The organism is Fictibacillus marinisediminis (assembly GCF_023149135.1).
Classification (GTDB): domain Bacteria; phylum Bacillota; class Bacilli; order Bacillales; family Fictibacillaceae; genus Fictibacillus_C; species Fictibacillus_C marinisediminis.
Window position 1 is genome coordinate 226,750 of the sequence record NZ_JAIWJX010000002.1, and the last position, 115,343, is coordinate 342,092.

The following is a 115,343-nucleotide window of genomic DNA, read 5'->3' on the forward strand; positions in this document are numbered from 1 at the left end:
CCGATGGCGTGACCGAGTGCCGGACTAGCAAAGGGTTCATCGAAAGAGATGAGATTGTTTCTCTGATCCGTGAGAATATGCATAAACCGGCTCAGGAAATTGTCGATTGTGTGTTTACAGAGCTTGAGAGACTTCAGGAATTTGAACTAAGAGATGACTTTACACTTATTATTCTAAAAAGAATGGTTTAACCGTTTTTGAAAAAGGGTAAATCATTTTATGGGTTTATGATAATATCCTGGGGGGAAAAAAATGAATCTGCAAATTAAACATGAAGAAACTAATGGAGTTCACTATTTAATATTAGCTGGAGAAGTAGACGCATACACTGCACCAAAACTTAAGGAAGTGCTGGTTCCTCTTACAGAGGAGAAAAATGTACAAATCATGATTGATCTTCAGCACATTGATTATATGGACAGTACAGGCCTTGGAATTTTTGTCGGAGCTTTGAAGTCAACCAAGAAGAATGACAGTTCGCTGAAGCTTCGCGGAATGACCGAAAGAGTTAAACGATTGTTTGAAATTACCGGCCTGACTGAGGTAATGGATATAGACAATGAGGTAAAGGGGGAGGCCAGATGAATAAAGCCTCTGATTTTATCGAAATGACAGTACCTGCCAAACCCGACTATGTCGGTGTGGTGCGTCTGACGATATCTGGTATCGCCAACCGGATGGGTTTTGTTTTTGACGAAATTGAAGATATCAAAATTGCCGTTTCGGAAGCCTGTACGAATGCAGTTAATCATGCATACACAGAAACGGAAAAAGGACAAATCCGGATTGGCTGTGGCGTATATGAAGACCGGCTCGAAATTATGGTTGTAGACCATGGCAAGAGCTTTGATTATGATGATATGAACGAATCACTCGGACCTGTAGAAGGGAAATCCGTGGAACAATTGAATGAAGGAGGTCTGGGCCTCTTCCTAATTGAATCATTGATGGATAAAGTGGAAATTAGCGGTGAAGCGGGTGTGATCGTAATGATGACGAAGTATCTTCACAGAGATGAGGTGGAGGAAAATGTCGACAGGACCTCACCAGCACCTACGCAATAAGGAAGAAGTATATAAGTGGATCGATGAGCTTCAGAATGATCCGCAAAATGAAATTCTTCAAACCAAGCTTGTACATCAATACCAAGATCTTGTCCATTCACTCGCCCGAAAGTTTTCGAAGGGCAAAAGCATTCATGATGATTTAGTGCAGGTAGGGATGATTGGACTGCTGGCTGCACTCCGCAGGTATGATCCTGAATTCGGCCGTTCATTCGAATCGTTTGCGGTTCCTACCATCATTGGTGAAATTAAACGCTTTATCCGGGATAAGACCTGGAGTGTCCATGTGCCGAGACGGATTAAGGAACTTGGGCCGCGTATAAAAAAAGCCGTAGAAGAACTGACGAACCAGCTTCAGCGTTCTCCGAAAATCCAGGAAATTGCCGATTTCTTGGAGGTCACGGAGGAAGAAGTACTGGAGACGATGGAGATGGGCAAAAGTTATCAAGCTCTTTCTGTCGACAGTTCAATTGAAGCAGATCAAGAAGGAAGCACAGTAACATTGCTGGACCTTGTCGGATCTCAGGATGCCGGCTTTGACCAGATCGATAAAAGAATGCTGCTGCAGAAGGCGTTCTCTGTTCTTTCTGAAAGAGAACAAGAAATTTTGAAATGTACGTATTTTGAGAATCTAAGCCAGAAAGAAACAGGAGAACGGCTCGAAATTTCTCAAATGCATGTTTCTCGCTTGCAAAGGAGAGCACTTGAAAAACTTCGGGAAGCAATTCGCGTTGAACCATCGGAGGCTTTAAAATGATCCAGGACTATTCCTATGACAAAATAGCTGTCTCTTCCTTTCAAAAGCCTAAGAATGGTAATGACCTATGCGGAGATAGTTTTTATGTCACGGAAACCCGTGATTATTTTATTTGTGCAGTAGCAGATGGGCTAGGAAGCGGGAGTATGGCAAGAACTGCTTCTCAGGCAGCTGTTAATGCAGTTGAGCAGAATCATCAATTAGATGTTGAGGAACTCATGAGGGTGTGTAATGAGGAGCTGAAAGGGACTCGCGGAGCGGTTCTTTCCATCTTTAAGATTTATTTCCGGCAGGAGGCAGTGATTTATGCTGGTGTTGGAAACATCCGCTTTATGATGGCCGGAAAAGACCGTAAGTTAATTTATCCCCTTCCGACTGTGGGATTTCTCTCTGGAAAACCCCAAAAATTTCGGATTCAGCAATTTCCTTTTGATAATCAGACTGCTTTTATTATTTATTCTGACGGAATGGAAATTCATACGCAAAGCCGCAGTATCTTGACAAATATGGTTTCGCCAAAGGAGTCTGCGGCTTACCTTGGAAACCTTTCTCAAAAATTAATTGATGATGCTACCTGTCTCGTAGGAAAAGTGTCGCATGCATAATATAAGCCGGGCCGATTGAGCCCCGGCTTTTTTTTGTGGTAATTATGAATGATCACCATATACTAATTGAAAAGGGGTGATGCGTTTTGAATCCTGGTTTTTGGATTTGGATTACCCTGGGTTTTATTGCTTTTTACTATATTGTACGTTACGTCAGCCTTGCCAAAAGGACAGAAATTATTTTGGAAAGCCCGTCTGTTACTAAACATTATGCTTCCATTCACGGTTCCCGCATCAAGGAGGAGGAGGAGTGGCGGTATTGAGCATCCGAACGTGGATGCTTTTTTTATTGCGCCGGCTCATGTTTTCTTAAAAGGTGGGGAAAGTGTTAAACTAGAAGAGTATATGATGTCATTTTTACAGTAACGAAAGGGGTACTTCTATTGGAAGGAACAATCGAAAAAACGGATAATGGCTATTTGGACATTGCCAAAGAATTGGGTGTTAAACAAAAACAAGTAGTAAACGTTATCGATTTATTAAAAGACGGCAACACGGTCCCCTTTATCGCAAGGTACCGGAAAGAGCTGACAGGCGGACTGGATGAAGTTCAAATCAAAGAAATCATGGATAGATGGCATTATTCCGAAAACCTTAAAGAGCGTAAAGAGGAAGTTCTCAGGCTGATCGGGGAACAGGGGAAACTGACGGATGAGCTGGCTGCTGCCATTTCAAAGGCTAAAAAATTGCAAGTGATAGAAGATTTATACCGTCCCTACAAGCAAAAGCGAAGAACCAGGGCGACTGCAGCCAAGGAAAAAGGGCTTGAACCGTTCGCGGACTGGATGATGAGCCAGCCTGCACAAGGGGATGTCCTGCAAAAAGCTGCGGAATTTCTTTCTGAGGAAAAAGAAGTACATACAGTGGAAGACGCTGTTGCGGGCGCTCAAGACATCATTGCCGAACAGCTGTCAGATGATGCTTCCATCAGAACGTGGATCAGAGACCTGACGTTTAAAGAAGGAAAGCTGCAAACGTCATTGAAGAAAAATGGAGAGGACGAGAAAAAGGTATATGAAATGTACTATGAGTACACTGAGCCTGTTCAGAAAATCGTTCCTCACCGTATTCTTGCTGTAAACCGGGGTGAAAAGGAAGACGTTCTAAAAGTGGATATTGAGGCTCCTTCGGAGAAAATCATTGAAAGACTCAATCGCACTGTAATTAAAAATTCCTCTTCACCGGTGGTATCATTCCTAAAAGAGACCATTGAAGACAGCTATAGAAGGCTGATTGCTTCTTCTATTGAACGCGATATCCGGAATGAACTAACGGATAAGGGTGAAGAGCAGGCAATCCACATTTTCTCTGAGAACTTAAGGAACCTTCTTCTTCAGTCTCCATTAAAGGGAAGAATGGTACTCGGTGTGGATCCTGCTTACCGGACAGGCTGCAAACTTGGTGTGGTGGACGAGACCGGAAAGATGCTCCATATCCAGACGATTTATCCTACACCGCCGAGGTCGGAAGTGCAAAAATCCGAATCAGTGGTCAAAGAACTGATCGCAAAGTATGGCATACATGTCATTGCCATCGGAAACGGAACAGCCTCAAGAGAAACGGAACAGTTCATTGTCAATACGATTAAAAGCATTGAGGAATCTGTTTCTTATATCATCGTAAACGAGGCGGGCGCCAGTGTTTATTCAGCTTCTGCTATCGCAAGGGAAGAGTTTCCAGAACTGCAGGTCGAGGAACGCAGTGCGATATCCATCGCTCGGAGACTGCAGGATCCGCTCGCTGAACTGGTGAAAATTGATCCAAAGTCTGTCGGTGTGGGACAGTATCAGCATGATGTCTCGCAAAAACGTCTGAACGAATCTTTAACCTTTGTCGTGGAAACAGCCGTGAACCAAGTGGGTGTTAATGTGAATACCGCTTCCTCGTCCCTTCTTCAATATGTAGCAGGCTTGTCCAAGACCGTGGCACAGAACATTGTAAAGGTAAGAGAGGAAAAGGGGAAATTCGTGAAGCGGGAAGAATTGAAAAAAATTCCGAGGCTCGGTGCGAAAACCTATGAGCAATGTATCGGCTTCTTACGGATTCCTGACGGGAAAAACCCGCTTGACCAAACAGCCATTCACCCGGAGAGCTATAAAGAAACACTCCAGCTTTTGAAGGAAATAGGCAGTGAACTTCAGGAGATTGGCTCAGAAGATTTAAAATCCAAGCTGAAAACCATTGATATAAAATCAATGGCAGCCAAATTAACGATTGGGGAACCGACTCTTCAGGATATCATTGACGGCTTATTGCGGCCTAACCGGGATGTCCGGGAGGAATTATCAAAGCCGCTGCTGAAAACGGATGTGCTAAAGCTTGAAGATCTGGAAAAAGGGATGGAGCTTGAAGGAACCGTCCGGAACGTTGTTGATTTTGGGGCTTTTGTAGATATTGGTGTGAAACAGGATGGCCTTGTTCATATTTCTAAACTGGCCAAACGCTTTGTGAAGCACCCGATGGATGTCGTGAGTGTCGGCCAGGTTGTCACCGTATGGGTAGACAGTGTCGATCTGGCGAAAGGGAGAGTGGCGTTAACTATGCTGCCGCCAGATGCCCAGTAATCCTCGCTGAATTTATGGCAGAGTGTTGCTTTCAGTCGTGCAGTTCTTTTGATTATAAAAAAACCAGCATTGATTTAAAAGACGGATCTGATAACGGTCTTTTTGATAGTAGGCTTTTCTAAGTTGCTTCTTAAACCATGTAGGCATAGACAAAACCTCCACTTATTCAAGCGTGATTTAGTCTATGTCTCATGGCTTGTTGATGTGACCAACTTTTTGTTTTAGAAGGAGAAAGGAAAAGAAATGGAACAAAAGGAACTACAACATCTTGTTGAACATCTTTCACAGGATTATTTCCAAAAGCGCTTTCGGCATACCGCCCGCTTTAATGCCCGGTTGAGAACTACTGGAGGGCGATATTTGCTGAGGTCCCATGATATAGAGATCAATCCGAGGCAGCTGACTGAGTTCGGCTATGAAGCGCTCGTAGGCATCATTAAACATGAATTGTGCCATTACCATCTCCACATAGAAGGCAGGGGCTATAAACATCGGGACCCGGAATTTAAGCAGCTTCTGAAGAAGGTTGGCGGGCTGCGCTATTGCGAAGCATTGCCTGGAGCCAGGACAACACAGCCGTATAAATATCTTTATATATGTTCAAACTGCAAGCAGCAATATAAGCGTAAGCGCAGGGTCAATACGGCTAAATATGTATGCGGAAAATGCAGAGGGAAATTGATTTTAACTTAAAGCTAAAAAAGTGTTGACTAGAAAGTCTGATCTGTGTTAGATTAATAAAGTCGCTGAAAGGCATCTTGTCCTTACATAGACAAAATAAATTTCAAAAAACATATTGACTTTTGAGGCTGAACAAAGTATGATATTAAATGTCTCAAAAACACATTCCACAGTAGCTCAGTGGTAGAGCTATCGGCTGTTAACCGATCGGTCGTAGGTTCGAGTCCTACCTGTGGAGCCAATTACAGAGAAGTACCCAAGTGGCTCAAGGGGCGCCCCTGCTAAGGGTGTAGGTCGCTAACGCGGCGCGAGGGTTCGAATCCCTTCTTCTCTGCCAGTTGTGGCCCGTTGGTCAAGCGGTTAAGACACCGCCCTTTCACGGCGGTAACACGGGTTCGAATCCCGTACGGGTCACCAAACGATTTTCTTACAAACATAAATATGGACTCGTGGTGTAGTGGTTAACATGCCTGCCTGTCACGCAGGAGATCGCCGGTTCGACCCCGGTCGGGTCCGCCATTTTTTCTCAAACAACATACATCAACATGAAATTATTGGGCTATAGCCAAGTGGTAAGGCAACGGACTTTGACTCCGTCACTCGTAGGTTCGAATCCTGCTAGCCCAGCCATCTTTCATGAGCCATTAGCTCAGTCGGTAGAGCATCTGACTTTTAATCAGAGGGTCGAAGGTTCGAGTCCTTCATGGCTCACCATCTTAATAATAGCAGCACAAACACACATGCGGGTGTGGCGGAATTGGCAGACGCGCTAGACTTAGGATCTAGTGTCTTATGACGTGGGGGTTCGAGTCCCTTCACCCGCACCATTTTTTTAAAACTTTAATTGCTTTGCGGTCGTGGCGGAATGGCAGACGCGCTAGCTTGAGGGGCTAGTGGGGGCAACCCCGTGGAGGTTCGAGTCCTCTCGACCGCACCAAAGCTTCTCATATAACATTTAAATAAAGAAATAAAATATGCGCCCTTAGCTCAGCTGGATAGAGTGTTTGACTACGAATCAAAAGGTCGGGAGTTCGAATCTCTCAGGGCGCGCCATAACGGGAAGTGGCTCAGCTTGGTAGAGCACCTGGTTTGGGACCAGGGGGTCGCAGGTTCAAATCCTGTCTTCCCGACCATCTTTTTCGCGGGTGTAGTTTAGTGGTAAAACAAGAGCCTTCCAAGCTCTGGTCGTGAGTTCGATTCTCATCACCCGCTCCATTTAATTTTTGGGCCTATAGCTCAGCTGGTTAGAGCGCACGCCTGATAAGCGTGAGGTCGATGGTTCGAGTCCATTTAGGCCCACCATTTTTTAAGGGCAATGCACTTGACATCCGCTCTTCTAATGGATATAATAGTTAAGCTACACTAACAAGTAGCAAATGTTCTTTGAAAACCAAACAAAAGCCAGGTAAGTCAGGGATTTTACAATCCCATCAATTTCTTATTTTTAAACATTAAGAGCTATATCAAACACTTTATTGGAGAGTTTGATCCTGGCTCAGGATGAACGCTGGCGGCGTGCCTAATACATGCAAGTCGAGCGAACCAAAGAGAGCTTGCTCTCTGAGGTTAGCGGCGGACGGGTGAGTAACACGTGGGTAACCTGCCTGTAAGACGGGGATAACTTCGGGAAACCGAAGCTAATACCGGATGATAAAGAGAAACGCCTGTTTCTCTTTTGAAAGTCGGCCTTGTGCTGACGCTTACAGATGGGCCCGCGGCGCATTAGCTAGTTGGTGAGGTAACGGCTCACCAAGGCGACGATGCGTAGCCGACCTGAGAGGGTGATCGGCCACACTGGGACTGAGACACGGCCCAGACTCCTACGGGAGGCAGCAGTAGGGAATCTTCGGCAATGGACGAAAGTCTGACCGAGCAACGCCGCGTGAGCGATGAAGGCCTTCGGGTCGTAAAGCTCTGTTGTCAGAGAAGAACAAGTACCGGAGTAACTGCCGGTACCTTGACGGTACCTGACCAGAAAGCCACGGCTAACTACGTGCCAGCAGCCGCGGTAATACGTAGGTGGCAAGCGTTATCCGGAATTATTGGGCGTAAAGCGCGCGCAGGCGGTTCTTTAAGTCTGATGTGAAAGCCCACGGCTCAACCGTGGAGGGTCATTGGAAACTGGGGAACTTGAGTGCAGGAGAGAAAAGTGGAATTCCACGTGTAGCGGTGAAATGCGTAGAGATGTGGAGGAACACCAGTGGCGAAGGCGGCTTTTTGGCCTGTAACTGACGCTGAGGCGCGAAAGCGTGGGGAGCAAACAGGATTAGATACCCTGGTAGTCCACGCCGTAAACGATGAGTGCTAGGTGTTGGGGGGTTCCACCCTCAGTGCTGACGTTAACACATTAAGCACTCCGCCTGGGGAGTACGACCGCAAGGTTGAAACTCAAAGGAATTGACGGGGGCCCGCACAAGCAGTGGAGCATGTGGTTTAATTCGAAGCAACGCGAAGAACCTTACCAGGTCTTGACATCCTCTGACCATCCTAGAGATAGGACTTTCCCCTTCGGGGGACAGAGTGACAGGTGGTGCATGGTTGTCGTCAGCTCGTGTCGTGAGATGTTGGGTTAAGTCCCGCAACGAGCGCAACCCTTGACCTTAGTTGCCAGCATTCAGTTGGGCACTCTAAGGTGACTGCCGGTGACAAACCGGAGGAAGGTGGGGATGACGTCAAATCATCATGCCCCTTATGACCTGGGCTACACACGTGCTACAATGGGTGGTACAAAGGGTTGCAAAGCCGCGAGGCCGAGCCAATCCCAAAAAGCCACTCTCAGTTCGGATTGTAGGCTGCAACTCGCCTACATGAAGCCGGAATTGCTAGTAATCGCGGATCAGCATGCCGCGGTGAATACGTTCCCGGGCCTTGTACACACCGCCCGTCACACCACGAGAGTTTGTAACACCCGAAGTCGGTGGGGTAACCTTTTAGGAGCCAGCCGCCGAAGGTGGGACAGATGATTGGGGTGAAGTCGTAACAAGGTAGCCGTATCGGAAGGTGCGGCTGGATCACCTCCTTTCTATGGAGACATGAGTGCACTTTGATGCCTCATGAACTTACCTGAGCTTTTGTTTGGTTTTGAAAGAACATCGTTTCTTTCAAACAATAGAGGTTATGTGACGCATTTTTTTGCGCGCACGGACCATGTTCCTTGAAAACTAGATAACGAAACATCCAAACAAAGCCAACTAATTCATTAGTTGTGCGCTGATTATGCAAGACCCATGATCTAACGATCATGTGAAACGATTCAGCTGAAAAGCTGATTCGGTTAAAGGTTAAGCTAGAAAGGGCGCACGGTGGATGCCTTGGCACTAGGAGCCGAAGAAGGACGGGACGAACACCGATATGCCTCGGGGAGCTGTAAGTAAGCATTGATCCGGGGATTTCCGAATGGGGGAACCCACCATCCGTAATGGGATGGTATCCATATCTGAATACATAGGATATGAGAAGGCAGACCCGGGGAACTGAAACATCTAAGTACCCGGAGGAAGAGAAAGCAAATGCGATTTCCTGAGTAGCGGCGAGCGAAACGGAATCAGCCCAAACCAGAGGGCTTGCCCTCTGGGGTTGTAGGACACTCAACATGGAGTTACAAAGGAACGGGGTAGATGAAGCGGTCTGGAAAGGCCAGCCAAAGAAGGTAACAGCCCTGTAGTTGAAACTTCGTTCCCTCCTGAGTGGATCCTGAGTACGGCGGGACACGTGAAACCCCGTCGGAATCCGGGAGGACCATCTCCCAAGGCTAAATACTCCCTAGTGACCGATAGTGAACCAGTACCGTGAGGGAAAGGTGAAAAGCACCCCGGAAGGGGAGTGAAAGAGATCCTGAAACCGTGTGCCTACAAGTAGTTGGAGCCCATTAACGGGTGACAGCGTGCCTTTTGTAGAATGAACCGGCGAGTTACGATAACGTGCAAGGTTAAGCTGATAAGGCGGAGCCGCAGCGAAAGCGAGTCTGAATAGGGCGCCATAGTACGTTGTCGTAGACCCGAAACCGTGTGATCTACCCATGTCCAGGGTGAAGTTCAGGTAACACTGAATGGAGGCCCGAACCCACGCACGTTGAAAAGTGCGGGGATGAGGTGTGGGTAGGGGTGAAATGCCAATCGAACACGGAGATAGCTGGTTCTCCCCGAAATAGCTTTAGGGCTAGCCTCGCGGCTAGAGTCCTGGAGGTAGAGCACTGATTGGACTAGGGGCCCCCACAGGGTTACCGAATTCAGTCAAACTCCGAATGCCAGAGACTTATCCGCGGGAGTCAGACTGCGAGTGATAAGATCCGTAGTCAAGAGGGAAACAGCCCAGACCATCAGCTAAGGTCCCAAAGTATACGTTAAGTGGGAAAGGATGTGGAGTTGCCCAGACAACCAGGATGTTGGCTTAGAAGCAGCCACCATTTAAAGAGTGCGTAATAGCTCACTGGTCGAGTGACTCTGCGCCGAAAATGTACCGGGGCTAAACGTATCACCGAAGCTATGGATTGTACCGTAAGGTACAGTGGTAGGGGAGCGTTCGAAGTGCAGTGAAGTCAGACCGGAAGGACTGGTGGAGCGCTTTGAAGTGAGAATGCCGGTATGAGTAGCGAAAGACAAGTGAGAATCTTGTCCATCGAAAGCCTAAGGTTTCCTGAGGAAGGCTCGTCCGCTCAGGGTTAGTCGGGACCTAAGCCGAGGCCGAAAGGCGTAGGCGATGGCCAACAGGTTGAAATTCCTGTACCACCTCCTTTCCGTTTGAACGACGGGGGGACGCAGGAAGGTAGGGAGAGCGCGCGATTGGAAATGCGCGTCTAAGCAGTTAGGCTGATTGTGAGGCAAATCCCGCAATCGTGAAGGCTGAGCTGTGACGGCGAGGGAAATTACAGTACCGAAGTCCCTGATCCTACACTGCCAAGAAAAGCCTCTAGTGAGGAAAGAGGTGCCCGTACCGCAAACCGACACAGGTAGGCGAGGAGAGAATCCTAAGATGATCGGGAGAACTCTCGTTAAGGAACTCGGCAAAATGACCCCGTAACTTCGGGAGAAGGGGTGCTCTGATAGGGTTAACGCCCGAGAGAGCCGCAGTGAATAGATCCAAGCGACTGTTTAGCAAAAACACAGGTCTCTGCGAAGCCGCAAGGCGAAGTATAGGGGCTGACACCTGCCCGGTGCTGGAAGGTTAAGAGGAGGGGTTATCCCTTACGGGAGAAGCTCTGAATTGAAGCCCCAGTAAACGGCGGCCGTAACTATAACGGTCCTAAGGTAGCGAAATTCCTTGTCGGGTAAGTTCCGACCCGCACGAAAGGTGTAACGACTTGGATACTGTCTCAACGAGAGACCCGGTGAAATTATAGTACCTGTGAAGATGCAGGTTACCCGCGACAGGACGGAAAGACCCCATGGAGCTTTACTGCAGCTTGATATTGGATTTTGGTACAGTTTGTACAGGATAGGTAGGAGCCTGAGAAGTCGGAGCGCCAGCTTCGATGGAGGCGTCGGTGGGATACTACCCTGACTGTATTGAAATTCTAACCTGGAACCGTGATCCGGTTCGGAGACAGTGTCAGGTGGGCAGTTTGACTGGGGCGGTCGCCTCCTAAATTGTAACGGAGGCGCCCAAAGGTTCCCTCAGAATGGTTGGAAATCATTCGCAGAGTGTAAAGGCACAAGGGAGCTTGACTGCGAGACCTACAAGTCGAGCAGGGACGAAAGTCGGGCTTAGTGATCCGGTGGTTCCGCATGGAAGGGCCATCGCTCAACGGATAAAAGCTACCCTGGGGATAACAGGCTTATCTCCCCCAAGAGTCCACATCGACGGGGAGGTTTGGCACCTCGATGTCGGCTCATCGCATCCTGGGGCTGAAGTAGGTCCCAAGGGTTGGGCTGTTCGCCCATTAAAGCGGTACGCGAGCTGGGTTCAGAACGTCGTGAGACAGTTCGGTCCCTATCCGTCGCGGGCGCAGGAAATTTGAGAGGAGCTGTCCTTAGTACGAGAGGACCGGGATGGACACACCGCTGGTGTACCAGTTGTTCCGCCAGGGGCATAGCTGGGTAGCTACGTGTGGACGGGATAAGTGCTGAAAGCATCTAAGCATGAAGCCCCCTCAAGATGAGATTTCCCATCACGTTAAGTGAGTAAGACCCCTTAGAGATGATGAGGTTGATAGGTCTGGTGTGGAAGCGTGGTGACACGTGGAGCTGACAGATACTAATCGGTCGAGGGCTTATCCTTAAAATAATCAGAAGTTTGGATGAAGAAGTTATCTAGTTTTGAGGGAATATACCTCAAAATATGTCTGGTGGCGATAGCGAAGAGGTCACACCCGTTCCCATACCGAACACGGAAGTTAAGCTCTTCAGCGCCGATGGTAGTTGGGGGCTTCCCCCTGTAAGAGTAGGACGTTGCCGGGCAAGAACGAAGCACTGCTGGAAAGATTCCAGCAGTGCTTTTTTGTATGTTCTTTTTTGTGACAATGATGGGTTTGGCATGTAAAGGGTGAAAAGTCGCACGTAAAGTCTCCATTCCCGCATGTAAACATTTCAAAGTCGCACGTAAAAGGGCCGAAGCCGCATGTAAACCGTACAAACCCGCAAGTAACGATCCCGAACCAACAAAGTAGAACCTTCAAATCCTTATCCATTAGCCACAAAAAGAGGATTTTTAAAGAGAACACGAAAGGATAAAGCCTATACAAACTAATTACTTGTTCTATTTTTCATAAAACCATCGAGGGATCAACCCAATAAGTATGAAAATGACGTGATATGCAAGTAAATCTTGTCGAATCGCAAGTAACGGCTGTGAAATCGCAAGTAAACGCTGTCGAATCGCAAGTAAACAAGCCAACGCCGCAAGTAAACAAGCCGAAGCCGCAAGTAAACCCACCAAAGCCGCAAGTAACGATCCAAATCGCCCAAGGAAGACCAAGAAAGATCGCCTAAATTACCCTCATTTGATCTCGAACCCTCAAAATTACATCAAAAAGAAGCCACCCCGTAAGGGAAACCCCACAAAATCTATAAAAAGACCCCCCAATTAGTTTTTTTCTTCACTAACCCCCTTTCCACACACCAGCCAACGCAGTATCTCTGCAATTTTATTAAAAAACACACATAACTCTCTTACAGCAGATATGGTATGATAGGTGAAATTATGGCTGAAGAGGTGTTAGCATGAAGGATAAAAAGTTTGATACAAAAGCTGTTCATTTTAGTACAATCCGGGAGTCGGCAGTGGCAAGCAAGGTACAGCCTATTTACCAAACCACTGCCTATTCATTTAAAGACCTGGATGACATTGAAGAGTATTTCAGAGGAAACAAGCCGTACTTGTATTCACGGGTGGATAATCCGAACAATGATGATTTAGCTGCGGGAGTAGCACGGCTGGAGGAAGCACCATCAGGAGCAGCGACGTCTTCTGGGCTTTCAGCTATCTTATGTGCAGTGCTCGCTGTTGCGCAAAATGGTGATCATATAGTTGCCTGTGATGACTTATATGGCGGTACATATCATCTGTTTGCTTCAGAATTGAAGACGTTTGGCATCGATGTAACTTTTGTTTCGTTTGCGGATCAGCAATCCATTCAGGAAGCTATTCGGCCAAACACAAAGATCCTCTACTCTGAATCCATCACGAATCCATTACTAAGAGTAGAGGACATTACGGGAATGGTTGAGCTGGCCAAGAAAAATAATATTGTCTCCATGATCGATAATACATTTGCGACACCATACTTAATCCAGCCGTACGTGCAGGGAGTTAACGTGGTGATACATAGTGCAACCAAGTATATTGCAGGGCATAGTGATGTAACCGCAGGTATCATTGCAGGAGATCAAAATATTATAGCGAAGGCCAAAGAAAAGATGGCGAACCTGGGCTGCAACCTTGGACCGTTTGATGCATGGCTGGCTGCCAGAGGACTAAAGACACTTAGTGTGAGGATGGAACGGCAAGTGAAAAATGCGGCTTCTCTGGCTCAGGTTTTAACAGAACATCAGGCCGTTAAAAAGGTTTATTATCCTCAGTCTGCAAACGAAAAGGGCAACGGAGCCATCGTTACCGCTGAACTGAGTGAAAAAGCTGATATCGAGGCGTTTTTTCAAAACTTATCGTGGATCAAAATAGTTGCAACATTGGCGGGTGTAGAAACGAGTGTGTCCTATCCACTGAGAACATCACACCGTTCCATGCCGGCAGAGCTTATAAAAAAGCTGGGCATTACGAAACATGTAGTGAGGATTTCTGTTGGCATTGAAGATATTGAGGACATTACATATGCTTTTACAAATGCCCTGGATCACTCTTTGTAAGGTAATTCATGGTAAATTATCTGATTTGTCGAATTTGTGAAAATGTGATAGAATAACCATGAAAGCGCTTTACACAGAAAGCAAGGAGGACAACAAGATATATGAAGCAACAACAGGAATTACACCGTGGATTGGAATCAAGACATATTACATTAATGTCACTTGGTGCCGCAATTGGTGTCGGGTTATTTTTAGGTTCTGCGAATGCTATTAAGCTTGCTGGTCCTGCTATACTCGTTGCTTATACTATTGCGGGCGCCGTAATGTTTTTGATTATGAGGGCTCTTGGAGAAATGGCCATTCATAATCCGGTAGCTGGTTCGTTCAGCCGATATGCAAAAGACAACCTTGGTCCGCTTTCCGGTTATATCACAGGCTGGAACTACTGGTTTTTATGGGTGGTTACCTGTATGGCCGAAATTACAGCAGTCGGAATCTACATGAAAGAATGGTTTCCTACTGTGCCGGGCTGGATATGGGCACTGGCTGCATTGGTGATTATGGCTGCGGTTAACTTAATTACCGCAAAAGCCTATGGAGAATTTGAATTTTGGTTTGCTCTAATTAAGATTGTCGCTATTATCGTTTTAATTGTTACAGGTTTAGGCATTATTCTATTCGGTTTTGGAAATCATGGAATCGCTACAGGGATCAGCAACCTCTGGAATCATGGAGGATTTGCCCCTCATGGAATCAAAGGTATTTTAATGTCCATGCAAATGGTCATGTTCGCCTTCTTGGGCATTGAGATGATAGGTGTTACGGCGGGAGAGGTTAAAAACCCGAAAAAGGTACTTGCCCGTGCCATCGACACCGTGTTTTGGAGAATTTTGTTATTCTACGTAGGTGCTCTTTTTGTAATCATGTCCATTTATCCATGGAATGAAATTGGCCCTGATCGAAGCCCGTTTGTACTGACATTTGATAAGATTGGGATTGCTCAAGCAGCAGGTATCATCAACTTTGTTGTTTTGACGGCAGCACTTTCAAGCTGTAACAGCGGTATTTTCAGCACAGGACGTATGCTGTTTAACTTGGCTGAGCAGGAACAAGCGCCATCCGGTATGAAGAAAATCAGCCGAAACGGTGTGCCATCAAAAGCTATTCTCGTATCTGCAGGAGCGCTGTTGATTGGAGTCGTTCTTAACTATCTATTCCCTGGTTCTGAAGTATTTGTCTGGATTACAAGTATCTCTACATTTGGAGCCATCTGGACTTGGGGAACCATTCTCTTGTCCCAGATGAAATTCAGAAAATCATTATCACCTCAAGAACTGAAGGAACTAAAATACAAAACACCATTGTATCCGTATGGTTCTTATATTGCTTTAGCCTTTTTGCTGATGGTGGTAGGAATCATGGGGTACTTTAAAGAAACACGAATCGCTCTTATCGTTGGACCGATCTGGATTTTAGGACTTGTTGCTTTTTATTATGGAAAAGGTCTTAATAAAAAGGATAATAAAGACGAGAAAGTGGCATAATAATTTTAAGTTGCACGTCAGTAAAAATTTACTGGCGTGCAATTATACAAAAAGGGTTGCGTGATTTCAAAATTCATGATATATTAATTATTGTCGACTCAGACATAAATAAGTTCGGATGGCAAAGTCAGCCGAATACATCATATCATCGCGGGGTGGAGCAGTCTGGTAGCTCGTTGGGCTCATAACCCAAAGGTCGCAGGTTCAAATCCTGTCCCCGCAACCAATTTAATTTATCTACTCCATGAGTAAATGATAAATGGACCCGTGGTGTAGTGGTTAACATGCCTGCCTGTCACGCAGGAGATCGCCGGTTCGACCCCGGTCGGGTCCGCCATTACTTTTAAAACGTAAACGAAACAATTTGTTTCGTGTTTTTTTATGTAAAAATAGGTTTTTTTCATAAAATAAGATAAACTAATAAAAGACACATAACCCTTAGGATCATTCGATGCCTAGGGCTTTTTTGTAAAAAAAAGCACAGGGATTATAGAATAAAAAATCAAAGGGCTTTTTTGTAAAAACGATCGTGAAAGTGGAAGGGTACATACGATGAAGGATGAATTTGAGTGGATTAAAACGATTAGTCCGGCCAGCCATAAACAGTCTTCGCTTATACAAGGAATTGGGGATGATGCGGCTCTCATAAAAGGTTCAGCGCTTGATCAGATTGTATGCCTTGATACGATGGTGGAGGGCGTTCATTTCACGCAAAGCACATTGACTCCGTTTCAGGTCGGCCATAAAGCGCTTGCCGCCAACATTAGCGATATTGCTGCAATGGGTGGTATCCCCCTCTTTTACTTGGTTTCCATTTCTATTCCGCCTTCATGGGAGGAAGGGGAGCTGTCCCAGATCTACAAGGGGATGGCTGCACTTGCTGAAGAATATGATATGGATCTGATCGGCGGCGATACCGTTTCTACGAAAGGTCCTCTTGTTCTATCTGTGACTGTATTGGGCCAGGTAGAGCAAGGAAGGAAGCTTTTGAGAAGCAACGCTGAACCTGATGATGTTGTTTTTGTATCAGGCCCGGTCGGAGATTCAGCAGGTGGATTGTCCCTGCTTTTAGAACGGTCTCACCAAGGTGAATTCAGCACAGTGGAAGCTCTCCTTGTTAAAGAGCATCAGCTTCCTTTGCCGCATGTGGGGGCAGGGAGGATCTTGGCGAAGTCCAACAGACGAGTGGCACTGAACGATATCAGTGATGGCATGGCCAGCGAAGCAAATGAGATCGCTGAAGCGAGCAGTGTTTCGATCACACTTTTTCATGATAAACTTCCAAAAAGTGCAGCCATCCAGCACTATCCCAGCAAGATGCAGGATGAATGGATGCTGTTTGGCGGAGAAGATTACAAACTGATCGGGACAATGTCTCCGGATGCCTTTCCTGAAGTGCAGGCGGCATGCGAAAAAGCCGGGATTTGTTTAACGGTGATCGGACGGGTGACAAAAGGGACACCAGGTGTGCTGCTGGACAGAGGAACTTCGATTGAAAAACTGTCGAAAGCGGGATATAACCATTTTTCTGATTGAGGTGCAGGTATGGAACAACTTTTAATAACAACAGCCTCTCCTGAAGAAACGAGTGAGCTTGCTGAGAAGCTTGGAACCTTGCTTGGGCCGGGGGATGTGCTTACTCTTGAAGGAGATCTTGGTGCAGGTAAAACGACATTCACAAAAGGTCTTGCCAAGGGTCTGGGTGTAAAGCGGGTGGTCAATTCACCGACATTCACCATCATTAAAGAATATAAGGGGCGTCTGCCTTTTTATCATATGGATGTATATCGTTTAGAAGACAGCGATGAAGACTTGGGATTTGAGGAATATTTTGAAGGTGAGGGAGTAACGGTGGTGGAATGGGCACAGTTCATTGCTGACCGGCTTCCGGAAGACCGGCTGAATATTGTGATCCGCCGCACGGGAGACGAAAAAAGGGAATTGAAATTTCACCCTGCAGGCGAACGATTTATTACGATATGTAAGGAGTTAGGGAAATGAAGGCCTTAGCCATAGATACATCGAACCTCGTCATGGGTATTGCTGTGGTTGATGGAGAGAAAGTCATTGGGGATTATACGACGAACCTGAAAAAGAATCACTCCATCCGGGTTATGCCGGCGATTCATGATTTATTGAAAGAAATGAATATGAAGCCAGCCGATCTGGACCGGATCATTACGGCGAAAGGGCCGGGATCGTATACAGGAGTAAGAATCGGGGTAACGGTCGCGAAAACGCTGGCCTGGGCGCTGAAAAAGGAGCTCGCAGGTGTTTCCAGTCTTGAGGTCTTGGCTCAGAACGGAAAATACTTCAATGGCTATGTCTGCCCGTTGTTTGACGCCAGGAGGACCCAGCTATATACAGGCTTGTATGGCTGTGAAGAGGGAAGCTTTCAAGCGGTAAAAGAGGACCGGCTTGCATTGAGGAGCAGCTGGCTCGAAGAATTGAAGCGCCTGGAGAAACCGGTTCTGTTTTTGGGGAATGATCTAGAGCTGCATAAAGAAAGTATTCTAGAAGAGCTCGGTGATCAAGCAGTGTTCGGCACGTCAGCTGATCATAACCCGCGCCCGTCTGAACTTGCACGAATCGGAATGGGGAAAGAACCAGAATCTGTGCATCATTTTGTTCCCAGCTACCTTCAGCTTGCTGAAGCAGAAGTGAATTGGCTGGCGGCACAGAAGAAGTAGGTGCAGACCATGGAGGAGACATACACATACAGGTTGGCGACGGTCAATGACTTGCAGGATATCATTGAGATCGAACACGCTTCCTTTACCCTGCCTTGGACACAGGAAGCTTTTTATAATGAGATTGTCCATAATCAGTTTGCCTACTACCTTTTACTAGAGACGGATGGGAAAATTGTTGGGTACTGCGGTGTTTGGGTCATTATAGATGATGCTCATATCACAAATGTGGCGATCCGCCCTGAATACAGGGGCAAGAAGCTTGGGGAAGCAATCATGAAGCAGGCGATGATACTGGCGAAGCGTTATGGTTCAGCAAGGCTCAGCCTTGAAGTCAGGGTCAGCAACTATGTAGCACAAAATTTATACCGCAAGCTTGGTTTTCAGGATGGCGGTATCAGAAAAAATTATTACAGCGATAATGGTGAAGACGCTTTAGTGATGTGGGTGATGCTTTGATGAAACAGGATGAAATTATACTGGCGATTGAAACGAGCTGTGATGAAACAGCGGTCGCGCTCGTGAAAAATGGAACAGAAATTATGGCAAACGTAGTCGCTTCACAAATTGAAAGCCATAAGCGTTTTGGCGGAGTCGTGCCTGAAGTGGCATCACGCCATCATGTTGAACAGATTACGGTAGTGATGGAAGAAGCGCTTCAGAATGCGGGAATTACGATGGAAGACGTGACGGCGGTTGCCGTTACAGAGGGACCAGGACTCGTGGGAGCGCTTTTGATCGGTGTGAATGCGGCGAAAGCCTTGGCATTTGCCCACGGTCTTCCGCTCGTACCGGTTCATCATATCGCCGGGCATATCTATGCCAACCGGCTGATCACTGAGATGAAATTCCCGCTGCTTGCTCTTGTTGTTTCAGGGGGCCATACTGAGCTCGTTCTGATGAAGGAGCATGGCTCGTTTGAAGTGATCGGTGAGACGAGAGATGACGCAGCTGGAGAGGCTTATGACAAAGTAGCGCGTACCTTGAACCTTCCGTATCCGGGAGGACCGCACATTGATCAGCTTGCTCAGGACGGGGAACCCGTCCTTAACCTGCCCCGTGCCTGGCTGGAAGCAGACTCTTATGATTTTAGCTTCAGCGGCTTAAAGTCAGCTGTTATCAATACCGTCCACAATGCGGCGCAGCGTGGAGAGATCATTAAGCCTGAAGATCTGGCGGCGAGTTTTCAGGCATCGGTCATTGATGTGCTTGTAGAAAAAACCGCACGTGCTGCGCGTGAGCATCATGTGAAACAGGTGCTCTTAGCAGGCGGTGTAGCAGCGAATAAAGGATTAAGAGCGGCGCTGGAAGCTAAGTTCAGCGATCTTCCCTATGAGCTCATTATTCCTCCGCTCAACTTATGCACAGATAATGCTGCCATGATCGCAGCAGCCGGCAGTATTGCCTATCAAAAAGGGAAAAGAGCAGACTGGGCACTCAATGGTGTACCAGGTCTCGATTTAGAGGCACAATAACGTAAGAATCCCTTCTACATGTGAGAAGGGATTTTTTTGTTGAGGCATTTTAGTGCTTTAGTGAGATGTGGACAAAGTTATCCACAGGACAGGGGATAATGTGAATAAATGAAAAGAAAGCAATAAAACTGCTTTCTATGCCTGTGCATAAAATAATGTGGATAACATTTTATGAAACTGTGGATAATGTGTATAACTATGTTGATGAAAGAGTTATTATCTATAAAAGCTGTGTATAACCTTGTGGATACTGTGAATTATAGCAAAATAAAAACAACGGTGCCTGACACCGTTGTTGGGGATTATTCTTCCTCGAGCTGGAGCAGTTCCCATTCTTCCATAAGATGCTCGGTTTCTGCTTTGATCTGTTCGATCTTTTCATTATGTTCCTGCGTTTTCTCATAATCCTGGTAAACGGCGGGATCACATAACGCTTCTTCATGAACAGCCTGCTCGGTTTCAAGCTTCTCCAAGAGGGTCTCTATTTCTTCAATTCTCCTCTGCCGCTTGCGGTCTTCGCGTTTAGCCGCCTTGTCCTGTTTATACGCTCCGGCTGAGGCGGGTTCCTCCGCTTGCGGGGAGGAAGGGAGACTTTTGTTTTTTAATTCTTCACGTTCTCGCGTCTCGGTTTTTTTCGCAATATAATAATCATAGTCACCGAGATAGTTTGTAATTTTCGTCCGTGAAAGCTCAGCGACCTTGGTGGCAATCCGGTTGATGAAATAACGGTCATGTGAAACGAAAACAATCGTTCCGGGATAATTGATGAGTGCCTGTTCGAGAACCTCTTTGCTGTCGAGATCCAGATGGTTTGTCGGTTCGTCCAATAACAGCAGGTTGGCCTTTTGCATCATTAGTTTAGCCAGTGCAAGCCGGGCTTTTTGGCCGCCGCTCAGCTCGTTGACATACTTGAGTACGTCATCCCCGCTGAACAGGAAGTTGCCTAGAACGGTTCGGATTTCTTTTTCCGTTTTGTCCGGATACTCGTCCCAGAGCTCGTTCAGCAATGTTTTATTGGAGCTGAGGTTCGCCTGCTCCTGTTCATAATGGCCGATCTTCACATTGGCGCCGTAAGCGATGTGTCCTTCCAATAAAGGCAGCTGTTTTAAGATGGCCTTTAAAAGAGTGGACTTTCCTATGCCGTTCGGCCCGACAAGCGCAACGCTGTCCTGGCGGGAAACATGATAGTCAATGTTGGTGATGAGCGGCACACCGTCCTCATAACCGGTAGCGACCTGCTCAAGCTTTAATACGTCATTGCCGCTTTGGCGTTCTATATCGAACAAGAAGGATGCGGACTTTTCATCACCAAGCGGCTTGTCCATGACTTCCATTTTCTCAAGCTGCTTTCTGCGGCTCTGTGCACGTTTAGTGGTAGAGGCCCGGACGAGGTTTTTTTGAACAAAGTCCTGAAGCTTGGCGATCTCATCCTGTTGCTTCTCATAGGCTTTCATATCCAGTGCAAGGCGTTCTGCTTTTTGTTCCAGATACTGCGTGTAGTTACCTTTAAACTTGGAAGAGCGATGGCGGGAGATCTCATAGACCGTCGTCACGATTTTATCCAGGAAATAGCGGTCATGCGAGACGAGCAGGATCGCGCCGGGATAGGACTGCAAATATTGCTCAAGCCATGAGAGTGTTTCAATGTCCAGGTGGTTGGTCGGCTCGTCCAGTATTAAAAGGTCTGGCTTTGTAAGGAGCAGTTTAGCCAGCGCTAGGCGTGTTTTCTGCCCTCCGCTTAATGTCTGCACGGGAGTTGACGGATCAAACCCGCTAAACTGAAAGCCGTGAAGCACCGTGCGGATGTCCGATTCGTATTGATAGCCGCCTGCTTCCTTGAACTGGATCTGCAGTTCGTCATACTCTTTTAGCAGTTTATTGTAGGCTGTGTCATCTGCGGTCAGCGCAGGATCACCCATTCGGCTCTCCATGCTGCGCAGCTGCTTTTCCATCTTCCGAAGCGGCTCGAACACGCTGATCATCTCATCCCAGATGGACAGTTCGGATTCAAGGCCAGTGTCCTGGGCTAGATAACCGACTCGGACGCCTTTTGGCATGATCAGCTGGCCTGAGTCGTAGGACATGTCACCGGTAATGATTTTTAAAAGCGTGGATTTGCCTGCTCCATTTCTTCCGACAAGCGCGATTCTGTCGCGGGTTTGGACTTCCAGCTTAATATTCGATAAAATAGGGTCAGCCCCAAATGATTTTGTTAAGTCATTCACCTGCAAAATAATCAATGTATAGTCACCTCAAATTCCTATCGACGAATAACAAGGTTCACAGACTGAATGCGAAATGAGATGCTGCTCGATTAGCCTGTATTGCTGAATTCTGTCTACTCTTAGTGTAGCTTACATAAGCGAAGCGGAGCAACTAATCAATGTTCAACATTTCGTTAGAATTAACGTGCAAATCATCCGCCATAGATTTCAAAGATAGTGTATATTCTAGGAAGAAGGAGAAGGTTATGGAATCTTTTACGCATTTTAACGAACAAGGAAGAGCGAAAATGGTAGACATCTCCGATAAGGATGCGACGGTCCGTACAGCTGAAGCCAGAAGCTCAATCGCTGTTAACAAGGAAATCTACTCAAAAATAACAGAAGGCTCGTTTCGTAAAGGCGATGTCCTTGCCGTTGCGCAGGTCGCAGGCATTATGGCAGCGAAAAAAACATCCGACTGGATTCCAATGTGCCATCCTCTGTCCCTGACGGGTGTAGATATTACGTTTCAATGGGAAGAAGAAAATAAAGAAAAGTACAGGCTGCATATTGAAGCAGCCGTGAAAACAAAAGGCAATACCGGTGTTGAAATGGAAGCTTTGACTGCAGCGAGTGCCGCAGCGTTAACCGTTTATGACATGTGCAAGGCCGTGGATAAGGGAATGATCATTGGACCAACCTTTTTGCAGAGCAAAACCGGCGGAAAAAACGGGGATTTTCAACGTACCACTTAAAAAATATGGTAAACTGTAGATAAGCTTTCTGATAGTGGAGGGCTCTAATATGAATCAGGAACAGATAAAAATACCGCAGGCAACTGCCAAGAGGCTTCCGCTTTATTACCGTTTTCTAAAAAACCTTTCCATTTCAGGAAAGCAGCGGGTATCTTCTGCAGAGCTTAGCGAAGCAGTAAAAGTAGACTCAGCAACGATCAGAAGGGATTTTTCCTACTTCGGTGCTCTCGGGAAAAAGGGTTACGGCTACAACGTAAACTATTTATTATCTTTTTTCCGGAAAACGCTTAACCAGGATGAAGTAACAAAGGTTGCCTTGATTGGCGTTGGAAATTTAGGGACCGCTTTCCTGCACTATAACTTTATTAAAAACAATAATACGGTCATCCAGGTCGCTTTTGACGTGGATCCGGCCAAGGTAGGAAAAGAAGTAGCGGGAGTTCCGATCCATTCCATCGACAACATTGTAGCGGAGCTTCAGGAAAGTGATGTAGAAGTCGCCATCCTGACCGTTCCAGTGGGCTCTGCCCAGTTTATTGCCGACCAGCTCGTTCAGGCTGGGATCAAAGGCATCTTGAACTTTACACCTGCGCGCCTGACACTGCCGGCAGAGATCAGGGTGCATCATATTGATTTAGCAGTGGAATTGCAGTCTTTGATTTATTTTATGAAACATTACCCATCAGTTGATTTATAGATTTTCCATTTTGCAGTAAAGGAGGTGTCTGGAATGATTGGAGCAGGTAGTGCAGTTTTTATCGCCGCGGCCGCATTAGTCGTATTTGGACCGAAAAAGCTTCCGGAACTTGGACGGGCAGCAGGAAAAACGTTAAGAGAATTTAAAAATGCGACACAGGGACTCATGGATGATCATGATAACGACAAGAAAGAAAAAGAGTCTCTCCAAAACGAACAGAAGTAGCAGTTAGGATGAACAAAATGTCAGATAAAAACATGCCGGTCTACGACCATTTGGGTGAATTAAGAAACCGTATCGTTATTACGGCCGTTTTCTTTTTTCTCTTTATGGTTGTGGGTCTCTTTTTTGCCAAGCCCGTCATTGTTTATTTGCAAAGTGACAATGTAGCAAAAGACATCCAGATGAACGCGTTTAATCTTACCGATCCTCTGAAGGTATATATAGATTTTGCTTTTATTATTGCGCTTTTGCTTTCCCTGCCGGTGGCGCTCTATCAAATATGGGCTTTTATCAGTCCCGGTCTTTTTGAAAATGAAAGAAAAGTAACACTCTCTTACATTCCGATTTCCTTTCTGCTGTTTGCAGCCGGACTGAGCTTCGGCTACTTCATTCTGTTTCCGCTCGTCGTTCATTTCATGTCGAACATTGCGAATTCGCTGAATGTCGAAGGGGAATATGGGATTAACGAGTATTTTTCATTTTTGTTTAGTTTAATACTGCCGTTTGGTTTGTTGTTTCAGTTTCCGGTCCTTGTCATGTTCTTAACAAGGCTTGGGCTTGTGACTCCTCATTTTTTACGAAAGATCAGGAGATTCGCTTATTTTGGAATTATCGTTGTGGCGGGTCTGATCAGTCCTCCAGAGCTGATTTCACACTTGACCATCACCGTTCCGCTCATCATTCTGTATGAGATCAGTATTTTAATTTCGGCGAATGCCTATAAAAAGCGGCTGAAAGCAGAAGAAGAGGCTATGCTTGATCTTGAATTGGAAAAGACACATCTCGATTAATGAGGTGTGTTTTTTTACTAGAAAGCTTTGCATAGATGTAATGTCTAGCTCCAGCGTCCAAGTCCTCGAGGTCGCTTCACTCTTACTTCACAACACAAAAAGCGTGTTGCTGTGCAAGAGCTCCAGCGCTTGTCGGACTTTAGCAGGGCGCTTGCGCTTTTCTAGATGGAGGTAATAAATCATGCACTATAATGTTATTGTCATTGGAGCCGGTTCTATGGGAATGGCGGCAGGATCTTTTTTATCGAAGAGCGGGAAAAGAACCTTATTGTTAGATTCATATGATCCACCGCACAACAAAGGCAGCCACCACGGGGATACAAGAATGATGAGGTATGCGTACGCAGAGGGAGAAGAGTATGTTCCGTTCGTTCTGAAAGCACGGGAGTTGTGGAGAGTTCTGGAGAAAGAGACAGGCAAAGAGCTGTTTCTTCAAACAGGCGTCTTGAATGCCGGGGATCATCAATCCAAATTCGTTAAGAACATTATCTCCAGTTCAAAGACTTATTCTCTGCCTCTTGAAGTGTTGTCTTCGCATGAAGTGAATGAGCGGTGGCCGGGAATGACATTGCCTGAAAACTATATAGGATGCTATGAGCCAACGTCCGGAGTGCTAAAATGCGAGGAATGTATTGAAGCTTATCGAGAGCTTGCAGAAAAGTACGGAGCAGAGATTCTGACCAATCAGAAGGTTAAAGAACTGTATATCCAAGGCGAGAAAGTAACCGTTAAGACGGAGGAACAGACATTTTCTTCAGATGCCCTGGTTGTTTCGGCAGGAGCATGGTCTGGGCCACTACTTGCCAAGCTAAAGCTGAATCTTCCTCTTACACCGGTGAGAAAAACATTTGCCTGGTTCGATGCCCATGAAGAATTGTATAACTCTCAATCCTTTCCATCCTTTGCTGTAGATACACTTCAAGGTCTTTATTATGGCTTTCCAAGCATCAACGGTTCGGGGCTAAAGACGGGGCGGCATGATGGAGGAGACCGAATCAATCCGGATGAGCCATTAGCTCTTTTTGGTGAACAAGAGGAAGATGAATCCGATCTTGCTGGTTTTTTGAACCGCTATATGCCTGAAAGCGGGCCGTTGAAATTCGGTAAAACCTGTATGTACACTATGACGCCAGATGAAAAATTCATCATCGATTTACATCCGAACCATTCTAACGTGGCCATTGCCTCAGGCTTTTCAGGACATGGTTTTAAATTCAGCTCTGTAGTAGGCCAGGTTTTAAGCGAATTAATCATAGCGGGAAAGAGTGAACAAGATATTTCTTCATTCTCCATCCGCCGATTTGAAAAGAAGTAAAAAAACCGGTTCCTTTAAAAGAGGACCGGCTTTTGTGTTATTTCTTATATTTTTTAATGTGGCGGTGCAGCCTGTAGTACTTGATCGCATTGGCAAAATCAAAGGTCGCCACAAGCATGGTGATCAGGGTCCAGATCCCGGTGACGCCGTATTCGTTGGAATAATGGATGGCGAGCCAGGTGAAAAGGATGCCCATGACGGTATATAAACCGCTCATAAAAAATGGTGATGTTCTCATTAGAAAAGTCCCCCAATAATCATCTGCATTTTCTCCGCTTTATCCTGCAAGTCATTGATCTTATCAGCAAAAACCACCTGTACGAGCATGACGAGGGTATTCATGGAGACATGGGCGACAATGGGAACGAGCAAGCGTTTTGTCCGTACATACAGGAATGCAAATACAAATCCCATGGCTGTATAAACGAGCAGATGGGTGAAATCAAAGTGTACCGCTGCGAAAATCAGTGAGCTGATAAGCGCTGCGATCACAAAGTTAAACCGTTTATACAGGCTCCCGAAAATAATTTTTCGGAAAATGATCTCTTCCAGGATCGGACCGGCAATGGAGGTCACGACCATAAAGTAAGGAGTGAGTTTCGCAATCTTAACAAGCATTTGAGTATTTTCAGAGCCTGGCTTAATGCCAAGCAGGTTTATTTCAATAAGTCCGGCAACGATCTGCGCCCCATAAGCCATAAAGATTCCAATTATGGCCCAACCGACGGCGGATGAACGGGATACGCGTCCTCCTCGTAAAGACGGGTCTTTCATATCGGGAATGAGGAGAAGAAGAACAATTAAGAGAGCAGCGAGAAAGCTGATGGTTCCCCAAAGTCCGGCCCAGTGATCTCTGGGAATGCCAAGAGAGTTCAAGAGGGGGTAACCGACATAGCCTGACAGCTGCATCAGTACATAAGTGAGTACAATCCATAAGTAACGCTTCGTCAATGTATATTACTCCTTTAGTTAGGTTCGGTATGGTCATGTCTTCAGCATTCCCATGTATCTCCCTATTCTAACATAGATTGCTTGAAAACATGGCATGGGACCCCCTTCATAAATTTTTCGTAAAATCATCAGGTCTATACTTGCAAAGAGGAAAAAAATTATTTATTATAGGAAATGGAGTTAGCACTCGTTAAATCAGAGTGCTAATAAATTTAAACTTTCTATTATTTTGAGGAGGGTGTTTCACTTGTTAAAGCCACTAGGTGATCGTATTGTGATTGAGCTTGTAGAAGGTGAAGAAAAGACTGCAAGCGGAATCGTTTTACCAGACTCTGCAAAGGAAAAGCCGCAAGAAGGCAAAGTTGTTGCAGTAGGTACAGGCCGCGTAACTGAGCAAGGAGAACGCGTAGCGCTAGAAGTCTCTGAGGGAGATTCTATCATCTTTTCAAAATACGCAGGAACAGAAGTGAAGTATCAAGGTAAAGAGTACCTTATTCTTCGTGAAACAGACGTTTTAGCTGTAATCGGCTAATTCTAACCATTAACAGATAAGCTACATAGACAGCTTTATGAAAGCTGCATCGATAGCTTTTAAATTTACGAACTTTAAAATTATGGGAGGGTTTTACACATGGCTAAAGACATTAAGTTCAGTGAAGACGCTCGTCGCGCAATGCTTCGCGGTGTAGATGCACTTGCAAATGCAGTAAAAGTAACGCTTGGACCAAAAGGACGCAACGTCGTTCTAGAGAAAAAATTCGGTTCACCTCTTATTACGAATGATGGTGTAACCATCGCGAAAGAAATCGAACTCGAAGATGCTTTCGAAAACATGGGTGCGAAATTGGTTGCTGAAGTAGCAAGCAAAACAAACGATGTTGCCGGTGACGGAACTACAACAGCGACTGTTCTTGCTCAAGCCATGATCCGTGAAGGATTGAAAAACGTAACTTCCGGCGCTAACCCAATGGTTCTTCGCAAAGGAATTGAAAAAGCTACAGCAGTAGCTGTTCAAGAACTTCAAAAGATCTCCAAGCCGATCGAAGGCAAAGAGTCTATCGCTCAAGTTGCTGCCATCTCTGCAGCTGACGATGAAGTAGGCCAATTGATCGCTGAAGCAATGGAGCGCGTTGGTAACGACGGCGTTATCACAATCGAAGAATCTAAAGGATTCACAACGGAGCTTGAAGTGGTTGAAGGTATGCAGTTCGACCGTGGATATGCATCTCCATACATGGTAACCAACTCTGACAAAATGGAAGCGGTTCTTGAGAATCCTTACATCTTGATCACAGACAAAAAGATCACAAACATCCAGGAAATCCTTCCTGTATTAGAGCAAGTAGTTCAACAAGGCAAGCCATTATTGCTTGTTGCTGAAGATGTTGAAGGTGAAGCTCTTGCTACATTAGTAGTAAACAAACTTCGCGGAACATTCAACGCAGTAGCTGTTAAAGCTCCTGGCTTCGGTGACCGCCGTAAAGCTATGCTTGAAGACATCGCGATCCTTACTGGCGGTGAAGTGATTACTGAAGAGCTAGGACTTGACCTTAAGTCTGCGAACATCACCCAACTCGGAACAGCTTCTAAAGTTGTTGTAACGAAAGAAAACACAACAATCGTTGAAGGTGCTGGCGAGTCTGATAAAATCGCAGGCCGCGTAACACAAATCCGTTCTCAATTAGAAGAAACTACTTCTGAGTTCGATAAAGAAAAACTTCAAGAGCGTTTGGCTAAATTAGCAGGCGGAGTAGCCGTTATCAAAGTTGGTGCAGCTACAGAAACTGAGTTGAAAGAGCGTAAACTTCGTATTGAAGATGCCCTAAACTCTACTCGTGCAGCAGTAGAAGAAGGAATCGTATCCGGTGGTGGTACAGCACTAGTGAACGTTGTTCGTGCACTTGCAGCTGTTGAAACTTCCGGAGATGAAGCAACTGGTGTTAAAATCGTTCTTCGCGCATTGGAAGAGCCAGTTCGCCAAATCGCACACAACGCGGGTCTTGAAGGATCTGTAGTTGTTGAACGCTTGAAAAACGAAGAAATCGGAATCGGATTCAACGCTGCTACTGGCGAATGGGTAAACATGTTCGAATCCGGTATCGTTGACCCAACGAAAGTAACTCGTTCTGCACTTCAAAACGCTGCATCTGTATCAGCTATGTTCCTAACAACAGAAGCTGTTATCGCTGACAAGCCAGAAGAAAACGCTGGCGGCGGCGGAATGCCTGACATGGGTGGAATGGGCATGGGCGGAATGGGCGGCATGATGTAAGGCTTTTAAGCCAAACATTGGAGAGATAGCTTAGGTTATTTCTCCGCCCCTTTTCTACTCATATTTCACTCATTTTGTGAAGTAGTCATGCAGATCATTTACATCAAAAGCAAAAACCACTTCCTATGAAAATTAGGGAGTGGTTTTTTGTGTTGTTAAAATTTGTGTCCAATTGGTTGATGCAAAAGAAAAGGACTCCCAGTAACTCGGGAATCCTTTTTTAGATCAGTTTTATGTGATTTCAACGTCTTAATCTTGAAATGGTTTTTTCGGGCTACCTCTCCCTAAGTTAATTATAGCATATAAAAAATGGTAAAAATAGACTATTTATTGTTATTTACTGCTGATAAAATACAATAGAATTTTAATTTGTTTTGTTAAGAGGGATAAGTATATCAAAGAAACCAAATTCAATGGTTAGGGGAGATCTAGCATGAGTCCTTTGGTTCTCGGTTTTCAGGAAATGGAAAAAACAGAGCTATTGCTCGTTGGCGGGAAAGGGTTAAATTTAGGGGAATTATCAAAAATTCAAGAAATACAAGTTCCTGAAGGGTTTTGTGTGACAACAGAAGGGTACCAAAAAGCCATTGAACAAAACAAAACCTTTCAAGCTTTGCTGGATGAGCTGACAAAGCTAAAAGCCGAGGATCGAGATCAAATTGGTGAAATCAGCAAACAGATTCGACAAATCATTATGGAAGCAGAGATTCCTTCAGATGTTGTGAATGCCTTTGCTGATTATCTCTCTCGGTTTGGAGATGAACATGCTTATTCCGTTCGTTCCAGTGCGACCGCTGAAGATCTGCCATATGCCTCTTTTGCTGGCCAGCAAGACACCTATTTGAATATCATCGGAAAAGAAGCAATCCTGCAGCATATCAGCAAATGCTGGGCATCCTTATTTACAGATCGGGCGGTCATCTACCGTATTCAGAATGGATTTGACCACAGACAGGTTTATCTATCCGTTATCGTTCAAAGGATGGTTTTCCCTAAAGCTTCAGGAGTTCTATTTACCGCTGATCCGATGACCTCTAACCGAAAGCTGCTATCCATCGATGCCAGTTTTGGTCTTGGAGAAGCACTGGTCTCCGGCTTGGTCTCTCCCGATTGTTATAAGGTACAGGATGGGGAGATCGTCGATAAAAGGATAGCGGCCAAAAAGTTGGCCATCTATGGACGAAAAGAAGGCGGAACGGAGACTCAGATGATCGATCCTGATCAGCAAAAGACTCAAACACTTACTGACCAACAGATTTTACAGCTGGAACGCGTGGGAAGACAGATCGAAGCTTATTTTGGCAGCCCGCAAGATATCGAATGGTGCCTGGCTGATGATACCTTCTACATCGTTCAAAGCCGACCCATTACGACGTTATACCCTATTCCAGAAGCGGATGATCATGAAAATCACGTCTATATCTCTGTCGGCCATCAGCAAATGATGACCGATGCCATCAAACCATTGGGACTGTCGTTTTTCCTGTTAGTTACTCCAGCCCCGATGCGAAGAGCTGGCGGAAGATTATTTGTTGATGCGACACAGCGCTTGGCTTCACCTGGAAGTCGGAACGGTCTGCTACAGGCCATGGGCCAGCACGATCCGTTGATGAAGGACGCACTGATGACCGTCATCGAGCGAGAACATTTTATAAAATTAATACCAGATGACGAAAGTGCACAAGGTCAAAAGAACCCTGGTAAACCTGCCGCTGTTCCAGCACCAAACGAAGGCGATCCGACCATCGTTACGGAGTTGATCCAGAAAAGCCAAGCATCGATTGAAGAGTTAAAACACAACATCCAAGCCAAATCGGGATCGGATTTAATGGATTTTATTCAGGAAGATATCCAGGAATTAAAAAAGATCTTATTTGACCCACAAAGTACAGCTGTTTTTATGGCAGCTTTCGAGGCTTCAGCTTGGCTCAATAATCACATCGAACAGTGGCTGGGTGAAAAAAATGCAGCTGACACGCTATCTCAATCTGTACCAAACAATATTACTTCGGAAATGGGTTTGGCATTAATGGATGTCGCCGATGTGATTCGTCCTTATCCAGAAGTCATTGAGTATCTGCAACAGGTAAAAGATGAACATTTTTTGGATGAACTTGTCCAGTTTGAAGGAGGACAACAAACCCGGGACGCCCTCCATCATTATCTCAACAAATACGGAATGAGATGTGCCGGAGAGATCGATATTACGAGAAGCCGTTGGAGCGAGAAACCAACAACACTTGTCCCCTTGATCCTCAATAACATCAAAAACTTTGAACCGAATGCCAGTCATCAAAGATTTGAGCAAGGGCGACAGGAAGCCTTGAAAAAAGAACAGGAGTTAATAGATCGATTGAAGCAATTGCCGGATGGTAAACAAAAAGCCAAAGAGACAAAACGAATGATTCGCATCATCCGGAATTTCATTGGTTATCGTGAATATCCAAAATACGGCATGGTCAATCGCTATTTTGTATATAAGCAGGCGTTACTGAAAGAAGCCGAACAACTCGTCCAAGACAATGTGATTCATGAAAAAGAAGATATCTACTATCTCACGTTTGAAGAACTTGCCGATGTTGTACGCACAAATAAACTGGATGAACAGATCATCAGCAAACGAAAAGACGAGTACAAATTATATGAAAAACTAACTCCCCCTCGTGTGATCACGTCTGATGGTGAGATTATTACAGGTAAGTACAAACGAGAAAATATTCCAGCAAAAGCGATTGCAGGTCTGCCTGTTTCTTCTGGAGTGATAGAGGGGCGGGCACGTGTCATCTTAAACATGGAAGATGCTGATCTGGAAGAGGGAGATATATTGGTCACTTCCTTTACTGACCCTAGCTGGACACCATTGTTTGTATCCTTAAAAGGTCTGGTTACCGAGGTTGGTGGACTGATGACCCATGGAGCAGTTATCGCACGTGAATATGGCTTACCAGCAGTTGTCGGGGTGGAAAATGCTACCGAACTGATAAGAGACGGGCAGCAAATTCGCGTGCATGGGACAGAAGGATACATTGAAATATTATAATGGAATGACCATTAGGATGAAGAGGTAAGTCTGAAAAGCCGCCAAAATTTGATTTGGCGGCTTTTCATGATTACAGCAACATAAGGTTTTTTGCTTTTACTGTTATTTATTCAATTCAACCGTTTCATTCACATCTGCCGATTCAGCATCTTGTCCTGTTATTCGTTTAAACATAAACGCGATTCTCTTCGTAAAACTACCAGTTTCCCAATATTCGGCTGCTTCCGTTTTTATTTTTATCAAGACAATGTTGGGATCATCATAAGTTGTTTGCATAATTTTGTCATAGGCGAATCCCCACAATTCCTTTTTCTTTTCTAAATCCTCAACGATTTCCGCTCTTCCTCGTATGGAAACATAGGATTTACCTGCATAAGCCACATTAACTTCTTGATTGTGTGTAATTTCCTCGTATTTATTTGTTTCTTTTTTCGTGAAAAACCATAAGTCGCCATCAAACTCTACTTCTTGGGTTTTCATTGGACGAGAAACAAGCCCTTCTTCCGTTACCGTGGTCAGCATGGCTGTGTCTATGTCTTTGATTAACTCTCTTACTGTTTCCAGTTCTTTTTGATTCATCGTGTTAGACATTTCCCTCACCTCGTAAAAGTTTAATAGTGGTATATTACCCTTTACACCAACTTTTACTCTGGTATGGCCTAAACGAAAACTTGTATTTGAAATCAATTCATATGATCGTTACTCAGGAATTTTCCGCGCCGTAACAGCCAGCCTGTTCCAGGAGTTGATTACGACGATCTGCATAATGATTTCGGACAGTTGCTTTTCATCAAAATATTGTGCAGCGTCATTGTAGACATCATCAGGAACATGTGACTCTGCGACGAGGGTTACAGCTTCTGTCAAAGCAAGAACCGCCCGTTCTTCCGGGGTAAAATAAGGGGTTTCACGCCAAGCGTTTAATGCGTAAATTCGCTGTTCGGTTTCCCCTAATTCACGCGCTTCCTTTGTATGCATATTTAGGCAGAATGCGCAGCCGTTAATTTGTGATGCTCGGATTTTGATCAGTTCCTTTAGCTTTTTATCAATGCTCGTGCGGTCTACATATTTCTCAACTGCAAGCATCGCTTGTAATGCCCCAGGCTCCACGTCTTCCATTCGAATTCTTTCTTTCATTTTTATTCCCTCCATAAGCTTTTTTGTCTGACACCTACAAGACGAAACAGCCAAATGGTTTGTGACAAAAATAAAAAAGGGGCTGTCCTGAAAGTCGAAAATTGACCTTCAGCAGCTCCTTTTTGGCTTGAAAATCTTCAATGAAAAGTTGATTGAAGTGGAAGGTGCGAGACTCCTCGAAAATGAACTTCACATTTTCTTCGTGCGATATAACGCTGCCGAAGCTTTCCTTGTCCTGCGGGACTAGCGTGGCAGGTGAGACTCCCGCAGGCGCTAGCGCCAAGAGGCTCACCGCACGCCCCGCGGAAAGCGAGCACCCTGGAACGGAAATTAACAGCTTACAGACTTCTTGGACAGCCCCTTCTTAGTAACCAAAAAAGGGTAATCACTTATTCGTGTTTCTTCTTTGGAGTTTATAAATAATGAAGCAATCCTTTATCAGGTACTGCTCCATAGGGTTCTTTTATGCTTAAATCTATATCACTCTCTGCTTTATCCGAGCAACAATCGGTATAACAATAATACCAGCCACAACAACCTGCAAGAAGTTCCCCGGAATAGACCCAAAAGGCTGAACCCAGTTATGATAAAGGATTACTTCTGCAAAGTAGTATCCAATAATCTTGATCACAAGGGCCGCGACGACGGCCAGGGTGTTAACCAGAACTTTGTTGCCGGGTACTTTTTCGGATATGAGGCCGGCTGCATATCCCATTGCTCCTGCGATAACGAAGGTAAACGGTGCCCACACCGTCCACGGGGAGAGGAGGTCAAATAAACCCATTCCGACTGCGCCTGCAATGGCACCTGTTTTTCTGCCGAAAACAAATGCCGCTACAAATAGAGGAACGTTACCCAGATGAATTAATCCTCCGTTACCCATGATCGGAAGTTTGAAGTTAATGTACGTTGCCACAAAAGTCAATCCGATGAAAAGGGCATTGATGACTAATGCTCTTGTTTTTGTGGATGCTATCGATGATGATGTTGTATTCACATAATTACCTCTTTCATTTATATTTCAGCCTAGCAGCTTTTTTATTCGTTATGGTGTGAAATCTCCCACTCATCTATTATAGCCACCTCTCACGCTTAAGAAAATAGTAAAATGCAATAACCCTTAAGCCTGATAAAAAGGACAAGTACCATAGATAGTATATTTTGGGTTTTCCAGAAGGAGAGGGTTAAGCTGTCACAGCTGCTGCCTTTAATGCTTGAGCGGGCGGGTGTTCTCTTGATGGTGGCTTTTTTGCTTTCCAGATTGTCACTCCGGCAAATCGTTAAGTTGCCGGGAGAATAGGCGTAGCGAATTCCACACTGCGTTACTGGAAACAGGAAGGGTATATTTCCTCAGCCAGGGGAGAAGAGAACAACTATCGGTATTAGAACCGCTAACCAATGCAGGTACCCCAACTCAAAGCGTAATAGAAACATTATACTATCCAGATGCGATCGATTTACTGGATCTGGACGAACCCATTCCTGGCCGATCCGATCAGAGTGTTAAATTCTCGTCCGCGTGGGGACTTCACCTTTGGCAGGATCAACCGATTAAAAATCATGAGACGGTTTTTGGAAGAAGCCACCGGAACAGAAGCCAAGCCGCCACTAATTGTTTGGCGGTTTTTTCTTGCGGAATCCTGTGTTTTAAGTGCAAAGAGAAAAGGAATGGAAATAAACAGTGAAAAAAGACTAATCGTTGGATAGGAGGCAATATCTATGAGCTTGATTAAAGGAAAATTGGGTCTGGGTACGGCGCCACTTGGAAATATGTTCAGGGAGGTTCCAGAGGAAGAAGCGCGGAAAACGATTGAAACCGCCTGGGATCTAGGAATCCGTTATTTTGATACGGCCGCGTTTTACGGAGCGGGATTAGCGGAACTGCGTCTGGGAGAAGTTTTATCCAAATACAATCGCGATGACTATTTCTTATCAACGAAAGTGGGCAGGGTGATTGAAGATGAAACAGAGGAAAAGGAAGGGATGTTTGAGCATGGCCGCAAAAATAAAATAACCACGGATTACAGTGAAGATGCGACCCTGCGATCGGTCGAGCAAAGCCTGGAGCGGCTAAAAACGGATCGTCTGGACTTTGTATATGTGCACGATGTTTCGCCCGATTTTCTCGGTGACGAATGGGTAACACAGTTTGATATTGCACGAAAAGGGGCGTTCCGTGTGCTGTCCCGCCTTCGTGACGAAGGAGTGATTAAATCATGGGGTCTGGGAGTCAATCGGACAGAACCAATCGAACTTGCCATTGAACTGGAAGAAACACGCCCGGACATCAGCCTGCAAGCGACCCATTATACGCTATTGAACCATGAGCATGCGTTGCTTAAGTTAATGCCAAGAGCTACGGAGAAAAATGTAAACATTGTCGTCGGCGCTCCGTTCAATTCGGGAGTATTGGTTGGAGGGAATCATTTCGATTATGGAGATGTTCCCGATGAAATTGCTTCAAAAGCGAACCAGATCAAACAGATTGCTGAAAAGCATCAGGTGAGTATTAAAGCTGCTGCACTTCAATTCTCCATGGCCCATCCCGCAGTAGCTGCTGTCATTCCCGGCTCTACTCGGGTGGAACATGTGAAAGAGGATGTAGCTGCCTCCAGGGAAGAGATTCCTTCTGACTTCTGGAAGGAACTAAAAGAACAGAATCTTGTGTCTCCAAATGCCCCACTTCCGATTGATTAAACGAGAAACGTACACATAATAAAAAGCTTCTCCCAGGTTAAAAAGGAGAAGCTTTTTTCTATTAATTCTCCACTTTCTCTCCAAAAGCCTCTGGTATCATCGTAAAGCCTTCGATAACCGTATCTTCTTCCACTTCAATCATGAGGTAGCGTTTTCCGCTGAGATGAACTTGTTTGACGTATCGCAGATCCTGAGGGCTGATGGAGATGTTGGCGACTTTGGTGTTAATTTTAATGGATTTTGAATTATACTTCGGAACGACGCTGGTTGCTTTAATCTCGTACTTGTCATCATCTATTACATTTTTGAAGGCTAATTCTACCTTTTCCGTGTTGATGTCTTCAAGGCCGCTCATCTTGAGCACCCGTTCAACGTCCTTGGTGTCCAATTTTGGTTGTTCTTCCTCTTCATTTTCTTCAATCATACGGTGAATTTCTTCATACACATTGGAGAGAGTGGATGTATTTAATTGATCACTGGTTACGTTTTTAATAATTTCTTCAAAAACGGCTTTATCATCCTTTGCTGTCATCATTTCTTCAGCATTTAACACTTGCTCTATGAATGAATAATCAGGCTCATGGACTTTCCCTGCCGAATACAGAATGTGGTTCACATCGGCCGCATTATCAGTGAAACAAGGAAACAGGAATCCTGCAATTGGTGCATTCAGGTTGATGATGGGATCAAGCACAAAGTTGTATTTGAACTCTTTTTCCACATAGTCAAACAGCAGTTCCTTTTTAGGGTCTTGCGTATTGTTAATACTGCAAAGAATAAAGGGATGAGAGTAAACGGTATCGTGTCCATTTTCCTCAGAATCAGCACCACGGCGTTTCGTCGGTTTGAAGTATTCTCCTTTAATGAAGGTAATCACGATATCCATCTCGTATAGCCGATCCTGCAGCATTTTGCCTACCATTTTGAGCATTCGCTCTTTCCAGTCCTCGGTATCACTGCTGAGCAAACCTTGATGGAGGATGAGCTGGCTGCTGTTCTCAGCATTACGTTGAAACTTTAATTCAAAGAGCTTCTCATCCAGGTTGCCGGCAAGTAATTTTTTAAAATTGTTCAGAAACAGCTCTTGTTGTTCAGAATCTAGCAATTCAAAAGGCTGGCTCTGGTGATGATAAATGTCACTCGATTCTTTCGTTATATACACATTAAAGATGGTGGAGATGTTAAGTGAAGCATTTTCTTTTTTAAATTGTTTTCGCAGCTGTGCGATATCTTTTTTGTTCATAGTTTAATACACTCCTAAGTTGCCCTGATTTGTAAATTTGAAGGTAGAAAGGGCTCTCCACCTTGAACGTGAAGCAGCATTTATTTTAACATAAATTGTTTATACTTAGGCGAAGTTAAGGGTGATGGGGTTTTTTCTGCAGAGGAGTGGACAAGTGGCTCTTTTATGGATCTTGTATCGCTGGGCAATATGCAAGTTTGTCAAAAAATCTTCATATTTAACGAAATGATATACTTAGATAGGTATATCTCATCATAATAAAAACGCTTAAGTTTTTCGTATCGCTGGGCGATATAACTTACGAATGTAACCTGCATACTAAACTATTAAATAGAAAAGGAGGCCCGATATGCGACGTGATATACAACCGAATGAACGAGCTTTCTCCTCCAAGGAAGTCGCGGAAGCAGTGGGGATAGCAACTCCAACAGTTCGAAAGTACGGACAAGTCTTAGAGCGGAATGGGTATGAGTTTTTGAAAGATGGCGATCGCCGTATTTTCGTTCAATCTGACATCGAAGCGCTTATAGCGCTGCGCGATACGCCCAACTCCCTGGACGATACAGCAAAAGAACTTGTGGATTTGCAACAAGAGAGATTAAAAGAATCTAATGAAACAGAGATTGCAATAAGCGATACATATGAAACGTTACCCCATGACCCGAATCAACTAAAAGAAGCCTTAATGATTTTATTCAAGGAACTCGCGGCCACCCGTGAAATGAATGGCCAACTGACCAACGATATGTCCCAGCTTAAAACAATCGTTTCCCGACTCCAGCAAGATCATCATATTATCAGTTCTACCATTGGAAATTCAGCACAAAAAACGAACGCCAAAATTCAAAAATTAACGGAACAGCAAACGATTCATTACGAAACGTTGCTGCAGCAAGAAAAACAAAAAGGTGAACAATTACAACGAGAGATACAAATTATGCGGGACGAACAGAAAAGAGAATGGAGTTCACAAAACGATTTTAATCAACGGTTAGAAGAAGCGATACAACAACGTAAAGGAAGATGGGAAAAGCTTTTCTCCATATTTCGAAAATAAGGGGCAGAAAGGTTTCATATCGCAGGGCGATATAACATGAGATTGCGATCGATTTTGCTAGAGACCATGTGTATCAAAAAATACCATTCAGAATTCACGATTTTCAAAAATCAGCTATTTCCCGAGAAATATCTACAAATTCTGAGTAGATATCGACAAAGTCAAAAGCCAAGACGCCAAGGAATATTATAAAATCCAAAAAAAGATGAACTCTGTTAAATCCAGAGATCATCTCTTTTAAACTGACTGTGTATTTTTACATGTCTTTTCCTTTAAACACTCGAGTCGGGTACCATCTTGGATTTGAGCTTCATGTTTACAAACAATATACTAATAACGATAAATAAAAGGCCGACTACTAAATTCAGGGTAATATTTTCATGTAACAAGAAAGAACTGCAAAGGATGGCGATGAGCGGGATCAGGAAAGTGAATGATCCGACTTTGCTCGCTTCGCCTGAACCGACGAGTGTAAAGAATGCCAGCCAGCCAAAGGCAATGACAAAGGTAGAGATGAATAATAAGTTTGCTATAAATGGCATTTCCCACTGGATATTTGACCAGCTCTCAAATTTGGAGCCTACACTTAATAAGAAGAGCCCACCCATAATAAGCTGTACGGTAACCATCCAGATCGAATCAACACGATCACCTGTTTTTTTAACATAAACCGTGCCCAATCCCCAGCCTACTGCAGAGCCAAGAGCCAGGATAATACCAACAGCTGAAATACCACCTGTAAATCCGCTTGCACTTATAATTGCAACACCTGTGAAGCCAAGGAGTAATCCAATCATTTTTAATCTATACATCGATTCCCCAAGCCAAATCCAACAGAAAATCCCGAGCAGCACCGGCTCGATGAATACAATGGCAGAAAACAATCCTGCTGGTGCATAACCAAGACCTACCGTTTGAAGACCATAAAAAAGGATGATGTTAAAAAAAGCCGAAATAAAATAAAAATGCCATGTTTCTTTAAAACGAAGCCTTTTATATCTTGGAAGGGCAAAAATAAGTAAAATAAGGCCGCCTAAAATCGTTCTAATTCCGGCAAATAATAATGGGGGAGTATAGCTAAGTGCGATCTTGGATAATGGCCAATTGACACCCCACATAATCACAAGAAATGTAAGCAGTAAGACTGTATGTGTTCGCGAAAGTTGTTTCATCATTGTGCCTCCTTGACATACGTACCTAAGCAATGATACGCCTTTAAAAATTAATATAACAAGTTAAATGCTCTGCCCTCGTTTAAATAGACATAAGTTTTCGTTTCGTCTTTTGTAGCGGGAGAACATGTGTATCCCTTTCATTAATAGCACGCTTAATTTCTCCTAATAGATTGTTTTGTTTTTGATAAGCAGTTGCTTGTCTTCAACGTTTAGCTGTAGTTTTACTATAGTAGAAAATGCTGATTTATGTATTGCTCCAAAAAGAGCTGAAGTAAAAAAAGACTATCCTGGTCTTTTGATATTACTTCAGTTAGGGCATTTACATCCAATGTATCGGACGATGTACCAAAGCCAACAAAAGACCCAAGTGGAATTCATTGAAGATCTGTTTTATTTAAACAAAATGCATGCTTGATAAAATGGAAGTTGAGGCGGTTGAGAACCTCGATCAAAAACAAGCGTCATCTTTAATAGAATTTCTCAAGAAATGGGCGGAACGGCCTTTTTTGTGGTTTGTATCACTGAGCGATATACGAATCCATCAAAAAACCTTATATTTAAGAGAAAAGGAGGTCCGATATGCGAAATGATATACAACCAAATGAACGAGCTTTCTCTTCCAAGGAAGTGGCAGAAGAAGTGGCGATTGCAACACCCACTGTTCGAAAGTATGGCCAAATCTTAGAGCGAAATGGATATGAGTTTTTAAAAGATGGCGATCGGCGTATCTTTGTTCAATCCGATATCGAAGCGCTTATAGCGTTACGTGATACGGACAAGGCCCTGGACGATACAGCTAAAGACCTTGTGTATCAACAAAAAGAAAGAGTAGAAGGATCCAATGAAACAGAAATTGCGATACCCGATACATATGACAATTTACCCCACGATTCCAAACAATTGAAAGAGATCTTAATGTTTTTGGCTAATGAACTCGCAGCCACACGTGAAATGAATGTCCAATTGACAAACGATATGTCACAGCTTAAAACAACCGTTTCCCGGCTCCAGCAAGATCATCATGTTATAAGTTCTAGTATTGGAAATTCAGCGCAAAAGACTAATGCTAAAATTGAAAAATTAACTGAACAACAAAAACACAATTACGAAACATTGCTGCAACAAGAAAAACAAAAAAGTGAACTCTTACAAAAAGAAATACAAAATATGCGGGACGAACAGAAACAAGAATGGCGTTCACAAAATGATTTTAATAAACGTTTAGAAGAAGCTGTACAAAAACCAAAAGGAAAATGGGAGAGGCTTTTCGCCATATTCCTAAAATAAGGTGGTACAAGAAAACGAGAGCTCAATTGAAATTTATTGGAGATTTGTTTAAGCGATATGCAACTGTGGTGGTTGAGAACCTCATTCAAAATAAGAGTCATCCTTAATGAGCTGCTTTAGAAAGAGGTTGATCGTCTCTTTTTTTGTTTCGTATCGCATGGCGATATAAGTTACGAGCAGACGAGCATTCTCTCCCAAGGAAATGGGCAGAAGAAGTGGGGAAGCAAAACCCACTATTCGGAAGTATGGCCAAATCTTAGAACGGAATGGATATGTGTTTTTAAAAGATGGCGATCGATTTATCTTTGTTCAATCTGACATCGGAGCGCTTATAGCGCTGCCCGATATGGACAAGCCCCTAGACGATACAGGTAAAGAACTTATGTATCAACAAACACCATTCGGATTCACCATTTTTCAAATTTCAACAATTTCCCGAGAAATATCTACAAATTCTAAGTAGATATCGACAAAATTAGAAGCCCACCTATATGGAACTTATATCATTATTTTTCTTTTTTCGATACTAAGCTACCGAAAGCTTTTGTAATATGATTTTACTTCTTATTTATTGTACAAATCCCTTATCGCTCTCATTATGCTCGCGGTATTGGCTGCGGGGTAAATTAATATTATATAGGGCCGGCTGTTTTTAACTGACCCGGCGCTTTTCTCATATAAAAAACCCGGAGTCCTAATTAGGAATTCTGGGTTTTTGTGGCTGTTATTTAGTGATATCAGACAAAATTTCATAGGAACGCAGGCGTTTTTGATGATCATAAACTTGAGCGATCGCCATGATTTCATCGGCTTGGCTCATGTCTAAAAATTTCTGCAGCTTCTCCTTACCGTGTCAGGATTTCCGATGATGGAAGAACCTAACTGATGCTGAAGCGCCTGTATTTGATCATCACTCCATTGACCGTGAAGGTCTTCGACAGGCGGCTGAAGCGGTACTTCATCCTTCATACGAAGGGGAGTAGTCCTGTTCATCTGCGTTTCTCAGGCTTCCTTGACGACGGCCTTTTTCAACGCCACTTTGTTTTTTTCCTCGGCTTGACCAACGCGTTTGACAAAGAAGGATAGCAGTAAACCGATGATCCCGATCCCGACGATGACAAGATAGGCGTCATTAATTCCTTGAATAGAAGCTTCCATGATCATATGCTGTTGAGTTTCTCCTTTTGTAACTCCTGATGCCATCATCTCTGTAAAATGGCTCTTGGTACGGTTGGTCATGACAGTCACAAGCAGCGAAGTTCCGATGGCACCGGCCACTTGCTTAATGGTGTTGGATATCGCCGTACCATGGGCATGAAGCCTTGCCGGCAATTGATTCAATCCTGCAGTCTGGATTGGCATTAAAAGCAAAGCCATTCCGATCCGGCGTCCGGTAGACATGAGAACCAAATACGTATAGCTGGTCGAGTCCGTCAAGTCAATAAAGCCGATGGTAGTGATAATCGTAATCACCATTCCGATGATGGAAAGCCATTTTGCCCCAAAACGGTCGAACAGTTTTCCGGTAACGGGCATCAAAAAGCCCATTACTAGTGCGCCGGGAAGCAGAAGCAAGCCGGACTCAAGGGCGGTAAAGCCGCGGGCACTCTGAAGATATAAAGGAAGCAGCATCATGTCTGCATACATGATCATCGTTATCGCGATATTGATGATCGTCGTTAAGGAAAACATATTGTACTTGAAGGCGCCGAGATCCAGCAGCGGATCCTGTGACACCAGCTGCTTCCATGTAAACAAAGCAAGGGCAAGGATGCCGGCGATAAGAGTGACAATCACCTCTGTGCTCGACCATCCCTCGCTGCCGGCACGGCTGAAGCTGTATAGCAGGGCGCCGAATCCGATAGTGGAAAGAATGACACTGTTGACATCCACTTTGCTGAAAATTCGCTCGGAAACATTTTTCAGATAAATAAAACCTAAGACAATAACAAGAACAGCAAGCGGAATCATGCCGTAAAACATCGTTTCCCAAGCATAGTTCTCAAGAATATAGCCGGCAAGAGTAGGGCCGATCGCAGGGGCGAAGATGATGGCGAACCCGACCATACCCATGGCTGATCCCCTTTTCTCGGCAGGGAAGATGGTTAACACGACATTCATGAGCAGCGGCATAATAATTCCGGCACCTGCTGCCTGGATCATGCGCCCGGTCAACAGGGCAGGGAAGTTGGTGGCGGCTGCTGATACGATCGTTCCCGCAAGAAAGATGATCATCGAAGCCTGAAAAAGCTGGCGTGTCGTAAACCTTTGAATCAAATAGGCGGTAATTGGAATCAGAACACCGTTAACCAACATATAGCCTGTCGTCAGCCACTGGGCCGTTGCAGCCGAAATGTCGAAATCACCCATTAATTTCGGAGTTGCAACGCTCATGATCGTTTGATTCAAGATCGCAAGAAAGGCACCCAAGATCAAGATGAACAAGATTGGCCCCTTTTTTATAGAACTGTTGTTTATTTCCGTACTTGTACTCACTCGCTCCATCCTCTCAATTAAACATGGACTAAATTTACAACCTGTTGTATAGTTGACATTGCATAAATTAGATTATATCTATATCCATTGGATTTACAAGCGACGATATGGGAAAAAGTGTAAAGTAATAGACACTCCTGCGTTGTTTGTTGTTTTTCTTGAAAATATACGACGCTATCCAGAAAATTGTCTTTTATGTAAAGGCTCTTTTATAAAAGATGACTGCATTAGGAACTGAAAAGAGATGGATCAGTTGATTGGAGTGGAAGGTGCGAGACTCCTGCGGGAGAAGCGGGGCAGGTGAGACCCGGAGGCGCCTGCGCCGAGAAAGTAGGCGCTGGCGCCGGTAAGGCTCAACGCACGCCCCGCGGAAAGCGAGCAGCCTGAAACGGAAATCAACCACTCACAATGGCAACAAAGGTTAAGATAACAACCTATGTGAAAGAAAGGAAAATGACATGAAGGAAAATAAAAAGTCTTACACAGATCCCCGAATCATTCGCACACGCCAATTGATTCGAGATGCGTTTGTACAATTGCTTCAAGAGAAGGATATCGAGAAAATAACGGTAAATAGCATCGCAGAGCGTGCTACCATCAACCGCGTTACCTTTTATCTGCATTATCGGGATATTCCGGATATGCTGGAAAAGATGGCGGACGATATGATTGAGGTAATTGTCCGTGTTTTGAACAATACGCCAGTGGATGAGAATTCCCCAGAAGGAATTTATTGGCCGAGAATGGTGCACTTCCTCGAGCATATTGCCGAACATTCCAATTTTTATAAGGTCATTCTCGCGTCTAAACGAACACCCATCTTTACGGAACGCCTGTTAAAGCTAGTAACAGAAATGATGGCCGAGAACCTGGAGAGAGAGGGGAGTAACTCCTTCATTTCGATGGCAGGTATTCAAAAGGACGTAGCCATATGGTACGTTTCTTCAGCTCTGTTCGGTACGATCGTAGGCTGGCTTCGAAACGACATGCCGTATACGCCGCTCTTCCTTGCCAAACAATTTTACCTGCTGCTGCCTGGTTACCGCGATAAAGAGTTGTAAATTGAACTTAACTGGTTTCACTTCTGGCTGGTCCGCTATAAACAAGAAACAACAAATACATTCTGATATTTTCAAACAGTATGTTATACTGTTAACTAACCTGTGAAGCGATAAACCATTTTTCAAATACCTTGTACCACGTCCCTGCTCGAATGTTGAGTGGGGTTTTTTTTATGGAGTAATAAATATAAACAATAAAAAAACAGGCTCTATATATAGAGCCTGTTTGTATATGCTAATTTAAGTTTATGCTTTTTGAACGTTAGCAGCTTGAGCTCCACGAGCACCTTGCTCAACGTCAAATGTTACTTTTTGACCTTCATCTAAAGACTTGAAGCCATCAGATTGAATTGCAGAGAAATGTACGAATACATCATCACCATTTTCACGTTCGATAAAGCCAAAACCTTTTTCTGCATTAAACCATTTAACTGTACCATGTTCCATATTTGTTGCCTCCTAGTGCGTTACCACACAATATATTACTATCCCTGCCCAAAGTGATGATTAACTATCGTTTACACCGAACAAAAATAATTCTATCTTTATCATAACAGGAATCGGAAGATGTTGCAAATCACCGGACCTTAAATAAAATATTGCTTAATCTTAAGGTTGGAAAAGGCGGCTTTGCCTCTAAATATATTTGTACAATATTCAAAAGAAAATTGAATTCAATAACAGCATGTTTTAGTTCTTTATTTAATAAGTCCAAGCAATGTCTTTATACAAGCATAAAATAGAATATATAATAAAAAAATTAACTTTAAGGAGTTTTACGTTTATGTTTTTTAAGAATTGTGAGGAGTCTTCAACATCCTCACATGATTGCAAAAAAAAATCCCGTTCCTTGGTCCACTTGAAGTGTAAAAAATTAATACTAAAAAAAACTTCTTCATGCTGCGAAAAAGAATCCTCAAGCTCCTCTCATCATGAGTTTATGAGTGAATCCTCAAGCTCCTCTCATCATGAGTGCAAGAAAGAGTCCTCAAGCTCCTCTCAGTGCATAAAAGAATCATCGAGCTCTTCTCATTATGAGTGCAAGAAAGAATCCTCAAGCTCTTCTCATCATGAGAGTAAAGACCCCTCAAGTTCTTCACAACATAAGAGTAAAAAAGAATCTTCAAGTTCTTCACATCAAAAGAGTAAAAAAAGTTCTTCTCAACATAAGAATAAAAAAGAATCCTCATCTTCTAAATGCTGCAAGAAGAGGGTAGAATGTGATCCTTGCTGGGGAAAAATGACTCATAATAAGTGGGTAAAAAAACTCGGTCCTGCACCAGGATTAGAATAGATGTAAGGTAAGACAGCTTATTTTTAAGCTGTCTTTTTTTTAATAGAATTCAAGATTTGCAAAAAGATGGACTAGTTGTCTTCCATTGGCTATTTGCAGGTTTAAAGAAAACAGCCATTCAAGATTAACGAACATTTTTACGGTTAGTTTTCACGATTCGCCATATTTTTACATAGTATATTGAGAGATTAAGAGATTTACTCTTTCTCTCAGTTCGTTTAATAGGAGGTGAGTTACATGTCATCTTTTAGCAAGCACTGTAAACGTTCATCTCGCCGATCAAGTAAACAAAAATGCAAACGTTCATCATCAAGTTCATCCTCAAAGTTTGTATTTAAATGCAAAAAAGTAAAAAAGAAAAAGCGTCGTCACAGCTAATGATCTAAAATCTGAATGGAAGTTAAGTCTATCTCTTCGGAGGTAGGCTTTTTAAATTGTATTCTTTCCTTACTGGATATATATTTATTTGTTCTTTCCAAAAGAAAAATGCAATAAATTAATATAATAAAATCTTCTCAATCAAAGGAGGGTGAAGGATGGACTTGATCAATAATTTCGCGCCATATGTGGGGCTTGCTGTCGTTCTGTACGCAATCCGCCAAACGTCGAAGGTTTCAAACCGGTATATTCCAATTGTGGCCATTGTGCTGGGAGTGCTGTATTCATTCTGGGAAGCAGGAGGAGCCACTCCGCATAGCACGTTAGTGGGACTGAAATACGCGCTGCTCGGCATCGGAACCGTAGCGGGGGTTAAGTATTTCATAGAATCATCCGCCAACAAGTAATGAGTATAGAAGTACGCGAGGCCGCCGTATCTAGGCGGCTTTTTAATTTTTTGTCGAAAACAAGGAGTTAAGGCCGCTGATTGCGAATGTAAATAAAATAGGAAATAGAACCTAGACTGCTTTTGGGGGATTAGGGTTATCAGGCATAGATCGGGGGAATATCTTTCTTAGATGTTGCATCGAATCGCCTATTATAAAGGGGGATGACCGCATGAGTATAAACAAAGTTAAGTTTGACAGCTACCGATCGGAACTGGAGGCTGTTATTAAAAATATAGAACATGTCATGGTAGGAAAGAAGCAGGTTTCAGAGTTAAGCATTGTGGCTCTGCTTGCCGGAGGGCATGTTTTGCTTGAAGACGTTCCGGGAGTCGGGAAGACCATGATGGTGCGTGCCATCGCCAAGTCGCTGGGACTCCAGTTCAACCGGATCCAGTTTACTCCCGATCTTTTGCCTTCTGACATAACCGGGGTTTCCATTTTTAATCAGAAGGAAATGAACTTTGAATTTCGAGCTGGACCGCTTATGGGAAATGTTATACTTGCCGATGAAATCAACCGCACCTCCCCGAAAACACAATCAGCCCTCTTAGAATCCATGGAAGAGAAAAGTATCACCGTTGACGGCCACACCCACATCCTGCCGAATCCATTCTTTGTCATGGCCACACAAAATCCGATTGAATACGAGGGAACCTATCCGCTGCCTGAAGCTCAGCTGGACCGTTTTCTACTGAAATTAAATATGGGCTATCCGACGCCTGATGAAGAATTATCGATCTTAAGCTTGATCGTGCAAGACCATCCGATCGATAACCTGAAGCCTGTCGTTACCGCAGAGGAACTGAACGGAATGAAAGAGCAAGTGAAAGCCGTGTATGTCGATGAAACCGTAAAAAAATACATCATTGACCTTGTAAACCGCACACGCAATCACCGTTCCATCTATCTTGGAGCCAGTCCGAGGGGATCGCTGGCGCTTATGAAGGCCGCCCAGGCACACGCTTTTATGATGGACAGGGATTTTGTGGTGCCGGACGATGTGAAATATCTCGCGCCATACGTCCTTACCCACCGCATCCTTTTAAAACCGGAAGCCAGATTTGAAGGAGAGACGCCGGATACCGTCATCCGTGATCTGCTGAACCGTGTGCCTGTTCCAATCCAGAAAGGGCAGCATGCCAGATGAAACGGCTAAAGTGGAAGCTGAACAGCAAATATAAAACCCCGCTTGGCCTTGCCGGCATCGTACTCCTTCTCGGCCTGACCTTTTCGTACGCCATGTTTCAGGGTGGGTTTGTGAGCTGGTTTTTGTTTTACAGCGTTTTTCCTTTTACCGTCTATACGGTGACGATGGTCTTTTATCCGCTTCATAGAATACGAATGACGAGGGAACTGAGCAAGGATCTACTCATGGCCGGTGAGGAACTGACCGTGACCATCCGCCTTAAACGAAAAACGCCATTTCCTCTCTTTTATCTTGTCATCCATGATGAGATTCCCGCTCCCTTATATAAAGAAGCGCTGCACGGCGGGGAAGAAGATCAGATTCATTCCCGGGTGTTGTTTTTTCCGTTGTTTAAAAAGAATCTTGTCTACACGTACCGCATCAAGCCTGTGCCGCGCGGCGTTTATGAGCTGAACAGCATCGCGCTGAAAACAGGAGATGTGTTCGGTTTTGTGCAAAAAGAGATAAAAATAAACCTGTCTGATAAGGTCTTCATCTATCCAAGGTATCAGGAGATCGAGCGCTGGGAGATGGACAAGCATCTTCAGAGCGGGATTCAGCGGGCCGGAAGAAAATCGCTGACTGACTATACGTCGACGGTAAGCGTGAGGGATTATGCCCCCGGCGATAAGCTATCCTGGCTGCATTGGAAGGCAAGTGCGCGTTCCAGCAAACTGCTGACAAAAGTGTTTGAACATCAGCGGAATGACGATTATGTCATCGTACTGGATCAATCCGCAGAAAGCTACGGCAATCATGACTGGCTTTTTGAAAAGGCCGTTTCCTTTGCGGCTTCCATCACGCATTACTCCGTGCAAAAAGGGGCCTCGCTAGGTCTATACAGTTCCCGGAATAAAGGGCAGCTGTTGATAAACAGCGGAACCGACCACGAATGGCGGATCTTTCATGAACTTGCGAGCGTTCAGCCGGATATAAAAAAGCCTTTTTATGAATGGCTGAAACAGGAATTTATCGATGGCAGACTTGAGGGAAGAACTGTTGTCATCATCTCGCCGCTGCTGGATGATGTAATGATCAAGACACTGGAAATGGTTACAGCCCGGCAGGCTAACGCAGTGTATTTTTATATGTCGGCCAATGACAGGCTTCACCCTCAAGAACTCACGTCCATCCATCGTTTAAACAATAGTTTAATTCCTGCGGTTTCCATTTACGGGCCGAGGTTCAGTGACGCATTAAAGGCAGGTGCAAACCGTGCAAGCATTTAAAAATAACCGGCCGTCGCCAATTTACTCTCTTGTTCTTTATGCTCTCGGGTTTATGCTCCTGTGGGAGTGGCTCAGGCCGCTGACCCAGATTACGTCCACTGAGGATACGCAGGTTTTTGTTGTGTTTACCGCGTTTTTGTTTATTATTACGTACTTCAAACTGCCGGTGTGGCTCTCATTCCCGATCAAGTTAATCGCCCTGCTGTATGCCGTCCATGCCCTGTATTATCCGGATGTTTTTCTATCATTCCAATGGGTTCCTCACCTGATCGGTGACCTGGAAAGTAATCTGATGTTCATCTGGAATCAGGAATGGACGGAAATGTCTTCGCTGAGCAGGTCTCTTTTGTTCTTTGTCCTGCTCTGGCTCGTGAGCTATCTCATGCATTACTGGCTCATTCAGGCGAAACGAATTTTTTTGTTCTTATTTATAACCGTTCTATATATCACGGTCCTTGATACGTTTACGCCGTATGATGCGAAGATGGCGATCGTGCGCACTGTGTTTATCGGGCTGGTTCTTGTCGGCATCTTAAGAATAATGAAAATCGTGGAGACCGAAGGATTTTCGCTCATGAAAGGACGGTTTCCCATCATGTGGATGGTGCCGCTCACCGTGGTCATCGCCCTGTCTTCCACGCTCGGCTTGCTTGCGCCTAAAGCATCTCCGCAATGGCCGGACCCGGTTCCTTTTATCGCGTCCATGTCGGATAAAGGTGAAGAAGGTTCAGGCATCAACAGCAAGTTTGCCCGAATCGGCTATGGCACGAATGACAGCCATCTTGGAGGGCCGTTCGAATTTGATTACAAAGAGGTTTTTACCGCGACCGTAAAAGAAAAGCATTACTGGCGGGTCGAAACGAAGGACGCCTATACCGGAAAAGGGTGGGAAAATTCTTTCTCCCCGGAATTTCATGCGCTAAACCCGCAATCGGTGGAGTATACTGCTCCAATCTCCAGTCTCATTGAACCGGGGGGAGCTCAGATGATGAAAGAGAAAGCCACCATCAAAATGGCGAAAACCTATCCGTTCATCCTTTCACCAGGCGTCATTACTTCCATTCAAGCCAAAAAAAATGTTAATTTTATGCTTGATCCGCTGACCGGAAAGATTGATACGATGAGCGGGGGCGATCCAACGAGACTAAAGAAATACCAAATGGAATATGAACTTCCGCAATACGATGAGAAAAAATTGCAGGAAAGCAGCCAGTCCTATCCGCAGTATGTGACCGAATACTATCTGCAGCTTCCAAAAGAGCTCCCTTTACGAGTCAAAAAACTGGCGGCATCTATCGTAAAGAATGCTGAAAATCCGTATGATAAAGCCAAGGCGGTAGAGAATTACTTTTCGCTGAATAACTTTGGATACGATACCGTCGATGTGAGAGAGCCAAAGAAAAACGAAGATTACGTGGATAAGTTTTTATTTGATGCGAAGAAGGGGTACTGCGATAACTTTTCGACATCCATGATCGTGCTGCTTCGGTCAGTCGGCATTCCTGCCCGCTGGGTGAAGGGCTTTACATACGGAGAGTATCAGGAAACGAAAAACATGAATAAGACGTATAAAGTTACGAATGCCAATGCCCACTCTTGGCCTGAGGTTTATTTTTCAGGAGTCGGCTGGGTGCCTTTTGAACCAACAAGAGGGTTTTCCAACCCAAGCCAGATTGAAGAGGAAGTGAAGAGCGCGGCGGCGTCAGTAGCCCCTCCTGTAAAGAAGAAAAACAAACAGGAAGTGCAGCCTGACGAGAAGGACCAATCGGCGAGCAAGGGACAAAATGGAGATGGAATTTTAGCCAACCTGGGCAAATCCTTGCTGTACGCGATTCCGCTTATCTTTGCAGCAGCACTCCTTGCTCTTGTGTTTCGGAAAAAATGGCTCCGTCAATATTACATCTGGAGATTCCGCAGGCGAAAAGGGACAGGAACATTTGCAGATGCGTATGACCGCTTGCTCTGGCTGGCCCAGCTTTACGGGTTGAAAAAGGATCCTTCCGATACACTCAGGGAATATGCGGTCTATGTTGACCGTTCGCTTGATACTCGGGATATGAGAATGCTGACTTCTGCTTATGAATCTCAGCAATATGGCAAAAGGCAGACTGCTGATCAATGGACAGATACCAACAAGGAATTGTGGGAAAATTTAATTAAAAAGCTGCGGGGTTGACCGTCTGACAAGCCATTGTTAGAATGTGCTTAAGATACAATGCCATCAATATTATTCTCCTTCGTATATCCTCGATAATAAGGATCGAGAGTCTCTACCGGGCCGCCGTAAATGGCCTGACTATGAAGGCAGGGTTCTTTATGCACAACCGGAATTCTGCCTTTGTTTTTTTTGCTGAAAAAACAGAGCTGGGATTCCGGTTTTTTGTTAAAGAAAAGGATATGTTAGGGTAAATTTGGCAAATACTACGGAAAGATCAATAGATGGGGTGACAGAATGAATTTAGCCAGTGAAATGATCGTCGTTCTAGACTTTGGGGGCCAATACAACCAGCTGATCGCAAGGCGTATTCGTGATCTTGGGGTATACAGTGAACTGCTTCCGCACACAACGACTGCAGAAGAAATCAAGAAGTTGAATCCAAAAGGAATCATCTTCTCTGGAGGACCGAACAGTGTATACGCACCGAATTCGCCTTCAGCGGATGAAGCCATTTTTGACCTTGGAATCCCTGTACTGGGAATCTGCTACGGGATGCAGCTCATGACTCATCACTTCGGTGGAAAAGTAGAGCGCGCCAACCACCGTGAATACGGGAAAGCAGAAATTACGATTGCAAATGAAAGCAAGCTGTATCAAGATCTTCCAAAACAGCAGGTGACATGGATGAGCCATAGTGACCTTGTTGTTGCTCCTCCACAAGGATTTGTAACCGACGTGACGAGCATTTCCTGTCCGGTAGCGGGAATGAGCGACATCTCCCGCCACTTGTACGGCGTTCAGTTCCATCCTGAGGTCCGCCACAGTGAATATGGAAATGAGATGCTAAAGAATTTTATTTTTGCCATCTGTGAATGTGAAGGCAACTGGACGATGGAAAACTGGATCGAGGACGAACTGGAGAAAATCCGCCAGCAAGTCGGAGATAAAAGAGTGCTTTGTGCTCTATCCGGCGGCGTCGATTCTTCCGTTGTTGCGGTATTGATCCATAAAGCGATCGGCGACCAGCTGACTTGTATTTTTGTAGACCACGGACTTCTTCGCAAAGGTGAAGCGGACAGTGTTATGAAAACCTTCAGTGAAGGGTTCCACATGAACGTGATTAAAGTGGACGCGAAAGACCGTTTCCTTGGCAAGCTTAAGGGAGTTTTCGACCCTGAAATGAAACGTAAAATTATCGGCAACGAATTCATCTACGTGTTTGATGAAGAAGCGAGCAAGCTCGAAGGCGTGGATTACCTTGCACAAGGTACGCTTTACACGGACATCGTAGAAAGCGGAACAGCTACAGCTCAAACGATCAAATCCCATCATAATGTAGGCGGACTTCCTGAAGACATGAAGTTTACCTTGATTGAGCCTTTGAACACACTTTTTAAAGACGAGGTTCGTAAGGTTGGTACAGAGCTTGGTATTCCTGATGCGATTGTTTGGCGCCAGCCGTTCCCGGGTCCTGGACTAGGAATCCGTGTACTTGGCGAGATTACAGACGAGAAGCTTGAGATTGTCCGTGAATCAGACTTCATTCTGCGTGACGAAATCAGTAAAGCAGGACTTGAACGCGATGTATGGCAATACTTCACGGTCCTTCCTGATATCCGCAGTGTAGGGGTAATGGGAGACATGAGAACTTACGATTACACAATCGGTATCCGTGCGGTTACATCCATCGACGGAATGACATCCGACTGGGCGCGCATTCCGTATGAAGTGCTGGAGAAAATCTCTACGCGCATCGTAAACGAAGTCAACCATATCAATCGTGTAGTGTATGACATTACGTCCAAGCCGCCTGCAACGATTGAATGGGAGTAATAAACGAACGTTTTATAAATTTCCAATAAAAATATTCGGAAATAGATTGACGAAATCTGTAGCAATTTGTATAATTTCCATGTAAACAGTATAAAAGTCACAGTTTATAAGAAAAGCGTAAGTGCCCTGTTTAAGTCAGACTGCTTATTTTCTATAAACCTGACATTAGTCAATTCGTATAAATTCGGGGATATGGCCCGAAAGTTTCTACCAGGCTGCCGTAAATGGCCTGACTACGAAGGTACATGGAATATCATATGAATTCAGGTCTATACACTGATTCCGTCATGTGATTTCTATTCCCTTTGTATGTTAGCTCAAGGTAGAGAGACCTTGAGCTTTTTTGTTTTTCCATACTAGATAATCAGGGGGATTATGATGAAGAACTACTTTAGCTTTGATGAACACGGTACAACCTACCGAAAAGAATTTATCGCAGGCTTGACGACTTTCCTGTCCATGGCTTACATCCTTTTCGTTAACCCTTCAATCCTTGGTCAGACGGGGATGGATAAAGGAGCCGTGTTTACGGCAACAGCGCTCGCTGCGGCTTACGGTACACTGTTTATGGGCATTGTAGCCAAATACCCGATCGCTCTTGCACCTGGGATGGGATTGAATGCGTTCTTTACGTTCTCGGTCGTGCTTGGCATGGGAATTCCTTGGCAGACGGCGCTTTCTGGTGTTTTATTATCTGGACTTATCTTTATTGCGATTACTGTTTTTAAAATTCGTGAAACCATCATTAACGCGATCCCGGTAGAACTGAAGTACGCAACAGCCTGCGGGATCGGTTTGTTTATTGCTTTTATTGGATTAAAAAGTGCAGGAATCGTGGTCTCCAATCAAGCGACTTTCGTAGGGCTGGGCCATTTAACGAAGCCTGATACATTGCTTGCCATCTTTGGATTTATCGTAACCATTCTTATGGTCGTGCGTGGAGTAAAAGGCGGAATCTTCTACGGAATGGTGATTACCGCGATTGTTGGAATGATCTTTGGTTTAATTGATGCACCTCATAAAGTAGTGGGTTCTGTGCCAAGCCTTGCGCCGACATTCGGCGAAGCGTTCAGCAACTTTGATAAAGTATTTACACCGCACTTGATTGTTGTCGTATTAACGTTCTTCTTCGTTGATTTCTTTGATACAGCCGGTACGATCATGGCTGTTGCGAGCCAGGCGGGGATCATGAAAGATAACAAGCTTCCTCGTGCAGGAAGAGCGTTATTGGCGGATTCTTCTGCGATTGTTGTTGGTGCGACTCTTGGTACATCTTCAACAACTGCATATATTGAATCAGCTTCCGGTGTTGCAGCCGGCGGACGTACAGGATTTACATCGGTTGTTACAGGTTTGTTCTTATTGCTGGCATTATTTTTCTCACCATTGTTGGTGGTTGTAACGCCTGCCGTAACTGCTCCGGCATTGATCGTTGTCGGTGTCCTCATGGTTGGGGTTCTTGGCAAGATTGAATGGAGCAAGCTTGAAATCGCGGTTCCAGCGTTCTTAACGATTATCGCGATGCCGCTTACGTACAGCATTGCCACAGGGATCGCGCTAGGATTCGTTATGTATCCTGTAACGATGCTTGTTAAAGGAAGAGGAAAAGAAATTCATCCGATCATGTATGTATTGTTCTTGATCTTTATCTGTTACTTTGCTTTCTTGGTGGAGTAGGAAATATAAACGAAGCGCTCAGACAGTGAACCTGTCTGGGCGTTTTTTTGTGAAAATGATGTGTTTTGCAAGTAAAGATCCTGTTTCTGCAAGTAAATCGTGTCGAATCGCAAGTAACTGATTCATTTCCGCAAGTAAAGCTTGTCGAACCGCAAGTAAAAGCGACAAATCCGCAAGTAAATGTTCAGTTAAACAGACCTGAAGACCCTTGTTCAAAAATCATCCGGGATATATAGTATAAAAAAGTAAAAAATAGGGAAATAGTCTCGTAGTATGACAGAATCACGAACTTAGCTACACTTTTCAACTATTTTTCCCTACAATAAGGGTAATTAATTGAAACTATTAAACTATAGGGGTCGAATAAAACATGGATTATCGTCTTCAAGCAACACAGCAAACACCAGCGTACATCATGTACCTGCTCGATATCAGCGCGTCCATGAACCAGATGATGGACGCCGGGAACGGACAGGAAAAAAGAAGGATCGATGTGGTAACGAGCGCACTGAACTCCGCGATCCGGCAGATGGTGTTCCGTTCAACAAAAGGAAGCAGGCTTAGCCCTCGCTATAAAGTTTCCATTTTAGCCTACAGTGACAATGTCTTTGATGTATTGGGCGGAATAAAAGGCATTGATGAGCTTGCCAGAATGAAGCCGCTTGATAATGTACAAACCCAGCGGCTGACCAACACAGCCAAGGCTTTTGCTGCTGCAGAAAAAATTCTCCTGCAGGAATTGGAAAAGATGCAGGACTGTCCTGCTCCATTAATATGCCACATGACTGACGGAGCTTATACGGGGGAAGATCCTGAGCCAATCGTGCAAAGAATCATGAACCTATCCGTGCCCGACGGAAAAGTGCTCGTCGAGAATATTTTTATCTCCGACGAAATTTTATCCAAGCCCATTGAGAACTCCAAAAAGTGGCCGGGTATCATGTATGAAACGGTGCTCGATGAAGACTATGGCAACAAGCTGAAGCGCCTTTCCAGTCCTTTGCCGGAGAGCTATCGGGAAATGATGATTGAAACTGGCTATAAAATTGAACCGGGAGCGCTGATGATGCTGCCGGGCACGAATGCTGACCTCGTTTCTCTCGGATTTCAGATGTCTGCCGCCACACCGGTCCGATAATATACATTTAAAATTTCCATAAACCCTGAGGTGAATCCATGTATACGTATTATAGTGATCAAAAGAAAGAAACTCCGGTATCGTCTGTTTACCGGGACCCTTTTTCTATCCGTTACGGGTATGCAAGGTCCAGTGAGACACAGGAAGCTGATGATTCAGGACAGGATTTTTTAGCGTTTGAAGTGAAAGATCGAAGCCTCGTTTTTGCAGTCTGCGATGGGGTTAGCCTGTCCTTTTGCGGGGATCTTGCCGCTCGCTTTATATCTGAAAAGCTTATTCAGTGGCTGGGGGAGCTTCCAGCTGATGAGTATAGGGATGAAGCCGGCGTTAAAGAGAAACTCGCCTCTTTTCTGACAGAGCTGACAGTGGAAGGGACAGAGACGATCAGAAAACATCGCCTGCCGAATTCCATGCCGCCTATTTTAAGAGAAGTGCTCGAGGAAAAACGGACAAAAGGCAGTGAAACGATGTTCATCTGCGGCCGCATCGACATGGCAGATGAGATGACCAGCCAAGCCAGCATGTTTCTTGCGTCTTCAGGAGATATACGATTAAGAGTCTGGAATTCCTCAGGGGAAGTAACGTCTGATGGTAAAATGCAACCCGAAACAAAAAAACGATGGTCCACAAAGGACGGGCTTATCGGCGGGGACATTCATACCGTAACGGGGCAATCATTCGGCGAAGTACGCCGGATCGCGGTTTATTCTGATGGGTTTTCAGCGATTGACGGCTTGAAGCAGCTGCCATCGACGGATCAGCTGCAGATCCTAGTGAAAAAATCGCTCCAATCTCCGCTAAGCGATGACTTGTCTTTTTTAGACATCGCCTGGTAGAAAGGAAGAGAATCAATGGAAGAGATTATTGTTTCCTTTATACATAATGACAGTGAAAAAGATTTGCGCTTGCCCAACCATCTCGAAAGCAAAAAGATTGCCGAAGCGCTTCACGAATGGGCAGGGCATGCGATGGGGTGGGGAGAAGAGCCCTATGATCTTGAATATTCGTTCAATCAAAAAAACTGGTTCCGTATGGAGAAAAAGAAATCGCTGGCGGATGCCGGGGTTTGGGACGGTTCCTTTTTGCGGTTCAGCAAAGAGCCGCAGTCATCACTCCCAAAAGAAGATGACTATATGGCCAGTGATGATTACACGGAAGACGATCAGCCCGAGGAACAGACCGGTATGGATTATGCATGGAAAATTATCGACTAAGGAGGGAACGAGATGAAGAAGTCGCCGTATTTTAAACGATCTCCGCGGTTAAAGCTCGCGATGCCTTCAGGAAGGATGGTCGTTCACCGTCCAAAAGGGGAACCGGCAGAGCCGAAATTTTCATTCGAGTCCATGATCATTCCAATCTTTCTGACGCTCGCAACCGTAGGAATCATGTACTATATTTCAAAAACGATGTATAACAGTGCGAGCTATGCCATTTTTATGATGGCGATGAGTATTCCGATGCTCGGCTCCTATATTGCGACGATCATTCTTTTTTTCAAAAAGAAGAAAGCATACAAGCTTGAAGTGGAGCAGCTGCACAACGAGTATTACGAACAGATTAAGAAGCATCATGGAGAAATTGAAGACCTGAAGAACAGGCAGTCCCGTTTTCTTCGGGAAAAAGATCCGAATCCTCAGGACTGTGTACGCCGAATCGCAGACCGAAAGAGTTCGTTATGGGAGCGCGCCTATAATTCTGAAGACTTTATGGACTTGAGGCTCGGCCTCGGTTCACGTCCGTTTAAAATGGAGATTGAAGTGCCGGCACAGGATGGCTATGATGTGAATCCGCTCATTGCGGAAGCGCAAAAATTGCAGAACGAATACCGTGAGCTGCAGAATGTCCCGGTTTCGATCCCGCTTCAGGAAAAGCGCGTGGTCGGGCTGGTCGGGGAGCGTGCGGATATCCTGGAGATGGCCCGCGTACTGGCTCTTCAGCTTGTCACCCACCAATCTCCGGAAGAAGTGAAGCTTGTCAGTGCCTATCCTGAAAGCGAAAGCGAACAGTGGAGCTGGATGAAATGGCTGCCTCACGTTTGGGATGAGGACCGGGAAAGGCGGTATGTAGCTGAAGGGAAACTGATGACACAGAAGCTGTTTGAAAGGCTTTACAGCAGCCTCAACATCAGAAAGCTTGAAAATGATGGAAAAAATAATGACGTTGTTCATATTCCTGAATATGTCTTTTTCCTGCCAAGCCTTTCACTGCTGGAGGATGATTCCCTCTTGCCGCTCATTTTAAAACAGGGAGATTCGATCGGCGCGTCCGCCATTCTGCTTGCTCCGACGAAAGAAGCACTGCCGATGGAGTGCGAACTGATCGTTGAAGTGAGAGACGGTGTGGCTCAATTGTATGAAACGTTCTCCAATGACCAGGATGAGGTGGTTTACTTTACGGGCTCTGAAAAAATTGCGATCGACCACTTTACGCTGACCGAGGCAAAAACGATGTCGCGTATGATTGCACCGCTAAGGGTGAAGCAGTCCTCTGCAGGCGTAATCCCAAAAGTTCTGCCGTTTTTGGATATGTACGGCGTGAAAAAAGCAGAAGAACTGGATGTTGTGTCCAAGTGGAGCCACAACCGTTATCCGACTACGCTTCCTGTCGCGATTGGAGTCAGAGAAGGCCGCAAACCGGTCTATTTGAACATCCACGATAAGATTGAAAAGAAAGGCCATGGTCCGCATGGTCTGATGGCAGGCACGACCGGTTCAGGGAAAAGTGAAGTCATCCAGTCGATGATTCTTTCTCTTGCGGCCACTTACCACCCGCATGATATGGCGTTCATGCTCATCGATTATAAAGGCGGCGGAATGTCCAATACGTTCCAGGGACTGCCGCATGTCGTGGCAACCATTACAAACCTGGAGGACCCTAACCTGATCAACCGGGCGAAGATCTCGCTGCGAGCCGAGCTGGAGAGGCGTCAGAAGCTGTTTAACCGGGCGGGCAACATTCAGCATATTGATGAATACTTCCGATCCGAGTGGAAGACAAAAGAACCCCTGCCTCACTTGTTCATCATCATTGATGAGTTTGCCCAGCTGAAAAAAGATCAGCCAGAATTCATGGATGAGCTGATTTCGATCGCTGCGATTGGGCGTACGCTTGGTGTCCATCTTCTGCTCGCTACACAGAAACCAGCCGGAGTAGTGGATGAGAAGATCTGGAGTAACTCCCGTTTCCGCATCTGTCTGCGCGTTCAGGATGATAACGACAGCCGGGAAATGATCAAGATTCCAAATGCTGCGAGCATCAACGTTCCTGGAAGGGCCTATTTCCAGGTCGGCAACAACGAAGTACTGGAATACTTCCAATCCGCTTGGAGCGGGGCAGGGTATCATCCTGAGAATGAGGAAGAGGCCAATATTGCCACCATTTCCGAAGTGAAGCTCGATGGAACTGATGAAGTGCAAAAAAGAATCAAGGCAGAAGGCAAGACCTCAGAAAAGCAGATTCAAGTGCTCATCCGGCATATGAAGGAAGAGGCGGAGAAGAACAATGTTCATCCGCTGCCGGGTCCTTGGCTGCAGCCGCTGCCTGAAAGTCTTCCGATCTCCGATTTGATAGAAACCGAGAATTGGACTTCCGGTGCTTGGGAATCGAGCGAAAAATGGATGGAGCCGACAGTCGGCATCATTGATGATGTGGGGAATCAGGCTCAGTATCCATTGGAGCTGGATCTGAAGGAAGGCCACCTGATGGCATTCGGGATGCCTGGATCCGGGAAAACGACGTTCCTGCAGTCCACACTTCTTTCCCTGTTCTATCAGCATGGTCCGCGCGATCTGCATACGTATATCGTGGACTTTAGCCGGCAGTTGAAAGACTTTGCCCGTTTTCCGCAGGTTGGCGGAGTCGTGCATGAAGAAGATACGGAAAAAATGCAGCGGCTGTTCCGTTATTTCCTGAAAGAACTGACGAAGCGGAAAGAGCTTTTCTCCAATGAGGGGGTGAGTTCGCTTGAAACGTATCGCAGCATCACGAAAAAATCCCTGCCTGTCCTGCTGCTCGTGATTGACGGATATCACCGGTTCCGGTCAACTTTTGAATTTGAGAATGAGAAGCTGGAAATGATTCTTCGTGAGGGGGCGACATACGGAATCCTCACGTTCGCTACGGCAAACCAGACGAACGACATGTACGAGCGCTATAGAAGCAACTTCGCCTCCATGGTCTCTTTTGAACTGGCTGATCATACCGATTACTACTATGCTGTAGGACGGCCGAATTTTGCTGCAGCCAACTTGCCGGAAGGCCGCGGGTTTGTGAAGGGACACAATCCGCCCCATATCTTTCAGGGAATGCTTCCTTATAACGGAGGGAGTGAGCTTGAAAAAGTATCCTTTATCCGGGAGATTTCCGGAAAGATGGCGGACGAGGCGAAAGGAGAACGGGCAAAACCGATTCAGATGCTTCCTCGCGAAATTTCCTTGAACCAGCTGCTGGCCGAGTTTCCGCCGGCCGATTCGAAACTGCTGCCGTATGGTATTGATGTAGAGGACTTGGACATCCAGTCGCTCGATCTGGATGATGCAGACCATGTGTTTGTCACGGGCCGTGTGGAATCCGGGAAAACGTCGTTTCTCCAAACGCTGGCCTTATCGCTGATGTACCAAAACCCTGCCGATCAGCTTGATCTCTATTTAATTGAGATGGAGCCGCAGACGAAAGGCATCATGAGCATGGCCGCCTTTCCTCATGTGAAGGGCTATGCAGCAGATTTCATGCAGGCAAAAGAACTGTTCAGCGAGATTTCTGCCAAGATGGAGGAAAGAAAAAGCGACAGCCTCTCCTTCGGATGGGGGAACGGGCAAGAAGAAAATTCCTATCCTCCTGTTGTCATCATGATCGATGACTCGGAAAACTTCATGCAGCAGATGAATATGGATTTTGAGCTCAAAGACCAGCTTGAGAAGCTGACGAGGGAGGCACGCCAGAAGAACATCCACTTTATGCTGGCAGGTTCAATTACAAGCATGAACAGCTATATGCATGATGGCTGGTTCCTGAACATCAAGAAAAAGTTTGCCGGATTCCTCCTCGGTTCTACATTGAGCAATGATCTGTATTTCTTTAATATGCGCCTTCCTCATACAGAAACTGATAAAGAGCTTCCAGCAGGGGACGGCTTCATCATCAAAGGAAAATATACGAAGATTAAAGCCGCTCTTCCTTTTATTACGCTTGAAGAACGAAATGAATGGGAGACTTTAGTCCGTAAAAAGAACCATGTTTTTGAAGCGTAGCTTACTATATATAGGTAAATTGTTACCAATTATGCTAGGGAAAAAGGATGAAAATGGGTTTGAGATGTATCTAACTGGGTAAATGTATTGTATATTTGCCTCATAATGGAAAAAAAGGGAGATGAAATAAATGTCAGTAAGAATTCTCGTAACACCAGAAGAACTAGAAGGAATTGCATCGAAATTTAGAACTGGATCTGAAAACAGCCGCACTCAAACACAACAGCTTTACCAAGCACTTCAATCACTTGAAGGTAAATGGGATGGAGCAACGAAAAAACGCTTCTTCGACCAATTCGAACAATCCCGCCGCCACATGGAGGCTTATGTGCAGTTACTTGACAACATCGACCAAGAGCTTCGCCAAATCGCAACTCGTTTCCGCACAGTCGACGCACAATAAGGAATCTATTGATTTCAAGCAAACAAGAAAGACTAGTCAATTCCTTTGGCTGGTCTTTTGTTTTGGGTGATTCTCAGGAATTAAACGATTGTTTGAAAGCTCTGTCGAGAATGATTTCATGATCTTTGTTTATTGCGGCTTTTGTGTATAAGTGGATTGTTAGGATTTACAATTGATGCATTGAGCAGAACCAGCTAGTAAGTTAAGATGATATTGGATATTTTTGTAAACATTTTTTGTGAAATAATACATAAAGTACTAGATTTATGGTTTAATATTGTCGAAAAAAGAGAATGTATTATATTGGAAATTATATAGCCTAATGGTTGAGTGGATAGGGGTTTTAGCATTATGAGTTTTCAGCCAGAAGTCGGAGAAAGCATACGCCTGTTTAAAAGGAGATATACGTTTCCTAAGCATCCTGCCGTACAGGGGATAGATATTCCTTACGGGCAGGAGGGACGGCAGGGGACTGTCTATCAGATTAAAGAGGACAACACGAGAAATAAAGCCGCACTGAAGGTATTCAGGGAAAGGTTCAAGAACAAAAATCAGGTTAATCTTTCCGAACAGTTGAAGAACTATTCTTCGATTTATGGGCTGTCTGCCTGTCTGCGCTCTGTCATTGAGGAAGGTGAGCATGCGAGACTCATAGGGCAGTATGATGATCTGGAGTATTCCCTGATCATGCCATGGATCGATGGTCCTACATGGGCGGACATCTTGATGGAAGAGCAGACACTTTCAAAAGAAACCTGTCTCCGCATCTCCTGTATGCTGGCCTTCCTTCTGAAAGAGCTGGAAGAAGCGGGCATCGCCCACTGTGATCTATCTTCAAGCAATGTCATCCTTCCATTTCTGCAAGAGAATGCAAGGCCTATCTTTGCCGACATTGAACTGATCGATATTGAAGAGCTTTACGCACCGGAACTGAGCGAACCGAAAGCGCTGCCGGGCGGGTCACCAGGCTATGCAGCAAACTATGTAAAAGACGGGGTCTGGTCAAAGGATGCGGACCGTTTTGCAGGAGCTGTGCTCCTGGCAGAAATGGCGTCCTGGCATCGGGAGGAAGTCCGCAGACTTAAGGCGGATGACTTCAGTTATTTTGATACCGATGAGATGCAGAAGGAAACGGAACGGTACAAAAAATTGCTCGGTGCTCTTCAGGAAACTCTTGGTGAACAAGCGGCACAGCTGTTTAAAAAAGCATGGAAAAGCAACAGCCTTGAAGACTGCCCGACGTTCTCTGAGTGGTTTGAACTTTTCCCTGAGCATGTCAGGAACTTTGTCATCAGCAGCCATGAGAAGTATATGGCCTCAAAGAAACCGTCAGTTCCCCTTGGGGCGATGAGTCTTGATACAATGCTTCAGATCGCGGCCGCATTCGAGGGGCTTGGCAACAAAAGAGCCGCACATAGTGAGTATCAATTCATCATGAATCAGTTTCCGGAACAGAAGGCTGTTGTGGAAGAGCTGCAGATGCTGCTGAATGAGGAAGAAGAAAACGGCCGTCCCGAGCTGATTCCCGCGCATTATCTCGAAGCTGCCCAGCATTTTGAGAAGCTCCAGGATTGGAATACCGCACTTATCTTTTATACCCGATGTACCCAGCTTCCTTCGGTGGATTTTACAACCAAAGAAGAGCTGTCCATCATAATCGAGGAGCTTCAAAGTCAGATCAGGGCGGAAGCGGAACAGCAATCAACAGCAGAAAAGCTGAAGCAGATTGCGGAAGAACAAGAAAAGGCGACAGCCGCAGCCCTTGCCGAGCCGCTTGAGGCGCGAAAGGCGGAGCGCCCGAAATTCAATGTTCAGCAGTTCTTTTTCAATAATTGGAAGTGGATGGCGGGTACGGTAACCGCTGTTTGCCTCGGAATCGCTCTTTATTATATGTACCAGGCTTCCCAGGAGAAAAAGTGGCACGATTACATACAGCAAGGCACTGAAGCTTTTTCACAGAGAAGGTACAGCGAGGCCGAGCAGTACATCCAAAAAGCGATCGATAAGAAACCAACCGAGGATCTTTATACGAAGATGGCGACGATTTATATCAGCCAGGGACAAAATCAGCAGGCCATTCAGTACCTCGGTGATTTGAAATTGAAAAAAGAGCTTTCACCCAGAAATACAGAAGCCAATTATCTTATGGGCCGGGCCTATTTTATAGAGACGAATTACAATGAGGCTATTCCTTATTATGAAGCGGCCTACAAAGACAAAAAGAATAAGTATCATCAGGATGCAATCAGGGATCTTGTCATCAGCTATGCTTCCATCAACCAGTTAAAAAAGGCCAATACACTGGTAGAGCAGCTGCAAGGCAAGGATAACAAATCGAAAGCCTTTGTCGCCTACTTAAAAGGCGACCTTTACAAGAGGCAAGGTAAGGGTACGGAAGCTGTTGATTCGTTTGAGAAGTCGGTTGATCTTGATCCAGCCAATAAAAAATATATAAAGAAACTGATTGAGGCGTATATCAACAACAATAAAACCAATCAAACCGACGAGTCAACAAAGACCAAAACTTACGAGAACGCCATATCGTTAGCGAACAGTCTGCTGCGTGAAGATTACACGAATATCGACTATTTAAATCTTACCGGCCAGCTTTACTATGAATATGGATTGTTTGCTGAAGATAAAAAGCAAAAGGCGAAAAGCCAAAATTTATATAAAGAAGCATTAAATGCTTACAATCAAGTAACTGGTTTAGGAATTCAAGAGAGAAACACGATACTGAATACAGGGATTTTATATGAAAAAGTTGGAGATAAGGCAAAAGCTGAAGCGACATATAAAAAAGTGATTAAGCAGAACCCGATCTACGGACATGCCTACTTCGTTTATGGAATGTTCCAGATTAAAGAAAAAAATTACAAGAAGGCTTTGCCGCTGCTTAAAAAGGTCATCCAGATCAATGAAGACCCCACTGATGTGAATCTTGCAAAAGAACGTATTAAAGAAATGAAAGTGAAAAAGGTTTTGATTTAGGGAGGGACAACCATGGCAGAAAAGGAAAATGAAAGTTTTTTCAGCCCGAAAGCCAAAAAGGTAATGCTGACCTCATCTGCGGCTTTGCTTGTGGCACTTGCCGGTACAGGAACGTATTATTGGCAAGCGAACCAAACCTCTGAGACAGCAAGTTCAGAAATAGGTAAAAAACCAGGTAATACAAGCAAGGCGAGTAAAGATATCCGTCTAAACACAGACGATAACCAAGTCAAAGATGACCGGAACAACAAACCAGATAGCAAAGGCGGAGATCTATCTCCCAACAGTAATAACAGTGATGGCTTTGCACTCAGTGACGACACCGAGAATCCAGTGTATCTCGTAGATGCATCTGATCCTAAAAATCCAATTACTCAATTAATTGTAGACTCGGATAAAGTGGTCATTGAAACACCTATACCGCCTGCAATTCCAACAGATCCGATAATCACCCCGCCGGTTGATGATGGAACTCTTCCACCGGTCATTGATCCTGGAACGGATGATCCAAGTACAGATCCAGGCACAGATCCAGGCACGGCTCCAGGCACGGACCCAGGTACAGATCCAGGAACAGATAACCCTGGTGGAGGTACTGATCCAGGAAATCCAGGGGATCCAGACAACCCTGGTGATCCGGGCGGAGAAGACCCTGGCAGCCAGTTCCCGGATGTAGCGCTTGTCGTTCCGGAATCTTTATACGAGCGTTTAGACAGCTACAGCGGCAACGATAATTTTTACAATGTCATGTACTACGGGCAAAGAGAAATTAAACCCGACAGTGAAAAATATGATGACTTGATCAAGATGGTTGTGGAAGCTGCAGCAGATGCAAAAACAAAAGCATATCAAGAGCAAATGATGACGTCTGACAGCTTGGCCAACCTTCAGATGATCACATCACTAGGTTTTGAAAATAAAGAGCTGAAAAAACTTCAGGACGAAATCAGAATCGATCTTTATTCCAAGTTTGCAGAGCAGGAGATTGGTATTTACCTCAGCAAGCCGGCTGATCCTGAAAACCCTGGCGATGGTAATGGAGAACAGCCTCAAGCGCTTGATGCCGAAAAAGCACAGCAAGTTATCTATTACATTGGAAAATACAATGATCAGCATCCGAAAGAAGATTTGAATCCGTACGAATACAGCGAAGCAGACAAAGTATTAATGGAAGCTGCACATCAGGAGCAAGCGACCAACATCGCGGCGGCTCTAAATAAATACCAGATGCTCGCTCAGTACTCTCCGACATACAGCCAAAGCGCTAAAGACTTAAAAGCTGGAATTGTAGCAAGCAAAGTAGAGCAGGAAAGAGCAGAAGCTGGAACAAGAGAGCCAGGGCAGTATGAACCGCTGCCAGCAGGCCATGAACTTGAGGCTCTTAAACAGCTATTGGATAAGAAAAAATACGCTCAAGTTGTTGAACAGGGCGGGGATTTAGTCGGTACAGACTTCCCGCTCGGCGGGTTTAAGCTCGTTGTAGATAAAGCCAGCGAGGCGCTATTAAAAGAAACAGACGAACTTGCAAGCGGATCGGATGCTTTCACATCAAACAAAGAAACCATTATTCGAAACTATCAATTTTTACTTGAAGAATCAGGAGTAGAAAAAGGACTTAGTGATAAAGCAGCAACTCATTTAGATGCTTACTTCCTCATGCTGCAGGCGATCAAGGCTTCTGATAAAGACTTAAGTGAAGCGGTGATCCTGGCTTCTGAGTCAGCTGCTGATTGGGATGATAATGATGCGTTCCAAGCAAAAGTAGACGACATTTCTAGCAAACTTCTATCTTCTGCCGAACAATACGGTCTGGCGGATATGAAAAAAGAAGAAAGCGTCTATGAATTGCTGAGCACAACTCCGAGAGTGAATGAAGCTGACAAAGCAACGGCTTTCAACCGAAAGAAAGCCTTTGCGTATTCAAGAAAAGCGGCAAACCTGCTATCAGGCAAAAACTACAATGACGCGATCTTCTATGCGAGTGAATCCAACCAGATGTACAATAAAGGACAAAACGAGGATACACTCCGCGACGCCGCAAGAGCTCTTTTTGCCCAAAATACTTCTGGAGATTATTACGATCGCTATAATGATCTATTAAAAGTCTACAGAATGATTGCAAGTGCTTCTGGTATGCCGAAAAATGAAGCAGCTATGGCGATTGAAAGACAGGAAGCGATCGATAACTTCCAAAAAGGCATGCGTGAAAAAGCAGACGGCGACCATGAAAAAACAGTGTACTATCTGGACAAAGCAGCAGACAGCGACTGGATGTCAGATAAAGTTAACCCAGAACTTCAATATCAGGCCCAGCTCCTGCTGAACAATGCCAATGACTTAAAGGCTGCTGGTAATGAAGATGATCTTAAACTAGCTGTCAGATACTACAAAACGTTGCTGGTTACTAAGCATGTCAGCAAAGGCACGCGTGACGAAGCGAGAGACGCCATCAATAAACTGAAAAAGAATTCAGCTCCGGCGGTTAAACGAGACGACGCTCCACAAGAAAAGCAACAGAAGCACACTGAGCCTCAAAAAGAAGAAACGAAGCCACAAGCTGAGGATAATGAGGTTCAAAAAGAAGCACCGCAAACTGAAGCCCCTCAAACAGAAACAAAACAAGAAGGGCCAGAGACATCTGAACAAGTATAAAACCTAATCAGCAGGCAGGGCAGTTGCCTGCTGATTTTAGAATAAAAAGAAATGGCGGGTGAAGTATAAATGGATTCTGGAAAAATTCGTGCGATGGCTCAAGCCTATAGCCAGGCAGCAGGATTAGTAAGAGAATGTGAATCCAGATTGAGAGGAACCCTGGAATTCAATGGGGGAACGTGGACGGGAAACCGAAAAGAAAAATTTAACAGCAAGTATCAGGATGCAACCAAGGCTTTTAATTCAGTGGTCACAGAATTTATGGAAACCAGCAGCGAGTTGAACAAAGCGGCTCTGCGCTGTGAACAGATTCTGCATGATCTATTGGAAAAGGAACGCTTACAGCAGCTTAAACTGCTGGAACTTCAGAAAGGGGGCCCAAGATGACGAAAATATCCATACAGCCGGACAAACTCAATAAGATGTCGAATGATATGGTTAAAGAGATTATGAATCTGGAAAAGATCATGAACGATTTGAATAAGAAAATGTCTGATGTGGTAAATTCCTTGTCTCAAGGACCTCATTATTCACCCGAGTACTACACTGCCATGCAGGGGGCATTCATGCATCATGCCCAGTCCAAGTATCTGGTGGGACAATTGAAAGATGAGATATCTGAAGCGGAAATCTATTCAAGAAATACGGCTGAGAAGTTTGAAGAGGAAGATAGTTTGTTTAGTAAGCTGTTTAACATTTATAACGATTATCAAGGCTTTGTAGCAGCCGGCACGATTGCCTCACATGGGCTGTTTTTTCAGCTTTCTGGACTATCGAAATATGTGAAGGTAAATGGGAAGTGGGAAGTAAGACATAATGGTTATTACCAGCAGCTCTTGAAGTCTGTCGATGACTCCGAGTTTAGAGCGTTTGCCCGAACATGGGCCAATAAACGAGGGATGTTTAAATACAAAAACGAACCTTTAGAAAGCCTGCTTTATAAAAAATACTCCAAATTCTTTCCGGATGATGTGACGAAATTTACGAATGGCATGATGGATTTTAAATCCAGCATCAAAAACACTGGCATGCTCAATACACTTAAAAACCATACGGGAGATTTGCTTAAAGCGGGATCCAAGTTTGGAAAGACGAATGCCGCCATTGGTTTGGTTATCTCAGCCGGGTCGGCTTCTGTGGGCCTTGGAATGGATGTTGTAGACAATTACCGTAAGTATGGCGGAAATGAAGCCGTCTTAAAAAGAGAAAATGCAAAAGCCGTTGGAAGAGCAGCCAACACATTGATTGTGGAAGGTGGATTCACGGCGGCCGGCGGCGTAGTCGGAGGGGCCATAGGAAGTATCGGCGGTCCTGTAGGTACAGTAATCGGAGCAAGTATCGGAGGAGCTATAGGCAGTATGGTCGGTGAGAAAGTAGCAGCCAAAACAGCAGGCTTTTTTGAAGATGCGGCACTGATTGCGAAAGAACCTATTCACGCTACGATAGAGACGGTTAAAGGTGGAGTGGAAGCAGTAGGTAAAGGAATAGATGCAGTGGAAAAGGGTGTAGACAAGGTGAAGGATACGGCATCCTCTCTCATTGACGGAGGGAAGAAGTTTTTCTCGAGTAAGCTTTCGTTTGGCTGGTAGTGAAAATGAATAAGAGGTGATGATGAATGAATAGAGTGTCGCTTAGTATAGATGAACTTATCTATGGTTTTTACAGTGAAGGATTATTTGAACAAGCAATAGGATTAAGACAAACCTATTTTGAAGAGTTAAATGATGAACAGTTTGAGCTGGTGCTTCAGACCTCTTGCCGTTCCTTACTGTCCAAAGAACTGCTGATGTATGATGAACACAATCACAGATTTCAATTAACTGAGGAAAGTTCTTCCCTGATCAAATCGGTAAATTATTCTCCTTTATCTTTGAAATTATCGAGATTTGAAGCTGATGGAGGGCAGGGTTCAATTTCCATTCACTTATCAGGAAGGAAATGCATTTGCCATTCCGTTATACATGAAGGCCAAGTTCATGTGTTTGAAATGCTCAGCCAAGGTGAAATTTTACTTAAATTAAAAGAATATTTCTCCTTGAAGGACACGGGCAATGGCCCTGATAAAATTTTGGAACTTAAACAAGAGGAATTTGAGGAAATGTTAACATTAGCAGAACAAGAACCTTCAAATCTTGAGGCATACTTATGTACTTTATCTAGCCATAATGAAGCTTCAATTTTTGCAAATGCCGTTTCTTATAATCATGGAAAGATGAACAGTATGCTGGTCTTAGGATTTGATGATAACAGAGAACCGGATATTGGAGATGTATTGTTTGTTATTTGTGATCCTGTTTCTTCATGGGTAATTAAAAAGAATGAGGAGACATATGAAGTATTAAGTGGCGGAGGAAATATTCTTTCTGATTTGGCAGAATCGAAAATTGCAGGTCTTAATTCTCTTTCTGTCTAAGTGAATAAAAAATAGCGGGTGGTAATTATGAATTTTGTTAATGAAACAGATAACGGGGTGCAGGTGACGTACAGCAGTTTTAATCTTAAATGGATGGTCGTAGGTTCATTGCTGTTGACTGCTGGTTCACTTTACTTAATGTCTTCTGTAATGGATGTGGGTATAATCCGCGGTTTTTTCAATTTTTTAATTGGAACAGTTGGCTTATTGTTTTTTGGCGGAATTCTGTTAAGAATATTGACCATTGCTTGGGGGAATAAGATACTCTTTCAAATTAAGCCCACTGGCTTTGTGACGAGAAAAGGAAAAGAAATTCCGTTTTCAGATATTCAGGGCATGTCTGTTGGCTGGCACAGTTCTCGTCCTGCGGGAATGGTCTTTAAGGATGTTATACTGCGTACGAATCAGAAGTCCATTCTAAAGAGCAAAGCTTATTTGTGTACTTACAACTTATTGGACGATGATGAAATTGAAGCGATTATTAATAAATATGTAATTCCGAAAGTCAGTGAATCCTGCAAACAAGCTTGGCTGCAAGAAACTTCATCTAATGTTCATGACACTAAAAATCCAAATATGCCAACTTAGCAAAGGGGCTGTCCAGAAAGTCGAAAATTGACCTTCAGGCAGCCCCTTTTTGGCTTGAAAAATCTTCAATGAAAAGTTAATTGAAGTGGAAGATGCGAGACTCCTGCGGGACTAGCGTGACAGGTGAGACTCCCGCCGGTGCTTGCACCAAGAGGCTCACCGCACGCCCCGCGGAAAGCGAGAAGCCTGGAACGGAAATCAACAGCTTACAGACTTCTTGGACAGCCCCTTGATGTATTTTAGATTAACAGCAGTCAATCTGATAACAGACTTCATCACAAAATGTGTTTTCTTCCTTTTTCTTTTTCTTTTGTGAATGCTTTTTTTGATAGAGGTACATTGTTCCTGCACTCACTGCTGTCCCAGAACCGATCAGAGAGGCCCCAGCTAGGCCGTGGCCGGAAAATAGTAATTGGAAGCTTGCAATGATGGTAGTGAATATGGTCATAATTAATGCAATAAACATAAAAACACTCCCTTAATCAATTTCAGCTTAGTAGCTGCTTCAACAAATTTGCGGCATACCAAATCATCATACACTGGCCGATGCCGCTCAATAAACCAGTAATAACTCTTAACGTATTGTTGCTCTCGCGCCATTTCCATTTTTGGGTGAAGCCGTCAATCAGCATCGGAAGCTGAAGAAGCAGAGCGAATAAAAGATTATGTACTTGCGGAACAAAGTAAAGAAAAGGAAGCAGCAGATAGGAACCATAGATTGCGGTGCACCTTGCGCAAAGTGCCATCGGTTTTCCTTTTATTTTTAAGCTGCGTTCAGGCCTGCGGTGGCAGGGTATAATCGATAAAAGCTCCTCCTTACTCATTTAAGGGTTCCTCATCCAGCAGGTGAAGACGCTCTAAAATCCTCCTCTTCCGATAAAGCATCATTCCGGTTTCCGCAACCTCATCTATGGTGGACTTATTGATGAAGGCCCCAAAGATAATTCCTGCAACAGGCACCATTTGAAATAGTTTCTTCCATCCGAAATTGTCGCGGTAAGCAGCGATCACTTCACGCCAGCCTTGCAGCTGAGAAATCGCCTGGCGGTCACGCTCCGCATCGGTCATAGCGAGCTCTTCTAGAATGGCACGTTTCCCTACATAGTCAGAAGAGGCGAACTGCAGGCATTTAATGATGAAGATCCGCTCTTCTTTTTCGTTAGGATCATACCCATAGGAGATGGCAATCTCCTGCAGCGTTTTCAGTGACAAACCAAGGACAAGAGGGATGTCAATTCCAAGGGTGAACAGCCCGCCGATACCAGTCGTTGCGCCCTGGACGGTCGCCATCCTGGTGCGGGAGCTTTTAAAATAAGAAGCTGTCTTGTCCATAGACGCAAGAGGAAGCTTGCCGATCTCTGCAGCTGTAAAATCTTCTTGCAGTTCCTCGTATTCTTTCATTTTTTTCAGAATCGATTTCTCACTGACTAAATATTTGCCTCCGTTGTGAACATAGCTGCCGATCTCGTCCACAATCTGCAGCATTTTATCCTGCAGAAATTTCGGTGTGATCTTATCCAGGAGCATGAACGGAATACGCCCGAGTTTCTCCCAGAACCAGAGATCCTTTTGATCCTTTTCCCACTTCTCAACCATCGTAAGTTCTTTTGTAAGATAATCCCGTGTTTCTATCATACTCACTCCCAAATTCATCAGTGGTTAATATAACCATTATAGTATTTTCCTAAGTATACGTCATAGTACATTGGAGAGTTTCACGTAAAGGCATGAATTGATTTTGGAAACGGATGGCAATCATGATAGTGTCATATCCAAGGAACGACAGCGATAAAGTAGTAGGAAAGATTGTCTTTTTTTAATTGTGCAGTCCGATAAGGAAAAACGCTTTGGATAGCTGGTTGAATGGCGTAAAATAAAAATATCGCAAAATAAGAGCGTAATTAAGGAGTGAACACGATGAGGGAAATACTCCTCATTTTAATTCTTCCGTTTTTGCTGATAACTGTGCCGGGCTGCAGCCTGTTAAACACAGCTGATCCAAAGCTGGATGAGGGCGCAGCAGGGAACCGGTATTCGGCAGCGGCGGAGAAGAATAATGAGAAAACAGACTTGGAACATGTGCAGCTTAGCGGGTACAGCAGAAAGGTTGGAGCAAGCCTTACCAGCCCGAAGTATAAAAAATTCAGTGTGAACTCTGCCTTTATTGTTTCAGGGAATATAAAAAATACAAAACACTTAAAATCGAACTATGCACTGATCACGGTGCATAGTGAAAAAGGCGGCAGCCCCGATTTTAAATATCTGTCTCCGATCAAGGGAGGCAAATACAAGCAAAAAGTCCAGCTCTTCGACGGAAAAGGAACCTACAAGGTGAAGGTCAGCCTGCCGAGTGATGAGAGCAAGGATTATTATTACGACCTTACCGAAATGGAAGTAACCAATGTCAATCCGGCAGTGAAGAGAGACGTTCTCTATACACAGAACGCTTACAAGCAGGACCTAAAATTGGATTCCACAGTAGAAGGCTACATGAAAAGGGATGGAAAGGTTGATTTGAGCGGGTCGATCGGTGATAAAAAAGCGAAAGACCTCATGATTGAAGTGTCAAAAGGACCCCAGGTGACCAAGGTGATGGTTCCGCTTGAAAACGGCAGGTTCAAAAGCAGTATTCCGCTGTATTTTGGAAAAGGGGTTCATACACTTAAGATCATGACGCCGGCAGAGAATATGGCCAATTATTACAACCAGGCCGCTGAACTGCAGGTGGATAACACGTCAGGCCATACATCTCAGCCGATCGAATTTTCTAAAGAATACAGCGAACGCGGCTATACACTGGAATCCCCTACAGTAAGCGGGGGGAAAACAGATCTTGATTATGAGGTAAAGGGTAAGATCAATCCTAACGCCCAGTATGCCAAGGATACGGATACTGTTTTCGTCCAGACGAAAAAGGGAAGTTTGGAAGCGATGTATGCCATTCCTGTAGAAAATTACAAATTTAACGGAAAATTTTATCTTCGTTTTGGGCCGGGAAGCTATGAGGTAAATGTTTTCGCACCAGAAATTACTTCGGCTAACACGAATGTTCAGCATTTTACAGGAGTGGCTCATTTTAATGTAGAGAACACGAATCCGAATGATGGGCGCTATCGTCTTCCGTCAAGGGGCATTCAGTCTGATGATCCTGAGATCGGGCGTCTTTCTGAAAAGCTGATGAAGGGCAAAGCGAATGATAAAGAAAAGGCGCTGGCCGTATATAAGTATGTAGCAAAGAATGTCCGTTATGATGTACAGAAGCTGAATCAGCGGTCATTTGCCTTCGACGATAGTGCGATCAAAACACTGCATGAGAAAAAAGGCGTCTGCCAGGATTTTTCCTATCTCGGAATCGCCCTTTTACGCGCAGGAGGGATGGAAGCACGAATGGCTACAGGGTATGCAGGCCAGGATCATGCATGGATAGAGACAAAAGTGGATGGACGCTGGCTGACGATGGATCCGACGTGGGGTTCAGGCTATCTGCAGAACAATGAGTTCATCAGAAACTTCACGATGAAATACTTTGATCCCGCCCCATCTGAATTCAAGAAAACACATATCAAATCTGGAATAGAATATTAAACAAAAGCCCAGAGAAACCGTTTCTCCGGGCTTTCTTTATTTGGGCAGAAGAAGTAGAGTAGGAATTGAGAGTTAAGGGAAAATAAGGCGAGAAAGGTGTGAAGAATGATGATGCGGCATGAAGATCTAACATTACATACGGACAAGTACCAGATTAATATGATGTATGCTCATTGGAAAAACGGAACACAGAACAAAAAATGCGTGTGTGAAGCATTTTATCGCAAAAACCCGTTTGGCAATGGCTATGCTGTATTTGCCGGGCTTGAACGAATCGCATATTATCTGCAAAATCTGAATTTTTCAGAAGAGGACATCAATTACCTCAGAGAGCAGGAAGAGCAATATGAAGAAGGTTTCCTGGAGGAACTCAGGAATTTCAGGTTCACAGGCAATCTTGCTTCCGTTAAAGAAGGAACGATTGTTTTTCCGAAAGAACCTTTGATCCGGGTGGAAGCCAGAATTTTCGAAGCCCATTTAATTGAAACAGCTCTTTTGAATTTCATGAACTACCAGACATTAATCGCAACAAAAGCCGCCCGCGTCAAGCAAGTGGCGCCTGAAGACTATCTCATGGAATTCGGAACACGCAGAGCGCAGGAAGCGGACGCTGCAATCTGGGGAGCAAGAGCGGCTTATATCGCAGGATTTGATGCAACATCCAATCTTCTTGCCGGTAAATACTTCGGCATTCCAACAAAAGGGACACATGCCCATTCCTGGGTCCAAAGCTTTGCGAGTGAAGAGGATGCGTTCAGAAAATTTGCCGAGGCCCTTCCGGATCAGAGCACACTTCTCGTAGATACATACGATTCAATGAAAAGCGGACTTCCGAACGCGATAAAAATCGGTCTTGAATTAAAAGATAAAGGAAAAACCTTAAAAGGAATAAGACTCGACAGCGGCGACTTGGCCTACCTCTCCATACAGGCGAGAAAGATGCTGGACGAAGCTGGCTTAAACGACACTGTGATTGTTGCCTCAAATGATCTTGATGAAGATGTCATCTCCGAATTAAAAGGACAAGGGGCTATGATTACCTCATGGGGTGTCGGCACACAGCTCATTACAGCTGCCGACCAGCCGGCATTAGGCGGGGTCTACAAACTTGTTGCCCGTGAAAACAACGGGGAATATGTTCCGACCATTAAAGTTTCCGGCAACGTGGAAAAGGTAACAACACCAGGTTTCAAAACCGTTTACCGCATCGTGAATGAAGACACGGGTAAAGCGGAAGCGGACTATATCGCGATGGAGGACGAGAAACTTCCTGAAAAGGATATTTACTTGTTTGATCCCGTGGAAACCTACAAAGATAAAACCATCCACCGTTTTCAAGCACAGGAACTGCTGCAGCCGGTCTTTAAAGACGGTGAGCTGATTTACGACCTTCCGACTGTTCATGAAATTAAAACCTACTATAATGGTCAAATCAAAATGTTCTGGCCGGAGCACATGCGGAAACTCAATCCGCAAACCTATTTCGTCGATCTGAGTAAAAAAGTGTGGTCCACCAAAATGGAACTATTGAAACAAGCTGCAAAAAATTAGAGCCAAGAACCTGGCGATAGACGTCTGCCAGGTTCTTTTTTGTTTTAGTGGTGTTTGAGGGAGACCGGCCGAATGAGAGTTAAACATAAGAATAGAAGGAAGAAGAAAGCAGGAAATTGGGAAGGACGCAATCGATATTCATTTGTCGGCATCATCGTTTGTGTATGTTTCTTTTATTTATACAGTTTTACCGAGTTTGGAGATCCACCCCTTATTTCTGGTTCTTGCAGGAGCGGTTAGTTCTGCGGTTTGGATAAGTTGGTTTTTTTATCCGAAAAAAAAGGTTGACCACTCTAAGAATCGCTGGTATAGTAATAAACGTTGCTGCTTTTGATACATAATTTTCTTCGAAAAAATGATTGAAAAAAGTTGTTGACTTAGCAAGCAAAACTTGATAAGATATTCCTTGTCGCTGATCGGACGCGACGGAATAACAGTTCTTTGAAAACCAAACAAAAGCCAGGTAAGTCAGGGATTTTACAATCCCATCAATTTCTTATTTTTAAACATTAAGAGCTATATCAAACACTTTATTGGAGAGTTTGATCCTGGCTCAGGATGAACGCTGGCGGCGTGCCTAATACATGCAAGTCGAGCGGACCAAAGAGAGCTTGCTCTCTGAGGTTAGCGGCGGACGGGTGAGTAACACGTGGGTAACCTGCCTGTAAGACGGGGATAACTTCGGGAAACCGAAGCTAATACCGGATGATAAAGAGAAACGCCTGTTTCTTTTTTGAAAGTCGGCCTTGTGCTGACGCTTACAGATGGGCCCGCGGCGCATTAGCTAGTTGGTGAGGTAACGGCTCACCAAGGCGACGATGCGTAGCCGACCTGAGAGGGTGATCGGCCACACTGGGACTGAGACACGGCCCAGACTCCTACGGGAGGCAGCAGTAGGGAATCTTCGGCAATGGACGAAAGTCTGACCGAGCAACGCCGCGTGAGCGATGAAGGCCTTCGGGTCGTAAAGCTCTGTTGTCAGAGAAGAACAAGTACCGGAGTAACTGCCGGTACCTTGACGGTACCTGACCAGAAAGCCACGGCTAACTACGTGCCAGCAGCCGCGGTAATACGTAGGTGGCAAGCGTTATCCGGAATTATTGGGCGTAAAGCGCGCGCAGGCGGTTCTTTAAGTCTGATGTGAAAGCCCACGGCTCAACCGTGGAGGGTCATTGGAAACTGGGGAACTTGAGTGCAGGAGAGAAAAGTGGAATTCCACGTGTAGCGGTGAAATGCGTAGAGATGTGGAGGAACACCAGTGGCGAAGGCGGCTTTTTGGCCTGTAACTGACGCTGAGGCGCGAAAGCGTGGGGAGCAAACAGGATTAGATACCCTGGTAGTCCACGCCGTAAACGATGAGTGCTAGGTGTTGGGGGGTTCCACCCTCAGTGCTGACGTTAACACATTAAGCACTCCGCCTGGGGAGTACGACCGCAAGGTTGAAACTCAAAGGAATTGACGGGGGCCCGCACAAGCAGTGGAGCATGTGGTTTAATTCGAAGCAACGCGAAGAACCTTACCAGGTCTTGACATCCTCTGACCATCCTAGAGATAGGACTTTCCCCTTCGGGGGACAGAGTGACAGGTGGTGCATGGTTGTCGTCAGCTCGTGTCGTGAGATGTTGGGTTAAGTCCCGCAACGAGCGCAACCCTTGACCTTAGTTGCCAGCATTCAGTTGGGCACTCTAAGGTGACTGCCGGTGACAAACCGGAGGAAGGTGGGGATGACGTCAAATCATCATGCCCCTTATGACCTGGGCTACACACGTGCTACAATGGGTGGTACAAAGGGTTGCAAAGCCGCGAGGCCGAGCCAATCCCAAAAAGCCACTCTCAGTTCGGATTGTAGGCTGCAACTCGCCTACATGAAGCCGGAATTGCTAGTAATCGCGGATCAGCATGCCGCGGTGAATACGTTCCCGGGCCTTGTACACACCGCCCGTCACACCACGAGAGTTTGTAACACCCGAAGTCGGTGGGGTAACCTTTTAGGAGCCAGCCGCCGAAGGTGGGACAGATGATTGGGGTGAAGTCGTAACAAGGTAGCCGTATCGGAAGGTGCGGCTGGATCACCTCCTTTCTATGGAGACATGAGTGCACTTTGATGCCTCATGAACTTACCTGAGCTTTTGTTTGGTTTTGAGAGAACTTCTCTCATCTATAATATGGTGCATGGGCCTATAGCTCAGCTGGTTAGAGCGCACGCCTGATAAGCGTGAGGTCGATGGTTCGAGTCCATTTAGGCCCACCATAACATTTTCATACAGACAAGATGGGGCCTTAGCTCAGCTGGGAGAGCGCCTGCCTTGCACGCAGGAGGTCAGCGGTTCGATCCCGCTAGGCTCCACCACTAGAAAATATAGTTGATATTTTCTTTTTTAGTCGGTATAATATGAAAGTTGTCTCTTGAAGACAACGCCGATATGCACCTGCGATTACTCGGTGCATGTAACACAGAAGGTTACACAGCGTTGTAGCCATGTTCCTTGAAAACTAGATAACGAAACATCCAAACAAAGCCAACTAATTCATTAGTTGTGCGCTGATTATGCAAGACCCATGATCTAACGATCATGTGAAACGATTCAGCTGAAAAGCTGATTCGGTTAAAGGTTAAGCTAGAAAGGGCGCACGGTGGATGCCTTGGCACTAGGAGCCGAAGAAGGACGGGACGAACACCGATATGCCTCGGGGAGCTGTAAGTAAGCATTGATCCGGGGATTTCCGAATGGGGGAACCCACCATCCGTAATGGGATGGTATCCATATCTGAATACATAGGATATGAGAAGGCAGACCCGGGGAACTGAAACATCTAAGTACCCGGAGGAAGAGAAAGCAAATGCGATTTCCTGAGTAGCGGCGAGCGAAACGGAATCAGCCCAAACCAGAGGGCTTGCCCTCTGGGGTTGTAGGACACTCAACATGGAGTTACAAAGGAACGGGGTAGATGAAGCGGTCTGGAAAGGCCAGCCAAAGAAGGTAACAGCCCTGTAGTTGAAACTTCGTTCCCTCCTGAGTGGATCCTGAGTACGGCGGGACACGTGAAACCCCGTCGGAATCCGGGAGGACCATCTCCCAAGGCTAAATACTCCCTAGTGACCGATAGTGAACCAGTACCGTGAGGGAAAGGTGAAAAGCACCCCGGAAGGGGAGTGAAAGAGATCCTGAAACCGTGTGCCTACAAGTAGTTGGAGCCCATTAACGGGTGACAGCGTGCCTTTTGTAGAATGAACCGGCGAGTTACGATAACGTGCAAGGTTAAGCTGATAAGGCGGAGCCGCAGCGAAAGCGAGTCTGAATAGGGCGCCATAGTACGTTGTCGTAGACCCGAAACCGTGTGATCTACCCATGTCCAGGGTGAAGTTCAGGTAACACTGAATGGAGGCCCGAACCCACGCACGTTGAAAAGTGCGGGGATGAGGTGTGGGTAGGGGTGAAATGCCAATCGAACACGGAGATAGCTGGTTCTCCCCGAAATAGCTTTAGGGCTAGCCTCGCGGCTAGAGTCCTGGAGGTAGAGCACTGATTGGACTAGGGGCCCCCACAGGGTTACCGAATTCAGTCAAACTCCGAATGCCAGAGACTTATCCGCGGGAGTCAGACTGCGAGTGATAAGATCCGTAGTCAAGAGGGAAACAGCCCAGACCATCAGCTAAGGTCCCAAAGTATACGTTAAGTGGGAAAGGATGTGGAGTTGCCCAGACAACCAGGATGTTGGCTTAGAAGCAGCCACCATTTAAAGAGTGCGTAATAGCTCACTGGTCGAGTGACTCTGCGCCGAAAATGTACCGGGGCTAAACGTATCACCGAAGCTATGGATTGTACCGTAAGGTACAGTGGTAGGGGAGCGTTCGAAGTGCAGTGAAGTCAGACCGGAAGGACTGGTGGAGCGCTTTGAAGTGAGAATGCCGGTATGAGTAGCGAAAGACAAGTGAGAATCTTGTCCATCGAAAGCCTAAGGTTTCCTGAGGAAGGCTCGTCCGCTCAGGGTTAGTCGGGACCTAAGCCGAGGCCGAAAGGCGTAGGCGATGGCCAACAGGTTGAAATTCCTGTACCACCTCCTTTCCGTTTGAACGACGGGGGGACGCAGGAAGGTAGGGAGAGCGCGCGATTGGAAATGCGCGTCTAAGCAGTTAGGCTGATTGTGAGGCAAATCCCGCAATCGTGAAGGCTGAGCTGTGACGGCGAGGGAAATTACAGTACCGAAGTCCCTGATCCTACACTGCCAAGAAAAGCCTCTAGTGAGGAAAGAGGTGCCCGTACCGCAAACCGACACAGGTAGGCGAGGAGAGAATCCTAAGATGATCGGGAGAACTCTCGTTAAGGAACTCGGCAAAATGACCCCGTAACTTCGGGAGAAGGGGTGCTCTGATAGGGTTAACGCCCGAGAGAGCCGCAGTGAATAGATCCAAGCGACTGTTTAGCAAAAACACAGGTCTCTGCGAAGCCGCAAGGCGAAGTATAGGGGCTGACACCTGCCCGGTGCTGGAAGGTTAAGAGGAGGGGTTATCCCTTACGGGAGAAGCTCTGAATTGAAGCCCCAGTAAACGGCGGCCGTAACTATAACGGTCCTAAGGTAGCGAAATTCCTTGTCGGGTAAGTTCCGACCCGCACGAAAGGTGTAACGACTTGGATACTGTCTCAACGAGAGACCCGGTGAAATTATAGTACCTGTGAAGATGCAGGTTACCCGCGACAGGACGGAAAGACCCCATGGAGCTTTACTGCAGCTTGATATTGGATTTTGGTACAGTTTGTACAGGATAGGTAGGAGCCTGAGAAGTCGGAGCGCCAGCTTCGATGGAGGCGTCGGTGGGATACTACCCTGACTGTATTGAAATTCTAACCTGGAACCGTGATCCGGTTCGGAGACAGTGTCAGGTGGGCAGTTTGACTGGGGCGGTCGCCTCCTAAATTGTAACGGAGGCGCCCAAAGGTTCCCTCAGAATGGTTGGAAATCATTCGCAGAGTGTAAAGGCACAAGGGAGCTTGACTGCGAGACCTACAAGTCGAGCAGGGACGAAAGTCGGGCTTAGTGATCCGGTGGTTCCGCATGGAAGGGCCATCGCTCAACGGATAAAAGCTACCCTGGGGATAACAGGCTTATCTCCCCCAAGAGTCCACATCGACGGGGAGGTTTGGCACCTCGATGTCGGCTCATCGCATCCTGGGGCTGAAGTAGGTCCCAAGGGTTGGGCTGTTCGCCCATTAAAGCGGTACGCGAGCTGGGTTCAGAACGTCGTGAGACAGTTCGGTCCCTATCCGTCGCGGGCGCAGGAAATTTGAGAGGAGCTGTCCTTAGTACGAGAGGACCGGGATGGACACACCGCTGGTGTACCAGTTGTTCCGCCAGGGGCATAGCTGGGTAGCTACGTGTGGACGGGATAAGTGCTGAAAGCATCTAAGCATGAAGCCCCCCTCAAGATGAGATTTCCCATCACGTCAAGTGAGTAAGACCCCTTAGAGATGATGAGGTTGATAGGTCTGGTGTGGAAGCGTGGTGACACGTGGAGCTGACAGATACTAATCGGTCGAGGGCTTATCCTTATTAACAAAAGCGGTATGAACCGTTTATATCCGACAAGCGTTGGAGATCCTGACGAGAACACGTTTTTGGTGTTCGTAGGAGGGATTGAAACGACCTCGAGGATATGGTTCATGGAGCTGGACGTTAGCATCAGTGAAAGTTTGGATGGAAAGTTATCTAGTTTTGAGGGAATATACCTCAAACTAGGTTGAAAAACCTACATATGTCTGGTGGCGATAGCGAAGAGGTCACACCCGTTCCCATACCGAACACGGAAGTTAAGCTCTTCAGCGCCGATGGTAGTTGGGGGCTTCCCCCTGTAAGAGTAGGACGTTGCCAGGCAAAAAGGGTGGAACGAATGCAAATTCGTTCCATTCTTTTTTATTTTTTGGAGAATAAGGGCCTGAAAACAGATAATTGAGCCAAACTCAGAATAATTGAGCCAAACTGAACATTAATTGAGCCAAATTCACGATTAATTGAGTCCAACTCAAAATAATTGATTCTAACTAATAATTCAGACTTCTCCGCCGCTCTCCAATAACCTCAAATCAATCCCAAAATCCCTCCAACAGAGATAAATCCACTACCATCCTCATAATATGGTGTAATGGTGATATATTTTCGAACCCGATCTGACCGACAAAGAGGGATATCTTATGAAAATATCGATAAAGAATGTCAATGTGGATTCCATCACGATGAAAGGTTCATTGAATATCGGAAAAACCTTAATCATCAAAAGGTATGCAAAAGAAAAATCAGCACAAACAGGCGACAACAAAACGCCTGATGAACCAGCCAGCAATAACTACACCACCGAAACCAATAAAACCACTAAAACCATCACACCATCCGGCATCCACATCATCGAAAACAACATCAAAAAGACTAAGGAAGAAAAGGCTGAGGAACAACTATTGGCTAACGCGTCCTTACTTTATTTTATATTGATCACCCTTTTGGCAACCCCGCAGTCCTAGGATTACTAAAAATGACCCAGAGGGCGACATATCGCAGCCTCTGGGTCTATTCGAAGTAATCATATATTTTTACCTTTTGCTGGTCTTTATCTTGCTTGAGGCGCTGGAGGCGGACATACAGAAGACCGCGATAATAACCGGCATCCAGAGGTCTGTCTTCAACGGGATAGGGAAGCGGGATCTCCCGTTCGATGGGCCCGGAGGCAATTTCTTCGGTCACGCAATTGAATTTTTTTATCGAAAAATCAATGGTGCCTGTCACCTTTAACGTGCGGTAATGTACATATAAATTGACGTCCTCGATATTTTTTACTCCAGGTAGGTTAATTAGGCAGTAAATTTCTTCTGAATTCTCATATACATTAACTAGAGGCCCTTGGTTGGTTAAGCCAAACTCCTTAAAATCATCAAAAAAGTCTTTGCCGAGCACCTGATCGGCATATTTTTTCCATTCGTTGCCCTTGCCCCATGAAGGATTCATGTTCACTCACTCCCTTGCAGACCCAGTATATGCATCCACTGCCCAGCAGGTGAAACAGAGGACGGATGAAGGAGGTTCAATGAGATGGACCAAGACCTGTACCATATTTTGCAGCAGCTTCAGCAGCAAATTATTGAACTGCAGCATGAAAATCAAACGCTGAGAGAGGCTTTGAACAATATAAAGCCGATCAATATAGAGAACATTAATTATAAGATCCAGGAGCTGCATGTTAAAGAGTTAAAAGGAACGTTGAATATCGGACTTACCGGGGAAGCCCATCTTGAGGATATGGAGACGATTATTGACGAGATTCAGCAGGAGGGCGCCCATCAGCAGCACCATCAGGATGACCAGGAATAAGTGTAAAAGCTTGGGGAGCCATACTGCCTTAAGCTTTTTTTTGGAATAAAAAGAGAGTGCTGATTATGGGTGTATCAACACTCCTTGAATCTTTTCCATGGAATTCACCCCAGAACAGCACATCTATTTTACCTTGCGTTCAATAAGAAGCTAAAGCGTGTAGCATGTTTGATTTCATCGGTATAAGGACGGAAGAAGGTGTCTCGAATGGTCGTGTCCTGGGTCATAAGGTAAGCATTGCGGTATTTTTCATAATCGGACAGTTCGTCTTCATAGGCTTCAAACAGACTCTGACGGAAGTTCGTAATCTTTACAGGACGAATTTTATAGTTAGGCTGCTTGCCTGTTAAAGAAGTATAAAGTCGGGTAAACAACTGTAGATGCGTCTTTTCATCCTTGGCAGCATTAAGCAGTACATTTTTGCTGTACTCGTTCGGGGCTTCATTCGCAAGCCGGGTGTAGAAGTCGACAGCGGTCGCTTCGCCAATAATGCTCGACATAAGTGTATTGATCAGCTGCTGATACGTTTGGTGCTGTTGCTGCTGCTGGCTCTGGGCCTGCTGCTGTCTCTCAACAGATGGATCGTAGGGATTATAGGGATCATAATAATAATGGGTTTCTTCAAATGGTGCCTGATATGGATACATGACATCAATTCCTTTCCCGAATGCTTTTATAGCGTATGAGGATTCATGAAAAATGTGCCTATCCAAAAGAGTAGTATTCCATAGAAATAACTGGATAAATCTTCATTTTCCATCCAGTCAAAAAAGTGATATCTTACCTTTATAGCATCATTTTGGACAGGCAGAAGGAGTGTAGACGATGTTGGAAAACGGTTTGGCGATGATTGGAACCATTCTTCTTATCAACGTGGTGTATGTTTCGTTTTTTACGATAAGAATGATATTAACGTTAAAAAATCAGCGGTATCTCGCAGCATTAATCAGCGTGTTTGAGGTTATAATTTATGTCATTGGCCTTGGGCTTGTATTGGACAACCTGGATAAAATTCAGAACCTGATCGCATATGCGCTCGGGTACGGTCTCGGTGTTCTGGTAGGTATGAAGATTGAAGAAAAGCTCGCACTTGGGTATATTACAGTTAATGTGATTACGACCGAAACGGAAGCCGGACTGCCGAACGCGATTCGCTCGAAAGGGTTTGGCGTCACGGATTGGATGGCTTCCGGCCGGGAAGGGCAGCGGCTGATGATGGAGATCCTGACATCACGCAAATCAGAATCCAACTTATATGAAGCGGTCCGTTCACTCGATCCGAAGGCGTTCATTATCTCCCATGAGCCGAAGGCCTTTCATGGCGGATTTTGGGTGAAAAGCATACGGAGGTAGCAATGGATAAAAAGCCAAACAAGAAAAAATTTGAGGTTCAGCCCGGTGAGACGATCTCTGATTGTATAGACCGAATGGCGGAGGAAGGGTATTCCCCTGTACGCCGCATGGAGGAGCCGGTTTTTAAAGAAGTAAAGAAAAATGGAAAAATCGAGCAGGAGTATCACGAACAACGCATTGTTTTTGAAGGGAAAATACAGTAAAAACCGAACATTAAATTGTCAGAATATATTATTGTTCGATTTTTGGTTGACACAACTAAATGCCCTTCGTTACAATAAGGGTGACAAAAGCATAGTACCTCATATAATCACGGGATTATGGCCCGTAAGTCTCTACCTGATGACCGTTATTCATCGGACTATGAGGGGAAGCACCACTGCTGTTTTCGGCATATCCGCAGGTGAAGTATGTCCAGCGTAGTAGCTTTCTCTCATACAACAGAGAAAGTGAGTACACTGGACTTTTTTATTGCAGAAAAATCATTCACATAGCGTTTAGTTACGATGCGGGGAGGAAACGATGCAAAAACAAGTTGGCGTTATTATGGGAAGTACTTCTGACTGGGAAACGATGAAGCATGCTTGCGATGTGCTGGATGAACTTAACGTGCCTTACGAAAAGCGGGTAGTTTCCGCACACAGAACACCGGATCTGATGTTTCAATATGCAGAAGAAGCGCGCACCAGGGGAATTGGCGTAATCATTGCCGGTGCTGGCGGCGCAGCACACCTGCCAGGTATGGTGGCTGCGAAAACTGTACTTCCTGTCATCGGCGTGCCGGTTCAATCCAAAGCATTGAACGGCCTTGATTCACTCCTTTCCATCGTTCAGATGCCAGGGGGAGTACCTGTAGCAACAGTCGCCATCGGCAAAGCAGGCGCCACCAATGCAGGGCTCTTGGCTGCTCAAATTTTAGCGGTAACGGACGAAGGTTTAAACGCTCGTTTAACAGCGCGCCGCAAGAAGATTCAGGAAACCGTAATAGAAAGCAGTGATTCCCTTGACTAAAACCATTTTGCCAGGACAGACGATTGGTATTTTAGGCGGAGGACAGCTTGGACGGATGATGGCGATCAGTGCCCGTGAGATGGGCTATGGGATCGTTGTACTGGATCCCGGTGAAAAGTCGCCGTGCGGACAAATAAGCGATGAACAGATCGTTTCGTCTTATGATGATGCAGCAGGCATCGAGGAACTGGCTCAAAAGAGTGACGTCATTACGTATGAGTTCGAAAATGTAGACAGCGAAAAAGCTCAGTGGCTTGAAAAGAATGCCTGCATGCCTCAAGGAAGCCGGCTTCTCTATCTTACGCAGCACAGGATCAGGGAAAAGAAAGCCATTGAACAAGCGGGCGTTAAGGTCGCACCCTACCTTCCTGTGCAAGATAAAGAAGAATTGCGTAAAGCCGCAGATCAGCTGGGACTTCCAGCCGTTTTGAAAACGTGCCGCGGAGGCTATGATGGGAAGGGGCAGGCAGTGATCCGAAGTGAAGCTGATCTTGCCAAAGCGGAAGAACTGATTGCCGGAAACAGAGAGTGTGTCCTGGAAAGCTGGGTTTCCTTTAAGAAAGAACTCTCAGTCATTGTAACCAGAGGAACGAATGGCGAGATGACGACGTTCCCGGCTGCAGAAAACATTCACCTGGAAAACATTCTTCACCAGTCGATCGTGCCGGCGAGGATCTCTGAGGAGACGGCAGCAAAAGCTTATGAGATGGCAAAACAGATTGCACTTGAGCTGGACTTGTACGGAACGCTCGCAGTAGAGATGTTTTTTGGAACTGACGGTGAGATCTACGTGAACGAACTGGCACCAAGGCCTCATAATTCCGGACACTATACGATCGAAGCCTGTGAAACGTCTCAGTTTCAGCAGCATGTACGAGCCGTTTGCGGACTGCCGCTTGGCAAAACAGCACTGGTCAGCCCGGCAGTGATGATTAACGTGCTTGGTGAACATATGAAGCCATTGCTGGCCAATTTGGAATTACTGAAAGACGCCAAGCTTCACCTGTATGGAAAAGATGAAGCGAAATTGAAACGAAAAATGGGCCACATTACTGTGCTCGGAAACACGGTAAGCGAAGCCCTCGACAAAGCAGAATTCATTAAAGCTGCTGTACTCAAGATCGAAAAGCTGGAGGTAACGACATGATTGAACGTTATACGCGCCCCGAAATGGGAGCCATTTGGACAGATGAAAACCGATTTAAAGCATGGCTTGAAGTAGAAATTTTAGCTTGTGAAGCATGGGCAGAACTTGGTGAGATTCCGAAAGAGGACGTGAAGAAGCTTCGCGAAAATGCCTCTTTTGACATCAACCGCATTTTAGAGATCGAGCAGGAGACACGCCATGATGTTGTAGCCTTTACCCGCGCAGTTTCTGAAACGCTTGGAGATGAGCGCAAGTGGGTGCATTATGGACTAACTTCAACAGACGTCGTTGATACAGCGTTATCTTATCTGCTTTTACAGGCGAATGAGATTTTGATCAAGGACATCGAAAGGTTCATCGAAATCATCGGAAACAAAGCGAAAGAACACAAATACACCGTTATGATGGGCCGTACTCACGGTGTGCACGCTGAACCTACAACATTTGGCCTCAAACTTGCACTTTGGTATGAAGAAATGAAGCGCAACCTGGAGCGATTCAAGCAAGCAGCTGATTCTGTCCGCGTCGGAAAGATCAGCGGAGCTGTCGGCACGTATGCCAACATCGATCCATTCGTTGAAAAGTTTGTCTGTGAAAACCTGGGGCTTGAAGCATCGCCGATCTCAACGCAAACCCTGCAGCGTGACCGCCATGCTCATTACTTGTCTGCGTTGGCACTTGTGGCTACAAGCATTGAAAAGTTCGCGGTTGAAATTCGCGGACTTCAAAAAAGTGAAACACGTGAAGTGGAAGAGTTCTTTGCGAAGGGGCAAAAAGGGTCGTCAGCAATGCCTCACAAACGCAATCCAATCGGCTCTGAGAACATGACAGGATTAGCTCGTGTGGTCCGAGGGTACATGATGACTGCGTATGAAAACGTGCCGCTATGGCATGAACGTGACATCTCTCACTCATCGGCAGAACGCATTATTCTGCCGGATGCAACGATCGCATTGAACTACATGCTTAACCGTTTTGGCAATATCGTGAAGAACTTGACGGTATTCCCTGAAAACATGAAACGCAACATGACGAGAACGTACGGATTGATCTACTCTCAGCGTGTTCTTCTCAAATTGATCGATAAAGGCATGAGCCGTGAAGCTGCGTACGATATCGTCCAGCCAAAAGCGATGCAGGCGTGGGAAGAAGGCATTCAATTCAAACAGCTCGTACAAGAAGAGCCGCGCATTACTGAAAAACTAACACCTGAAGATATCGAGGATTGTTTCGACTACTCCTACCATCTTCAGCATGTGGATACCATCTTTGAACGATTAGGGCTGTAATTTACTGTCTTGGGGTGAAAGGAACGAGAAGGGAAACCTTTTCGTTCCGGAGCGCCTCAGCACTACTAATAGGATCCAGCTTCGGTGTCCAGGCCCTCGAGGTCGTTTCACTTTTGATCAGAAAACAAAAAGCGTTTTATGCTCAAAAGTTCCAATGCTTGTCGGGCCTGAACGTACACCTCAGCACTTCTATAAAATTGCCAATATTCGTAATTTTTGCAGTATAATTCGGAAGCTTATAACAGGGGGACTTTGAATGGAAAAGCAAACCTTGCTTTATGAAGGAAAGGCGAAGAAGATTTACAGCACAGAAGATCAGCATACCGTTTGGGTGGAGTACAAGGATTCAGCGACAGCTTTTAATGGCGAAAAGAAAGCAACCATCGATGGGAAAGGCCGTTTGAATAACGAAATTACGAGTCTGATGTTTTCGATGCTAGAGGAAAACAACATTCCAACCCACTTTATCTCCAAGCAATCTCCAACAGAACAGATTGTCCAGCACGTAACCATCATTCCTTTGGAAGTGGTAGTCCGCAACGTGGTGGCTGGTACACTGGCTAAACGCACAGGGCTGCCGGAGGGACATGTTCTTCATAAGCCGATCGTCGAATTCTATTTCAAAAATGACGACCTTGGCGATCCTCTTTTTAATCATGATCATATCGAGGCTCTTGAACTGGCAGCTCCTAAGCAGCTGGAAGACATGAGAGAGCTTGCGCTTCAGGTCAATACAATACTCACAGCATTTTTTACAGAGAAAAAGGTTAGATTAATCGACTTTAAGCTGGAATTCGGGAACAACGCCAAGGGCGAATTGCTTGTGGCGGATGAGATCTCACCGGACACGTGCCGCCTTTGGGACAGCGAAACGAACGAAAAGCTGGATAAAGATGTCTTTCGCCGTGATCTTGGCAGTTTAACAGAAGCCTATGAAAAAATTTTAGAGCGTTTAGGGGGAAATTTGCATGTATAAAGTAAAAGTATTCGTCACGTTGAAGGAAAGCGTATTGGATCCTCAAGGAACAGCTGTAAAAGGCTCGCTTCACCGCATGGAGTACAACGAAGTTCAAGATGTGCGCATCGGTAAATACCTAGAGCTCACGATCGAAGAAGGCGTTGAAAACCTGGACAAGCGCGTTGCGGAAATGTGTGAAAAATTGCTCTCCAACCCGGTTATTGAAGATTATCGCTATGAGGTGGAGGAGGTCGTCGCACAGTGAGATTTGCGGTTATCGTTTTTCCAGGATCCAACTGTGACATTGACATGTTTCACGCAGTAAAAGACGAGCTTGGTGCTGAAGCAGAGTATGTCTGGCATGATGAAAGCAATCTGGACCGCTTTGACGGAATCCTGCTTCCAGGCGGATTCTCATACGGAGACTACTTGCGCACAGGTGCCATCGCCCAGTTTTCAAACGTGATGGATGAAGTGAAGAAAGCCGCTCAAGCCGGCAAGCCTGTTCTTGGCGTATGCAACGGGTTTCAGATTCTCCTTGAAACAGGACTTCTGCCTGGAGCAATGCGGCGCAACGAATCATTGAAATTCATCTGCAAGCCGGAAAAACTTCAAGTTGTGAACGCCGAGACCATGTTCAGTTCTTCCTATGAGCAAGGGGAAGAAATTACGATTCCGATCGCACATGGTGAAGGAAACTACTATTGTGACGAAGAGACGCTAAAGCAGCTGGAAAAAGAGAACCGAATCGTCTTCCGCTATAAAAATAACCCGAACGGATCGATCTCTGATATTGCAGGGATCATGAATGAAAGAGGAAATGTATTGGGCATGATGCCGCATCCGGAGCGTGCGGTCAGCGGCCTATTGGGCAGTGACGACGGTCTGAAATTGTTTCAATCAATCGTAAAAAGCTGGAGGGAAAACCATGTCTTATCTTCATGAACCTACTGCAGAACAAATTCAGGAGCAAAAATTATACCGTGATATGGGCTTGAACGATGATGAGTTTTCACTCGTACAATCAATCATCGGCCGTCTTCCAAACTGGACGGAAACCGGATTGTTCTCGGTTATGTGGAGTGAGCATTGTTCGTATAAAAACTCCAAGCCTGTCCTTCGCAGGTTCCCGGTAGAAGGAGAACGCGTTCTTCAAGGACCAGGAGAAGGAGCCGGGGTTGTAGACATCGGTGACGGCCAGGCGGTTGTTTTTAAAATCGAAAGCCACAACCATCCTTCTGCCATTGAACCGTACCAAGGTGCAGCAACCGGGGTTGGCGGCATCATTCGCGACATCTTTTCCATGGGCGCGCGTCCTGTCGCACTATTAAACTCACTTCGTTTCGGGGAGTTAACTTCTTCCCGCGTAAAATATTTATTTGAAGAAGTAGTAGCGGGTATCGCAGGCTATGGCAACTGTATTGGTATCCCAACAGTTGGGGGAGAAGTACAGTTCGACGCTTCTTATGACGGCAATCCGCTCGTGAATGCGATGTGTGTCGGCTTGATCGACCACAAAGACATCCAAAAGGGACTGGCAAAAGGCGCAGGCAACTCTGTGATGTATGTTGGAGCAAGAACCGGACGCGACGGCATTCACGGTGCAACCTTTGCATCAGAAGAACTGACCGAAGCATCTGAAGAGAAGCGCCCGGCGGTTCAGGTCGGTGATCCGTTCATGGAAAAACTTTTGCTTGAAGCCTGTTTGGAGCTCATCCAGAACTGTGATGCATTAGTCGGCATCCAGGATATGGGGGCAGCAGGGCTAACAAGTTCTTCTGCAGAGATGGCGAGCAAAGCGGGTATGGGTATCGAGATGAACCTGGATCTTGTACCGCAGCGCGAGCTTCACATGAGCGCATACGAAATGATGCTTTCTGAATCTCAGGAACGCATGCTGATCGTTATGGAAAAAGGCAGAGAGCAAGAGGCTGTTGAGATCTTTGAGAAATGGGGCCTAGAGGCAGTTGTCGTAGGAAAAGTAATTGAAGAAAAGCAGCTTCGCCTTGTTCATCACGGAGAAGTGGTTGCAGACGTTCCGGTTGATGCACTTGCAGAAGAAGCGCCGGTCTATAATAAGCCATCCAAAGAACCTGCGTATTTTTCTCAGTTCCAGAACGAAGAAGTTTTCGTTCCAAACGTAGAAAACAAGAAAGACACGCTGCTGCAGCTTTTATCCCAGCCAACGATCGCGAGCAAGTCATGGGTATTTGACCAGTATGATTACATGGTTCGCACGAGCACGGTCGTGCCTCCGGGATCAGATGCAGCAGTCATCCGTATCCGTGAAACGGATAAAGCACTCGCGATGACAACAGACTGCAACTCGCGCTACATCTATCTTGATCCGGAAACAGGCGGAAAGATCGCGGTAGCTGAAGCAGCAAGAAACCTTGTATGTTCAGGAGCAGAGCCGCTTGCCATCACAGACTGCCTGAACTACGGAAACCCTGAAAAGCCGGAGATCTTCTGGCAGCTTGAAAAGTCCGTTGACGGAATGAGCGAGGCGTGCCGAACGCTGAGCACACCCGTCATCGGCGGCAACGTTTCTTTATACAACGAAACAAACGGTGTGGCTGTATATCCGACGCCGGTCATCGGCATGGTCGGACTAATTTCTCACCTTGACCATATTACGACGCAATATTTTAAAACACCTGGAGATCTAGTCTATGTGATCGGTGAGACACAGCAGGAATTTGGCGGAAGTGAGCTGCAAAAAATGCAGCTTGGCAAGATCTCCGGAAAAGCACCTGAGCTTCATCTTGAAACAGAAGCTAAACGCCAAAAACAATTGCTCGAAGCGATTCAGAACGGGTTGGTTGAATCCGCACATGATGTGGCAGAAGGCGGGTTGTCGGTAGCACTAGCCGAGAGCATGATGAACGGCGGCATCGGTGCTTCTGTTGAAGTAAATGGCGATATCGTTTCTGTGCTATACAGTGAAACACAGTCACGTTTCCTCGTTTCAGTCAAACCGGAAAACGCAAAGGCGTTTGAAGCCATGGTACAAGACGCGAAACAAATCGGTTTTGTGACCGACACAGCTGTTCTTCGTATCGACCATGAAACAGGCGAAGAAGTGCTGGCAGCGACTCATGAAGAACTTCATTCCGCCTGGAAAGGAGCAATACCATGCTTGCTGACATCAAAGGCTTAAACGAAGAATGCGGGGTATTTGGGATCTGGGGCCACCAGGATGCGGCCCAGTTAACATATTATGGCCTTCACAGTCTTCAGCACAGAGGACAGGAAGGTGCAGGCATTGTGGTTACAGACGGTGCCAAGCTGAAAATGCACAAAGGACACGGTCTTGTGAACGAGGTATTCAGCCGCGGAGAATTGGAAGGATTAACAGGACATGCGGCCATTGGCCATGTCCGTTACTCCACAGCAGGCGGGAACGAATATGCAAATGTTCAGCCCCTGCTTTTCCGTTCACAGACGTCCAGTCTTGCCCTTGCCCATAACGGAAATCTCGTAAATGCCAACGCATTGAAGCATCAGCTTGAAGCGCAGGGAAGTATTTTTCAAACGACTTCTGACACGGAAGTACTCGCTCATTTAATTAAACGAAGCGGCTATATCGGATTAAAAGATCAAGTGAAAAATGCGCTGACCATGCTTAAGGGAGCGTACGCTTTTGTCATCATGACCGAGGACAAACTGATGGTGGCGCTTGACCCGCACGGCCTTCGTCCACTATCCATCGGAATCCTGGGAGATGCTTATGTCGTCGCTTCTGAAACGTGTGCATTTGACGTGGTTGGAGCCGAGTATTTACGTGATGTGAAACCTGGTGAACTATTAATTATTGATAATGACGGCATGACAGCGGACACGTTCTCTTCACCGATGAACCGCTCCATCTGCTCTATGGAATATATTTATTTTTCAAGACCGGACAGCAACATCGATCAGATTAATATCCATAGCGCACGAAAAAACCTTGGTAAAGAGCTCTATAAGGAGTTTCCGGTAGAGGCTGATGTCGTAACAGGGGTTCCTGATTCCAGTATTTCAGCAGCAATCGGATATGCGGAAGAGTCTGGCATACCGTATGAGATCGGTTTGATCAAAAATCGTTATGTCGGCCGTACGTTCATCCAGCCTTCTCAGGAATTGCGTGAACTAGGGGTGAAAATGAAGCTTTCTCCGGTTCGCGGGATTGTAGAAGGCAAACGTGTGGTCATGGTGGATGACTCGATCGTTCGCGGAACAACAAGCCGGCGTATCGTTAAAATGCTGCGCGCGGCAGGAGCGACTGAAGTGCATGTACGGATTACCGCACCGCCGATCGCCCACCCGTGTTATTACGGAATTGATACCTCTGAGCGTGCAGAACTGATTGCATCGAATCATTCTGTAGAAGAAATCAGGGACATTATCGGTGCGGATTCACTGGCGTTCCTATCTCCGCAAGGATTGTTAAGAGGAATCGGACGCCCGGACAGCGATCCGAACAACGGACAGTGCCTCGCTTGCTTTACTGGAAAGTATCCGACGGAAATTTACCCGGATACGGTGCTGCCTTACGAAAAAGAAATGGTGTAATGGTTTAAAAAAGGGAGGAAATACAATGGCAGAGGCATACAAACAGGCCGGAGTAGATATTGAAGCGGGCTATGAAGCGGTAGACAGAATTAAGAAACACGCATTGCGTACACGCCGTCCGGAAGTCATGGCAGGCCTTGGCGGATTCGGGGCAATGTTCGATCTGTCCAATCTGTCTTATAAAGAGCCTGTTCTTATTTCAGGAACAGACGGAGTGGGAACGAAGCTTATGGTGGCGATCATGATGGACAAGCATGATACCATTGGAGTTGACGCTGTCGCGATGTGTGTGAACGATATCGTGGCTCAAGGAGCCGAGCCGCTGTACTTCCTGGATTACATTGCATGCGGCAGGCTGGAGCCTGCTAAAGTCGAAGACATCGTAAAAGGGATCGCTGACGGCTGCGAACAAGCTGGCTGTGCCCTTATCGGGGGAGAAACTGCAGAAATGCCAGGCATGTACAGCAACGGAGACTATGACCTCGCCGGTTTTTCAGTCGGCGGTGCTGAAAAATCTAAGCTGATCCATCCCGGTCTTGTAAAAGAAGGCGATGTACTAATCGGACTTTCTTCCAACGGTATTCACAGCAATGGCTATTCTTTGGTCCGCAAAGTGCTGCTTGAAACTGGCCAGCTTGATCTGAACGGAGAGTTTGGAAGTGAAGGCCGGACTCTTGGCGAAGAGCTGCTCGTGCCAACCCGAATCTATGTGAAACCGCTGCTTAACGTTTATAAAAACTATCATGTTCACGGAGCGGCGCATATTACCGGCGGAGGTTTCATTGAAAACATTCCCCGTATGCTGCCTGAAGGACTTGCGGCAGAAGTTGATTATGGTTCATGGCCGATTCCAGAGATTTTTGATGCCATAGAAGAGACCGGAAACATCGGCAGAAAAGAGATGTTCACGACGTTCAACATGGGAATCGGAATGGTTCTTGCTGTGGATTATGACGAAGCGTTCGATATTATCCAATCCCTTGAACAGGATGGAGAGAAAGCATTTGTGATCGGCCGTGTGAAAAAAGGCGAGGGTGTTGTGTTCGGCGGCGGTGAACTGAAATGAAAAAGATCGCAGTATTTGCATCAGGGAGCGGCTCAAACTTTCAAGCGATTAACGATGCCATAAACGAAAAGAGCCTCGGCGCCGAAATTTCACTGCTTGTCTGTGACAAGCCAGGGGCTTATGTCATCGAGCGGGCAGAAGAAGCGGGAGTGGAGTACTTTACGTTTTTTCCGAAGCAGTACGAAACAAAAGTGGAATTTGAAACGGAGATTTTAAAGCAGCTGAAGGCGAGAGACATTGAGTTCATCGTCCTGGCTGGATACATGCGGCTGATCGGCTGCACGCTGCTGGCTGAGTATGAAGGCCGGATCGTAAATATCCACCCGTCCCTGCTTCCGGCTTTTCCCGGCAAGGATGCGATCGGCCAAGCGTTAGAAGCACAAGCGGGAGTATCAGGAGTTACTGTACATTACGTGGACAGCGGAATGGATACAGGGCCGATAATCGCCCAAAAAGCAGTAATGATCAAAAAAGAAGATACGAGAGAGACCTTGCAGCAGCGGATCCAGAAGGTAGAGCATGAGCTGCTTCCTCGTGTTTTACAGGATCTATTCAACCAAGAAAAAGTGGGAGGAGTTCAATCTTGACCATTAAACGAGCATTAGTATCAGTATCGAATAAAGCAGGACTTGTTCCTTTTGTAAAAGCGCTGGCCGATAAAGGCGTGGAAATCATCTCAACCGGCGGAACGAGCAAAGCATTGCAGGAAGCCGGAGTGAACGTGACCGGCATTTCAGAAGTGACCGGTTTTCCTGAAATCATGGACGGACGCGTTAAAACCTTGCACCCGATGATTCACGGAGGCCTTCTGGCAGTAAGGGAGAACGAAAGCCATGTTCGCCAGATGGAGGAAAACGGCATTTCTCCTATCGATCTTGTTGTCGTTAACCTTTATCCGTTCAAAGAAACCATCTCAAAAGAGGATGTGGCTTTTGCTGATGCAATCGAAAACATCGATATCGGCGGGCCGAGCATGCTTCGTTCCGCAGCGAAAAACCATGCGTATGTAACGGTTGTCGTCGATCCATCCGATTACAGCAGGGTGCTTGAAGAAGTAGAGAAAAACAATGAAGTCTCTGTAGAAACCCGCCGTAAGCTGGCGGCGAAAACATTCCGCCATACAGCGGCATACGATGCGCTGATCGCTGAATACTTAACAAACATGGTAGAAGAAGAAAACCCTGAATCTTATACAGTTACGTATGAAAAGAAACAGGATCTTCGCTACGGGGAAAATCCCCACCAAAAAGCGGCTTTCTATAAAGCACCGCTAGGAACAAAAACATCCATCGCTCAAGCTGAACAGCTCCACGGCAAAGAGCTTTCTTACAATAACATTAACGATGCGGATGCGGCTCTTCAGATCGTCCGCGAGTTCCAAGATCCAGCTGTTGTTGCGGTCAAGCACATGAATCCATGCGGTGTTGGAACAGGAAATAGTGTGGAAGATGCTTTCGCGAAAGCATTCGCAGCCGATCCGATCTCCATTTTCGGAGGCATTATCGCATCTAACGTGGAGATTAACGAAGCGGCTGCACAAAAGATGAGCGAGATCTTCCTGGAGATCATTATTGCACCATCATTTAGTCCCGAAGCGAAAGAGATTTTAACGAAAAAGAAAAATATCCGATTGCTTACACTTGAGCTCGGTGAAGATAAAAAGCAAGAGAAAAGATCAACAACCGTTCGCGGCGGTCTTCTTATTCAGGACGAAGATGCGTACGGTTTGGAGCAAGCCAATATCTCGATCCCGACCAAACGCGAACCCAACGAAAAAGAGTGGGAGGATTTGAATCTTGCATGGAAAGTCGTCAAGCATGTGAAATCCAATGCGATCGTTTTAGCGAAAGATCAGATGACGATCGGGGTAGGAGCAGGGCAGATGAACCGTGTTGGTGCTGCTAAAATTGCGATCGAGCAAGCGGGAGAAAAAGCGGAAGGAAGCGCCCTTGGTTCTGATGCGTTTTTCCCGATGGACGATACCGTAGAAGCGGCAGCGAAAGCCGGTGTTACGGCGATCATCCAGCCAGGCGGATCGGTAAAAGACGAAGATTCCATCAAAAAAGCGGACGAATACGGCATCGCGATGGTCTTTACCGGCGTACGCCATTTTAAACATTAAACCTGTGAATAAGGAGGATTCAGCATGAATGTTCTGGTGATAGGAAAAGGCGGCCGCGAGCATGCCATCGTGTGGCGGTTTGCGAACAGCCCGAGTGTAACGAAAGTGTTTGCTGCGCCTGGTAATCCTGGCATGGCTGAAATGGCAGAGTGTGTCAATATCGAGGAAACCGATCACAAGGGTCTAATCGCGTTCGCAAAAGAAAATCAAATCGCTCTTACCTTTGTCGGAGCTGAAGTCCCCTTGTTAAACGGGATCGTGAATGATTTTAAAAAAGAAGGACTCACTATATTCGGGCCGTCTAAGGAAGCAGCATTGATTGAAGGCAGCAAATCGTTTGCGAAAGACCTGATGGACAAGCATGGCATACCGACAGCAGCGTCTAAAACCTTTACTTCTTTCCGTGAAGCAAAGGACTACCTTCATGAGCAGGGAGCTCCGATCGTATTGAAGGCAGATGGACTGGCAGCAGGAAAAGGTGTCATCGTCGCCTTGACGCTTGAAGAAGCGGAGCAGGGCCTTGATGACATGCTGAACAACGCGCGGTTTGGAGAAGCGAGTGCTTCGGTTGTGATGGAAGAGTACCTGGAAGGTGAAGAGTTTTCATTCATGGCTTTTGTTAATGAAGAAAAGGTCTACCCGATGGTCATCGCACAGGATCATAAACGTGCCTATACCGGGGATAAAGGGCCGAATACAGGAGGAATGGGTGCTTACTCGCCGGTTCCGCAGATTCCACAGCATGTCGTGGATGAGGCACTGGAAACAGTCCTGAAACCAGCGGCACAGTCGATGATGAAGGACGGCAGACCGTTTACGGGAATTCTGTATGCCGGCCTCATGCTGACGGCTCAAGGCCCAAAGGTTATCGAGTTCAACGCACGTTTCGGAGACCCGGAAACACAGGTTGTCCTGCCAAGGCTTCAAGGTGATTTTGCGGAAATCCTGCTGGCTATTTTAGATAAGAAAGAGATTGAACTGTCCTGGTCAGACGAGGCTGTACTGGGTGTGGTTCTCGCATCCGGCGGTTATCCAGAAGCATATAAAAAGGGGATCAAGATCACCGGACTGAACAAGCTGAATGGAGATACACTGCTTTTCCACGCTGGAACAAAGCAAGCAGAAGAGGGTCTTGTTACGGACGGCGGGCGAATTCTTCTGGCTGCGGTTAAAGGCATAGACCTCTCCAAAGCGCAGGAAGCGGTGTATGAGGAGATGGCGAAGATACAGTGTGAAGCTTCCTTTTACCGTACGGACATTGGTTCAAAGGCTATTTCACGCGCCGCTTTTTAACGAATGCGAATAAAATCGCAATAATGCTGCCGATGAGCGTCGCATAGATAAAAATGGTATCCATTAAATATTCTTTCATTGCCGTATACCTCCTTATAGAAAACTCCCCGTTGCAGGGGAGTTTTTTTTCTTCTTGGCTGTTTTCGTAACCTTTGTTGCTCTTGAGAGTGGCTGATTTCCGTTCCAGGTTGCTCGCTTTCCGCGTGTCTCACCCGCCCCGTTAATCCTAGCCTCAGTCTCGCACCTTGCACTCCAATCAACTTAGCAATGAAGGTTCTTTACAAAAATGTTCCCAAAGCAATTTTTTAGAAATGAGACTTCTTCTTAATCAGCTCGGATTAATCGCTGAGCCTTCCTTGGAGATATCGTCTAAATCCATGTCTTTCAGCTCAGATCCTTGTTTTATCATATCCGTAACAGGACAGTAGCGCAGGATGCCTTCTGCCACTTTCATGGAGGCGAGGATCATCATAAAGACGTAAGAACCGCGGTAAGGCCTGCGTGTGTACTTGGCGGTCAGCATCGCCAGCATGGTCAATCCGCACACGATCCGAATCATGGAGTTTAAGATGCCAATGTTCTGTTTCATAACGGGAATGCTCCTTTTTGTGATGATTTTTTGTGTTTTGCTTAAAGACACCCACGAAGCAAAATTGTATGGTATCCTTGAGAAAATGTAATTTACAGAGAAAAAGGTGAAACCTATGTCTAACCAGTTCTTGTTTTGGTCGAAGGCGGACCTTCGCCGCCATCAAGCAGTGATCTTGGGCGAATTGGCGCCGTCGATCGTACTGCAGAATGCAACCTACTTAAATGCTGCCCGGCACTGCTGGGCAAAAGCTAACATATGGATTTACGATAACCGCATCGTTTATGTTGGGGATAAAATGCCCAGCCATACGAACGGGACAGAGATTTTGGATATTGACGGTAAATATGTCGTCCCTGGTTACATTGAGCCGCATGCCCATCCATTTCAACTATATAATCCCCAGACTCTTGGCCATTATGCATCGGCAAGGGGCACAACGACATTTATGTGTGATAACCTTATGCTTTTTTTATCATTGCCAGTTACGAAAGCGCTTACTATTATGGAAGACCTGAACCGGCTGCCTTTTACGTACTATTGGTGGTGCCGCTATGATTCCCAGTCAGAGCTCTTGAATGAAGACTCTTTGTTCTCATTGAGCAACATTAAAAAAATGCTCGCTTCTCCTTATGTCATACAGGGCGGAGAGCTGACAAGCTGGCCGAAAGTCCTTCAGGGAGATGATCATATTCTTCATCTCATGCGGGAAACACGCAAGGCCGGAAAGCGGATCGAAGGGCATCTGCCGGGTGCCTCTGAAAAAACCTTGACGCAGATGGCGCTGCTCGGTGTGGATTGCGATCATGAGGCGATGACTGGAGAGGAAGCGATGATGAGACTGAACCTCGGACTTACCACCTCTCTCCGCTATTCCTCCATCCGTCCCGATCTTTCACAGATTTTAAAAGAGATGAAAGAGATCGGAGCGGCTCATTTTGACCGTGTCATCTTTACAACGGACGGATCAACACCGGCATTTTATGAAGAAGGCGTCACGGATAAAATGATTTCTATCGCGCTTGAAGAAGGAATTGATCCGATCGATGCTTATAAAATGGCTTCTTATAACATAGCAAGATATTACGGCAAAGAGCATATACTCGGAATGGTCGCACCGGGAAGAGTAGCACATCTCAATATCCTGGATAGTGTGCAGCACCCGAATCCTGAGTCCGTGCTCGCCAAAGGGCAATGGATCAAGCGTGACGGTGAGGTTATGGAGGCTGGTGCACCGTTCCCTTGGAGCGATTATGGAATGGGGCCGCTCGAATTGAACTGGGATCTGTCGCTGAAAGACTTTCAGTTCAGTTCACTGGCGGGCATTGAGATGGTGAACTCCGTCATTACGAAGCCGTATCAGATCCAGCTCAATCCTGCTGAGGAAAAATTGGATATGGAGCACGATGAATGCTTCTTCATGCTCGTCGACAAAAAAGGCAAGTGGCGGGTAAACACTCTGGTCAAAGGCTTTGCCAAAGGAGTTTCCGGGTTTGCGAGCTCCTATTCGAGCACGGGTGATCTGCTCTTAATCGGAAAAAGCAAGCGGGATATGCTCGCGGCGTTTAACCGTGTAAAAGAGATGAAAGGCGGCATCGTGCTTGTGGAGGACGGAGAAGTCATCAGCGAGGTCAAGCTGCCGCTTGGAGGAGGAATGTCTTCTTCATCAGTCGAAGAACTCATACAGGAAGAAAAGGCATTAACGTCAGAACTGCGAAAAAGAGGATATCCCTTCGAAGATCCGATCTACAGTCTGCTTTTCTTTTCTTCAACTCATTTGCCATATATCCGCATTACACAGCTAGGAATCTATGATGTGAAGAAGAAAGTCATACTCTTTCCTTCGATTATGCGTTAAACTAAAGAAGTAAAGCGTCTGGAAAGAATTCGGCCGGGGGGCCAGGGGGGCAGGGGTGCCTGATGAAAAAATGGCTGCTTAGCTTTTGTGCGGCTCTATTGATCCTAGGCGGTGCAGGCTGCCAGAAGGAAGAAACGGCAAGTAACAAAAAGCCTGTGGAACATGTGAAAGCTCCTGAAAAGAAAGAAAAGAAGACAGAGCTGAAAAACACGTATCCGCTGACAGGAATCAAAACGAACAAGGACACCGATGCAAGGGTGTTTGCCGTAATGATCAATAACCACTGGAAGGCTCGTCCGCAGTCCGGGCTTCATAAGGCGGATCTCGTATACGAAGTTTTGGCGGAAGGGGATATTACACGCTTTCTTGCCGTATTTCAGAGCGAGAAGCCAGAGGTGGTCGGGCCTGTCCGCAGCGCACGCGATTACTTTATCGAGCTGAGCCAGGGTTTTCATGCTTTTTACGTTCATCATGGCTGGAGTCCGGAAGCGAAGAAAATCCTTTCCGGCAGCAACAGCAAGGTGGATTCGCTGAACGGCCTGTATTATGACGGAACGCTTTTTCACCGGGCATCGTTTCGGCAAGCGCCTCATAACTCGTATATTAAGTACAAAGACATCATGAAAGGTTTAAAGAAGAAAGGCTATGACAATAAAGATAAAATAAAGCCTCTTCCTTTCTTAAAACCATCGGAGGTCAAAGCGCTTACTGGTGACAAAGCCGATAAAGTTCTGATAACATACAATCACGGTGAGACCGTCGGCTATACGTACGACTCATCAACGAAACGGTATGCCCGCTTTAGCAACGAGAAGCCGACCGCTGACCGCGAAACCAAAACACCGATCGAACTCGATAATGTGCTGATTGTGGAAGCGAGCCATAAAATCATTGATAGTTACGGACGAAGAGAAATTGACCTTACATCCGGAGGCAAAGCCATTTTGCTTCAGCGCGGAAAAGCCAGGGAAGTTAGCTGGGAAAACAAAGACGGCAGAATCATCCCGTCTGGCACAGGTTTTGTACCGGGAAAAACCTGGATTAACATCATCCCGGCGCAGCCAGGAATCAGTAAGAGCGTTTCTATTGAATAGAGCAGAAGGAGTGCAAAGTACATGCAAATTGATAAATTAAGAGGGAAGGCGCTTGATCAGCTGTTTGAAGCCGTCCTTTCACTAAAAGATCTGGAAGAATGCTATATGTTCTTCGATGATCTGTGCACGATGAACGAGATCCAGTCACTGGCACAGCGCCTTGAAGTAGCCCGCATGCTTCGTGAAGGAAAGACCTATCATAAAATTGAATCAGAAACCGGTGCCAGCACAGCAACGATTTCCCGTGTGAAACGATGCCTGAACTTCGGAAACGATGCCTATCAAATGGCTCTCGACCGTGTGCACGGAAATAAAGAAGAAACAAAGTAAAACCTGTAACGCCTTTGGGCGGTGCAGGTTTTTTGTTTTGTGGGGTTACACGGCCTGACGATTTTTTATGAAAATGATGTGTTTTGCAAGTAAGTGGTCCATTATCGCAAGTAAAGACTGTATTTTCGCAAGTAAATGGTGTCGAACCGCAAGTAAACTCACCATTTCCGCAAGTAAAACATGTCGAACCGCAAGTAACGACCACAGACAAGCCATTTGAGGCCGACAAAAAGGCCACCATGAATCCAAACATTGGGCAGCCTCCACACATTTAAAGCTTTCGAGTAAATACTTCCTGTTTCTTCACACGTTCATAGCCGATGTTTTCATAAAATTGGTGCGCTTCTTTTCGTTCAGCGCCCGAACGGAGCCGGATTTGATCATAGCCGTTTTCCAGCGCCCACGTTTCACATTTTTTCATTAATTCTTTTCCATTACCTGACCGGCGTTGTGACTCATCGACTACCAAACCGCCGATCTCGCAATACTCCATTCGCAGAAAGGTTTTTCCGTAGACATGAACCCAGCCGGCGATCGTACCGTTCACTTCTTGTACAAAAAGAGCAGCATTTTCCTGGATGATAATTTTTTCCAACCGTGTTATGATTTCAGTAGTGTCACCTGTGCAGCCGAGCTGCAACGACAGGGAAGCCAAGGCGGATACGTCCTCTAAGGTGGCTTGTCTAATCATAAAATCACCTCTTCAATAAGGAGTAAGGTCAAAAGAATCAGAGTCGGCCGAACACTATGGACAAGAGTTATCGAGCATTTTGCACAATCCAGCAAGAGTAACGAAACATTCCAAAACGGGAAGTGAAGAACTTGAAGAAAAGCATCGTAGTTTTTGATTTGCTGTTTTATTTAATACTGCCTTATCTGATCTGGAACCAGGGAAGAGACATTTTGGGCGATTATTACGCCATCCTGCTGTCTTCCGCTCCAGGTTTTATCTATACCATATACAGGTTTGTGAAAGAAAAGCAATTCAATGTTACAGGGATGTTTATTCTGTTCTCCCTGTTTGCCGGAACAACGATCGACCTCCTGTCAGGGGGGCCGGCCGAATGCTTTGGAACCAGGTGTTCTTCGGTATTTTTATGGCGCTGCTGATATTCACGACCATTCTGATCAAACAGCCGCTTGGCATGCACTTTGCGGTGGATATTGCTTATCTCCAGGGTGAACCGAGGGACAAGACGCAGTCTCTGTACCGTCAGCCTGAGTTTTATAAGTATTTTGTCTGGCTTACCGGACTGTTTGCATTCCGCAGTTTGTTCCAGGCCGGATTGAAATCGTATCTCCTGATGGAATACGGCGCGAAGAAGTATGATTTTATTTTATTCTCGATGAAGATTTCAGGCTGGATTTTTGGAGGCCTGATCACAGCAGGCTTTGTATTTATATCTTTAAAAATCTATAACTATCATGAGAAGAACAAAGGGCCTGAGGGTTCGGACAGCCCGATTCAAACGGAACCGAAGATCTGAGTTATTTTTGAGACCAATCCCTCGCCAGCATGCCATAGACCGCAACATCTACAAAGTGGTCGTACAGCCATTCCGCCTGGCGGAGTTCTCCTTCTTGATGAAATCCAAGCCGTTCTGCAACAGAGCGGCTTCTTTTATTGTCCAGTGCGGCCTTCAGTTCCAGCCGGTTCAGGCCGAGCGTTCCAAACGCATAGTCCACCATCCCTTCGCACGACCGGGTCATGATGCCCTGGCCTTCAAAGTCCTTGCCCAGCCAATATCCAATGTTCGCCGAAAAGTTATTCCACTTGATGTCATACAGTGCCAGAGAGCCGGCCGGAATGCCCCGGTACCAGATAAGGGTGACGAGGTCCGTATAGTCGGCATACTTCTGCTGCGCCAGCTTAATGAATGTTTTTGTATCTTTTAAGGTACGTGAATAATCGACCCAGCCGAGCCAATTCCTCAGGTGGTCTCTTGAATAATCGGTCAGCTGGAAGAGGAGCTGGGCATCTCTTTTTTCGAGCATCTTCAAGGAAACTTCCTCATCAACTTGTAAAAAAAACATACACATTCTCCTGTTCATCGCTTTTTATAAGGCTATTTTCGTAACCTTTGTTGATCTTGGGAATGATTGATTTCCGTTTCAGGCTGCTCGCTTTCCGCGGGGCGTGCGCTGAGCCCCACGGCGCAAGCGCCTTTGGGTCTTACCTGTCACGCTACCCCCGCAGGACAAGGAAGGCTTCGGCAGCGTTATATCGCACGAAGAAAATGTGAAATTCATTTTCGAGGAGTCTCGCACCTTGCACTCCAATCAACTTGTCAATGAAGGTTCTTTACGGAAAAGTTTCCAAAGCAACTATCATTTAGAAAAGAGCCTTTATAAAGTTACCAAAAATTAATCTTCATGTAAGCGTTGTTTCACAGTGTCAAAGATGAGTAGCCCTATAATTTTTGATATAATGGCAAAAGGTATAAAGAGAATAACCGGCCGGGATGACCCCGGTTTAGAAAGTATAGATGGTTCAGCTTTAGTTAATTAGGAGGATCATGGATCTTATGAATTTTGATTATCGGGTTTGGAAGCATATTTTTAAGCTGGATCCCAATAAGGAAATATCGGATGGCGATTTGGAGGCCATCTGCGAGTCAGGCACGGATGCGGTCATCGTTGGCGGGAGTGACGGAGTAACACTTGATAATACTCTTGATTTGATGTCGCGGATCCGCAAGTTTGCGGTTCCTTGTGTCCTGGAGGTTTCCAACATTGAATCATTGACTCCCGGCTTTGATTTTTACTATATTCCGACCGTTCTTAACAGCAGGGATGCCAGCTTTATTGTCGGCTTGCAGCATGAGGCGGTGAAGGAATACGGCGATCTCATGAACTGGGAGGAGATTGTGACGGAAGGCTATTGCATCGTGAATCCGGATTGCAAAGCCGCAGAATACTCCAGCGCGAATGCCAGTCTTTCATTAGAAGATGTTGTAGCATATGCGCGCATGGCGGAAAAAATGTTCAGGCTTCCCGTGTTTTATCTTGAATACAGCGGAACGTATGGCGACATTGAGGTCGTGAAGGAAGTTAGGAAAGTGCTGGACCGTACGAAGTTTTATTATGGCGGCGGTATTTCAAATGCAGAACAGGCGAGAGAGATGGCAGTCTTCGCTGACACGGTCATCATCGGCAACATCATTTACGACGATTTGAAGAGTGCACTTGAGACAGTAAAAGCTGTAAAAGGATAATTGAAGTAAGACAGCAAATCATTTACAATAGAAATAAGAACAAACGTTTGGGTAGGTGACGGATAAATGAGTATGCACCAATTGATCGAAAAGCTGCTGACAGGACTCAATCCTGAACAGAGAGCAGCCGTTAAACATACACAGGGACCGCTTTTAATTATGGCGGGAGCGGGAAGCGGTAAGACGAGGGTGCTGACCCACCGCATCGCTTATTTATTGATGGAGAAAGAAGTCGCACCATGGAACATCCTCGCGATTACGTTTACGAACAAAGCAGCACGCGAGATGAAGGAAAGGGTAGCCAGCATTACTGGACCTGTAGCGGAAGACATCTGGATTTCCACATTCCACTCCATGTGCGTAAGAATTTTGCGGCGTGATATCGACCGGATCGGCATTAGCCGCAACTTCTCGATCCTCGATTCTACGGATCAGCTTTCGGTAATCAAAAATATCCTAAAAGACAAGAACATGGATTCGAAAAAATTTGAGCCGCGGAGCATCTTGGGCTCTATTTCGTCATTGAAAAATGAACTGAAAACGAGTGCTGATTTTGCGAAAACGATGAACGGGCCGTATGACAGTGTCGTCCATGAGGTATACCAAGAATATGAAAAACGTTTGAAAAAGAACTCTGCGCTCGATTTTGATGATTTAATTATGACAACCATCCATCTCTTCAAGCGTGTGCCGGAAGTGCTGGAATTCTATCAGCGCAAGTTCCAATACATTCACGTGGATGAGTATCAGGATACGAACCGTGCGCAGTATATGCTCGTACAAATGCTTGCTGACCGTTTCCGTAACCTTTGTGTTGTCGGTGATTCGGATCAGTCGATCTACGGCTGGCGCGGAGCGGACATCGCAAACATCCTTTCTTTTGAAAAAGATTACAATGACGCGAAGGTGATTTTGCTTGAGCAAAACTACCGTTCTACGAAAACCATCCTGGACGCAGCCAACAAAGTGATTGAGAACAACTTCAACCGCAAGGCGAAAAACCTATGGACAGACAAAAACGAAGGACAGAATATTATTTATTACCAAGGCGATAGTGAGCACGATGAGGGCCATTATGTAGCAGGAAAGATCCGTGAGATGACCACCGGCGGAAGCCGCAAATGCTCAGAGATCGCCATCCTGTATCGTACGAATGCCCAGTCCCGTGTGATCGAGGAAGTTTTGATGAAGTCGAACATCCCGTATAACATCGTCGGCGGCACCAAGTTCTACGACCGCAAAGAGATCAAGGACATTCTTGCCTACCTTCGCCTCATTGCAAACCCGGATGATGACATCAGCATGATGCGGATCATTAATGTACCGAAGCGCGGAATCGGTGCTTCGACTGTCGATAAGATTCTCCAATATGGAGCGGATAATGATCTTTCCATGTACCAAGCGCTTCAGGAAGTGGAGCAGATCGGATTAACATCCCGGATTACAGGCGTATTGCGCGATTTTTCCGAGCTGATCACGAACTGGACCCGAATGCAGGAGTTCCTTTCCGTGACCGAGCTTGTGGAAGAAGTGATTGATAAGACGGGTTACCGCGACATGCTGAAGGCAGATAAGTCGCTTGAATCGGAAAGCCGTCTGGAGAACATTGACGAGTTCCTTTCTGTAACGCAAGACTTTGAAAAACAGCAGGAAGATAAGAGCCTTGTGGCATTCTTAACCGACTTGGCCCTTGTAGCAGACATTGACCGCCTGGATGAGGATGAAGGCGATAAGCCGAAAGAATCGGTTGTTCTGATGACCTTGCACTCCGCTAAGGGCCTGGAGTTCCCGGTTGTCTTCCTGATTGGTTTGGAGGAGGGTGTATTCCCGCACAGCCGTGCTCTCTTTGAAGAAAGCGAAATGGAAGAAGAACGACGACTGGCTTACGTTGGAATTACCCGTGCCGAACAGGAGCTTTATTTAACGAACGCTCGAATGAGAACATTGTTCGGACGTACGAACATGAACCCGGTATCCCGGTTTATCGGCGAGATTCCAGAGGAGTTGCTTGAATCCGTTCAAAAGGAAAAAGAAACTCCGAGCTGGGGAAGATCGTCACGTTCCAATGCGGCTCCTTCCTTCATGAAGCAGCCGGCTGCTGCTAAGAAAACATCTCCTGTTTATACGACTAATGGAGGCGAAAAGCTGGATTGGAAAGTCGGGGACAAAGTAAAACACCGCAAATGGGAGACAGGCGTGGTCGTCAGCATGAAGGGTGAAGGCGACTCCCTGGAATTGGACATTGCGTTCCCGCAGCCGGTAGGACTGAAACGGCTGCTTGCGAAGTTTGCTCCGATTGAAAAAATGTAGTTGTGAACGTGTTAAAGGGGTTTAAACGTGCGTTTAAACAATCATCCGGTTAAAAAGCTGTACAGTTAAGATCGATAAAGGAGTTGGAAAGTTTGAACGAAGAGCATGCGAGTAAAAGGGTACATGAATTGCGTGAACTCCTTGAAAAATACAGCTATGAATATTATGTTCTCGATAAGCCTACAGTTCCCGATTCAGAGTATGACAAACTGCTCCAGGAGCTGATCGAGCTTGAAAACAACCATCCGGAGCTGCGTGATGAGCATTCCCCGACAGTGAGGGTGGGAGGACAAGTCCTCGACTATTTCAGAAAAGTGCAGCACAAGGTTCCAATGCTCAGCCTTGGCAATGCGTTTAACGAGGAAGATCTGCGTGATTTTGACCGCCGGGTACGAAACGGAGTCGGTGATAATGTTTCGTACGTGGCAGAATTAAAAATTGATGGTCTAGCTGTGTCATTAACTTATGAAGAAGGCCGCTTTGTTCTTGGGGCTACCCGCGGTGACGGAACAACCGGTGAAGACATTACGAACAATTTAAAGACGATTCGTGCGATTCCCCTTCGCATCAAGGATAAGGACGTTTCTCTTGAAGTGCGCGGTGAGGCATACATGCCGAAGCGTTCATTTCAAAAGCTGAATGAAGCTCGCCAGGAAGAAGGCCAGGAGCTTTTTGCGAATCCGCGGAATGCGGCGGCCGGTTCCCTGCGCCAGCTCGATCCGAACATCGCCGGCAAGCGAAACCTTTCCATATTCGTGTATGGAATTGGACAGCTTTCCGGGCATTCCGTCGATTCGCACAGCGAAAGCCTGAACTTCCTGAAGGACCTCGGTTTTAAAACGAACCCGGAATGGAAGCATTGCAAAAATATCGATGAAGTCGTAGACTTTGTCAGAGGCTGGGGGGAACGCCGACAGGATCTCGACTACGAGATTGACGGCATCGTCATAAAAGTGGATTCCCTTTATCAGCAGGAAGAGCTTGGTTTTACAGCGAAGAGCCCGCGGTGGGCCATCGCGTATAAGTTCCCGGCGGAAGAGGTCGTCACACGCCTTGAAGGAATTGAACTCAATGTGGGCAGAACGGGTGTTGTAACGCCTACTGCCCTCTTGTCTCCGGTAGTGGTTGCCGGAACGACGGTTAAACGTGCTTCATTACATAATGAAGACTTGATCCGGGAAAAGGACATTAAGATCGGCGATTACGTGATCGTGAAAAAAGCGGGAGACATTATCCCCGAAGTGGTGAACGTGATCGTTGACCGGCGAACTGGCGAGGAAGAAGACTTTCATATGCCGACACACTGCCCGGAATGCGAAAGTGAACTGGACCGGCTGGATGGAGAAGTAGCTTTGCGCTGTCTGAATCCGCAATGCCCTGCCCAGATCCGTGAAGGGCTCATCCACTTTGTTTCCAGAAATGCCATGAACATTGACGGCCTGGGAGAGAAGGTCATTGCTCAGCTATTCCGGGAAAACCTCATTCAGGATGTGGCAGACCTTTATAAACTAAAGAAGGAAGAGCTGCTGAAACTGGAGAGAATGGGTGAAAAGTCGGTTGACAACCTGTTGGACGCTATAGAAAAATCGAAAGAGAATTCTCTGGAACGTCTCTTGTTTGGCCTCGGGATCCGGCATGTCGGTGCGAAGGCTGCAAAAACGATCGCCCAGGTGTTTGAAACAATGGACCGGCTAAGTTCTGCTGCGAAAGAAGAATTGATCGCCATCGATGAAGTCGGTGAGAAAATGGCCGATTCGGTTGAGCTGTATTTCGATAAGCCGGAAGTGGCAGAGCTCATCACTGATCTGAAAGAAACCGGTGTGAACATGGAATACAAAGGGCCGCGTGTCGTCCGGGCAGAAGATGTAGATTCCTATTTTGCAGGGAAAACCATTGTGCTGACGGGTAAACTCACCGTGCTGAACAGGAACGAAGCGAAAGAAAAACTTGAAACGCTTGGCGGTAAAGTGACCGGAAGCGTGAGCAAGAATACCGACCTGCTGATCGCAGGGGAGGATGCGGGATCCAAGCTGGACAAAGCACAGTCCCTCGGAGTGGAAGTATGGTCTGAACAGCGATTTATCGAGGAGCTTGAAAAATAAAGAATAGCTCTGTTCCATCAAGTTTTATGGAGGAGTGTTACCATGATAAAGCGGATCAGCCTGATCCTGTTAAGCTCCCTTTTGATCCTGAGCGGCTGTATGAACAAGGACAAGCTGCAGAAGGAAGAGGAAGTTGTAAAGAAAAAAGGGAAAACTGAAGAAAAAGCCATCATTACCGGGGAGATCAAAACCGGGGAAAAATATTACCGAAGCATTGTGCCGTTTGAGCCAGGCGGTGCCCGCGGCTTAATCAAGTACGGTGTAGATAACCGCCTGGATATCAACGAGTTTGAACTCGGCCTCATGCGGATTGCTCAGGATAATTTCAGCACGGACAAGTATTACTACCAGGAGGGCCAATACTTGTCTTCCACGACCGTCAATAACTGGCTGAAGCGTGCGGACGAGAAGACTGAGAAAGATAATAAAACAGACATGGCCCAAAAAGGTCTTAACCCTGCTTTGGGCGTTAAGAAGGATGCTCCATACAAGCAAGTAATGGCTGCAGAAGATAAACATCCGAAATACTTATCATATGTGCTGGAGCAGAACTATCTTGTACAGAGCGGAAATGATAAAGTCAAACTCGGCGGTGTCGTTGTCGGCTTATCGTTTAACTCTACGTACTATTACAAGGCGACAGACAAAGCTGGCTTGATTTATAATGGCTCAAAGAAGCTGGACTCAAGTGATGTTTCCCGTGAAGCAAGAAAAATGGGGCAGCAGGTCATCCAGCGTATTCGCCAAAACCATGCACTGAAAAATGTTCCGATCACCATCGCTCTCTATCAGGAAGCGGAAAAAGAATCGGTCACACCAGGGCACTTTTTTGCATCGGCATCAGCCGGAGCGGGCAGTTCGCAGCTCGGAAGCTGGGATAAGATTGACGACCGTTACTATTTATTCCCTTCAAAAGATGCGACCGCAGCCAAAAGGGATGATGCTGAGAAATTTAATAACTTCAAGACCAAAATTCAGGACTACTTCCCGAACTATGTAGGCGTAATCGGAAAAGCTCAATACCGGGACGGCAACCTGAACCGTCTGGACATCGATATCCCGATGCAGTTCCAGGGCAAAGCTGAAGTCATCTCGTTCACACAGTATGTTACCTCGTCGGTGATGAAGGAGCTTCCAAGCGTGCCGGTTACAATCAACATCCAATCTGCCGTCAATAAACCGGAAGCGCTCATCGTCCGGGATGACGGAAGCAGCGAGCCGTTCGTGCATATTTATAGATAGTGCCAAAGACAGACCCATGAACACACAAGGGTCTGTCTTGTTTTATGTGCATAGTTATGAAACCCCTTGAAATAAAAGGGTTTATTATTTATTTCTTATTATTCTGACTATTTATCATTGTTTGAACTGTGGCACGAGTTTAGGGTAGAATAGACATGTTGAACAAATGAAAACGCTTAAGGGCATAGGAGGGGACAAAATGATTCGAGAGTATAAACACGAACCATTTACGGATTTTTCAGTTAAAGAAAACAAGAAAGCTTTTGAGGAAGCTTTAGACCTTGTTAATTCACAGCTAGGCAAAGAGTATCCTCTGGTCATTGGCGGAGAACGCATCACCACTGATGAAAAAATCGTTTCTATTAATCCGGCCAATAAAGAAGAAGTTATTGGAACGGTTTCTAAAGCAAATAAAGATTTAGCAGAAAAAGCAATGCAAGTTGCGGTTTCTACGTTCGAAACTTGGAAAAAATGGGCGCCTGAAGCTCGTGCAAATATCCTTTACAGAGCTTCTGCTATTCTGCGCCGCCGCAAGCATGAATTCTCTGCTTACCTCGTAAAAGAAGGCGGTAAACCATGGAAAGAAGCAGATGCTGATACAGCTGAAGCAATCGACTTCCTAGAGTTCTATGCTCGTCAAATGGAATTGATGAAAAACGGAGTACCGGTAAAAAGCCGTGAAGGTGAAATCAACCAATTCAACTACATCCCTCTGGGAGTAGGTATTGTGATTTCTCCATTTAACTTCCCGCTTGCGATCATGGCAGGAACAACTGTAGCTGCGATCGTTTCCGGTAACACAGTTCTTCTTAAACCAGCAAACAACACACCGGTTGTTGCGGCTAAGTTTGCTGAAGTGATGGAACAAGCTGGTCTTCCAGCAGGCGTATTGAACTTCATCCCAGGAAGCGGAGCAGAAGTGGGCGACTACCTGGTAGACCACCCGAAAACACGTTTTGTATCCTTCACTGGTTCCCGTGAAGTCGGCTGCCGTATCTACGAACGCGCAGCAAAAGTGCATCCTGGCCAAATCTGGCTGAAGCGTGTTATCGCTGAAATGGGCGGAAAAGACACAATGGTTATCGACAACAACGTAGATACAGATATGGCTGCTTCTGCGATTGTTTACTCTGCATTCGGTTTCTCTGGACAAAAATGTTCTGCAGGATCCCGTGCGGTCGTTCACCAGGATGTGTATGATGAAGTTCTTGAAAAAGCAGTGGAGTTAACAAAATCTCTTCGTGTAGGAAATCCTGAAGATCTAGGAAACTACATGGGTCCTGTTATCGACCAAGCGGCTTACAACAAGATCATGAGCTACATTGAAATTGGAAGAACGGAAGGGAAAATCGCAGCTGGAGGAGAAGGCGACGACTCTAAAGGTTACTTCATCCAACCGACAATCGTAGCAGACGTGGAAGAAAAAGCACGTCTTATGCAAGAAGAAATCTTTGGACCGGTTGTAGCGTTCTGTAAAGCTCGCGACTTCGATCACATGATGGAAATTGCTAACAACACAGATTACGGTTTGACTGGAGCTCTAGTTTCCAATAACCGTGAGCACATCGAGCGTGCGAAAGAAGAATTCCACGTGGGTAACCTTTACTTCAACCGCGGATGTACAGGCGCGATCGTTGGATACCAGCCGTTTGGCGGATTCAACATGTCTGGTACGGACTCCAAAGCTGGTGGCCCAGACTACCTTCTTCTTCACATGCAAGCAAAAACAACTTCAGAGTTGCTTTAATAAAACAAAAACCCCTTTCAGCTTTGGCTTGAAGGGGTTTTTACTATATTTCTTTAGTCACTGCCATTACGAATCCTTTGCGTAAAACAGATTCAATCTGCAAATAAGGAGTAAGTTTTTTACGAACACGGTAGATCAGGGAGTTTAACTCTTCAGAGCCAACATCGGGTACCCTGCCGTCCAGAAGTTCTCTTTCACTCCAGGCATGCCGCTTAATTTCTTCTTTCGAAACAAATTGTCCGAGGGAAGAATACAGCAGTTTAAAACACTGAAACTCCTTATGCGAAAAGTGAATATCTTTTTGATGCACCCGTACTTTTTGCAAAAGTTCATGAATGTCAATGAAATCTTCAGTTGGCAGACGAAATGGTTTTACGGGATCCCAGTCCATGGTCTCCTGATTGTTTACGGTTATGTATTTCATGGAGATCATGCCATTGACGAGCGTGATCTGGTCACCGTTGCTCAAACCATATTCCTTTTGTGGAAGAAGTCGCATGCCATTTAGCCAGGTGCCATGTTTGCTGCCAAGATCAATCAGCATGGGTAAAGGTTTTTCACAATCGATCACACAATGCTGCCTGGATACGAGCGGGATATGAAATGCGATGCCGGGGGCAGGTTCGGAGCCGAATCTTCCGATGGAAATCTTTCTTTTTAACGGCACAAATTCATTTTCATAAGGCTGTCCGCGCTCAATCAATAAGTGAAATTTCTCCAAAACATCCATAGGTTCACCTTCAAATTATTTAAATATTCTTACTTTTGTTAGGGATTTGTCATTCCTACTCCATTGAATGGGGGAAAGATAAGGAATACCATCAATAACATAGCAGGAAAATTAAAATTTAGGAAGGTAGGATGGTCATGAAAAAAAGAATCGTATTAAATGCTGCTCTCACCGGAATTATTGGATTAGGTGTAATCACTGCACCATTAATCGTGAACGCTCAAGCTCAGAAGCCATATACCCAAGCTGCTCATGTTCTAAAAACATATTCAAACAAATCAGGAACAGTCACTCTTACCGAAATCCAGCCGCACGTTTGGGTACATACGACGATCGGCGAATTTAACGGGGTGCCAGTTCCTTCGAATGGACTGCTGATGGAAACTTCCAAAGGCCTTCTGCTTGTTGATTCTTCTTGGGACGATTCCCTTACCGGAGAACTGATGGATATGATTTCTCAGCATTTTAAAAAACCGGTGAAAAACGCCATCATCACTCATTCCCATCAAGACCGCATAGGAGGCATTAAAACGCTGAAGGAGCGGGGGGTTCATGTGTATACGACTCCTCAAACCGCGAAGCTTGGCGTTGAAAATGGCTATGAAGCTCCGGATCGTTTGCTGAATCCGGTACTGACTCACTTAAAGTTTGGGAACGTGAAGGCGGAAGCGTACTATCCTGGCAAGGGGCATACTGAAGATAACATTACGGTTTACTTTCCGCAGTACAAGCTCCTGGTCGGCGGCTGCCTGATAAAGTCGAAGGAAGCTAAAGATCTTGGGAATGTAGAGGATGCAGATGTTCAAGCGTGGCCAGTGTCCGTGCAAAACGTGATTGACCGATTTCCTAAGGCGAGGACTGTTGTTCCAGGCCATGGAAACATAGGTGGAACCGGGCTTCTATATCACACGATAAACCTCCTGGAAAATAACAAGTAACTTTAAAACACAAAAAACTGGCGGAAGTAGTTTCCGCCAGTTTTTCTTCATAAATTAGAACCAAAGTGCGTCTAAAGAGTAAGCGCCTGCTCCAGTAAGTGCTACACCTAATGCTGCTGCGATGAGGATCAAATTGTACTCATAGCCGCCTGATGTTGCCCAAAAGCCGTTTGGTCCGTGCACTTTTACGATTGCCATGAGCATGGTCACAATAATTGCTGCTGCACCGAGCCAAGTGACCAATCCTGCTGCGAACAATAGACCGCCGCCAAACTCAGCGAGCCCTGCAAACAGTGCCATCGTGTAGCCTGGCTTAATACCGATGGATTCTAGCCAGCCGCCTGTTCCTTTCAGACCATGGCCTCCGAACCAGCCGAACAATTTTTGTGTACCATGTGCCGCGAACGATAACCCGATCACGAGACGAATGATTAATAATCCTAAACTTAACATATAAGAACAACTCCTTGTTGAGATTTAATAACTTACTTTATGTAAGTATAATATAATATATGCTTACTTTTGTAAAGTATTTATCGAAAAAATTTTTCTGCACCCGATTTTGGTGCCTTACTACATAGAATAGCGGCTTAAGGAAAAATTATGACTATATCTTAAGTAGGAAGGAGAAAAATAACGTGGTTGATCATAAAAACAATAAAGAAGAAGAGAACCTGGAAAAGCCTTATATTGAAGAAACAATGCCTCATCAAGCGAGTTCGCCGTCATTCAAAGGAACAGGAATGAAAATGCAGCCTCCCTTTGTGAATGATTACGGAGTTGTCATAGGTGACAGCAAATACAATTCCGAAAACTCACCGCTTAACAACTGGAGTGAAGATACGGATCCGGAAATCATGGCAGGCGATCAGTGGGTTCATCCGACAAACGATATCGGCTGGAACACGGCAGAAAACCGTGATCTCATCGAGAAGAATGTTAAACCCAAAGGAGCCCCATTTACCCATCCCACAAAAGACACCAGCTTCCGGAAGGATTAAAATGGTGCCAGGCACCCCAATTACACAAGTGTGTAATCGAGGTGCCTGGCACCATATAAAAAAAGGGTCTCTTTATAGAAATTACTTCAGCATTTTGAAATCATAAGAATTTTCTTTTACCTTTTCCTACTCTTTAAATTATATTTCTCAATGGAGTATTGATTTGAAGTTTTCTCATTAACGTTTCCTCATTGTGTCGAACCCCATCTTTCAATATCCTGTGTTAACAGCAGCACTCCGTCCTGACCCGCTCCAGCCGCTAGTATGTAATAATGCTTATGTTGGGAAGAAGGTGCCAGGCACCCCTCTTACATATATGTCAAAACGCGGTGCCAGGCACCGGTTGCTTAGTAACTGCGATTTTTGTTATCATCTATATATTGTGAACGTACTGTTTTGGAGGTGGCAAGCTTGTCTCGAATTTCAAAAGACCAGGTAAAACACGTTGCCCATCTGGCCCGTCTTTCTGTCAGCGAAGAAGAAGTGGACATGTTTACGGAGCAGCTGGATGCAATTATCGGTTTTGCCGAAGAACTGAATGAACTGGATACAGAAAACATTGAACCAACAACCCACGTGCTTGAGCTGAAAAACGTGCTGCGCGAAGATACTGTGAAAGAATCGGTAACGCGAGAAGAAGCGTTGAAGAACGCCCCTGATCAAAGGGATGGACAGTTTAAAGTACCGAAGACGTTTTAGAGTAGGAGGCAGCACATGTCATTATTAGAGAAGAAAGTCTCAGAACTGCACAACCTGTTACATAAAAGAGAAGTAAGCGTGACGGATCTTGTTGATGCTTCATATGCCCGAATCGGCCAAGTGGAGGACAAGGTAAAAGCGTTTCTTACGCTGAATGAAGAACACGCCCGCATACAGGCGAAGGAGCTGGATGAAGTTCTAGCTGGTTCTCCGGGAGAACGAATCCTTGCAGGCCTTCCGATTGCCTTGAAAGACAATATCTCTACAAAAGGACTCCGCACTACAAGCGGAAGCAAAATCCTTTCCAACTTTGATCCAATCTATGATGCAACAGTGGCCAGCAAGCTTTATGAGGCAGGTGCTATCACGATTGGCAAGCTGAACATGGATGAGTTTGCGATGGGATCTTCCAACGAAAACTCCGGCTATCATGTGACGAAGAACCCATGGAACACAGATTACGTGCCAGGCGGTTCCAGCGGAGGATCAGCAGCAACTGTTGCAGCGAGCGAAGTATTATTTTCCCTCGGTTCCGATACCGG

Annotated in this window: 100 protein-coding genes, 16 tRNA genes, 6 rRNA genes, 1 pseudogene and 3 riboswitches (2 of these 126 only partly in view); of the genes and pseudogenes, 100 read left to right on the plus strand and 23 right to left on the minus strand. The window is 45.6% G+C overall.

The window, feature by feature from the left end; genetic code table 11:
* The 7 genes from LCY76_RS01370 to LCY76_RS01400 all read left to right on the plus strand — a co-directional run.
* Positions 1–191 carry the 3' portion of a PP2C family protein-serine/threonine phosphatase gene (locus tag LCY76_RS01370; RefSeq protein ID WP_248251151.1) on the plus strand. 817 nt of this gene lie to the left of the window's left edge, so 191 of the gene's 1,008 nt are visible here — the last part of the coding sequence; the start codon falls outside the window, past its left edge; the stop codon is at positions 189–191.
* 61 nt (positions 192–252) lie between these two features.
* Positions 253–585, plus strand: coding sequence for an STAS domain-containing protein (locus tag LCY76_RS01375; RefSeq protein WP_053356088.1), 333 nt, complete (start codon positions 253–255; stop codon positions 583–585).
* Complete coding sequence (gene rsbW, locus LCY76_RS01380) at positions 582–1,064, plus strand: anti-sigma B factor RsbW (RefSeq protein ID WP_248251152.1); 483 nt, start codon at positions 582–584, stop codon at positions 1,062–1,064. The genes LCY76_RS01375 and rsbW overlap by 4 nt, the downstream gene beginning before the upstream one ends.
* The gene (gene sigB, locus LCY76_RS01385; RefSeq protein ID WP_248251153.1) at positions 1,030–1,821 is read left to right on the plus strand and encodes an RNA polymerase sigma factor SigB; all 792 of its coding nucleotides are present in this window, start codon (positions 1,030–1,032) and stop codon (positions 1,819–1,821) included. The genes rsbW and sigB overlap by 35 nt, the downstream gene beginning before the upstream one ends.
* Positions 1,818–2,426 (plus strand): protein phosphatase 2C domain-containing protein, encoded by a 609-nt coding sequence (locus tag LCY76_RS01390; protein ID WP_248251154.1) that lies wholly within the window; start codon positions 1,818–1,820, stop codon positions 2,424–2,426. The genes sigB and LCY76_RS01390 overlap by 4 nt, the downstream gene beginning before the upstream one ends.
* Positions 2,427–2,512: 86 nt before the next feature.
* Positions 2,513–2,689 (plus strand): hypothetical protein, encoded by a 177-nt coding sequence (locus LCY76_RS01395; RefSeq protein WP_248251155.1) that lies wholly within the window; start codon positions 2,513–2,515, stop codon positions 2,687–2,689.
* A gap of 120 nt (positions 2,690–2,809) precedes the next feature.
* Positions 2,810–4,990 carry a Tex family protein gene (locus LCY76_RS01400; protein ID WP_272885544.1) on the plus strand — a complete coding sequence of 727 codons (2,181 nt, stop codon included), beginning with the start codon at positions 2,810–2,812 and terminating at the stop codon, positions 4,988–4,990.
* Positions 4,991–5,002: 12 nt separating this feature from the next.
* Here the strand turns inward: LCY76_RS01400 and cmpA are convergent, their stop codons facing one another.
* Complete coding sequence (cmpA, locus tag LCY76_RS01405) at positions 5,003–5,137, minus strand: cortex morphogenetic protein CmpA (protein WP_091010572.1); 135 nt, start codon at positions 5,135–5,137, stop codon at positions 5,003–5,005.
* Positions 5,138–5,233: 96 nt separating this feature from the next.
* Here cmpA and LCY76_RS01410 point away from each other — a divergent pair, with 96 nt between their 5' ends.
* The 25 genes from LCY76_RS01410 (at position 5,234) to tsaD (ending at position 19,620) form a co-directional block, all read left to right on the plus strand.
* A complete protein-coding gene (locus LCY76_RS01410; RefSeq protein WP_248251156.1) occupies positions 5,234–5,683 on the plus strand; it encodes a SprT family protein in 450 nt (149 codons plus the stop codon).
* Positions 5,684–5,837: 154 nt separating this feature from the next.
* Positions 5,838–5,912 (plus strand) — tRNA-Asn (locus tag LCY76_RS01415).
* Positions 5,913–5,917: 5 nt separating this feature from the next.
* A tRNA-Ser gene (locus LCY76_RS01420) sits at positions 5,918–6,008 on the plus strand.
* 5 nt (positions 6,009–6,013) lie between these two features.
* A tRNA-Glu gene (locus LCY76_RS01425) sits at positions 6,014–6,088 on the plus strand.
* A gap of 26 nt (positions 6,089–6,114) precedes the next feature.
* Positions 6,115–6,190, plus strand: a tRNA-Asp gene (locus LCY76_RS01430).
* A 36-nt stretch (positions 6,191–6,226) separates the two neighbouring features.
* Positions 6,227–6,301, plus strand: a tRNA-Gln gene (locus LCY76_RS01435).
* 8 nt (positions 6,302–6,309) lie between these two features.
* A tRNA-Lys gene (locus tag LCY76_RS01440) sits at positions 6,310–6,385 on the plus strand.
* A 28-nt stretch (positions 6,386–6,413) separates the two neighbouring features.
* A tRNA-Leu gene (locus tag LCY76_RS01445) sits at positions 6,414–6,498 on the plus strand.
* Between the two features lie 24 nt (positions 6,499–6,522).
* Positions 6,523–6,608 (plus strand) — tRNA-Leu (locus LCY76_RS01450).
* A gap of 39 nt (positions 6,609–6,647) precedes the next feature.
* Positions 6,648–6,724, plus strand: a tRNA-Arg gene (locus tag LCY76_RS01455).
* Positions 6,725–6,727: 3 nt separating this feature from the next.
* Positions 6,728–6,804, plus strand: a tRNA-Pro gene (locus LCY76_RS01460).
* An 8-nt stretch (positions 6,805–6,812) separates the two neighbouring features.
* Positions 6,813–6,886: transfer RNA gene (locus LCY76_RS01465), tRNA-Gly, on the plus strand.
* 10 nt (positions 6,887–6,896) lie between these two features.
* Positions 6,897–6,973: transfer RNA gene (locus LCY76_RS01470), tRNA-Ile, on the plus strand.
* Between the two features lie 170 nt (positions 6,974–7,143).
* Positions 7,144–8,693: ribosomal RNA gene (locus LCY76_RS01475) — 16S ribosomal RNA — on the plus strand.
* A gap of 257 nt (positions 8,694–8,950) precedes the next feature.
* Positions 8,951–11,887: ribosomal RNA gene (locus LCY76_RS01480) — 23S ribosomal RNA — on the plus strand.
* A gap of 63 nt (positions 11,888–11,950) precedes the next feature.
* Positions 11,951–12,066, plus strand: a 5S ribosomal RNA gene (gene rrf, locus LCY76_RS01485).
* Together the 16S, 23S and 5S rRNA genes with 12 tRNA genes alongside form the textbook arrangement of a ribosomal RNA operon.
* Positions 12,067–12,828: 762 nt before the next feature.
* Positions 12,829–13,971, plus strand: coding sequence for a trans-sulfuration enzyme family protein (locus LCY76_RS01490; protein ID WP_248251157.1), 1,143 nt, complete (start codon positions 12,829–12,831; stop codon positions 13,969–13,971).
* Between the two features lie 101 nt (positions 13,972–14,072).
* A complete protein-coding gene (locus LCY76_RS01495) occupies positions 14,073–15,455 on the plus strand; it encodes an amino acid permease (RefSeq protein ID WP_248251158.1) in 1,383 nt (460 codons plus the stop codon).
* 149 nt (positions 15,456–15,604) lie between these two features.
* Positions 15,605–15,681: transfer RNA gene (locus tag LCY76_RS01500), tRNA-Met, on the plus strand.
* 35 nt (positions 15,682–15,716) lie between these two features.
* Positions 15,717–15,792: transfer RNA gene (locus LCY76_RS01505), tRNA-Asp, on the plus strand.
* Between the two features lie 215 nt (positions 15,793–16,007).
* Positions 16,008–16,991: a thiamine-phosphate kinase gene (gene thiL, locus LCY76_RS01510; protein ID WP_248251159.1), complete on the plus strand. Its 984-nt coding sequence runs from the start codon at positions 16,008–16,010 to the stop codon at positions 16,989–16,991.
* Between the two features lie 9 nt (positions 16,992–17,000).
* The gene (gene tsaE / locus LCY76_RS01515) at positions 17,001–17,456 is read left to right on the plus strand and encodes a tRNA (adenosine(37)-N6)-threonylcarbamoyltransferase complex ATPase subunit type 1 TsaE (RefSeq protein ID WP_248251160.1); all 456 of its coding nucleotides are present in this window, start codon (positions 17,001–17,003) and stop codon (positions 17,454–17,456) included.
* Complete coding sequence (gene tsaB, locus LCY76_RS01520; RefSeq protein WP_248251161.1) at positions 17,453–18,145, plus strand: tRNA (adenosine(37)-N6)-threonylcarbamoyltransferase complex dimerization subunit type 1 TsaB; 693 nt, start codon at positions 17,453–17,455, stop codon at positions 18,143–18,145. The genes tsaE and tsaB overlap by 4 nt, the downstream gene beginning before the upstream one ends.
* Positions 18,146–18,154: 9 nt before the next feature.
* Complete coding sequence (gene rimI / locus LCY76_RS01525; protein ID WP_062239995.1) at positions 18,155–18,604, plus strand: ribosomal protein S18-alanine N-acetyltransferase; 450 nt, start codon at positions 18,155–18,157, stop codon at positions 18,602–18,604.
* A complete protein-coding gene (tsaD, locus tag LCY76_RS01530; protein WP_248251162.1) occupies positions 18,604–19,620 on the plus strand; it encodes a tRNA (adenosine(37)-N6)-threonylcarbamoyltransferase complex transferase subunit TsaD in 1,017 nt (338 codons plus the stop codon). The genes rimI and tsaD overlap by 1 nt, the downstream gene beginning before the upstream one ends.
* 302 nt (positions 19,621–19,922) lie before the next feature.
* Here tsaD and LCY76_RS01535 read toward each other — a convergent pair whose 3' ends face one another.
* Positions 19,923–21,860: an ABC-F family ATP-binding cassette domain-containing protein gene (locus LCY76_RS01535; RefSeq protein ID WP_248251163.1), complete on the minus strand. Its 1,938-nt coding sequence runs from the start codon at positions 21,858–21,860 to the stop codon at positions 19,923–19,925.
* Between the two features lie 230 nt (positions 21,861–22,090).
* On the opposite strand from LCY76_RS01535, the gene moaC reads away from it, so the two are divergent.
* The 5 genes from moaC (at position 22,091) to solA (ending at position 25,604) form a co-directional block, all read left to right on the plus strand.
* On the plus strand, positions 22,091–22,579 hold the full coding sequence (gene moaC, locus LCY76_RS01540) for a cyclic pyranopterin monophosphate synthase MoaC (protein WP_248251164.1): 489 nt from the start codon (positions 22,091–22,093) through the stop codon (positions 22,577–22,579).
* Positions 22,580–22,628: 49 nt separating this feature from the next.
* A complete protein-coding gene (locus LCY76_RS01545) occupies positions 22,629–23,276 on the plus strand; it encodes a redox-sensing transcriptional repressor Rex (protein WP_091010480.1) in 648 nt (215 codons plus the stop codon).
* 33 nt (positions 23,277–23,309) lie between these two features.
* The gene (locus LCY76_RS01550) at positions 23,310–23,501 is read left to right on the plus strand and encodes a twin-arginine translocase TatA/TatE family subunit (protein WP_053356072.1); all 192 of its coding nucleotides are present in this window, start codon (positions 23,310–23,312) and stop codon (positions 23,499–23,501) included.
* 17 nt (positions 23,502–23,518) lie between these two features.
* Positions 23,519–24,289, plus strand: coding sequence for a twin-arginine translocase subunit TatC (gene tatC / locus LCY76_RS01555; RefSeq protein WP_082316067.1), 771 nt, complete (start codon positions 23,519–23,521; stop codon positions 24,287–24,289).
* A 181-nt stretch (positions 24,290–24,470) separates the two neighbouring features.
* Positions 24,471–25,604, plus strand: a complete 1,134-nt coding sequence (gene solA / locus LCY76_RS01560; protein WP_248251165.1) for an N-methyl-L-tryptophan oxidase — start codon at positions 24,471–24,473, stop codon at positions 25,602–25,604.
* Between the two features lie 37 nt (positions 25,605–25,641).
* Here the strand turns inward: solA and LCY76_RS01565 are convergent, their stop codons facing one another.
* Positions 25,642–25,842, minus strand: coding sequence for a DUF4305 domain-containing protein (locus LCY76_RS01565; RefSeq protein ID WP_053356069.1), 201 nt, complete (start codon positions 25,840–25,842; stop codon positions 25,642–25,644).
* Positions 25,842–26,555: a CPBP family intramembrane glutamic endopeptidase gene (locus tag LCY76_RS01570; protein WP_091010474.1), complete on the minus strand. Its 714-nt coding sequence runs from the start codon at positions 26,553–26,555 to the stop codon at positions 25,842–25,844. Before LCY76_RS01570 ends, LCY76_RS01565 begins: the two co-directional genes overlap by 1 nt.
* A 247-nt stretch (positions 26,556–26,802) precedes the next feature.
* On the opposite strand from LCY76_RS01570, the gene groES reads away from it, so the two are divergent.
* The 3 genes from groES (at position 26,803) to ppsA (ending at position 31,867) form a co-directional block, all read left to right on the plus strand.
* The gene (groES, locus tag LCY76_RS01575) at positions 26,803–27,087 is read left to right on the plus strand and encodes a co-chaperone GroES (protein ID WP_053356067.1); all 285 of its coding nucleotides are present in this window, start codon (positions 26,803–26,805) and stop codon (positions 27,085–27,087) included.
* Between the two features lie 99 nt (positions 27,088–27,186).
* The gene (groL, locus tag LCY76_RS01580) at positions 27,187–28,827 is read left to right on the plus strand and encodes a chaperonin GroEL (RefSeq protein ID WP_248251166.1); all 1,641 of its coding nucleotides are present in this window, start codon (positions 27,187–27,189) and stop codon (positions 28,825–28,827) included.
* A 433-nt stretch (positions 28,828–29,260) separates the two neighbouring features.
* Complete coding sequence (ppsA, locus tag LCY76_RS01585; protein WP_248251167.1) at positions 29,261–31,867, plus strand: phosphoenolpyruvate synthase; 2,607 nt, start codon at positions 29,261–29,263, stop codon at positions 31,865–31,867.
* A 102-nt stretch (positions 31,868–31,969) separates the two neighbouring features.
* Here the strand turns inward: ppsA and LCY76_RS01590 are convergent, their stop codons facing one another.
* The 3 genes from LCY76_RS01590 to LCY76_RS01600 form a co-directional block, all read right to left on the minus strand.
* Positions 31,970–32,458, minus strand: a complete 489-nt coding sequence (locus LCY76_RS01590; protein WP_091010462.1) for a pyridoxamine 5'-phosphate oxidase family protein — start codon at positions 32,456–32,458, stop codon at positions 31,970–31,972.
* 108 nt (positions 32,459–32,566) lie between these two features.
* On the minus strand, positions 32,567–33,004 hold the full coding sequence (locus LCY76_RS01595; protein WP_091010461.1) for a carboxymuconolactone decarboxylase family protein: 438 nt from the start codon (positions 33,002–33,004) through the stop codon (positions 32,567–32,569).
* Between the two features lie 475 nt (positions 33,005–33,479).
* The gene (locus LCY76_RS01600; protein ID WP_248251168.1) at positions 33,480–34,001 is read right to left on the minus strand and encodes an ECF transporter S component; all 522 of its coding nucleotides are present in this window, start codon (positions 33,999–34,001) and stop codon (positions 33,480–33,482) included.
* A gap of 320 nt (positions 34,002–34,321) precedes the next feature.
* Here LCY76_RS01600 and LCY76_RS24100 point away from each other — a divergent pair, with 320 nt between their 5' ends.
* The 3 genes and pseudogenes from LCY76_RS24100 (at position 34,322) to LCY76_RS01610 (ending at position 35,701) form a co-directional block, all read left to right on the plus strand.
* The gene (locus LCY76_RS24100; RefSeq protein WP_419714969.1) at positions 34,322–34,390 is read left to right on the plus strand and encodes a MerR family transcriptional regulator; all 69 of its coding nucleotides are present in this window, start codon (positions 34,322–34,324) and stop codon (positions 34,388–34,390) included.
* Positions 34,372–34,624 (plus strand): annotated as a pseudogene (locus LCY76_RS01605) (FAD-binding oxidoreductase); the annotation flags it as partial. The gene LCY76_RS24100 and the pseudogene LCY76_RS01605, both read left to right, overlap by 19 nt.
* 99 nt (positions 34,625–34,723) lie before the next feature.
* A complete protein-coding gene (locus LCY76_RS01610; RefSeq protein WP_248251169.1) occupies positions 34,724–35,701 on the plus strand; it encodes an aldo/keto reductase in 978 nt (325 codons plus the stop codon).
* 61 nt (positions 35,702–35,762) lie between these two features.
* On the opposite strand, the gene LCY76_RS01615 is transcribed toward LCY76_RS01610, so the two are convergent.
* Positions 35,763–36,944 carry a DUF4317 domain-containing protein gene (locus tag LCY76_RS01615; protein WP_248251170.1) on the minus strand — a complete coding sequence of 394 codons (1,182 nt, stop codon included), beginning with the start codon at positions 36,942–36,944 and terminating at the stop codon, positions 35,763–35,765.
* A 349-nt stretch (positions 36,945–37,293) separates the two neighbouring features.
* Here LCY76_RS01615 and LCY76_RS01620 point away from each other — a divergent pair, with 349 nt between their 5' ends.
* Positions 37,294–38,001 (plus strand): hypothetical protein, encoded by a 708-nt coding sequence (locus tag LCY76_RS01620; protein ID WP_248251171.1) that lies wholly within the window; start codon positions 37,294–37,296, stop codon positions 37,999–38,001.
* 272 nt (positions 38,002–38,273) lie between these two features.
* Here the strand turns inward: LCY76_RS01620 and LCY76_RS01625 are convergent, their stop codons facing one another.
* Positions 38,274–39,173 carry a DMT family transporter gene (locus LCY76_RS01625; RefSeq protein ID WP_248251172.1) on the minus strand — a complete coding sequence of 300 codons (900 nt, stop codon included), beginning with the start codon at positions 39,171–39,173 and terminating at the stop codon, positions 38,274–38,276.
* 582 nt (positions 39,174–39,755) lie between these two features.
* On the opposite strand from LCY76_RS01625, the gene LCY76_RS01630 reads away from it, so the two are divergent.
* Complete coding sequence (locus LCY76_RS01630; protein ID WP_248251173.1) at positions 39,756–40,463, plus strand: hypothetical protein; 708 nt, start codon at positions 39,756–39,758, stop codon at positions 40,461–40,463.
* 822 nt (positions 40,464–41,285) lie between these two features.
* Here LCY76_RS01630 and LCY76_RS01635 read toward each other — a convergent pair.
* Both LCY76_RS01635 and LCY76_RS01640 read right to left on the minus strand, forming a co-directional pair.
* Positions 41,286–41,456, minus strand: coding sequence for a hypothetical protein (locus LCY76_RS01635; RefSeq protein WP_248251174.1), 171 nt, complete (start codon positions 41,454–41,456; stop codon positions 41,286–41,288).
* 9 nt (positions 41,457–41,465) lie between these two features.
* Positions 41,466–42,968, minus strand: coding sequence for a DHA2 family efflux MFS transporter permease subunit (locus LCY76_RS01640; protein ID WP_419714915.1), 1,503 nt, complete (start codon positions 42,966–42,968; stop codon positions 41,466–41,468).
* A gap of 449 nt (positions 42,969–43,417) precedes the next feature.
* Between LCY76_RS01640 and LCY76_RS01645 the strand changes: the two genes are divergently transcribed.
* Positions 43,418–44,020 (plus strand): TetR/AcrR family transcriptional regulator, encoded by a 603-nt coding sequence (locus tag LCY76_RS01645; protein ID WP_248251176.1) that lies wholly within the window; start codon positions 43,418–43,420, stop codon positions 44,018–44,020.
* 246 nt (positions 44,021–44,266) lie between these two features.
* Here the strand turns inward: LCY76_RS01645 and cspC are convergent, their stop codons facing one another.
* Positions 44,267–44,467 (minus strand): cold-shock protein, encoded by a 201-nt coding sequence (gene cspC / locus LCY76_RS01650; RefSeq protein ID WP_248251177.1) that lies wholly within the window; start codon positions 44,465–44,467, stop codon positions 44,267–44,269.
* Positions 44,468–45,850: 1,383 nt separating this feature from the next.
* On the opposite strand from cspC, the gene LCY76_RS01655 reads away from it, so the two are divergent.
* The 17 genes from LCY76_RS01655 to LCY76_RS01735 all read left to right on the plus strand — a co-directional run bounded on the left by LCY76_RS01655 (position 45,851) and on the right by LCY76_RS01735 (position 69,661).
* Positions 45,851–46,099 carry a phage holin family protein gene (locus LCY76_RS01655; RefSeq protein ID WP_053356041.1) on the plus strand — a complete coding sequence of 83 codons (249 nt, stop codon included), beginning with the start codon at positions 45,851–45,853 and terminating at the stop codon, positions 46,097–46,099.
* A 211-nt stretch (positions 46,100–46,310) separates the two neighbouring features.
* Positions 46,311–47,288, plus strand: coding sequence for an AAA family ATPase (locus tag LCY76_RS01660; RefSeq protein ID WP_053356040.1), 978 nt, complete (start codon positions 46,311–46,313; stop codon positions 47,286–47,288).
* Positions 47,285–48,556, plus strand: a complete 1,272-nt coding sequence (locus LCY76_RS01665) for a DUF58 domain-containing protein (protein WP_248251178.1) — start codon at positions 47,285–47,287, stop codon at positions 48,554–48,556. The genes LCY76_RS01660 and LCY76_RS01665 overlap by 4 nt, the downstream gene beginning before the upstream one ends.
* Positions 48,543–50,732 (plus strand): transglutaminaseTgpA domain-containing protein, encoded by a 2,190-nt coding sequence (locus LCY76_RS01670; protein WP_248251179.1) that lies wholly within the window; start codon positions 48,543–48,545, stop codon positions 50,730–50,732. Before LCY76_RS01665 ends, LCY76_RS01670 begins: the two co-directional genes overlap by 14 nt.
* A 41-nt stretch (positions 50,733–50,773) precedes the next feature.
* A riboswitch (purine riboswitch) is annotated at positions 50,774–50,875 on the plus strand.
* Between the two features lie 133 nt (positions 50,876–51,008).
* On the plus strand, positions 51,009–52,547 hold the full coding sequence (gene guaA / locus LCY76_RS01675; RefSeq protein WP_248251180.1) for a glutamine-hydrolyzing GMP synthase: 1,539 nt from the start codon (positions 51,009–51,011) through the stop codon (positions 52,545–52,547).
* Positions 52,548–52,701: 154 nt separating this feature from the next.
* Positions 52,702–52,803: riboswitch (purine riboswitch) on the plus strand.
* Between the two features lie 122 nt (positions 52,804–52,925).
* Positions 52,926–54,224, plus strand: coding sequence for an NCS2 family permease (locus LCY76_RS01680; protein ID WP_248251181.1), 1,299 nt, complete (start codon positions 52,926–52,928; stop codon positions 54,222–54,224).
* 370 nt (positions 54,225–54,594) lie between these two features.
* Complete coding sequence (locus LCY76_RS01685) at positions 54,595–55,362, plus strand: vWA domain-containing protein (protein WP_248251182.1); 768 nt, start codon at positions 54,595–54,597, stop codon at positions 55,360–55,362.
* A 38-nt stretch (positions 55,363–55,400) separates the two neighbouring features.
* Positions 55,401–56,198 carry a PP2C family serine/threonine-protein phosphatase gene (locus tag LCY76_RS01690; protein ID WP_248251183.1) on the plus strand — a complete coding sequence of 266 codons (798 nt, stop codon included), beginning with the start codon at positions 55,401–55,403 and terminating at the stop codon, positions 56,196–56,198.
* A 15-nt stretch (positions 56,199–56,213) separates the two neighbouring features.
* Positions 56,214–56,576, plus strand: a complete 363-nt coding sequence (locus LCY76_RS01695; RefSeq protein ID WP_248251184.1) for an EsaB/YukD family protein — start codon at positions 56,214–56,216, stop codon at positions 56,574–56,576.
* A 12-nt stretch (positions 56,577–56,588) separates the two neighbouring features.
* Complete coding sequence (gene essC / locus LCY76_RS01700) at positions 56,589–60,614, plus strand: type VII secretion protein EssC (protein ID WP_248251185.1); 4,026 nt, start codon at positions 56,589–56,591, stop codon at positions 60,612–60,614.
* A 130-nt stretch (positions 60,615–60,744) separates the two neighbouring features.
* A complete protein-coding gene (locus LCY76_RS01705; RefSeq protein WP_053356030.1) occupies positions 60,745–61,017 on the plus strand; it encodes a WXG100 family type VII secretion target in 273 nt (90 codons plus the stop codon).
* A 351-nt stretch (positions 61,018–61,368) separates the two neighbouring features.
* Positions 61,369–64,008, plus strand: coding sequence for a tetratricopeptide repeat protein (locus LCY76_RS01710; RefSeq protein ID WP_248251186.1), 2,640 nt, complete (start codon positions 61,369–61,371; stop codon positions 64,006–64,008).
* A gap of 12 nt (positions 64,009–64,020) precedes the next feature.
* A complete protein-coding gene (locus LCY76_RS01715) occupies positions 64,021–66,660 on the plus strand; it encodes a hypothetical protein (RefSeq protein ID WP_248251187.1) in 2,640 nt (879 codons plus the stop codon).
* A 69-nt stretch (positions 66,661–66,729) separates the two neighbouring features.
* Positions 66,730–67,047 carry a WXG100 family type VII secretion target gene (locus LCY76_RS01720; RefSeq protein WP_175502002.1) on the plus strand — a complete coding sequence of 106 codons (318 nt, stop codon included), beginning with the start codon at positions 66,730–66,732 and terminating at the stop codon, positions 67,045–67,047.
* A complete protein-coding gene (locus tag LCY76_RS01725) occupies positions 67,044–68,249 on the plus strand; it encodes a hypothetical protein (protein ID WP_248251188.1) in 1,206 nt (401 codons plus the stop codon). The genes LCY76_RS01720 and LCY76_RS01725 overlap by 4 nt, the downstream gene beginning before the upstream one ends.
* 26 nt (positions 68,250–68,275) lie before the next feature.
* Positions 68,276–69,073 carry a hypothetical protein gene (locus tag LCY76_RS01730; protein ID WP_248251189.1) on the plus strand — a complete coding sequence of 266 codons (798 nt, stop codon included), beginning with the start codon at positions 68,276–68,278 and terminating at the stop codon, positions 69,071–69,073.
* Between the two features lie 27 nt (positions 69,074–69,100).
* Positions 69,101–69,661 (plus strand): DUF5381 family protein, encoded by a 561-nt coding sequence (locus tag LCY76_RS01735; RefSeq protein ID WP_248251190.1) that lies wholly within the window; start codon positions 69,101–69,103, stop codon positions 69,659–69,661.
* A gap of 244 nt (positions 69,662–69,905) precedes the next feature.
* Here the strand turns inward: LCY76_RS01735 and LCY76_RS01740 are convergent, their stop codons facing one another.
* The 3 genes from LCY76_RS01740 to LCY76_RS01750 are packed head-to-tail and all read right to left on the minus strand — an operon-like array spanning position 69,906 to position 71,296.
* The gene (locus tag LCY76_RS01740) at positions 69,906–70,127 is read right to left on the minus strand and encodes a hypothetical protein (RefSeq protein ID WP_248251191.1); all 222 of its coding nucleotides are present in this window, start codon (positions 70,125–70,127) and stop codon (positions 69,906–69,908) included.
* A 22-nt stretch (positions 70,128–70,149) separates the two neighbouring features.
* On the minus strand, positions 70,150–70,485 hold the full coding sequence (locus LCY76_RS01745) for a DUF2085 domain-containing protein (RefSeq protein ID WP_248251192.1): 336 nt from the start codon (positions 70,483–70,485) through the stop codon (positions 70,150–70,152).
* On the minus strand, positions 70,478–71,296 hold the full coding sequence (locus tag LCY76_RS01750) for an EcsC family protein (RefSeq protein WP_248251193.1): 819 nt from the start codon (positions 71,294–71,296) through the stop codon (positions 70,478–70,480). The genes LCY76_RS01745 and LCY76_RS01750 overlap by 8 nt, the downstream gene beginning before the upstream one ends.
* A gap of 282 nt (positions 71,297–71,578) precedes the next feature.
* On the opposite strand from LCY76_RS01750, the gene LCY76_RS01755 reads away from it, so the two are divergent.
* The 8 genes from LCY76_RS01755 (at position 71,579) to LCY76_RS01790 (ending at position 81,309) form a co-directional block, all read left to right on the plus strand.
* Positions 71,579–73,246: a transglutaminase-like domain-containing protein gene (locus LCY76_RS01755; RefSeq protein WP_248251194.1), complete on the plus strand. Its 1,668-nt coding sequence runs from the start codon at positions 71,579–71,581 to the stop codon at positions 73,244–73,246.
* A 111-nt stretch (positions 73,247–73,357) separates the two neighbouring features.
* Entirely contained in the window at positions 73,358–74,797 is a 1,440-nt protein-coding gene (locus LCY76_RS01760; RefSeq protein WP_248254560.1) for a nicotinate phosphoribosyltransferase, read from the plus strand.
* Between the two features lie 530 nt (positions 74,798–75,327).
* Positions 75,328–76,877: ribosomal RNA gene (locus LCY76_RS01765) — 16S ribosomal RNA — on the plus strand.
* A gap of 94 nt (positions 76,878–76,971) precedes the next feature.
* Positions 76,972–77,048, plus strand: a tRNA-Ile gene (locus LCY76_RS01770).
* A gap of 23 nt (positions 77,049–77,071) precedes the next feature.
* Positions 77,072–77,147, plus strand: a tRNA-Ala gene (locus LCY76_RS01775).
* Positions 77,148–77,408: 261 nt separating this feature from the next.
* Positions 77,409–80,346, plus strand: a 23S ribosomal RNA gene (locus LCY76_RS01780).
* Positions 80,347–80,552: 206 nt separating this feature from the next.
* Positions 80,553–80,668 (plus strand): 5S ribosomal RNA (gene rrf / locus LCY76_RS01785).
* A 317-nt stretch (positions 80,669–80,985) separates the two neighbouring features.
* Positions 80,986–81,309, plus strand: coding sequence for a hypothetical protein (locus tag LCY76_RS01790; protein ID WP_248251195.1), 324 nt, complete (start codon positions 80,986–80,988; stop codon positions 81,307–81,309).
* Positions 81,310–81,355: 46 nt separating this feature from the next.
* On the opposite strand, the gene LCY76_RS01795 is transcribed toward LCY76_RS01790, so the two are convergent.
* A complete protein-coding gene (locus LCY76_RS01795; protein WP_053356016.1) occupies positions 81,356–81,790 on the minus strand; it encodes an Hsp20/alpha crystallin family protein in 435 nt (144 codons plus the stop codon).
* 84 nt (positions 81,791–81,874) lie between these two features.
* Here LCY76_RS01795 and gerPC point away from each other — a divergent pair, with 84 nt between their 5' ends.
* Positions 81,875–82,153: a spore germination protein GerPC gene (gerPC, locus tag LCY76_RS01800; RefSeq protein WP_091008074.1), complete on the plus strand. Its 279-nt coding sequence runs from the start codon at positions 81,875–81,877 to the stop codon at positions 82,151–82,153.
* A 128-nt stretch (positions 82,154–82,281) separates the two neighbouring features.
* On the opposite strand, the gene LCY76_RS01805 is transcribed toward gerPC, so the two are convergent.
* Entirely contained in the window at positions 82,282–82,800 is a 519-nt protein-coding gene (locus tag LCY76_RS01805) for a ferritin family protein (RefSeq protein WP_248251196.1), read from the minus strand.
* A 178-nt stretch (positions 82,801–82,978) separates the two neighbouring features.
* Here LCY76_RS01805 and LCY76_RS01810 point away from each other — a divergent pair, with 178 nt between their 5' ends.
* From LCY76_RS01810 to purD, 14 genes are all read left to right on the plus strand, one after another.
* Entirely contained in the window at positions 82,979–83,506 is a 528-nt protein-coding gene (locus LCY76_RS01810) for a DUF2179 domain-containing protein (protein WP_248251197.1), read from the plus strand.
* Positions 83,507–83,508: 2 nt separating this feature from the next.
* Positions 83,509–83,709 carry an NETI motif-containing protein gene (locus tag LCY76_RS01815; protein ID WP_248251198.1) on the plus strand — a complete coding sequence of 67 codons (201 nt, stop codon included), beginning with the start codon at positions 83,509–83,511 and terminating at the stop codon, positions 83,707–83,709.
* A 79-nt stretch (positions 83,710–83,788) separates the two neighbouring features.
* Positions 83,789–83,890, plus strand: a riboswitch (purine riboswitch).
* A 138-nt stretch (positions 83,891–84,028) separates the two neighbouring features.
* Positions 84,029–84,517 carry a 5-(carboxyamino)imidazole ribonucleotide mutase gene (gene purE / locus LCY76_RS01820; protein ID WP_248251199.1) on the plus strand — a complete coding sequence of 163 codons (489 nt, stop codon included), beginning with the start codon at positions 84,029–84,031 and terminating at the stop codon, positions 84,515–84,517.
* Complete coding sequence (purK, locus tag LCY76_RS01825; protein WP_248251200.1) at positions 84,510–85,664, plus strand: 5-(carboxyamino)imidazole ribonucleotide synthase; 1,155 nt, start codon at positions 84,510–84,512, stop codon at positions 85,662–85,664. Before purE ends, purK begins: the two co-directional genes overlap by 8 nt.
* Positions 85,661–86,953, plus strand: a complete 1,293-nt coding sequence (gene purB, locus LCY76_RS01830; RefSeq protein ID WP_248251201.1) for an adenylosuccinate lyase — start codon at positions 85,661–85,663, stop codon at positions 86,951–86,953. The genes purK and purB overlap by 4 nt, the downstream gene beginning before the upstream one ends.
* A 256-nt stretch (positions 86,954–87,209) precedes the next feature.
* On the plus strand, positions 87,210–87,929 hold the full coding sequence (gene purC / locus LCY76_RS01835; RefSeq protein WP_248251202.1) for a phosphoribosylaminoimidazolesuccinocarboxamide synthase: 720 nt from the start codon (positions 87,210–87,212) through the stop codon (positions 87,927–87,929).
* Positions 87,922–88,176 (plus strand): phosphoribosylformylglycinamidine synthase subunit PurS, encoded by a 255-nt coding sequence (gene purS, locus LCY76_RS01840; RefSeq protein ID WP_062239215.1) that lies wholly within the window; start codon positions 87,922–87,924, stop codon positions 88,174–88,176. The genes purC and purS overlap by 8 nt, the downstream gene beginning before the upstream one ends.
* Entirely contained in the window at positions 88,173–88,856 is a 684-nt protein-coding gene (gene purQ, locus LCY76_RS01845) for a phosphoribosylformylglycinamidine synthase subunit PurQ (protein ID WP_248251203.1), read from the plus strand. The genes purS and purQ overlap by 4 nt, the downstream gene beginning before the upstream one ends.
* Complete coding sequence (gene purL, locus LCY76_RS01850; RefSeq protein WP_248251204.1) at positions 88,840–91,071, plus strand: phosphoribosylformylglycinamidine synthase subunit PurL; 2,232 nt, start codon at positions 88,840–88,842, stop codon at positions 91,069–91,071. The genes purQ and purL overlap by 17 nt, the downstream gene beginning before the upstream one ends.
* Entirely contained in the window at positions 91,047–92,465 is a 1,419-nt protein-coding gene (gene purF, locus LCY76_RS01855) for an amidophosphoribosyltransferase (protein ID WP_053356004.1), read from the plus strand. Before purL ends, purF begins: the two co-directional genes overlap by 25 nt.
* A 25-nt stretch (positions 92,466–92,490) precedes the next feature.
* Complete coding sequence (gene purM / locus LCY76_RS01860) at positions 92,491–93,531, plus strand: phosphoribosylformylglycinamidine cyclo-ligase (RefSeq protein ID WP_248251205.1); 1,041 nt, start codon at positions 92,491–92,493, stop codon at positions 93,529–93,531.
* Entirely contained in the window at positions 93,528–94,118 is a 591-nt protein-coding gene (gene purN, locus LCY76_RS01865) for a phosphoribosylglycinamide formyltransferase (protein WP_248251206.1), read from the plus strand. The genes purM and purN overlap by 4 nt, the downstream gene beginning before the upstream one ends.
* Complete coding sequence (purH, locus tag LCY76_RS01870; RefSeq protein ID WP_248251207.1) at positions 94,115–95,653, plus strand: bifunctional phosphoribosylaminoimidazolecarboxamide formyltransferase/IMP cyclohydrolase; 1,539 nt, start codon at positions 94,115–94,117, stop codon at positions 95,651–95,653. Before purN ends, purH begins: the two co-directional genes overlap by 4 nt.
* Positions 95,654–95,677: 24 nt before the next feature.
* The gene (purD, locus tag LCY76_RS01875; protein ID WP_248251208.1) at positions 95,678–96,946 is read left to right on the plus strand and encodes a phosphoribosylamine--glycine ligase; all 1,269 of its coding nucleotides are present in this window, start codon (positions 95,678–95,680) and stop codon (positions 96,944–96,946) included.
* Here the strand turns inward: purD and LCY76_RS23990 are convergent.
* Positions 96,924–97,025, minus strand: coding sequence for an EYxxD motif small membrane protein (locus LCY76_RS23990; RefSeq protein ID WP_336606238.1), 102 nt, complete (start codon positions 97,023–97,025; stop codon positions 96,924–96,926). The two genes, purD and LCY76_RS23990, sit on opposite strands and share 23 nt — an antisense overlap.
* 249 nt (positions 97,026–97,274) lie before the next feature.
* Positions 97,275–97,535: a YgaP family membrane protein gene (locus tag LCY76_RS01880; RefSeq protein ID WP_091008113.1), complete on the minus strand. Its 261-nt coding sequence runs from the start codon at positions 97,533–97,535 to the stop codon at positions 97,275–97,277.
* A 115-nt stretch (positions 97,536–97,650) separates the two neighbouring features.
* Here LCY76_RS01880 and LCY76_RS01885 point away from each other — a divergent pair, with 115 nt between their 5' ends.
* From LCY76_RS01885 to LCY76_RS01895, 3 genes are read left to right on the plus strand one after another with little or no spacing between them, the layout of a single operon-like run.
* Positions 97,651–99,393, plus strand: a complete 1,743-nt coding sequence (locus LCY76_RS01885) for an adenine deaminase C-terminal domain-containing protein (protein WP_248251209.1) — start codon at positions 97,651–97,653, stop codon at positions 99,391–99,393.
* Between the two features lie 59 nt (positions 99,394–99,452).
* Complete coding sequence (locus LCY76_RS01890; RefSeq protein WP_419714970.1) at positions 99,453–100,487, plus strand: DUF3048 domain-containing protein; 1,035 nt, start codon at positions 99,453–99,455, stop codon at positions 100,485–100,487.
* 21 nt (positions 100,488–100,508) lie between these two features.
* Complete coding sequence (locus LCY76_RS01895) at positions 100,509–100,817, plus strand: YerC/YecD family TrpR-related protein (RefSeq protein WP_053355996.1); 309 nt, start codon at positions 100,509–100,511, stop codon at positions 100,815–100,817.
* A 271-nt stretch (positions 100,818–101,088) separates the two neighbouring features.
* On the opposite strand, the gene LCY76_RS01900 is transcribed toward LCY76_RS01895, so the two are convergent.
* Entirely contained in the window at positions 101,089–101,508 is a 420-nt protein-coding gene (locus tag LCY76_RS01900) for a GNAT family N-acetyltransferase (protein ID WP_248251211.1), read from the minus strand.
* A gap of 131 nt (positions 101,509–101,639) precedes the next feature.
* On the opposite strand from LCY76_RS01900, the gene LCY76_RS01905 reads away from it, so the two are divergent.
* Positions 101,640–101,927, plus strand: coding sequence for a VC0807 family protein (locus LCY76_RS01905; RefSeq protein ID WP_248251212.1), 288 nt, complete (start codon positions 101,640–101,642; stop codon positions 101,925–101,927).
* Positions 101,882–102,304: a DUF3159 domain-containing protein gene (locus LCY76_RS01910; RefSeq protein WP_248251213.1), complete on the plus strand. Its 423-nt coding sequence runs from the start codon at positions 101,882–101,884 to the stop codon at positions 102,302–102,304. The genes LCY76_RS01905 and LCY76_RS01910 overlap by 46 nt, the downstream gene beginning before the upstream one ends.
* Position 102,305: 1 nt before the next feature.
* Here the strand turns inward: LCY76_RS01910 and LCY76_RS01915 are convergent, their stop codons facing one another.
* A complete protein-coding gene (locus LCY76_RS01915; protein ID WP_248251214.1) occupies positions 102,306–102,851 on the minus strand; it encodes a GNAT family N-acetyltransferase in 546 nt (181 codons plus the stop codon).
* Positions 102,852–103,342: 491 nt separating this feature from the next.
* On the opposite strand from LCY76_RS01915, the gene pcrB reads away from it, so the two are divergent.
* From pcrB to pruA, 5 genes are all read left to right on the plus strand, one after another.
* Positions 103,343–104,032 carry a heptaprenylglyceryl phosphate synthase gene (gene pcrB / locus LCY76_RS01920; protein WP_248251215.1) on the plus strand — a complete coding sequence of 230 codons (690 nt, stop codon included), beginning with the start codon at positions 103,343–103,345 and terminating at the stop codon, positions 104,030–104,032.
* 72 nt (positions 104,033–104,104) lie between these two features.
* The gene (gene pcrA, locus LCY76_RS01925) at positions 104,105–106,342 is read left to right on the plus strand and encodes a DNA helicase PcrA (RefSeq protein WP_248254561.1); all 2,238 of its coding nucleotides are present in this window, start codon (positions 104,105–104,107) and stop codon (positions 106,340–106,342) included.
* Between the two features lie 92 nt (positions 106,343–106,434).
* On the plus strand, positions 106,435–108,444 hold the full coding sequence (gene ligA / locus LCY76_RS01930; RefSeq protein ID WP_248251216.1) for an NAD-dependent DNA ligase LigA: 2,010 nt from the start codon (positions 106,435–106,437) through the stop codon (positions 108,442–108,444).
* A gap of 42 nt (positions 108,445–108,486) precedes the next feature.
* On the plus strand, positions 108,487–109,686 hold the full coding sequence (locus LCY76_RS01935) for a CamS family sex pheromone protein (RefSeq protein WP_248251217.1): 1,200 nt from the start codon (positions 108,487–108,489) through the stop codon (positions 109,684–109,686).
* Positions 109,687–109,885: 199 nt separating this feature from the next.
* Positions 109,886–111,433 carry an L-glutamate gamma-semialdehyde dehydrogenase gene (gene pruA, locus LCY76_RS01940; RefSeq protein ID WP_248251218.1) on the plus strand — a complete coding sequence of 516 codons (1,548 nt, stop codon included), beginning with the start codon at positions 109,886–109,888 and terminating at the stop codon, positions 111,431–111,433.
* A gap of 43 nt (positions 111,434–111,476) precedes the next feature.
* On the opposite strand, the gene LCY76_RS01945 is transcribed toward pruA, so the two are convergent.
* Positions 111,477–112,163, minus strand: a complete 687-nt coding sequence (locus LCY76_RS01945) for an FHA domain-containing protein (RefSeq protein ID WP_248251219.1) — start codon at positions 112,161–112,163, stop codon at positions 111,477–111,479.
* Between the two features lie 137 nt (positions 112,164–112,300).
* Between LCY76_RS01945 and bla the strand changes: the two genes are divergently transcribed.
* Positions 112,301–113,101, plus strand: coding sequence for a subclass B1 metallo-beta-lactamase (gene bla, locus LCY76_RS01950; protein ID WP_248251220.1), 801 nt, complete (start codon positions 112,301–112,303; stop codon positions 113,099–113,101).
* A gap of 54 nt (positions 113,102–113,155) precedes the next feature.
* On the opposite strand, the gene LCY76_RS01955 is transcribed toward bla, so the two are convergent.
* Positions 113,156–113,554 (minus strand): DoxX family protein, encoded by a 399-nt coding sequence (locus LCY76_RS01955; RefSeq protein ID WP_248251221.1) that lies wholly within the window; start codon positions 113,552–113,554, stop codon positions 113,156–113,158.
* Positions 113,555–113,739: 185 nt separating this feature from the next.
* On the opposite strand from LCY76_RS01955, the gene LCY76_RS01960 reads away from it, so the two are divergent.
* From LCY76_RS01960 to gatA, 3 genes are all read left to right on the plus strand, one after another.
* Positions 113,740–114,102 (plus strand): DUF3905 domain-containing protein, encoded by a 363-nt coding sequence (locus tag LCY76_RS01960; protein ID WP_336606239.1) that lies wholly within the window; start codon positions 113,740–113,742, stop codon positions 114,100–114,102.
* Between the two features lie 411 nt (positions 114,103–114,513).
* Positions 114,514–114,801, plus strand: coding sequence for an Asp-tRNA(Asn)/Glu-tRNA(Gln) amidotransferase subunit GatC (gene gatC, locus LCY76_RS01965; protein ID WP_062239158.1), 288 nt, complete (start codon positions 114,514–114,516; stop codon positions 114,799–114,801).
* A gap of 15 nt (positions 114,802–114,816) precedes the next feature.
* On the plus strand, positions 114,817–115,343 hold the 5' end (the start) of the coding sequence (gene gatA, locus LCY76_RS01970) for an Asp-tRNA(Asn)/Glu-tRNA(Gln) amidotransferase subunit GatA (RefSeq protein WP_248251222.1). Its footprint extends 931 nt past the window's final position; only the first 527 of its 1,458 coding nucleotides appear in the window; the start codon lies at positions 114,817–114,819; its stop codon lies off the right edge, out of view.

Excerpts from the sequence above, each read along its gene's own strand:
- LCY76_RS01375 (WP_053356088.1), top strand. The coding sequence starts at position 253 with ATGAATCTGCAAATTAAACATGAAGAAACTAATGGAGTTCACTATTTA.
- rsbW (WP_248251152.1), top strand. The coding sequence starts at position 582 with ATGAATAAAGCCTCTGATTTTATCGAAATGACAGTACCTGCCAAACCC.
- sigB (WP_248251153.1), top strand. The coding sequence starts at position 1,030 with ATGTCGACAGGACCTCACCAGCACCTACGCAATAAGGAAGAAGTATAT.
- LCY76_RS01390 (WP_248251154.1), top strand. The coding sequence starts at position 1,818 with ATGATCCAGGACTATTCCTATGACAAAATAGCTGTCTCTTCCTTTCAA.
- cmpA (WP_091010572.1), bottom strand. The coding sequence starts at position 5,137 with ATGCCTACATGGTTTAAGAAGCAACTTAGAAAAGCCTACTATCAAAAA.
- LCY76_RS01410 (WP_248251156.1), top strand. The coding sequence starts at position 5,234 with ATGGAACAAAAGGAACTACAACATCTTGTTGAACATCTTTCACAGGAT.
- LCY76_RS01490 (WP_248251157.1), top strand. The coding sequence starts at position 12,829 with ATGAAGGATAAAAAGTTTGATACAAAAGCTGTTCATTTTAGTACAATC.
- LCY76_RS01495 (WP_248251158.1), top strand. The coding sequence starts at position 14,073 with ATGAAGCAACAACAGGAATTACACCGTGGATTGGAATCAAGACATATT.
- thiL (WP_248251159.1), top strand. The coding sequence starts at position 16,008 with ATGAAGGATGAATTTGAGTGGATTAAAACGATTAGTCCGGCCAGCCAT.
- tsaE (WP_248251160.1), top strand. The coding sequence starts at position 17,001 with ATGGAACAACTTTTAATAACAACAGCCTCTCCTGAAGAAACGAGTGAG.
- tsaB (WP_248251161.1), top strand. The coding sequence starts at position 17,453 with ATGAAGGCCTTAGCCATAGATACATCGAACCTCGTCATGGGTATTGCT.
- rimI (WP_062239995.1), top strand. The coding sequence starts at position 18,155 with ATGGAGGAGACATACACATACAGGTTGGCGACGGTCAATGACTTGCAG.
- tsaD (WP_248251162.1), top strand. The coding sequence starts at position 18,604 with ATGAAACAGGATGAAATTATACTGGCGATTGAAACGAGCTGTGATGAA.
- moaC (WP_248251164.1), top strand. The coding sequence starts at position 22,091 with ATGGAATCTTTTACGCATTTTAACGAACAAGGAAGAGCGAAAATGGTA.
- LCY76_RS01545 (WP_091010480.1), top strand. The coding sequence starts at position 22,629 with ATGAATCAGGAACAGATAAAAATACCGCAGGCAACTGCCAAGAGGCTT.
- LCY76_RS01550 (WP_053356072.1), top strand. The coding sequence starts at position 23,310 with ATGATTGGAGCAGGTAGTGCAGTTTTTATCGCCGCGGCCGCATTAGTC.
- tatC (WP_082316067.1), top strand. The coding sequence starts at position 23,519 with ATGTCAGATAAAAACATGCCGGTCTACGACCATTTGGGTGAATTAAGA.
- solA (WP_248251165.1), top strand. The coding sequence starts at position 24,471 with ATGCACTATAATGTTATTGTCATTGGAGCCGGTTCTATGGGAATGGCG.
- LCY76_RS01565 (WP_053356069.1), bottom strand. The coding sequence starts at position 25,842 with ATGAGAACATCACCATTTTTTATGAGCGGTTTATATACCGTCATGGGC.
- groL (WP_248251166.1), top strand. The coding sequence starts at position 27,187 with ATGGCTAAAGACATTAAGTTCAGTGAAGACGCTCGTCGCGCAATGCTT.
- ppsA (WP_248251167.1), top strand. The coding sequence starts at position 29,261 with ATGAGTCCTTTGGTTCTCGGTTTTCAGGAAATGGAAAAAACAGAGCTA.
- LCY76_RS01590 (WP_091010462.1), bottom strand. The coding sequence starts at position 32,458 with ATGTCTAACACGATGAATCAAAAAGAACTGGAAACAGTAAGAGAGTTA.
- LCY76_RS01595 (WP_091010461.1), bottom strand. The coding sequence starts at position 33,004 with ATGAAAGAAAGAATTCGAATGGAAGACGTGGAGCCTGGGGCATTACAA.
- LCY76_RS01610 (WP_248251169.1), top strand. The coding sequence starts at position 34,724 with ATGAGCTTGATTAAAGGAAAATTGGGTCTGGGTACGGCGCCACTTGGA.
- LCY76_RS01615 (WP_248251170.1), bottom strand. The coding sequence starts at position 36,944 with ATGAACAAAAAAGATATCGCACAGCTGCGAAAACAATTTAAAAAAGAA.
- LCY76_RS01620 (WP_248251171.1), top strand. The coding sequence starts at position 37,294 with ATGCGACGTGATATACAACCGAATGAACGAGCTTTCTCCTCCAAGGAA.
- LCY76_RS01625 (WP_248251172.1), bottom strand. The coding sequence starts at position 39,173 with ATGAAACAACTTTCGCGAACACATACAGTCTTACTGCTTACATTTCTT.
- LCY76_RS01630 (WP_248251173.1), top strand. The coding sequence starts at position 39,756 with ATGCGAAATGATATACAACCAAATGAACGAGCTTTCTCTTCCAAGGAA.
- LCY76_RS01635 (WP_248251174.1), bottom strand. The coding sequence starts at position 41,456 with ATGAACAGGACTACTCCCCTTCGTATGAAGGATGAAGTACCGCTTCAG.
- LCY76_RS01640 (WP_419714915.1), bottom strand. The coding sequence starts at position 42,968 with ATGGAGCGAGTGAGTACAAGTACGGAAATAAACAACAGTTCTATAAAA.
- LCY76_RS01645 (WP_248251176.1), top strand. The coding sequence starts at position 43,418 with ATGAAGGAAAATAAAAAGTCTTACACAGATCCCCGAATCATTCGCACA.
- cspC (WP_248251177.1), bottom strand. The coding sequence starts at position 44,467 with ATGGAACATGGTACAGTTAAATGGTTTAATGCAGAAAAAGGTTTTGGC.
- LCY76_RS01655 (WP_053356041.1), top strand. The coding sequence starts at position 45,851 with ATGGACTTGATCAATAATTTCGCGCCATATGTGGGGCTTGCTGTCGTT.
- LCY76_RS01660 (WP_053356040.1), top strand. The coding sequence starts at position 46,311 with ATGAGTATAAACAAAGTTAAGTTTGACAGCTACCGATCGGAACTGGAG.
- LCY76_RS01665 (WP_248251178.1), top strand. The coding sequence starts at position 47,285 with ATGAAACGGCTAAAGTGGAAGCTGAACAGCAAATATAAAACCCCGCTT.
- guaA (WP_248251180.1), top strand. The coding sequence starts at position 51,009 with ATGAATTTAGCCAGTGAAATGATCGTCGTTCTAGACTTTGGGGGCCAA.
- LCY76_RS01680 (WP_248251181.1), top strand. The coding sequence starts at position 52,926 with ATGAAGAACTACTTTAGCTTTGATGAACACGGTACAACCTACCGAAAA.
- LCY76_RS01685 (WP_248251182.1), top strand. The coding sequence starts at position 54,595 with ATGGATTATCGTCTTCAAGCAACACAGCAAACACCAGCGTACATCATG.
- LCY76_RS01690 (WP_248251183.1), top strand. The coding sequence starts at position 55,401 with ATGTATACGTATTATAGTGATCAAAAGAAAGAAACTCCGGTATCGTCT.
- LCY76_RS01695 (WP_248251184.1), top strand. The coding sequence starts at position 56,214 with ATGGAAGAGATTATTGTTTCCTTTATACATAATGACAGTGAAAAAGAT.
- essC (WP_248251185.1), top strand. The coding sequence starts at position 56,589 with ATGAAGAAGTCGCCGTATTTTAAACGATCTCCGCGGTTAAAGCTCGCG.
- LCY76_RS01705 (WP_053356030.1), top strand. The coding sequence starts at position 60,745 with ATGTCAGTAAGAATTCTCGTAACACCAGAAGAACTAGAAGGAATTGCA.
- LCY76_RS01710 (WP_248251186.1), top strand. The coding sequence starts at position 61,369 with ATGAGTTTTCAGCCAGAAGTCGGAGAAAGCATACGCCTGTTTAAAAGG.
- LCY76_RS01715 (WP_248251187.1), top strand. The coding sequence starts at position 64,021 with ATGGCAGAAAAGGAAAATGAAAGTTTTTTCAGCCCGAAAGCCAAAAAG.
- LCY76_RS01720 (WP_175502002.1), top strand. The coding sequence starts at position 66,730 with ATGGATTCTGGAAAAATTCGTGCGATGGCTCAAGCCTATAGCCAGGCA.
- LCY76_RS01725 (WP_248251188.1), top strand. The coding sequence starts at position 67,044 with ATGACGAAAATATCCATACAGCCGGACAAACTCAATAAGATGTCGAAT.
- LCY76_RS01730 (WP_248251189.1), top strand. The coding sequence starts at position 68,276 with ATGAATAGAGTGTCGCTTAGTATAGATGAACTTATCTATGGTTTTTAC.
- LCY76_RS01735 (WP_248251190.1), top strand. The coding sequence starts at position 69,101 with ATGAATTTTGTTAATGAAACAGATAACGGGGTGCAGGTGACGTACAGC.
- LCY76_RS01740 (WP_248251191.1), bottom strand. The coding sequence starts at position 70,127 with ATGTTTATTGCATTAATTATGACCATATTCACTACCATCATTGCAAGC.
- LCY76_RS01745 (WP_248251192.1), bottom strand. The coding sequence starts at position 70,485 with ATGAGTAAGGAGGAGCTTTTATCGATTATACCCTGCCACCGCAGGCCT.
- LCY76_RS01750 (WP_248251193.1), bottom strand. The coding sequence starts at position 71,296 with ATGATAGAAACACGGGATTATCTTACAAAAGAACTTACGATGGTTGAG.
- LCY76_RS01755 (WP_248251194.1), top strand. The coding sequence starts at position 71,579 with ATGAGGGAAATACTCCTCATTTTAATTCTTCCGTTTTTGCTGATAACT.
- LCY76_RS01760 (WP_248254560.1), top strand. The coding sequence starts at position 73,358 with ATGCGGCATGAAGATCTAACATTACATACGGACAAGTACCAGATTAAT.
- LCY76_RS01790 (WP_248251195.1), top strand. The coding sequence starts at position 80,986 with ATGAAAATATCGATAAAGAATGTCAATGTGGATTCCATCACGATGAAA.
- LCY76_RS01795 (WP_053356016.1), bottom strand. The coding sequence starts at position 81,790 with ATGAATCCTTCATGGGGCAAGGGCAACGAATGGAAAAAATATGCCGAT.
- gerPC (WP_091008074.1), top strand. The coding sequence starts at position 81,875 with ATGGACCAAGACCTGTACCATATTTTGCAGCAGCTTCAGCAGCAAATT.
- LCY76_RS01805 (WP_248251196.1), bottom strand. The coding sequence starts at position 82,800 with ATGTATCCATATCAGGCACCATTTGAAGAAACCCATTATTATTATGAT.
- LCY76_RS01810 (WP_248251197.1), top strand. The coding sequence starts at position 82,979 with ATGTTGGAAAACGGTTTGGCGATGATTGGAACCATTCTTCTTATCAAC.
- LCY76_RS01815 (WP_248251198.1), top strand. The coding sequence starts at position 83,509 with ATGGATAAAAAGCCAAACAAGAAAAAATTTGAGGTTCAGCCCGGTGAG.
- purE (WP_248251199.1), top strand. The coding sequence starts at position 84,029 with ATGCAAAAACAAGTTGGCGTTATTATGGGAAGTACTTCTGACTGGGAA.
- purB (WP_248251201.1), top strand. The coding sequence starts at position 85,661 with ATGATTGAACGTTATACGCGCCCCGAAATGGGAGCCATTTGGACAGAT.
- purC (WP_248251202.1), top strand. The coding sequence starts at position 87,210 with ATGGAAAAGCAAACCTTGCTTTATGAAGGAAAGGCGAAGAAGATTTAC.
- purS (WP_062239215.1), top strand. The coding sequence starts at position 87,922 with ATGTATAAAGTAAAAGTATTCGTCACGTTGAAGGAAAGCGTATTGGAT.
- purL (WP_248251204.1), top strand. The coding sequence starts at position 88,840 with ATGTCTTATCTTCATGAACCTACTGCAGAACAAATTCAGGAGCAAAAA.
- purF (WP_053356004.1), top strand. The coding sequence starts at position 91,047 with ATGCTTGCTGACATCAAAGGCTTAAACGAAGAATGCGGGGTATTTGGG.
- purM (WP_248251205.1), top strand. The coding sequence starts at position 92,491 with ATGGCAGAGGCATACAAACAGGCCGGAGTAGATATTGAAGCGGGCTAT.
- purN (WP_248251206.1), top strand. The coding sequence starts at position 93,528 with ATGAAAAAGATCGCAGTATTTGCATCAGGGAGCGGCTCAAACTTTCAA.
- purD (WP_248251208.1), top strand. The coding sequence starts at position 95,678 with ATGAATGTTCTGGTGATAGGAAAAGGCGGCCGCGAGCATGCCATCGTG.
- LCY76_RS23990 (WP_336606238.1), bottom strand. The coding sequence starts at position 97,025 with ATGAAAGAATATTTAATGGATACCATTTTTATCTATGCGACGCTCATC.
- LCY76_RS01880 (WP_091008113.1), bottom strand. The coding sequence starts at position 97,535 with ATGAAACAGAACATTGGCATCTTAAACTCCATGATTCGGATCGTGTGC.
- LCY76_RS01885 (WP_248251209.1), top strand. The coding sequence starts at position 97,651 with ATGTCTAACCAGTTCTTGTTTTGGTCGAAGGCGGACCTTCGCCGCCAT.
- LCY76_RS01895 (WP_053355996.1), top strand. The coding sequence starts at position 100,509 with ATGCAAATTGATAAATTAAGAGGGAAGGCGCTTGATCAGCTGTTTGAA.
- LCY76_RS01900 (WP_248251211.1), bottom strand. The coding sequence starts at position 101,508 with ATGATTAGACAAGCCACCTTAGAGGACGTATCCGCCTTGGCTTCCCTG.
- LCY76_RS01910 (WP_248251213.1), top strand. The coding sequence starts at position 101,882 with ATGCTTTGGAACCAGGTGTTCTTCGGTATTTTTATGGCGCTGCTGATA.
- LCY76_RS01915 (WP_248251214.1), bottom strand. The coding sequence starts at position 102,851 with ATGTTTTTTTTACAAGTTGATGAGGAAGTTTCCTTGAAGATGCTCGAA.
- pcrB (WP_248251215.1), top strand. The coding sequence starts at position 103,343 with ATGAATTTTGATTATCGGGTTTGGAAGCATATTTTTAAGCTGGATCCC.
- pcrA (WP_248254561.1), top strand. The coding sequence starts at position 104,105 with ATGCACCAATTGATCGAAAAGCTGCTGACAGGACTCAATCCTGAACAG.
- LCY76_RS01935 (WP_248251217.1), top strand. The coding sequence starts at position 108,487 with ATGATAAAGCGGATCAGCCTGATCCTGTTAAGCTCCCTTTTGATCCTG.
- pruA (WP_248251218.1), top strand. The coding sequence starts at position 109,886 with ATGATTCGAGAGTATAAACACGAACCATTTACGGATTTTTCAGTTAAA.
- LCY76_RS01945 (WP_248251219.1), bottom strand. The coding sequence starts at position 112,163 with ATGGATGTTTTGGAGAAATTTCACTTATTGATTGAGCGCGGACAGCCT.
- bla (WP_248251220.1), top strand. The coding sequence starts at position 112,301 with ATGAAAAAAAGAATCGTATTAAATGCTGCTCTCACCGGAATTATTGGA.
- LCY76_RS01955 (WP_248251221.1), bottom strand. The coding sequence starts at position 113,554 with ATGTTAAGTTTAGGATTATTAATCATTCGTCTCGTGATCGGGTTATCG.